A 114,693-nucleotide genomic window follows, 5' to 3' on the forward strand; every position below is an offset into this window, starting at 1 on the left:
GGCTCGGCGTGGGTCACGCCGTCGAGCACCTGGTCGGCACCGGATCCCTCGGAGTCGCCGTCGTCCCCGCCAGCACCGCTCCCGTCGTCGGCCAGGTCGACGACTCCCGTTGCGGCGGCGGTCACGCGTGCGGCCGCATCCGTCACCTCGTCGCTCTCCTCGGGCTCGACGTACAGCGGCTTCGCCCGCTGCATCGCGGCGACCGGCACCTTCGGTGCCGCGACCGTCACGTCGCGCTGCACCGCGATCTCCTCCCGGGCCTCGTCGTGCCCGTACCCGCCCTGGCGGTCGTCGCGCACGACGGTGCCGGCCGAGAGTTCGATGACGCGCCGCTGCATCTGGTCGACGATGCCAGCCTCGTGGGTGGCCATCACGATCGTGGTGCCGCCCATCGAGATGCGCTCGAGCAGCGTCATGATGCCGGCGCTGGTGACGGGGTCGAGGTTGCCGGTCGGCTCGTCGGCGAGCAGGATCTGCGGCTTGTTCACGATGGCGCGTGCGATCGCGACACGCTGCTGTTCGCCGCCCGACAGCTCATGGGGCATCCGCTTCGCCTTCTCGTCGAGGCCGACCAGCTTGAGCGTCTCGGGCACGGCCGACTGGACGTAGCCGCGCGACTTGCCGATGACCCGCAGCGAGAACGCCACGTTGTCGTAGACGTTCTTGTTCGGCAGCAGCCGGAAGTCCTGGAACACGACGCCGAGGCTGCGCCGGAAGTACGGCACCTTGCGGCTCGAGATCTGCCCGAGGTTCTGCCCGAGCACGTGGATGCGGCCCGCCGACGGCTTCTCCTCCTTGAGGATCAGCCGCAGGAAGCTCGACTTGCCCGACCCGGACGCGCCGACGAGGAAGACGAACTCTCCCTTCAGGATCTCGACGTCGACGCCGTCGAGCGCCGGCCTCGGGTTGCCGGGGTACTTCTTGGTGACGGAATCGAAGCGGATCATCGGGAACGAGCCTAGGCAGCGGCCCGCCGTGTGTCAGCAGCGACGCGCGTGTCGTGCGCGAGCCTGTGCGGTTCATGCGAAGTTCATGTGCGGCCGCTACGGTCGGCGCATGAGCTCGCGCGACGCGGTGGTCGTCTCCCTCGGTTCGGTGCTGGTCGGTCTCGGCAGCGCCGCGCTGGTGTTCGTGGTCGACGTCTGGTCGGCCTACGAGCGAGCGGATGCCGCGATGCGGCCGTACATCGTCAGCGGGCCGAACGCCGCCGGGGTGCAGTGGGTGTGGCTCGTGGCGCTCGCCGTCGTGGTCGCCGCGCTCGTCGTCGGCCGGGGTCGCCGGATGCGACTAGTGGCGCCGCTGGTCGTCGTGCTCGCCGTGAACCCGCTGACCGAGTTCTTCGTACTCACGCCGCTCACCGGCACGTGGGACGAGCCGATCTGGTACGGCACCCTGCAGGCCGCGGCGATGGTCGCGGCGGGCGCACTGGTGGTCGCCGCGGCGTGGCGTCGGGGGCGAGCGGATGCCTCCGGTGCGGGCGCGCGCTCAGGGGCATCCGCCCCCGCTGCCGTCGCCGAGGACGCCTAGGCCGGCTGCGCCTGCTGCTGCTTGCGCCAGCGGATGCCCGCGGCGATGAACCCGTCGAGGTCGCCGTCGAACACGTTCGTGGGGTTGTTGACCTCGAACTCGGTGCGGAGGTCCTTCACCATCTGGTACGGGGCGAGCACATACGAGCGCATCTGGTCGCCCCAGCTCGCGGTGATGGTGCCGGCGAGCTCCTTCTTCTTCGCGGCCTCCTCCTCGCGCTGCTGCAGCAGCAGGCGCGACTGGAGCACGCGCATCGCGGCGGCGCGGTTCTGGATCTGCGACTTCTCGTTCTGCATCGAGACGACGATGCCGGTCGGGAGGTGCGTGATGCGCACGGCGGAGTCGGTCGTGTTGACCGACTGGCCGCCGGGGCCCGACGAGCGGAACACGTCGACGCGGATGTCGTTCTCGGGGATGTCGACCTCGACGGCCTCCTCCATGAGCGGGATGACCTCGACGGCCGCGAAGCTCGTCTGCCGCTTGCCCGCGGAGTTGAAGGGGCTCATGCGCACCAGGCGGTGCGTGCCCGCCTCGACCGAGAGCGTGCCGAACGCGTAGGGCGCGTCGACCTCGATGGTCGCCGACTTGATGCCGGCCTCCTCGGCGTAGCTCGTGTCGAGCACCTTCGCCGGGTACTTGTGCTGCTCGGCCCAGCGCAGGTACATGCGCAGCAGCATCTCGGCGAAGTCGCTCGCGTCGACGCCGCCGGCGCCCGCGCGGATCGTGATGACCGCGGGCTTCGGGTCCCACTCGCCGTCGAGCAGGGTCTGCACCTCGAGGTCGCCGATGGTCTTCGTGAGCGCTGCGAGCTCGTCGCGCGCCTCGGCGGCGCTGTCCTCGTCGCCCATCTCGTTGGCGAGCTCGACGAGCACCTCGAGGTCGTCGAGCCGCTGGTCGACCTTCTTCACGCGGGCGAGGTCGGCCTGCTTGTGGCTCAGGGCGCTGGTGACCTTCTGGGCGTGGTCGACGTCGTCCCACAGGTCGGGAGCGCCGGCCTGCTCGCTGAGGTCGGCGATCTCCGACTCGAGCCGGTCGACGTCGACGACGGCGCGGATGTCACGGAAGGTGGTGCGCAGGGCGGTGATCTCCTGCGAGAGGTCAAGTTCCAACATGTCGCCCCCAGCCTACCGGCGCGGGCAGCGAGCGGATGCCCCGGGCGCGGGCCGACGGTCGACGCAGTCCCGAGGCATCCGATCGTCATCTCGTCAATCGCCGCCGTCGTCGCGCTTCGCGCGCCGCGCGGCGCGCTCGGCGGCGCGATCCTCGCCGACGGTGAGCGACGCGTCGCCCGAGGCGGTGTGGTGGGGATTGGGCGGCCCGGGCTTCTCGATGTGACCGGGCTGGAGCGTGCGGGTGACGTCCTCGGCGGTCACGACCTTGACGGAACCTGTCGCGGTCTCGTACCACTCGACCAGCTCGGGGTCGGTGCTGTCGAAGCCCGCGCCGGCGCCCTCGTCCTCGGCGACCTCGGTCGAACCGAACACGAAGTCGTCGCCGTGCTTGGCGATGCCGAGTCGTACGCCCTGTGCGATGGCGGCCTTCGCGTATCGGCGCCGCAGCATGTACGGATCGGTCCGCAGGTCCTTCGCCCACGCGATCATGATGCCGATCAGCACCACCGCGAACGGCAACGCCGTCACCACCATGATCGACTGCAGGCCGGACAGCGCCGTGTCGCCGCCCACGAGCAGCAGCGCGAGCGCGGCTGCACCGAGCAGCACGCCCCAGGTCACCGTGACCCAGGTGGACGGTTCGGGCTTGCCGCGCTGGCTCATCGACCCCATCACGATCGCGGCCGAGTCGGCGGACGTCACGAAGAACAGCACGATCGAGATCATCGCGAGCACCGACACGATCGCCCCGAACGGCAGGTTCGAGAGCACCGCGAACAGCGCTCCGTCAGACCCCGCCTCGCTGATGCCGAGGCCCTGCTCCTCGAAGAGCATCGCCGTGCCGCCGAGGATGGCGAACCACACGATGCAGACCGCCGACGGCACGAGGATCACGACGGTCGCGAACTGGCGCAGCGTTCGCCCGCGCGAGATCTTCGCGATGAACATGCCCACGAACGGCGACCACGAGATCCACCACGCCCAGTAGTAGTTCTGCCACGCGGCCATGAACGACGCCGCGTCCTCGCCCTGCGCCGGGTTGCGCGTGAGCATGATCCAGAGGTCGCCGAAGAACGCCGACATGCTCGCCGGAATGAGGTTGAGCAGGAACAGGGTCGGCCCCGCGATGAAGACGAAGACACCGATGACGCCGGCGACCACCATGTTGACGTTCGACAGCGCGCGGATGCCCCGCTTGATGCCCGACACCGCCGAGACCACGAACGCCGCCGTGAGCAGCGTGATGATCACGATGATCGCCCCGTTGCCGAACGGCCCCGCACCCGTGACGACCTCGAGACCGCTGGCGATCTGCAGGGTGCCCATGCCGAGCGTGACGCCCGTGCCGAAGAGCGTCACGATGATCGCGAAGATGTCGATGACGCTGCCGAGCGGCCCGTCGGTCTTCTCACCGAAGATCGGGTGGAAGATCGCCGAGATGAGCGGCGCGCGCCCGCGACGATACGCCGCATAGGCGATCGCCCCGCCCACGACGGCGTAGAACGCCCACGCGAGCGGACCCCAGTGCAGGTTCGCCTGGGCGAGTGCATCGAACATCGCCTCCCGGCTGCCCGCCTCCGAGTCGAACCCGGGCGGCACCGTGTTGAAGAACGCCAGCGGCTCGGCCGGACCCCAGAAGAGCAGCCCGATGCCCATGCCTGCGGCGAACAGCATCGCGATCCACGACACCGTGGAGAACTCCGGCGCCTCATCGTCGGCGCCGAGTCGGATGCCGCCGGTGCGCCCGTAGCCCACCGCCATCATGAAGCCGAAGCAGATGATCGCGAGCGCCGAGAACAGCCAACCGAAGTTGGTCGTGACCCAGCCCAGCGAGGCGGAGCCGGCCGCCCCCATGCCCTCGGGGTCGGCGAATCCCCAGATCACGACGGCCAGCACGAGGGCACCGGCGATGCCGAAGACGAGCCAGTTCGTACTGAACCTGCGTGGTGTGTCCTCCACGCCGATTCCGGGGATCAGTGCCGGATGCAGGAACTCCCGAAGGATCTTCTTCGGCTTCTTCTCCGGCGGCTGGCTTCCCGGAGGGGCGGGTCGATCGGTTGTGGTCATCGGGAAACTCCCTGCGGCCGACTTCGCTGTCGACGGCCGACTTCCTCTTCGACGATGGATGATCCCGACCCACCCTAGCGAGGTGCGTTTCGGCGGTCGCCGTCAGCCTGCGCTGAACCGCACCGGCGATTGGGGCGTCGTGTCCACCTGGAGCTGGAAGAGGTCGGGCCGGGCGTAGTGGCCCGTCACGTCGAACCACGAACGCGGCAGGCGGCACTTCTCGAGGTCGAAGTCGGCGACGAGCAGCCCCCTCCCACGATGCATGGGCCCAGCGACCGCGGGCCCGAAGGGCTCGTACACGACCGCGTCGCCGGGGCTGATCCACGCCTCCTCGTCGTCGACGAGCCGGTCGCGGAACGGCAGGTCGTCGGGTAGGTCCGACATCAGCCAGCTCGTCGACCCGGCGAGCACGTACGCGCAGCTCTCGCGAGCGATGTGCTGCATGCTCGCCTGCCAGCCGTCCCCCACATCGGCCGTGGGCGCGACGTAGATCTCCGGCATCTGCGCGTAGAGCGCGTACCGTGCGAGCGGCATCAGGTTCTCCCAGCACAGCAGCGCGCCCACGCGACCCACCGCGGTCTCGACGACGCGGATCGTCGAGGCATCCCCGAACCCCCACACCATGCGCTCGCCGAGCGTCGGCATGACCTTCCGGTGGTTGTTCAGGATCGTGCCGTCGGCGTCGATGATCGCGACGCTGTTGAAGATCGTGCCGCTGTGCGCGCGGTCGACCTCCTGGTGGGCCGCGACCACGACGACGCCGTGCTCGCGCGCCGCGGCCCGTACCGGTGCGAGGTCATCGGATGCAAGGTCGACGGCGTTGTCCTGCAGGCGCCTGACGAGCGCGACGACCATGTCCAGGTCGCCCTCCGGGCGGGCGCGCTGGATCCAGATCGGGTAGCCGGGGAACCACGCCTCGGGGAAGACGACCAGCTCGGCGCCGAGCCCGGCGGCCTCCGCGATGTGCCGCACCGCGTGTTCGAGGGTGCGTTCGAGGTCGAGGAACACGGGCGGGTACTGCACGATCGCGGCTTTCATGCGCGATCACCTCCGCGGCGTAGGGTCGGGCAGTCGGTTCGGACGTTACTCCTCGTTCACCTCGCCCGCCGCCCCACTTCGGGGGCCTCCGGGGCCGTTCAGGGCTCGCACGCGTGCGTCGCGCGCGACGGCTCGGTACCGTCGCACCCGGCACCGTTGCCACAACGAGCAACCCCGACCGGGAGGTCGACATGAGTCAGCTCACCGACACCACGCAGTTCTTCGCCGTCTTCCGGTTCCCGCGCGAACGCGAGGCCGAGGTCGACGACTTCTTCGCCCGCCACGCCGCTTGGATGGAACGGGTCCACCCGCGCGAGGGCGCCGAGGCGCTCGTGCAGTACTCGGTCGCGAAGGGCGAGGACGACGGCAACATCGTCGTCCTCGTGACGGAGGTCTTCGCGTCGCAGGCCGGCTGGGAGAACCACCTCCGCATCGCCGGCTCGGACCCCGACACGGTCGACCTCGGCACCCTGACGGAGATCGGCGAGCATGTCATCTGGAACCCCGCGCAGGTCGTGCACACGCTCTGGTGATCTGAACGTCAGCCGGTGAACACCGATCGGGCGACGCTCGTCACCTCGATCGGCACCTCGGCGGGCAGGAACTCCCCCACGATCGGCGGCCGCCAGACCGCGCCGAGCGTGACCGTCGCGCTGCGCCCGTCGAGGCTCGTCGCGTGCACGATCCGCACGTCGACGTCGAGCCCGGCAGTCGCAGCGAGGTGCGCCGAGACGGCGGCGGCGACCTCCGCCGGCTCGAGGTCGACGACCAGCCGGTCACCCTCGCGCCGCACGTCGGCGAGCGCGAACGCCTCCGCCCCGGCGAGCGCGGCGCCATCGGCGATCGTGAAGAGGCGCTTGCGCTCGAGGTACAGCGACGTCGCCCCGATCGTGACGATGATCACCGCGAGTCCGAGCACGCAGCATCCGATCGTCAGCAACAGCGTCGACCCCGACTCGTCGGCGGCGAGCCGCGCCCGAAGCCGGCGCATCAGCCGGCCCCCGCGAATCGCGACACGGGCACGGTGGCGGATGCCTCGACGGGCACGCTCGCTCGCTCGCGCATCGTGAGCACGGGCGGCACGAGCGGCAACGTCACCGACGCGCGCACGATCACGGTCACGCGCGAGCCCGGCTCGAGGCATCCGCCGTCGCAGTGCAGTGAGACGGATGCCGCGGAGCGGTCGATGCCATAGTCGGCCAGCGCGACCGCGACGGCGCGTTCGACCGCCTTGCGCCCCGACGCATCGTCGGGCGCGAGCGAGTACACGCGAGCCGCGTGCCGGGCCGCGCCCTCGGTGGCGAGCACGCCCGCCTGGATCGCGCCGACCGCGAGCACCAGGTACACGAGCGGCACGAGCAGGATCACGCCGACGGTGACGAACTCCAGCGACGCGGAACCGCCCTCGTCACGCAGCACGTCGCGAGCGCGGAGCCGGCGGCGGGTCATCCGTAGGTCTCCACCACCGCGTGCCCGCGCACGTCGAGCGCGGCCTCGAGCCCGATTAGCCCCACGAGCGGCAGCGTCGCGCGCACCCGCACCTCGATCACGTCGGCGCCGGCGCCAGTGCTGCCGACGGACGCCGTGACGTTGCGTGTGTACGACTCCGAGACGGCCGCGTCGATGAGGGCACGTGTGCGCGCCACACCATCGGCCGCGCCGTTGCCCGCGAGCGCGGCGTACCGCGCACCCTCGGCCGCCGCATCGAGCACGGTGTTGCGCACGTGCAGCGCGAGCGCGAGCTGCACCACGGCGAGCGCGAGCGCGACGAGCAGAACGGTGACGAGCATCGTCTCGACGAGTGCCGAGCCCCGCTCATCCTCGAGCCGCCGACCGAGCCGGTTCAGAACCCCATCACGCGGTCGATGGCGGCGTCGAACACCCCGCCGAGCGCGGGACCCGCGAGGCCCCACAGCACGATCACCAGGCCAGCGGTCATGAGCGTGATCAGCACCCACCCCGGCACGTCGCCGCGCTCCTCGTGCCGTACCCGCGCCAGCGCTCGTCGCATCCGTTCCGTCCTCTCCCGCCGGCACCGCCGGCATCTCCGTCGTTCGCGTCACGTGCTCGTCCGCCCGGCCGCCACTCAGAACCCCGCCTGCAGCACGAGCAGACCCGGGTACACCGCGAACGCCACCGTGACCGGCAGGATCATGAACACCAGCGGTACGAGCATGGCGATCTCCTTGCGCCCGGCCAGCTCGATGAGGGCGCGGGATGCCTCGCCGCGGACATCTCCGGCAAGCGCTCGGAGCACCTCTGCGGTCGGCACGCCGCGTTCCATCGCGGCGACGACCTGCGAGATGCACCGGTCGAGCGCCGGGTCGTCGAGCGCTGCGGAGAGGTCGCGCAGAGCGCGTGCGAGCGGCACGCCGGCGTACACCGACGTCACGACCCCCGCGAACTCCCCGGGCAGCACGCCCGTGCCCACCCGCGAGACCCGCGTGATCGCGTCGAGCATCGACTCGCCCGCGGTGATGCTGAGGGTCAGGAACTCGAGCACGGTGGGCAGCTCGCTCGCGAGGCGGCGCATGCGGCGCTTCGCGCGCCACTCGAGCAGTTGCTGCGGTGCGAGCGCACCGGCTGCGGCGGCGATGATCGGCAGCACGATCCGCGCCACGGGCGGCAGGCCCGACAGGCCCGGGAGCAGCACCACCGCTGCGACGGCCACGACACCCGCGCCGACGGCGGCGACCAGCTGCTGGAGCCGGAACTGCTCGCGCGTCGTGGCGAGGCCGGCCTGGCGGGCGCGTCGCGTGATCTGGGCGTCGTCGCCGAACACGAGCGCCGTCGCCCGCAGTGCCGACGCCACCGCCGGGCCGAACAGGCCCGCGAGCACCGCGGTCGGGTCGCCGCGGTCGCGGTGCACGACCGCGTGGGCCTCGGGCGAGACGTCGAGCACGTAGGGTGCCACGCGATCGATCGCGCGTGGCCGGCTCCAGCTCGGCAGCGCCGCGAGCAGGCACCACAGCCCGATGCCGAGGCAGGCGCCGAGGGCGACGGATGCCGCGCTCACGCGAACCACCGCCCCTCTTCCGGCAGCCGCCCGAGGCCGAGCATCAACCGGTAGGCGACCACGCTCACGCCCAGCCCGATCGCGATCAGCGCGAATCCGGCAGGGGTGTTGTATGCCGCGATCGCCTCGGGCCGCGTCGACAGGATGAGCAGGAGCAGCCACGGCGCGCAGACCCCGAGGCGGGCGGCGTTGCGCACCCACCCCTGCCGGGCGGAGACCTCGGCGCGCAGCGCGGCATCCGACCGCAGGTAGGCGGACAGTGCGCGCAACGTGGGAGTCAGTTCGGTGCCGCCCACCTCGCGCGCCATGCGCAGCGTCTCGATGATGCGGTCGGCGACGGGGTCGGCGAGCGTCGCCTTCAACCGGTCGAGCGAGCCTGCGAAGTTCGCGGTCTCCCGCCAGTCTCGGCGGAACTCGGCGAACGCGGTGCGCATCGGGGCCGGGCCGACGTCCGCGAGCGCCGACACCGCGTCGGGCAGCGACATGCCGGCGCGCACGGCCGAGACGAGGTGATCGACGAGGTCGGGCCATGCCGACCGGTGGGCGGCGCGACGCGCGACCAGTCGCTGGCGCACGAGCACCCACGGGAGGGTCAGCGCGGCGACCGCGACTGCTGCCGCGAGTGCGACCACCCCCGAGATCGCGAGCACCACGGCTCCGCCGACGACGGCGAACACGAGCGACATGACCACGAGCAGGGTCGGCGACACGCCCGGGAGTCCCGCGGCGGCGAGCGTGCCGCGCAGGCGTGACGTCCGGCCGGCTCCGGGCGACGGCGTGACGTCAGCGCGGCGCGGCCACAGCCAGGGCGACGCGCAGAGCAGGAGGCCCACGCCGAGCACGCCGCCGAGGGCGCCCGCGGCCGCGGTCACGCCACGTCTCGCAGCGTCGCCGCGAGATCGATGCCGACCGCGTCGAACTTGCGCCGGCTCGGGGTGGCGCCCGGCACGACGTCGAGCCGCCCGTCGGCGCGGGCGAACACCGACCGGACCTCGATCCGGCCGTCGGCGCCGATGCCGTCCGGCGCCGCGATCTCGGCGACGTGCCGCGACCCGTCGGCGCCGAGGCTCGTGTGCACGACCAGGTCGATGCTCGAGGCGACGGTCGGCACGACGAAGGCTGCGTCGATGTTGCGGCCGGCGAGCAGGGGCAGCGTACACAGCTTGAGCAGCGCGTCGGCGGCGCTGTTGGCATGGATCGTGCACATTCCCGGCACGCCGGAGTTGAGCGCGATGAGCAGGTCGAGGCTCTCCGCCTCGCGCACCTCGCCGACCACGAGCCGGTCCGGGCGCATCCGCAGCGACTCCTTCACGAGGCGGCGCAAAGAGATCTCGCCGCCGCCCTCGAGGTTCGCCTGGCGGCACTGCAACGACACGACATCACGCGCGTCGAGGTCGAGCTCGAAGGTCTCCTCGACGGTGACGATGCGCTCAGCGGGGCGCACCCGGCCGAGCAGCGCGCCGAGCATCGTCGTCTTGCCGCTGTGCGTCGGACCGGAGACGAGGATGTTGAGGCCCGCGCGCACGCTCGCATCGAGGAAGTCCGCCGCATGCCGAGTGAGGCTGCCCGACTCGACGAGGTCGTGCAGGTCGCGGATGCGACGGTGGAACTTTCGGATGTTCACGGCCCAGTGCCGACGGGTCACGTCCGGGATCGCGACGTGCAGGCGCGAGCCATCGGGCAGGGAAGCGTCGACGAACGGCGAGCTCAGGTCGACTCGGCGGCCGGATGCCCGGAGCATCCGCTCGACCAGTTCGCGCACGTCCTGCTCGGAGAGCACCAACGAGGTGAGCTCGCTGACGCCGTTCCGGGCGACGAAGACGCGGGTCGGCCCGTTGATCCAGATCTCCTCGACCGTGTCGTCGTCGAGCAGCGGCTGGATCGCGCCGAGACCGGTGAGTGCCGCGACGACCTCGCGCGTGGCCTCGCGCTCGTCGACATCGACCAGACGACCGCGCGCGAGCAGGTCCTCGCTGCGGCGCCGGATCTCGTCGCGCGCATACCGCTCCGCGACCGCCGCGTCCTGCGAGAGATCGACGCCGTCGCGCAGCACGCGGGCCCGCACCTGCTCGGTGATCGTGCGGACGGCATCGGACATGCGCAACAGTGTGGACGAGACGGTCCGCGCGCGTCGGCGTTGTCCACATGGGCGGCGCACGCCCGCCGGCGCTACAGCCTGCCGAGGATCTCGGCCTTCTTCGCCTCGAACTCCTCGGGCGTGATGATGCCCTGGTCGCGGAGGTCGGCGAGTTCGCGGAGCAGCGTCGTCGAGGCGGCGGGCTTCGGGGCATCGGCGCCGTGGAAGGCGGGGCCGGGCACAGGCCGGCTCGACGACCGCACGGCCCAGAGCACGAGCGCGACGAGCCCGCCGATCACCAACAGGATCACGACGACGATCACGATGAATGCGAGGACGTTCCATCCCATCAGGCTGTTGCCGTACATACGCTCAGGCTACGCCGCACGCGCATGAGGTCGAGGTTGATCGTGCCGCCCCGCCTAGACTGTCCACGCACTCGCGGGAGTGGTGAAACCGGTAGACACGCAGGATTTAGGTTCCTGTGCCTTCGGGCGTGTGGGTTCGAGTCCCACCTTCCGCACGAAAGTGCGGCGCTATCGTCGCCGGGCAGGGTCGAGCTTCGGCGACATCGACGCGTCGCCCGAGCGCAGCATCGCGGCGACCGGGCGCGACGACAGCGCGAGCATGCGGGCGAGTCCGCGCCGGCCCGAGCGGCGGGCGATCGATGGAGCGACCTGCGCGGGAATCTGCGCGAGCGCCGGCAGCGGGCGCACGAACGCGGTCACCTCGCTGATGCGACCGTCGGGCGCGAACCTCAGCAGCTGGGCGTCCTGCCCCTCGACGCCCGCGATCGTGAAGTCGAAGACGACGAGACGCGTGTCTCCCGAGCCTGTTCGTGTGCTGCAACGCACGTGGTCGAACTGCGCGAACGTCGCGGTCGCCATCTCCTCGACGTCGGCGCGGGTGCGGTACTCGAAGGCGGCGGTCGACGCCGACCGGAACACGACGTCGTCGACGAGGCACTGCGCATAGGACGCCGAGTCGCCGGCCTCGACGGCCGCGACGAATCGGTCGAGCGTCGGCTCGATCACGCCCGGGTCGATGGTGCTCGACTCATCGGTCATGTGCGCTCCTACGAGCTGGGGTCGACGCGTTCGCTCGCGAACGCGCGCAGTGCCGGCACGCGGGGCGCGTGCACCCAGAGGCGGCCGCCCGCGTCGGGCGTCTCGGTGCCCGAGACGAGGTACGCGTCGGCCCCGAGCTCCTCGAGCAGCGGCAGCAGGCCGCGCGACTTCGACTCGGTGAGGTGGCCGATGCGGCGACGGCGGCCGTAGACCGCGACGAGGTGCGGGTGGTGCAGCGGGTCGCGCTCGCGCACCAGCAGGTACGAGTCGGCGGTGTGCGCGTCGACCTCGTCGTGCGGCACATGGCGCTCGACGGAGGAGATGCGCAGGCGCGCCGCGGGCAGGTCGCGCAGGTCGACGACGTGCTCGGGCTCGGGCAGCAGCCGCACCGTCAGGGGCGGCAGGCCGTGCTCGGCCGCGTACTCACGCGCCCGTTCGCGGGCCGCCCGCTCGGCGTCGAGGTCGGCCACCCAGGTGAGGAAGATCTCCGACGTGGTCGGCACCTCGTGAGCGGGCGCCTCCACGGGTTCGGGCGGCACCACCGCCTCGGGGCTCGCACTCGGCTCGGTCTGCTGCGGGGTCGGCTTCGACCGCCCGAAGAGTCGCTCCACGAGGCTCATGCCCAGAACCTAGCGGGCCGACGGGTCCGGCGGGGCCGACCACGCCGACATGTGAGTCATCCTCGGGGCGGACCTACCGCGATGCGCGCCCGCGCGGCATCTGCCACCCGCTCCTCGGGCACCGACCAGTCGGCTTCGAGCCACCACGTCGCACCGGCCTCGGCCCACGGGCGCACGATCGCGGCGTCCGCCGCCGCATCCGTGCCGGAGGTGCGGCCCTCCTGCACCACGTCGAACGGCCGCTCGGCGAGGCCGAGCCGCTCGCGTTCCGCGCGCAGCCACGCGATCGCCTCCGCCGCGACCTCGGGCGTGTAGGCGGCCGCCTGCTGCTCGGCATCGACGACGGATGCCCCGGGCGGCGCGTAGTTCGGAATCCAGCCGTCGTACTTCGCGACCCGTCGCATCGACTTCATGCGCGGCCACACGCCCACGACCCAGGTGGGGATGCGAGGCCGCTGCACGGTCGGCGCGGGCAGCATCGTCTCGGTGCGCGCCGCACGGTAGTGCCGCCCGTCGTAGTCGAACGGCTCGCCCCGCCACAGGTGGTCGAGCATGTCGAGGCCCTCGTCGAGCAGCTCGGCGCGGGTGTGCCGACCCGGGTCGTCCTCGAAGATCCAGAACCGTTGCTCCACTTCCTGCGGCACGCCGAGGCCGACCGACAGCACCGTGCGCCCGCCCGAGAGCGCGTCGACCGTCGCGGTCTGGCTCGCGAGCTCCCACGGCCGCCGACGCGGCAACGGCGTCAGCATCGTGCCGAGACGGATGCGCTCGGTGCGCATCGCGGCCGCGGCGAGCACCGACCACGGGTCGGTCGCCCAGATGCCCTCCCAGACGAACATGGCGTCCCACCCGTGCTGCTCGATGAGCGGCGCGAGCTCGACGGCGAGGTTCGGGTCCGACCCGGTGACGACGAATCCGTAGCGCATGCGCCGAAGGTACCGCGAGCCTCCCACAGGCATCCGACCCGAACCCTTGCGGGCGCCGGGCCCGCGCCGTACGTTGGTTAGGCAACCCTTACCCCCACGCGATCGGCCTCCCCCATGACGAGCGACACCCTCACCGAAACGGCGCCGCTCGACGTTGCCGCCCTCATCCGCACCGCCTCGGCCGACGACCACAAGGCCGCCGAATCGCGCGGGTTCGTGACTCGGCTCATGGCGGGCGAACTCGACCTCGACGCCTACGCGCGCTACCTCGCGCAGCTCGCGTGGGTCTACGAGGCGCTCGAGGCCTGGGAGCCGCGCGCCGGTGACCCCGAGATCTTCGAGCCCGGACTCGCGCGCATGGCCGCCATCGAGTCCGACCTGGTCGCCCTCGGCGTCGCCGACCGCCGCACCACCCACCCGGCGCTGCCCGCGACCGCCGCATACGCCGCGCACCTGCGCGACATCGTCGGCCGCCACGACGTGGTCGAGTACCTCGCGCACCACTACACGCGCTACCTCGGCGACCTCTCGGGCGGGCAGGCCATCGCCGCACTCATCGCCCGTCACTACGGCGCGACCCCCGACCAGCTCGCGTTCTCCCGATTCGACGCGCTCGAGGCCCCGGTGCCGTTCAAGCGCCGCTACCGCGAGGGCATCAACGAACTGCGCCTGCCCGCGGCATCCGTCGACCGGCTCATCGCCGAGGTGCGCCGCTCGTTCGCGCTGAACAGCGCGGTGTTCGACGCGCTCGACGCCTGACCTGCACGCCGGCACTCCACCGCCGCGCACTGCCCCCTCTTCGGGGTTCTCCCCCGGCCCCGCACGCACTGGCCGCGGATAGACTTGACCCCACGCTTTTCCCGCCGCCGCAGCCGCCGCGCGAGGCCTGCCGACTGGAGTCCACCCCGATGAGCCCGACCGCGCTCCTCCCGTTCCTCGACCCGGAGACGATCATCGCCGCCGCCGGGCCCTGGGCACTGCTGGTCGTGTGCTTCATCGTGTTCGCCGAGACCGGCCTGCTCGTCGGCTTCCTACTGCCGGGCGACACGCTGCTCATCATCGCCGGGCTGCTCACGCACACGTCGATGGTGTTCGGCCTCGACATCTGGTGGGTGTGCCTCGCGATCGGGTTCGCCGCGTTCATCGGCGGCGAGGTGGGCTACCTCATCGGGCACAAGTTCGGCCCGAGCGTGTTCGAACGCAAGGAATCGGGCGTGTTCAGCGTGAAGAACGTCGAACGCACGAACGCGTTCTTCGAGCGCTTCGGCGCGATGGCCGTGATCCTCGCCCGGTTCGTGCCGGTCGTGCGCACGTTCACGCCCGTCGCCGCGGGCGTCGGCCACATGAACTACCGCAAGTACACGCTCTACAACTTCATCGGCGCCGTGATCTGGGGCGTCGGGCTCACCTACTTCGGGTACGCGATCGCGTACATCCCGTGGGTGGCTGACTTCGTGCGCGAGTACATCGACCTGATCCTGCTGGTCGCGATCGGACTCACCGCCATCGTCACGGGGTTCCACTACTGGCAGTCGTCGCGCATGGCGAAGCGCGCCGCCGCCGCGGGCGAGGACGTCGTCACCGACGAGTTCGAGGCGCGCGAGCTCGTGCTCGACCAGGAGACGCTCGAGCACGGCGGCCACCACGAGCACCCGCACCGCGACGACGACCGCCGCGACTGACACTGCGCCGAGCGGTGGCGTTCGGCACGTCGAAGTCGGTACGGCACGTCGAGTTCGGCGTGCCGAACCGACCGGCACGTGACGCTGCGATTGGAGGCGGGCGAACGGATGCCCCGGAGCATCCGCTCAGGGGTGCTGCGCGCGCTCCTGGTGCCCGGCGGGTTCGAGCTGGAACGTCGAGTGGTCGACGTCGAAGTGCTCCGCGAGGCATCCGCCGAGCTCCTCGAGCAGGGCGGATGCCCGGCCTTCGGCGAGCAGCTCGGGCTCGACGACGACGTGCGCCGTGAACACGTGCGACCCCGACGTGATGGCCCAGACGTGCACGTCGTGCACGTCGACGACGCCGGCCGTGCGCTGGATGTGGTCGCGGATCTCGGCGACCGACGTCTCCGCCGGCGCCGACTCGCTGAGCACCCGCATCACGTCGCGCAGCAGCAGGAGCGCGCGCGGCACGATGAGCGCGGCGATCACGAGCGACGCGATCGCATCGGCCGCGCCGAACCCGGTCAGCAGGATCACCCCCGCCGCGACGATCACGGCGATCGAGCCGAGCGTGTCGCCCAGCACCTCGAGGTACGCGCCGCGCATGTTGATCGACGACTTCGCGCCGGCGCGCAGCACGAGCAGCGCCGCGATGTTCGCGACGAGGCCGACGGTGGCGACGATCAGCATCGGCAGGCCGGCCGGCTCCGCGGCATCCGCTCGCAGCAGTCGCCCGACGGCCTCGACCGTGACCGACGCGGCGATCACGAGCAGGATCACCGAGTTCAGCAGCGCCGCGAACACCTCGACCCGCTGGTACCCGTAGGTCTGGCGGTCGGTCGCCGGGCGCCCGGCGACCACGACCGCGACGAGCGCGATGATCAGCCCGATGAGGTCGGAGAGCATGTGGCCCGCGTCGGCGAGCAGGGCGAGCGAGCCGCTGATCCAGGCGCCGACCACCTCGAGCACGAGCACGGACGCGACGATCGCGATCGCGATGCCCAGTCGGGTGCGATTCGCGTGGCGCGCGTGGTCGTGATCGTGTCCCATCACCCTCAGCGTAGGTGGGCGACGGATGCCTCGGAGACCGTGCGCGCAATCAGGAACGATTCGCGTTCTCAGCAATGCCTGCAGGTCGTGCAGGCGAGCGGCGGCGGGCGGCTAGCCTGCCGAAGCCACGCGCTCCAGCTCGGGCAGCAGCGCCGCGAAGGCGCGCGCCCGGTGGCTCTCGGCGTTCTTCTGCGCCGGCGTCAGCTCGGCGGCGGTCACGTCGTGGCCGTCGGGCACGAAGATGGGGTCGTAGCCGAAGCCGTGGGCACCGGATGCCTCGGTCGCGAGCCGCCCCGGCCAGATGCCGACCGCGGCGAACTCCTCGGCCTCCCCGCCGACGCCGGCACGACCAGCGCGATCGTGCAGTGGAACGACGCTCGCCGCTTCGCCGGGTCCGTCAGGTCGGCCAACTGCGCGAGCAGCAGGTCGAGGTTCGCGAGCGCGCCCGCGTCGGGCCCCGCCCAGCGCGCCGAGAAGATGCCGGGCGACCCGCCCATCACGTCGACCGCGATGCCCGAGTCGTCGGCGAGCGCGATGCGCCCGGTGTGCGCGGCGGCCGTGCGCGCCTTGATGAACGCGTTCTCGGCGAAGCTGGTGCCGTCCTCCACGGGCTCCGGTCCGTCGTACGGCAGCACGGTGACCCCGGGCATCCGCTCGCCGATGATGCGCTGGAACTCCTCGACCTTGTGCGCGTTGTGGGTCGCGAGCACGATCTCCATCGGGCGCCCCCGGGTCAGGCCTGCGCCGCGGCCAGCACCGCGCGCTGGATCTCGGTGAGCTCGCGCGTGCCGGCGAGCGCCAGGTCGAGCAGCTCGTCGAGCTCGGCGCGGTCGAACGGCGCGCCCTCGGCGGTGCCCTGCACCTCGACGAACTTCCCGGCGCCCGTGGCGACCACGTTCATGTCGGTCTCGGCGCGCACGTCCTCGACGTAGGCGAGGTCGAGCATGGGCGTGCCGTCGATGATGCCGACCGAGATCGCGGAGACCGAGTCGGTGAGCGGCACGGCCTTCTTGCCGATGAACTGGTGCTCGCGGCCCCACTCGAGCGCGTCGGCGAGGGCCACGTAGGCGCCTGTGATGGCCGCGGTGCGGGTGCCGCCGTCGGCCTGCAGCACGTCGCAGTCGAGCACGACCGTGTTCTCGCCGAGCGCCTTCATGTCGACGACCGAGCGCAGGCTCCGGCCGATCAGGCGCGAGATCTCGTGCGTGCGCCCGCCGATCTTGCCCTTGACGGCCTCGCGGTCATTGCGCGAGTTCGTCGAGCGCGGCAGCATCGCGTACTCGGCGGTCACCCACCCCTTGCCCTTCCCGGTGAGCCAGCGCGGCACGCCGTTGGTGAACGAGGCGGTGCAGAGCACCTTGGTGCGGCCGAACGAGATGAGCGCCGAGCCCTCGGCGTGCTCGCTCCAGCCGCGCTCGATGGTCACGTCGCGGAGGTCTCCGGGCGTGCGGCCGTCGGCCCTCAGCAGGTCGGGCTGGTCGGTCATGGTGTTCCCTTCGATGGAGCGGATGCGCGGGGTCAGCGCTGGATCGGGATGGTGCCGGTGTGCACCAGGTCGACGTGCTGGATCTCGGGGCCCATGAGCCGGTGCGCGAGCCCGAGGAACTCCTCCTCGCTGCGGCCCGTGGCCTCGTAGCGGTAGCTGGGCGACGCGCTCGCGGTGCGCTCGAGCCCGGTCGACACGAGCACGCGGTACACGTCGTTCGCCGTCTCGACGTCGCTCGAGACGAGGGTGACCTGGTCGCCCATGACGTACTGGATCGCGCCCTTGAGGAACGGGTAGTGCGTGCAGCCCAGCACGAGGGTGTCGACGGATGCCTCGCGCAGCGGCGCCAGGTACTCCTCGGCGACCGCGAGCAGCTCGGGCCCGGTCGTCACGCCCGCCTCGACGAACTCGACGAACCGGGGGCAGGCGCGCGTCTGCAGCTGGAGGTGCGGCGCGGCGGCGAACGCGTCCTCGTACGCGCGCGAGTTGACGGTGCCCGCGGTGCCGATGACGCCGACGCGACCCGAGCGGGTGGCGGCGACGGCACGCCGCACGGCGGGCTGGATCACCTCGACGACGGGCACCTCGTAGCGCTCGCGCGCGTCGCGCAGCATGGCGGCGGAGGCGGTGTTGCACGCGATGACGAGCATCTTGACGCCCTGCGCGACGAGGTCGTCGAGCACGGCGAGCGCGTACTCGCGCACGTCGGCGATGCGCTTCGGCCCGTAGGGCGAGTGCTCGAGGTCGCCGATGTAGAGGATCGACTCGTTCGGGAGCTGGTCCTTGACCGCGCGGGCCACGGTGAGCCCGCCGACCCCTGAGTCGAAGATCCCGATCGGCGCGTCCGTCACGGTCTCCAAGCCTAGAACAGCCCGAGCGGATGCCTCGCAGCCGGCCTCCGCACGAAACCGACGGAGCGCGGTCAGGCGTCGCCGTCGTAGGCGGCGCGCACGGCGCGCGCGAGCCGCCCGGCGGCGTCATGCGGATGCGCGCGCAGCCACGCGAGCCGCACGTCGACGCGCGGCGCGTCGGCGATCGGCACGAACGCGACGCCGGGGCGCGGGTAGTGCGCGGCGGTCGCCTCCGCGGTCACGCCGATCACCTCGGCGGCGGCGATGAGGTCGAGCCACGACTCGACGTCGTCGGTCTCGACGGTGGCGGGCGCCGGCAGGCCGGCGTCGGTCCACAGCGAGGGGCGGGTGGTGCCGTTGTGCGGGTCGATGCCGAGCGTCTCGCTCGTGAGGTCGGCGAGGCGAACGGATGGCCGGAACGCGAGCGCGTGGTCGACCGGCAGCGCGACGACCCGCCGTTCGGTGCCCACGACCTCGGAGCGCAGGTCGCTGCGCTCGAGCGGTCCGCGCACGACCGCGAGGTCGATGCGCCCCTCCGCGAGCGCGAGGTCGGCGCGGTGCACGCGCACGAGGCGCAGCCGCGCGTCGGCGTGGGCGCGGTTCCACGAGCGCAGCACGCCCGTGGTGTGCGCCCCGAGCGCGGCCCACGCGTAGCCGACGCGGATCGTCGCGGCCTCGCCGCGGAGCCCTGCGACGGCGCGGTCGAGCTCGCCGACCACTCGGCGCGCCACTACGAGGAACGCCTCGCCCGCGACCGTGGGCTCGACGCGCCGGGTGGTGCGGTGCAGCAGCGGCACGCCGAGCTCGTGCTCGAGCGCCGCGACCTGGCGCGAGACCGCCGCCTGCGAGACGCCGAGCTCGCCCGCGGCATCCGTGAACGACCGCTCCTCGTCGACTGCGATGAGCGCGCGCAGGTGCCGCAGTTCCACGTCCATGCGATCAGCGTATCAATGAGCGCTGATTGCATTTCCACATCGAGATAATGCGACCTAGCGTGAGCGGCATGAAGCAGGAACGTGTCGCGGCCGCCGCATCCGTCGGCGGAGCGTGCTCGGTGCAGGTGGGCGCCGCCCTCGGGGCGACCGTCTTCCCGCTGGTCGGGCCGGCCGGCGTGGTCGCGCTGCGGCAGGCCGTCGCCGCCACCGCGCTGCTCGCGATCGCCCGGCCGAACCCGCGCGCACTCTCGCTGCGCGCCATCCGGCCCGCCGTGCTGCTCGGCCTCGCACTCGTGGTCATGAACTGGGCCCTCTACGGCGCGGTCGAGCGCCTCGGGCTCGGCCTCGCGGTCACGCTCGAGTTCCTCGGCCCGCTCACGCTCGCGCTCATCGGCTCGCGCCGCCGCATCGACCTCGGCGCGGCGCTCCTCGCCGGTGTCGGCGTCGTGCTGCTCACCGGCACCGTGCCGGGCATCGACCTCGCCGGCGTGGCGCTCGGGCTCCTCGCGGCGGGCGCCTGGGCGGCCTACATCGTGCTCAACCAGCGCGTGGGCGCACGCCTCCCGGGCGTACAGGGCACCGCCATCGCGAGCCTCGTCGCGGCCGTGCTCACCGCTCCCCTGCTCGTGTTCTCGCTCGTCGGCCTCGACCCGCGCGAGCTCGGCCACGTGCTGCTGATCGGGCTGGCCGCGGGCATCCTCTCATCGGCACTGCCCTACTCGATCGACCTCAACGTGCTGCGCGTGCTGCCGCGCCAGGTGTTCGGCGTGCTGCAGAGCGTGCAGCCCGCCGCTGCGGCGCTCGCGGGTTTCGTCGTGCTCGGGCAGGCGCTGAGCCCCTGGCAGCTCGGCGGGCTCGCGCTCATCACCGTCGGCAACGTGGTCGCGGTCGGCCGCCCGGCCCGCGGCGCGGGCCCCGCCGAGGCACCCGCGAGCGCGTAGGCCGCGGCCGCGCGCGACGCTAGGCTCGCACTCGTGACCGGATCCGCCGCGCTCCTCACCGACCGCTACGAGCTCACGATGGTCGACGCCGCCCTGCAGTCGGGCACGGCCGAACGCGAGAGCGTCTTCGAGGCGTTCGCCCGCCGGCTGCCCGACGGCCGCCGCTACGGCGTGCTCGCCGGCACCGGGCGCATGCTCGAGCTCATCACCGAGTTCCGCTTCGACGACCCCGAACTCGAGTGGCTGCGCGCCAACGAGGTCGTGCGACCCGCCACCCTCGACTGGCTCGCCGACTACCGCTTCTCGGGTGACATCTGGGGCTACCGCGAGGGCGAGGCCTACTTCCCCGGCTCGCCGCTCGTGACCGTGCAGGGCTCGTTCGCCGAGGCGGTCGTGCTCGAGACGCTCATCCTCAGCGTGCTGAACTACGACTCGGCCGTCGCGAGCGCGGCGGCACGCATGTCGTCGGTCGCGATCGGCCGACCGCTCGCCGAGATGGGCTCGCGCCGCACCAACGAGCGCTCGGCCGTCGCCGCGGCGCGTGCCGCGTACATCGCCGGCTTCGACGCCACGAGCAACCTCGAGGCGGGCCGCACGTGGCAGGTGCCGACGATGGGCACCGCCGCGCACTCGTTCACGCTGCTGCACGACAGCGAGGCCGACGCGTTCCGCGCGCAGGTCGAGGCGATGGGCCCCGACACCACGCTGCTCATCGACACGTACGACATCGAGCGCGGCGTCGCGACGGCCATCGAGGTCGCGGGCACCGAGCTCGGCGCGGTACGCATCGACTCGGGCGACCTGCCCACCGTGGTCGCCGACGTGCGCCGCCAGCTCGACGAGCTCGGCGCCGTGCGCACGAAGATCACCGTGACGAGCGACCTCGACGAATACCTCATCGCCGCGCTCTCGGGGTCGCCGGTCGACGCGTTCGGCGTCGGCACCCGGGTGGCGACCGGCTCGGGGCATCCGGCCGCCGGCATGGTCTACAAGCTCGTCGCCCGCCGCGGCGACGACGGCACGTGGGTCGACGTGGCGAAGTCGAGCGCGCACAAGGCCAGCGTGGGCGGGCGCAAGCACGCGGTGCGCCGACTCGACGGGGCGCGCACGGCGCGCGAGGAGATCGTGGTCGTCGACGCGGCGGTCGGCACGGATGCCCCCGGCGACACGAGCGCTGCAGGCGGAACCGCCTCCGAGCGCGACCTGGTCGTGCCGCTCATGCGGGCCGGCGTGCCCGACGGGCGCTGGCTCGGCCCCGCGGGCACGCGGCTCGCGCGCGAGCACCGGGCGGCGGCGATGCAGGAACTGCCGATCGAGGCGTTCCGGCTGGGCGCGGGCGATCCCGCGATCCCCACGACCTACCGCTGACGCGGCGGCCCTCGAGGAGAAGTCCCTACTCGGACTTCATCTTCTCGTAGATCTCCTTGCAGGTCGGGCACACCGGGAACTTCTCCGGGTCGCGTCCGGGCGTCCACTTCTTGCCGCAGAGCGCCTTGACCGGCTTGCCGGTGATGGCCGACTCGAGGATCTTGTCCTTCTTGACGTAGTGCGAGAAGCGCTCGTGGTCGCCCGGCTCGATCGCCTCCTCCTCGAGGAGCTTCTCGAGCTCGCGGTCGAGCACGGACGTGCTGCCGCCGGAGCTGTCGGGATCGGCGATGCTGGCGCGGACGTCGGGGACCATGCCCGAGATTCTACGCCCGCTGCGCCGCCGCGAGGATCTCCGGACCACGACGCGTGAACACCGCACCGCCGATCAGCACGCCCCCGACGAGCACGGCGATGCCGATGCCGAGACCCGACCAGAGCGCCGAGTCGTACCAGCGGTCGATGCCCGACATGCCGCGCCAGGTGAACCACACGGCCGGCAGCGCGAACACGATCGACACGACCATCGTGATCGACTGCACGAACGCCGCGATGCTCGACGACGACTGCGGCGCCTGGAACGGGCTGTCGCCCGGCTTCACGGCAGGGTACGGGAAGCGCGCCGAGACGATACTGCCGATGCCGAGGGCGCTGCCGAGGAGGCATCCGCTCACCCCCACGATCGCGGGGAGCACCGCCATGTCGCCGAAGAACATGGCGCTGATCGGCGAGCCCACGGCGATGACCACCACCCCGACGATGAACACCGGTAGGAGCCGGCCGACCCGGTCGGCGGTGCCGCGGATGCCGGAGACGACGTGCATCCACACCGCCGTCGAGTCCATGGCGACGTCGTTGTGCACCGTCCAGGCGAGGAACAGCGCGACCATCGGCACCGGGATGAGCGCGAGCAGGCTCGGGTCGACGCCCGCGATGCCGAGCGGCACGACCACCAGCACGGGCGCGATCGGCAGGATCAGGTACGACGCCCAGTAGCGCGCGTCGCGGAAGATGTACGTCAGCGTGCGGGCCGTGACGGCGGACGTCGGGGTGCCGAGCAGCACGTCGAACCAGCCGAGTCCACGGTACGAGCGGGCGGATGCCTCGCGGCCCGGCGTCACGAGCATGCGGGCGACGATCCACTGCCAGGCGAACCACAGCGCCACGACCGTCGCGGCCGCGAGCAGCAGCTTCAGCAGCGCCGTCCAGACCTGTCCGGAGGCGGCGTCGCCGGGGATCGCCCAGACGGCGCCGAGCGGCGTCCAGGCGAGCACCGCGGCGAGCTGCTCGAGCACCCGCAGGCCCGAGCGCGCCCAGTCGACCGTGAGCAGCGAGAGCAGCGCGGGGGCAGACAGCACGGCGAGGACGATGCCGATCACGCCGAGCGCCTCGCGCGATCGACGCGTCGACAGCGCGAACGCGCCGATGGAGGTCGACACGCGGGCGAGGAGGACGCAGGTGCCGAACGCGATCGCGGCGGCGAGCAGTGCGAGCAGGGTGACCCAGAATCCGCGGCTCCAGGTGATGACGGTGCCGACCAGCCCGATGCCGAGCACGACCGTGGGAATGCCGACCATCGCGGCGACTGCGAGACCGGTGGCCAGGGTGCGGTCGGGCATGCCGAGCAGCGCGAAGCGGCGCGGGTCCATGCTGTCGTCGACGCCCAGGATGAGCGGGACGACGATGAAGCCCGCGACCACGACCGAGCCGGCGACGACGAGCACGTCGCGGATGAGCCCGGTGTCGGGCGCGAACCGCAGCCCGGCGAGGATCACGGTGATGAGCAGCGAGACGCCGACCCCGTAGACGATGCCCAGCGTGATGCCGACGACCTGCCAGGCCGAGCGGCGGAACATGTTCGCCAGCAGCTGCAGCTTCAGTAGGACGAGCTGTGCAACCACTCGAGCCCCTCCGCGGCCTTGCGCCCACCCGCGAGGTCGACGAACCGGTCCTCCAGCGTACGACCGTCGCGCACCTCGTCCATCGTGCCCTCGGCGAGCACCTTGCCGCCGACGATCACGGCGACGCTGTCGCACGCGCGCTCGATGAGGTCCATGCCGTGGCTCGAGATGATCACCGTGCCGCCGCGGTCGGCGAACCGCTGCAGGATGTCGCTGATGTTCGCGGTCGACACCGGGTCGACCGACTCGAACGGCTCGTCGAGCACGAGCACGCGCGGCGAGTGGATCATGGATGCCGCGAGGGCGATCTTCTTCGTCATGCCGGCGCTGTAGTCGGCGACGAGCCGGTCGAGCGCCTCCTCGATGCCGAACGCCGCAGCCAGGTCGGCCGAACGCGAGCGCACGGTCTTCGCGTTCATGCCGCGCAGGATGCCCGCGTAGTAGAGCAGCTGGCTGCCGGTGAGGCGGTCGAACACGCGCAGCCGGTCGGGCAGCACGCCGAGCGCCTGCTTGGCTCGACGCGGGTCCTTCCAGACGTCGATGCCGTGCACGGTCACCGCGCCGGAGTCGGGCCGGAGCAGCCCCGAGATCATCGAGAGCGTCGTGGTCTTGCCGGCGCCGTTCGGGCCGACGATGCCGTAGAACGAACCGGCGCGCACCTCGAGGCTCACGTCCGCCACGGCGACCGTCGAGCCGTAGCGCTTGCCGAGGCCGGCCAGGGAGAGCACGACGGGTGCGTCCTCGCCCGGCGCGGGACGCGCGGGGCGGATGCTGGTGCGGCGCGCGAACCGGCGCGGCGGGCGCTGGCCCTTGGGCCGGCGCACGGGCACGGGCTCCGGCTCCGGCTCCGGCTCGATCGCGAAGTCCGCGGCGAACTCCGACTCGAGCTCGTCCGCGGCGGGGGCGACGACACCCGTCTCGCCGGTGTCGATCGACGCCTCGGGGTCGTCGTCGACCTCCGTGTCGTCGTCGGTCTCGACGTCGTCTTCGATGTCAGCGGCGTCCGCCACGTCGGTGTCGTCCTCCGCGTCGGCGTCGACGTCCGAGTCGAGCTCGTCGGACGCGGACTCGGCCTCGAGGTCGACCTCTTCCTCCTCCTCGCCGACCAGCAGGATGGCCTCGTCGGGGGAAGCGTGCCCCGGGCGGCATCCGTCACCGGAGCCTCCTCGATCGGGTCCTCCTCGACCGCTGCCGCTCCGCCCATGGGGTCGGGCTCGGTGCGCGACCCGCCCACGACGGTGGACGCGGCGACCTTGGCCTGGCGCCGCCGTTCGACGACCGCGGTCGTCGTTCCGGTGCGCGACGACTTCGCGTCGGCGACGGCCTGCGACTTCGCGCGGGACTGGTCGGCGGCGGTCCGGCGCGCCGCGGCGCCGCGTGCACTCGCGGCACGACCCGAGGCCGAGCGCGACGAGGACGTGCGCTTGGAGCCGTTTCGGCCCGCGCCGGTGCCCGATGCGCCCTCGTCGGGCCCATCGGTTCGTTCTCCGTCATCCCGGAACGGCGGCACGGGTGTCACCGTCCCAACCTAGCAAGCCACCCCGGCTCGCGCGCGTCTTCCATGCGTTCCCCCGAATGCTCGATCGCGGCGCTTCCGGGCCACGGTACACGAGACGTGTCACAATCTGACTACGGTGCGTCGGACGATGGCGGCCGCTCAGGCGGTTCCGGTAGTCTGACCCCCGGCATAACGGTGTGTCCAGATGTGAACTTCCGGATGAACGGCAGGGAAACGACTCGACACGAGGCTGAGCAGGATCGTCGATCGTCTCCCCCGCTGCATCCGCCACCACAGCAAGGAGATGCAGTGAGCACCCAGATCGTGATCCTCGCGGCGGGCATGGGCAGTCGACTCGGTCGGAGCCTTCCCAAGCCGCTGACCCCGTTGAGCGACGGCCGCACCATCATGCAGCAGCAGTTCGACAACATCCACCACGCGTTCGGCAACGCCGCGGGCGTGACCATCGTCGTCGGCTACAAGCTCGAGCACATCATCGAGTCGTTCCCCGAGGCCTCGTTCGTCTACAACGAGGAGTACGACCAGACCAACACGTCGAAGAGCCTGCTCCGGGCGCTCCGCGCCTCGCAGTCGGGCGGCGTGCTCTGGATGAACGGCGACGTCGTCTACGACCCGCGCGTGCTCGACCGCGCCGTCGCGCTCATCGCCCGCGAGCAGTCGTTCGTGACCGTCAACACCTCGAAGGTCTCCGACGAGGAGGTCAAGTACACGACCGGCGCCGAGGGCTACATCGAGCAGCTCTCGAAGCAGGTCGTCGGCGGCCTCGGCGAGGCGGTCGGCATCAACTACGTCGCCGCGCACGACAAGGCCGCGCTGGTGCGCCGCCTGCAGCAGGTCGACGACCAGGACTACTTCGAGCGCGGCCTCGAGCTCGCGATCGCGCAGGACGGCATGCTCGTCGAGCCGCTCGACATCTCCGACCTGTACGCGGTCGAGATCGACTTCGCGGAAGACCTGGAGCGCGCGAACCACTTCGTGTGATCGCCGCTCCCGGAGCGCCGGCGCCCCTCTGGTCGCCGGCGCTTCGTCGTTCCGCAGGGCTCAGACGGTGCGGGGCTCAGCCGGTGCGCTGGCGCGACGACCGCGCGACGCCCGCGCGTTCGAGCGCGGCGGCGATGACCCGCCCGAGCCAGGTGAAGACGATGGGGCTCAGTACGTACAGCGGCAGCGCGATCGCCCAGACGGCGGGCGCGTAGTACTCGGCGCCCAGCGCGACGAACACGGCCACGCCCAGCACGACGCCCGACGCGCCCGCGGCGAGGTAGTACAGCCACGCCGACCACTTCCGGTAGCGCGTGACGAGGAACGGCAGTTCGAGCAGCACGCCCACGAGCAGCCCGGTGCCGAGGTAGCGCAGCAGCCACTGCGGGGCGAAGGCGGATGCCACGAGGCCGGCGATCAACCCGGTGAGCACGGCCGTGCCGGGGCGGCGCAGCAGCGCGAGCCCGACCGCGCTCGGCAGGAAGTGCGTGCCGATCGTGACGCCGTAGAGCACGGGTGCGATGACCGCGATGAGGCCGGCGAGGTAGCCGGCGCCCGCGGCGAACAGGCCGCCGCCCACGCCGATCGCCGCACAGCTCAGGATGACGCGCGTACTGACCCGATCCACCGGTTGGCCTCCACCGTTCTCGATGCTCCCAACCTATCGCCGCCTCGCCGCGATCGGCGCATCGCCGGGGATCGCGCCTGCGCGGTGCGGGCCCCGGCGGCCTCTACGATGAGAGCGTGACCAGCTACGCCGACGCGCACCCGTATGCGCGGAGCCCCTGGTCGCGGTACCGGCACGCGCTGTGGCTGCTGACGACGCGCGACCTCAAGGTGCGCTACTCCACGTCGGCGCTCGGCTACCTGTGGTCGATCCTCGATCCGCTCGTGATGGCGGCGATCTACTGGTTCGTCTTCACGGTGGTGTTCCAGCGCCTGGTCGGCACGGAGCCGTACATCGTGTTCCTGCTCGCGGCGCTGCTGCCGTGGATGTGGTTCACGGGGTCGGTGTCCGACTCGACGCGGGCGTTCCTGAAGGACGCGAAGCTCGTGCGCTCAACGAAGCTGCCGCGCACGGTCTGGGTGACCCGCATCGCGCTGTCGAAGGGCATCGAGTTCCTGCTCGCGATCCCGGTGCTCGCGGCGTTCGCGATCGTGTTCCGCGCCGAGGTGCACTGGGAGCTGCTCCTGTTCCCGCTCGCGATCGCGATCCAGGCGGTGCTCGTGGTCGGCCTCGGCCTCATCGTGGCGCCCCTCGTGGTGTTCTTCCGCGACTTCGAGCGTGCGGTGAAGCTCGTGCTGCGCTTCCTCTTCTACGCATCGCCCATCGTGTACGGCACGTCCAACCTGCCGGAGTCGCTGCAGCCGTGGGCGGCGTTCAATCCGCTCACCGGCATCTTCGGCCTCTACCGCGCCGGGTTCTTCCCCGGCGAGCTCGACTGGTTCGCGGTGGGCGTCTCGGCGGCCATGTCGCTCGGGTTCCTCGCCATCGGCGTCTGGATGTTCCGCCGCACCGAGCGCGCCGTGCTGAAGGAGATCTGATGACGGATGCCACGCTCCGCGCACCCGCCGGCCACGGCGGCGCCATCCGCGTCGACGATGTCGGCATCCGCTTCCGTCGCAATCGCCGCGGTCGCCGCTCGTTCAAGGACCTGCTGGCCGGCCGCTCCCGCCGCTCGCGCCCCGACGAGTTCTGGGCGCTGCGCAACGTCACGGTCGACGTGCGGCCGGGCGAGGCGATCGGCGTGGTCGGCCGCAACGGCCAGGGCAAGTCGACGCTGCTGAAGCTCGTCGCGGGCGTCATGCTGCCCGACGAGGGCTCCGTGACCGTGGAGGGCGGCGTCGCGCCGCTCATCGAGATCACGGGCGGGTTCGTCGACGACCTCACGGTGCGCGACAACATCATGCTCACGGCCGGCCTGCACGGCATGCGGCGCGACCAGATCGACGCGCGGTTCGACGGCATCGTCGACTTCGCCGAGATCGGCGACTTCCTCGACACCCCGTACAAGCACCTGTCGAGCGGCATGAAGGTGCGCGTCGCGTTCGCGGTCATCTCGCAGCTCGAGGAGCCGGTGATCCTCGTCGACGAGGTGCTCGCGGTCGGCGACAAGGCGTTCCGCGAGAAGTGCTACCGACGCATCGAGGAGTTGCTCGCGGGCGGCCGCACCCTCTTCTTCGTCTCGCACAACGAGCGCGACCTGCGCCGCTTCTGCGCACGCGGCCTCTACCTCGACAAGGGCGCGCTGGTCGTGGACGGGCCGATCGACGAGGTGCTCGAGCGCTACAACGCCGACTCGGCGAAGCGGTAGCGACGACACGACCCGCCCGGCGCAACCCCCTCGGCCCCACCATGGGGCCGACGTAGGATGGCGCCGATGGCCGAGCCCGTGTACAGGATCACCACGATGGGGTCGGATGCGCCGCACCTGCCGCATCCGCAGCCCCACGAGCCCACCCACCAGGCCGAGTTCCGCCCGGCCGACTCGGGTGCGCCGCACGACGAGACGCCGCCGCGCGACCCCGCCGACGAGCCGTCGCCCATGCTGCTGCGCACCATCGACCGCGTGCTGGCGGTGCAGCGCCCGGTCGTGCTCGCGCACCTGCGGGGCATCCGACGCCGTTCGCCGCACGCGACCAGCGAGCAGCTCGTGCGCATCCTCGAGCGTCGCTACCTCGCCGCGATCACCACGGGCGGCGCGGCCGTCGGCGCGACCGCGGTCATCCCCGCGATCTCCACGCCCGTCACGCTCGCGCTGTCGGGCGTCGAGACGGCCGGGTTCCTCGAGGCGACCGCACTGTTCGCGCAGTCGGTCGCCGAGGTGCACGGCATCGCGGTCGACAACCCCGACCGGGCGCGTGCGCTCGTGATGACGCTCATGCTCGGCCGCGAGGGCAGCGACCTGATCCGCCAGTTCGCCGGGCAGGCGACCGGCACCGGGGTCGACCGCAACGCCTACTGGGGCGAGCTCATCACGAACAACCTGCCGAAGGCCGTCATGTCGACCGTGGTCGACCGCCTGCGCCACACGTTCATCAAGCAGTTCGCCGCGCGCGGCGGTGCGAGCTTCATCGGCAAGGCGATTCCGTTCGGCATCGGCGCGGTGATCGGCGGCGCCGGCAACCACGTGCTCGGCCGCCGGGTGCTGCAGCAGTCGCGGCTGGCGTTCGGCCCGCCGCCGATGCAGGTGCCGTCGGTCATCGAGCCGACGGTGCGCGAGGCGCAGGTGACGGATGCCTCGGGCGGGCGCCTGCGCCGCATCGGAACCGCCGCGGGAGACGGCGTCCTGCGCGCGGCGCGCTCCGCGGGGCGCATCGTGCCGGGCCGGCGCCGCCGTGCGACCGTCGGCGAGGAGGCATCCGCCCCCGCAGCATCCGACGAGGAACCCTAGAGCTCGGTGCCGAGTTCCGCGGCCTCGGAGTCGTGCTCGTCGATCTCGGGATCGGCGGCGTGGATCTTCGCGAACCGCTCCCACTCGTCCATGAGATGCTGCACCGCTGCGTGGAAGCGCGCGGTCGTCGCCCCGGGGGTGGTGTCGCCGAAGTAGCGCTCGACCCAGTACGCGAGCCGCGCGAGCGAGTCGTCGTCGTGCTCCACCTGGTCGATGCGCTCCACCACGTTCGGGGCGTCCGCCACCGTGAGCCACTCGCACGCGGCCAGGTAGCCGCCCGTGTCGACCTCGGCGTCGGGGTTCGCCGGGCGGGTCACCATGAGCGGCTTGCCCGCGGCGAGCCGGTCGTAGACCATCGCCGAGATGTCGACGATCGCCATGTCGGCGGCGGAGAGCTGCCAGCCGAGCTCGGCGCCCGTGTCGTGCACGTGCTGCGCCGAGGCATCCGCCTGGTTCGCCTCCGCGAGCATGCGCACGATCTCGGTATTCGCGGCGCCGTAGGCGTGGTCGACCACGCCCGAGCGCGGGTGCGGGCGGTAGATCACGCGGTGGCGGCCCGTCGCGAGCAGGGCGCGCACGAGCTCCACGCCGTGCGACGCGATCGACCCGTACGCCGCGGCGGCCCGGTCGCCCTCCCAGGTCGGGGCGTACAGCACGACCTCGCGGTCGTCGGGCGTGTACGGCAGCTCGCCCGAGTAGTGGTCGGCCTGCGGCCGGCCGATCGGGATCGCGCGCCGGTCGAAGTCGTAGTCCCAGAGCACCTTGTCGAGGCGGGCACGTGCCGCGTCGCCCGCGATGAGCGCGTAGTCGTACGCCTTGAACTGGTTCGTGGTCATGTACATCTTGTCGGACTCGCCGTGGTTGATGAACACGTGCCAGCGGCGCCCGTAGCGCATCATCTGGAAGTTGCGCGTGTTCTGGTTCACGTAGAACACGACGCGCATCGGCTGGTCGTGGATGAGCTTCTCGAGGTCGACGACCGTGCGCACGTACGCGACCGGCACGGGCGACTCCTCGAGCAGGCGGGTCGCGGCCGTGGCGTTGCGGCTCAGGATCACGACCGGCCAGGTCTTCGCGAGCTCGGCGAGCGGCTTGTACCACTGGCGCAGCTGGTAGAGGTTGACCTCGCCGTCGGCGAAGTAGACGCCGATCACGTACTTCTGCGATTCGAGCGGCGGGGTCTCGACGAGCTTCTTGCGCACCGCCGTCTGCCCGCGGCGAGCGGTCCACAGCTCGCGCGCCACCTTCGCGGCGAGCCGCACGTCACGTCCGATCCTCACCGGGCAAGGGTATCCGGCGGCAGGTCACGGCCAGCCGAGAGCGGGCCCCGCGCCCGACGTCGGTAGCGGATCGTTAGACGACGGGCGGGCGCCCGGCCAGCGTCATCCGCCACACCGTCGACCAGCGCATCGGGCGCCGCTCGCCGGGGTCGGCGCGCCACCCCTCGCGCCAGCCGCCGAACCACGCGCGCAGCGCCGTCGGGTTGCGCGCCCAGCGCAGCACCTGGATCGCCGTCCACGACCCCACGTAGACGGGCACGAGCACCGCGGGCAGGTTGCGGCGCGCAAGCCAGACGCGGTTGCGGGCGTTGAGGCGGTAGTAGTAGCTGTGCCGGGTGGGTTCGATGACCGGATGCCCCGCCGCGAGGTCGCCCGCGTACCAGGCGCGGTGCCCGGTGTCCCACACCCGCCACGCGAGTTCGATGCCCTCGTGCGCGTAGAAGAACGGGTCGGCCCAGCCGCCGGTGGCGTCGTAGACGTCGCGCGGCAGCAGCACCGCACCCTCCCAGCACGAGAACACGTTGCTCGGGCGGGCGGGGTCGCCCTTGCGGATGCGCGGGGTCCAGCGCCTCGGCGAGGCGACGCCCGCCGGGTCGACCACGCGCGGCTGCACGAGCCCGATGCCCGGGTCGCGTCGCACGAGCGCGATCGCGTCGGCGAGGAACGTCGGGCTCGGCAGGAACGCGTCGTCGTCGAGGAAGAAGACGTACTCCCCCGCGACCTCGGGCACGCCGCGGTTGCGGCCGGCCGGGATGCCGAGGTTCTCCGGCAGGTGCAGCGTGCGCACGCCCGCGGGCAGCGCGGGCTCGGCCGTGGCCGGGTCCCACCCGTTGCCCACGCAGACGACGTCGACCTCGACGCCCTGCTGGTCGAGCAGGCTCCGGATGCCTCGGGCCAGGTCGTCCGGCCGGGTGCCCATCGTGAGCACCACGGCCCCGACGCGCGGGGCGTCGGTCACGCGCGCACCCGGCGCGACGCGAGGATCGCGACGAAGTGGCCCACGAGCGCGAGCAGCGACAGCGGCACGAGCGCGATCAGCACGACGCGATCGACGAGCGGCTCCCCTACGAAGAGGCCCACGACGGCCGCGGCGAAGATGATGAGGGTCAGCTCGACCGAGTGGTACAGCCGGTGGAACGGCACGAACCGGGCCGCGCGTCGCAGCGTGCGGAGCAGCCCGCCGCGCGGGGCGGACTCCCCCTCGGCATCGGCGAGCTTCGGGAGGCCCGCGTTGGCGCGGGCCACATGCACCATGTCGTTCAGCGCCTTGTTCAGCACGATGACGAGCGCGAGCAGCGCGGCGAGCGTGGTCCAGAGGAAGTCGGCCGGGAACTCGAGCGGGTACGCGGCCGCGCGGATGCCGAGCGCGAGCGGGATGAGCGCCTCGGTCGAGTAGTGCCCGACCTTGTCGAGGAACACGCCCGCGGGGCTCGACGTGCCGCGCCAGCGCGCCACCTCTCCGTCGCAGCAGTCGACGAGCATCTGCAGCTGGCCGAGCACGACCGCGAGCAGCGGCCCCCAGATGCCGGGGATGAGCAGCGCCGCCGCGGTCGACCAGCCGATGAGGATCATGAGGCCGGTCACGCCGTTCGCCGAGATCGACGTGCGCAGCAGCACCCACGTCACGTACGGCGAGAGGTCGCGCAGGTACAGCGACGCCGTCCAGTGCTCGGCGTTGCGGCGGCTGCGCACCTCGGGCGGCTGCGTCACCGCGCGGAGCTCGGCGATGCTCGACGGTCGCCCGCGGTCGTGGATGGCGTCAGGCATCCGTCACCTTCCCGTGTGTGCGGAGATGTTGCGCGTGAGTGCGCCGAAGCCGAGCACGAACCCGATGCCCCAGCTCACGTGGATGACCGGCAGCACGACGAGGAACCGCATCGCGGTCGCCGGACCGTCGCCGCGCCCGTAGGCCAGCGTCGCGACCACGACGAGCAACGCGTACGCCGCGGGCGCGAGGAAGCCGACCAGCAGCCACGGCGTCGCCCCGAGGGCGGCCTGCACGAGCCCCGCGATGCCGAGGATCGTGCCCAGCACGAGGCCCAGCACCAGCACGGGCGGTGCGAAGTAGCGGATGCCGTTGGCCGACGGGAACCGGCGCGCGAGCTCCCCGCGCCAGAGGCCCGTCGAGAGCATCTGCCGGGCGAGCCGTCCGACCGACCCGCGCGGGCGGTAGGTGACCTTCAGCTCGGGGGTGAACCAGACGGTGCCGCCGGCCTCGCGGAGTCGCTTGTTGAGCTCCCAGTCCTGGCCGCGCTTGATGTCCTCGTCGAACAGGCCGACCGCCTCGATCGCCTCGCGGCGGAACACGCCGAGGTAGACCGTGTCGGCCGCGCCCTCGGGCCCGCCGACATGGTGCGGGGTGCCGCCCAGGCCGACCTTCGTGCCGTACGCGAGCGCGACGGCGCGCTCGAACGGGGTCTCCCCCTGCGCGTCCATGATGCCGCCGACGTTGTCGGCGCCCGTCCGCGCCAGCGTGTCGACCGCGACGCGCGCGTAGTCGGCCGGGAGCGCGGAGTGCGCGTCGACGCGCACCACCACGGGGAACTCGGATGCCTCGATGGCGAGGTTCAGGCCCGCGGGCGTCGAGCCCACCTCGTTGTCGATGACCCGCACGCGTGCGTCGCGCCGGGCGAGGTCGGCGACGAGCTCGTTCGTGCCGTCGATCGACGGGCCGACCGCGATGGTCACGTCGAACGGGCCGTCGTAGTCCTGCGCGAGGATCGACTCCACGGCGGCGCGCACGTGCGCCACGTCGTTGAGGACCGGCATGACGTAGGAGACGCCGGAGAGCGACGACACCGTCGCGTCGGGGTGGTCGTCGGCCATCGTCCTCACTCGTGCTCGGGTCGATCGATGCTACCAGCAGGCACCCGGGGAACCGGTGCGCCGGCGGGCCCGCGCGGCGGGCGTCTCCGGGCACGGCGAAGGGCCGCCGGATGCGCCTGCCCGCGGCATCCGACGGCCCTTGCTGGAAGGAGTGCGCGCTACTCGGTCGGCAGCTCGCTGAGGGTGACCGTGACCGTCGTGGCCTGCCCGTCGCGCACGTAGGTCAGGTCGGCCTGGGCGCCGCCCGGGAGGGCGCGCACCTGCGCGGTGAGGTCGGTCTGGTCGGTGATCGGCACCCCGTTGAAGTTGGTGACGATGTCGCCCGACTGCAGGCCCGCCTGGTCGGCACCGCCGCCCGGCGTCACCTCCTGGATCAGCGCGCCGACCGTCTCGGCGCCGTCGGCGGCGGATGCCGCGCTGACCGTCGCGCCGAGCAGGCCGTGGCTCGCCGAGCCGTCCTCGATGATCTCGTTCGCGATGCGCTGCGCGAGGTTCGACGGCACCGCGAAGCCGACGCCGATGTTGCCCGCCTCCGACGAGCTCGAGCCCGTGCTCAGGATCGCCACGTTGATGCCGATGAGCTCGCCGTCGCTGTTCAGCAGCGCGCCGCCCGAGTTGCCCGGGTTGATCGCGGCATCCGTCTGGATGACCGGCAGCGAGATGGTCGCCGACGACGACGCCTGGCCCTGGCCCGGCTCCTGGTCCTCGAAGTTCCAGAAGTCGAACGGGCTGTCGGTGCTGCCGCTGTCGCCCTCGTCGGACTCGGTGCCGTCGTCGGGCGTCTCGGGGGCGGCCGACGAGGCCACGTCGATGCTGCGGTTCAGCGCCGAGACGATGCCGTTGGTGACCGTGCCCGACAGGCCGAGCGGCGCGCCGATGGCGATCGCCACGTCGCCGACGTTCAGCTGGTCGGAGTCGGCGAACTCGATCGGGGTGAGGTCGCTCGCGTCGTCGAGCTTGATGACCGCGAGGTCGGAGAGCGGGTCGGTGCCGATGAGCGTCGCCGTGGAGAGGCGGCCGTCGTCGGTCTTCACCTCGATCGTCGGGTCGCCGATGGCGCCGTCGAGCGTGACCACGTGGGTATTGGTGAGGATGTAGCCGTCCTCGCTCAGGATCACGCCCGAGCCCGTGCCGGCCGACGAGCCGCCGCTCACCGAGATGGTGACGACGCTCGGCGACGCGGTCGCCGCGACGGCAGTGATCTGGTTCACATCGGACGCGTCGTTCACGACGATGCTCTGCGCACCCTCGGCATCGGCGGCCGGGATGCTCGTGGTCTGGTTCGCCGACACCAGCGCGGCGATGCCGGCACCGGATGCCCCGCCGATCAGCGCGCCGACGACGAGCGCCGCTGCGGCGATGCCGAGCGTGCCCCGGCCCGAGCGCTCCTTCGGCTGCTGGGTGGCCGGGGCGTCGGTGAGCACCGCGGTCGGGTTGGTGGTCGTGTCGCCGGGGCCGGCGCCGTGGGTGCCGTTCGCGGCGTTCGGGGCGCTCGTGCCGCCGAAGGCCGGCGGGACCGCGCCGGGCGCGGGCTGGGAGGCGCCGGTCGCGGGCTGCTCCCCGTACGGGCGGGGCGCCTGGCCGGGCGAGTAGACGGTCGCGTTCGGCGTGGCCGGCTGCGGGGTCGTGGGCTGGGCGGGCGCCGCGTCGGCGGCGGGGGCGGCGGGCTGCGCGGGCTGCTCTGCGGCGGCGGGCGCTGCCGGGGTGGCGGGCTGCTCCGGCGCGGCGGGCTCGGACTCGGCGGCGGGCTCGGACTCGGCGGCGGGCGCGGCGGGCGCGGCGGGCGCTGCCGGGGCGGGCGGTGCGGTCTCGCGGGGCGTGTCGCCCGCGGCATCCGTCACCGGGGTGTTCTCGGAGGTCTGGTCCTCGGCCCGCGGATCCTCGGGGGCCGTGCCGTTCGTGTCGGTCATGTCTGCTCCTTCCAAGCGAGACCAGACTGAACGCGCAAGCTGTGCGTTCCGTCGGCGGAGTCTGTGAACCGTCTATCCCTCAGCGGAGACTGCGCTCAGGTTCGGCTCGGGAACGGCTCAGCAGCCCGGACCGCGCGGATCGGCGACGCAGTCGGCCCCCACCAGCACCGTGTCGGCGGCGCCGACCAGCACGTCGAGCGGTGCCGATCCGATGTCGAGCGTACCGGCGATCGGCACCCACCCGGTGCCCGCGAACCGGTATTCGGCGGTGTACGTCGTGACCAGCACGACCGTGTGCGTGCCGCGCGTCGCGTAGACGTGCGAGGTGGGCGTGGCGCTGAACTCGGGCTGGCCGAGCGTCGCCCAGGTTGCCCCGCCGTTGGCGTCGGTGATGCTGGCGCCGTCGCTGTGCTGCCAGCGGTAGCCGACCGGGGTGAAGCGCACGTCCGCGGGCAGGCCGAGCAGCGTGCCCGCGACCGGGTGAGCGGATGCCCCCGCCACGAAGTTCGCCGGCAACCCGACGATGGCCCAGCCATCGGGCTCCATGCCGTTCGTCGGCTCGTCGGGCCGGAACGACGCGATGTCCGCGAGCGTGACGACGTAGCCCGGGGTCTCGACGCCCGGCGGGCATTCCGGCTCCGGCCAGCACGGCGGCGGCACGACGTTCAGGCCCTGCGTGATGATCCCCACGGCCGCCCCGGCTCGGGGTCGTAGTCGGGGTCGGTGGGCGCGCCGAGACCGCCCTCGTAGGAGGCTTCAGCGTCGTCATCCTGACCAATGGCTAGCTGAGCCCAAACGTTCACTGCATCGCCAGACACCGCACCACCGGAGGTGACACCGCACAGTCCGGCAACACTGGCGGTGACGGAGCAGCCTTCGCCTTCGTGCCCGCCACCAGCGGCCGCGAGCACGAGGGCGGCCGCTAACAGGTACTCGGACCAGACCATAGGTCGCTCGACTCGACAATCAGTTGACGTTCGTCGTCTGTGCCGGTGAAATCAACCACCAACGTCAAGTGGTCAGCGCGGTCTGACGGAGTTACGTCGACCTCAGACTCGTTGACCACGCGCGTCGCGCTCACGTCGGTGCAAAGGTATGCCGTGACGAACACGTCCTTCGCCTGACCCCACTCGGCGAGAGTCCCGCCCTCCACCTGCACCGCGCCCACGAGCCGAAGTGAGTTTGCCTGGAGCTGCTCAAACTCTTCGATCGCGATCTCCGCGAGTGCCGCCCCAACGAACGGCCGGATCCGCTCCGGGTCATCGCCACCGTCCTCGCCAATGATCTGCGACATCTCCGCGTACGCCTCGTAGGCGGCGATGGCTGCGGCGAGGGCTTCCTCGTCGGACGCGAAGACCGGCTCAACGGTGGGGGTCGGCGTCGGAGGGGTCGCGTCGGCGGGGGCGCAGCCCGCGAGGGCGGTCGCGGCGGCGACGGCGAGCACCGCGAGGAGGCGGGTGCGCGGCGCGGGCATGCAGCACACCGTAGGACATCCGGAGCGCGACGAATCGGCGTTTCCACAGCCCCACGCCCGACCGGTCCGGTCACGCGCGCCCACGGGCATCCGCGCCCCTGCTGGTGCGCAAGCGGTGGTGGAGCGCGCGATGCGCCACAATGTGCGCACCTGCGGCGGCCCGGGCGCGGACGGAGTACGCAGAACGCGGAAACCACGGCGGGTTTTCCGCAGTTCGCGTACACGGTGGGAGCGGGCGCGACGACGGAGTACGCAGAATGCTGAAATGGGCGCGGGGTTTCCGCGTTCTGCGTTCTCGGTCGGGCGGGCGAGTGGCAAGCAGCGCGGGGCGGGTGTGTAGCGTGAAGGCGTGAGCGATTTCACGGCGGCGGGGCGGCTGGAGCCGTGGCAGCGCACCGCGGCGGGCGCGGGGCTGCTGGCAGACGACGGCTCGGTCGCGGCCACGATCTTCGCCGAGATGAGCGCGCTCGCGGCGCGCACCGGGGCGATCAACCTGGGGCAGGGGTTCCCCGACGAGGACGGCCCGGCCGAGGTGCTCGAGGCCGCGCGCCAGGCGATCGCCGACGGCGTGAACCAGTACCCGCCGGGCATCGGCATGCCGGTGCTGCGCGAGGCGATCGCCGCGCACCAGCGGCATTGGTACGGCATCGACCTCGACGCCGATCGCGAGGTGCTCGTGACCGCCGGCGCGACGGAGGCGCTCGCCGCGACGCTGCTCGCGCTCGTCGACACGGGCGACGAGGTGGTCACGTTCGAGCCCTTCTACGACGCGTACGGTGCGCTCGTCGCGCGCGCGGGCGGCATTCATCGCACGGTCCCGCTGCGCTTCCCCGACTTCCGGCCCGACCCCGACGAGCTGCGCGCCGCCGTGACCGACCGCACGCGCGTGATCATCGTCAACTCGCCGCACAATCCCACGGGCGCGGTGTTCGACCGCACGACCCTCGAGCTCGTCGTCGAGCTCGCCGCCCGCCACGACGCGATCATCGTGACCGACGAGGTGTACGAGCACCTCACCTTCGACACCGGGCACGTGCCCGTCGCATCCCTCGCCGGCGCGTTCGACCGGACCGTGTCGATCTCCTCGGGCGGCAAGACGTTCAGCACGACCGGCTGGAAGATCGGCTGGGCGACCGGGCCGGCGCGCCTCATCGAGCGAGTGCTCGCGGTCAAGCAGTTCCTCACCTACGTCAACGGCGCGCCGTTCCAGCCCGCGATCGCCGCCGGGCTCGGCTTGCCCGACGACCGGTTCGCGCTGCTCGCCGACACGCTGCAGTCCAAGCGCGACCTGCTCGTCACCGGGCTGCGCCACGCGGGATTCGAGCTGTCGGTGCCCGCCGCGGGCTACTTCGTCGTCGCCGACGCCGCCACAGTCGGCCACCCCGACGGCGAATCGCTCTGCCGGCGTCTGCCCGAGCTCGCAGGCGTCGTCGCCGTGCCGCTCACGGCCTTCGTGCACCCGGATCGCCGCGAGTCGACTCGCAGCCTGGTGCGGTTCGCGTTCTGCAAGCGGGTGGACGTGCTGGAGGAGGCATCCGCTCGCCTCGCCCGACTCGGCGCCTACTGAACCCGCAGGCTCAGCGCGGCACGACCGAGAACCGCCGCAGCTCCAGCGCCGGGTTCAGGCGTCGCACCGCCGCGATGCGCTCGGCCGAGATCCATGCGACGGCCACGTCGGTCGCCTCGCCGATCGTCGCGATCTCGACGCCCATCGGGTCGACGACCATGCTGTTGCCGGCCCCGATCGGCGGCGCGTGGTCGGCCGCGAGCACGTACGCGGTGTTCTCGAGCGCCCGCGCGGTCGTGAGCGTGCGCCAGTGGTGCTCCTTGAGCGGCCCGCGCACCCACTCGGCGGGCATGCACACGACGTCGGCGCCGGCGTCGATGATGCGGCGGGTCACCTCGGGGAAGCGCGCGTCGTAGCAGGTCTGCAGGCCGAAGCGGATGCCCCCGAGCTCGAACACCTCCGGATCGCCGACCTCGCCCGGGGCGATCCAGTCCGACTCCCGCTGGCCGAACGCGTCGTACAGGTGCAGCTTGCGGTACGCGGCGACGACGCCCGTGCCGGGCGCCACGGCGACCACGGTGTTGTGCGCGTGCGCCGCGTCGGCCCGCTCGAGGAACCCGGCGACCAGGTGCACGTCGAGTTCGTCGGCGAGGGCCGCGAGGGCGGTGACGAACGGGCCGTCCGGCGGCTCGGCCGCATCCACCCAGTCCTGCCCCTGCTGCGGCGTGAAGTAGCTCGAGTACTCGGGGAAGACGACGAGCTTCGCCCCGCGGCCGGCCGCGAGCGACGCCAGGCGCACGATCTCGGCGAGATTCGCCTCACGGTCGTCGCCGGGCGCGAACTGCGCGACCGCGACTCCGAGGTGGTCGGCGTCGGCTGCGGCATCCGTCATTCGCCCAGACTATCGAGGGCGAGCGGATGCGGCCGGGCCGCGCATGGGCGAAGCTGGAAGCACCCCTGAGCGAGAGGCACCCGATGGCGTACACCCGCGAGTCGATCCCCGACCTGACCGGCCTCACCACCGTGATCACCGGCGCGAACGGCGGGCTCGGCCTCGAGACGGCGAAGGCGTTCGCGGCGAAGGGCGCGCACCTCGTCATGGCGGTGCGCGATCTCGAGAAGGCGGATGCGGCGGTCGCCGAGATCCTCGACGATGCGCCGGATGCCTCGGTGGAGCGCGTCGCGCTCGACCTCGCGTCGCAGGCATCCGTGCGGGCCGCGGCCGAGCAGATCCTCGCCGCGCACGACCGCATCGACGTGCTCGTGAACAATGCGGGCCTCATGGCGATGCCCGAGCGCGAGACGGAGGACGGATTCGAGATGCAGGTGGGCGTCGACCACCTCGGGCACTGGACACTCACGGCGCTGCTGCTGCCGGCGCTGCTCGCCGCGCCCGCGGCCCGCGTGGTGACGGTGACGTCGACCGCGCACCACGTCGGCAAGCCGCTCGACCCCGACGAGCCGTTCCGCCGCGGCGACCGCTACGACGCCTGGCGCGTCTACGGCGACGCGAAGCTCGCGAACTACCACTTCGGCCTCGGCCTGCAGGAGCGCTTCGCGGCCGCCGGCGTGCCCGCGCAGAGCTTCATCGCACACCCGGGCCTCTCGCACAGCGACCTGCAGACCCGTACGGTGCGCGAGGGCGGCGCCGGCAGCGCCGGCCCGTTCTTCGCCTGGGCGGCGGCGAACACGGGCATGGAACCGGCGCGCGGGGCACTCCCCCAGATCCGCGCGGCGACCGACCCCGACGCCCGCGGCGGCGAGTTCTACGGGCCGCGTTGGGTGAACGTCGGCAAGGCGGTGCGATTGCCCGTCATCCGGCCCGGGCGGGCCGCGGCGATCCGCGCCCTCTGGGACGTGTCGGAACGCCTCACCGGCGTGCCGCTCGCGGTGCCTCCGCCGACCGCCTCCGCGGACTGAGCGGGCCCGCGGATCATCCCGACACGAGGTGCTCGAGCAGCGGCAGCAGTTCCGACGGCAGCAGCCCGACATCCGCGTCGTCCCCGGCATCGATCTCGGTCGCGGCGACCGCCACCAGACCGCGTGCCGGGACCACCTCGACCACCTGCCCGCCGAAGCCCCAGGCCAGGTACGCGGGGTCGTCGAGGAACGTGGTGCGCCACCACAGGTACCCGTAGCCGCCGGTCACGCCGGCACGCACCGGAATGCCACCGAGCTGGTCGGCGGTCGCGTCGCGCACCCACGAGGCCGGCACGACCTGCTCGTCGTTCCAGCGCCCCTCCTGCAGGTACAGGTTGCCGATCGCCGCGAGGTCGGTCGGCCGGAGCCGGAGATGGCTCCATCCCGTGTTGAGACCCTGCGGGTCGACCGGCCAGGCGACCGCTGCGGAGTCGTCCTCGGCATCGGCGAGCGGCCCCTCGAACGCGGCGAGCGTCTCGATGCCGAGCGGAGCGAACAGGCGTTCGCGGGCGTAGTCGAACGCGCTCGCGCCGGTCGCCTGCTCGATGATCGCCGACAAGAGGTGCGCGCCGCCGTCGGAGTAGTCGAAGGTGCGGCCGGGCGCCCGCACCGCATCTTCGAGGATGGTCGCGATCCAGTCGTCCGAGCGCTGGAACGTGTAGGAGGGGCCCTCGTGCGTTCCCGCGAAGCCGGCGGTGTGCGTGAGCACCTGGTCGAGCGTCGCATCGGCGGTCGCCGCCGACATGCGATCGACGTCGTCGGGCAGCAGCTCCGCCAGCGTCGCGTCGACGCCGGAGACGCTACCGTCGGCGATCGCGATGCCGATCAGTGTCGAGATGACGCTCATGGTCACCTCCTCGGTGTCCCACCCGTCGTCCGCCGCGGCGCCGAACGTCTCGTCCAGGATCGGCTCGCCGTCAAGGGTCACCACGAGGGCGCGGAGCTGCCCCGCCCGACGAGTCTGCGCGGCGAGGTCGACGAGGCCCTGCGAGGCACGACCGCGGATCTCCGCAGCGAGCACCTCCTGCTCGTTCGGGGCGATCGCGTCGATAATGCCCGTGCATCCGGCGAGGGCCGTCGTCACCAGGACGGCGAGGGCCGCAGCGCCCGCATGCGACCGGACACGACGTCCTGCGCGCATGGGTCGATTCTCCCACCGATCGCGGCGGACGAGCCGGCGGAACGTCTCCCGGCATCCGGGTCCGCAGACAGAGAAGAGGCCCGGAATCACGCATGATTCCGGGCCTCACTTGGTTGCGGGGGCAGGATTTGAACCTACGACCTCTGGGTTATGAGCCCAGCGAGCTACCGAACTGCTCCACCCCGCGGCACAAGAGATAACTCTAGCATCGGTTCGCGCACTCCTCAAATCGAGGCCGGAAACGACCGGTTCAGGATGCCCCGGGGCCGGCCTGCACGGCCTCGATCGAGTACGACAGCGGCAGCCACGGCCGGTCATGCCAGCCGTACATGCCGTCGCCGGCATCGACCGTGCGCGGGAAGATCTGCCACGGCACCCGGTAGTGCTCGCGGAAGTCCTCGATCGCCAGGCCCGCGCCGCGGAGCGCGCCGTGGATCTCGTCCATCGGGTGCATCCACTCCCACGTGCGCTGGTTGACGAGCTCGGCGTCGGGGTCGGCGTAGTCGGAGCCGTCCACCACGATGTCGGGCTCGGGGTTGCCGTACGGGTACGTGAACGCGGGCATCCCGTCGGCAGCGCCGTCGCCGTCGAACACGAACGCGGTCGGGTGCCCGTCGGCGAACACGAGCGACCCGCCCGGCTTCAGGAACCACGCGATGATGCGCGCCCACTCCGCCACGTCGGGCAGCCAGCCGATCGTGCCCCACGTGGTGAACACGGCGTCGAACGCGCCAGGCTCGGGCAGCGCCTCGCGCGCCTCGTAGACGTTCGCCTCGACGAACCGCGCTCGCTCCTCCCCCAAACCGAGCTCGGCCGCCATGCGGCGCGCCTCGTCGACCGCGGGCCGCGAGAAGTCGAGGCCGACGACGTTCGCGCCGAGGTTCACGAGCGACAGCGTGTCCGATCCGAAGTGGCACTGCAGGTGCAGCATCCGCAGCCCCTCGACCCCGTCGGGGAACCGGCGCGCCAGCATGGCCGACGCGATCGGGTCGAGCACGCTGCGCCCCTCGCGGAGCGGCTGCTGGTCGTACATCGACCCGGCGCCGAGGTGCACCGGAACGCGTTCGTCCCAGTTGGCCCGATTGTCGTCGAGCCACTCCCCGACCGCAGGTCGACGGACATCACTCGTTCAGCAGCGCGAGCATGCTGGCGATCGTCGAGGCGAGCTCCGCATCGGCCACGCCGTACGCCGCCCAGTCGCCCTCGGTGAGCGCCTGCTGCTTGTTCTGCAGGGCCTGCTGGGCCTGCCGGAGCAGCGCCTGCAGTTCGGCGTCGGTCTGCGGGTCGCCGGTCGACGTGCCGGGATCGGTCGTGTCGCCCGTGTCACCGGTGTCCCCGGTGTCTCCCGTATCACCGGTGTCTCCGGTGTCTCCGGTGTCTCCGGTGTCACCGGAACCACCGTCGACGTCGCTGTCACCCGCGGATGCACCGGACTCGCCGCCGAACAGCACGTCGAGCGCCTCGTCGAGCGTGTCCTGGAACGCGATCTGGTCGCCGAAGGCGACGAGCACCTTCTGCAGCAGCGGGTAGCTGGTCTCACCGGTCGACCGCACGTAGACGGGCTGCACGTAGAGCAGGCCGCCGCCGACGGGCACCGTGAGCAGGTTGCCGTTGATGACGTCGGACGAGCCCTGGCGGAGGATGTTCAGCTGCGCCGAGATGCTCGGGTCACCGTTGAACTGGTTCTGCACCTGGCCGGGGCCCGGCACGAGGTCGCCGGACGGCAGCGTGAGCAGCCGCAGGGTGCCGTACCCGTCCGAACGCTCGCCGTCGGAGCTGCCCGCGTCGGCGTCCACAGCGAGGTAGCCCTTCAGCACGTTGCGGCTGTCCTGGTCGCCCGACTCGGGGATGAACGTCGAGTACAGCGAGTACGTCGGGTCGTCCTGCCCGGGCATCTGCATGGTCAGGTAGTACGGCGGCTGGAGCAGGTCGCTGCCGGTCGGAGCGGTCGGCTCGTCCGGGGTGGTCCAGGCGTCGTCGCGCGAGAAGAACGAGCCGGGGTCGGTCACGTGGTACCGGCCGAGGATCGACCGCTGCAGCTTGAACAGGTCGCTCGGATAGCGCACGTGGCTCATCAGGTCGCCCGACATCTCGTCCATCGGCACGACGGTCGACGGGAAGATGTTCTGCCAGGCCTGGAGGATCGGCTCCTCCGCGTCCCACGCGTACAGCGTCACGGTGCCGTCGTACGCGTCGACCGTGGCCTTCACCGAGTTGCGGATGTAGTTCACGTCGTCGATCGCGAACGTCGCCGCCTGCTGCTGCGAGTCGGAGATCGCCTGGCTCATCGAGAGCTTCGTCGAGTACGGGTACGCGTCGGTCTTGGTGTAGCCGTCGATGATCCAGACGATGCGCCCGTCGACGACCGACGGGTACGGGTCGGAGTCGAGCTCGAGGTACGGCGCGACCTTGCTGACGCGCGTCAGCGGGTCGCGGTCGTACAGGATCTGCGACTCGTCGTTGACGTTGTCGGAGAGGAAGATCTGCTCGCTCTGGAACTTCAGTGCGTAGATCAGCTTGTTGAAGATGCCGTTCAGCGACGGGCCGCCGTCGCCCTCGAACGTGGTCTGGGTCTGGTTGCCGTTGTCACCGCCCGCCGGGTAGTCGAGCTCGACCGGGTTCGCTCCCTCCGGCGCGCCCACGATCGAGTACTCGGGCGAGTTCTCGCCGAAGTACACGCGGGGCTCCTCGACGTCGAGGTCGCCGATGGTCGGGATGCCCGACTGGATGAAGACCGGCTGGCCGTCGACCGAACGCTGGTTGCCGGCCGCCGCCACCACGCCGTAGCCGTGCGTGTAGACGATGTGCGAGTTCACCCAGTTCTGGGCGTCGCCGAGGCCCGCCAGGCGCAGGTCGCGCACCGCGACCACCGCATCCTGCGTCGTGCCGTCGATCTGGTAGCGGTCGACGTCGAGCACCTCGGGGAACTGATAGTACTGGCGGAACTGCTCGAGCTGCGCGAATGCGTCGCTGATCAGCGCCGGGTCCATCAGGCGGATGTTCGCGGTCGTCTCGGCGTCCTCGCGCAGCGCGCCGCGCTCGGCGTCGGTCTGCGCCTCGTACGGGATCTCCTCCACCTCGGCGACGCCGTAGGCCTCGCGGGTCATGTCGATGTTGCGCTCGATGAACGGCGCCTCGAGCGACTTGGCGCTCGGGTCGACCTGGAAGCGCTGGATGACCCACGGGTAGAGCGAGCCGATGATGAGGCTCGAGATGATGAGCAGCGCGGTGCCGACGAGGGGCAGGCGCCAGCGCCCGATGATCGCGGTGATGAAGAAGAGCACGGCGACGACGAGCGCGATGCCCGCCAGGATGCCGCGACCGGGGATGGTCGCGTACACGTCGGCGTACGACGCGCCGGTCATCAGGTCGTTGGATTCGGTGAGCGTGGCGTACTGGTCGAACCAGATGCTCACGGCCTGCAGCAGCAGGTAGATGCCCACGGTCACCGCGATCTGGATGCGCGCCGCCTTCGAGATGACGACCTCGCGACCCGAGATGCGGATGGCGCCGTAGAGGTAGTTGGTCGCGACGACCAGCAGCGTGGAGAGCAGCACGACCGCGGATGCGAAGCCGACCAGGCCGCGGTAGAACGGCAGGTCGAAGACGTAGAAGCCCACGTCGAAGCCGAACTGCGGGTCGATGGTGCCGAACGAGGTGCCGTTCAGCCAGAGCAACGTGGTCTGCCAGCGCGACGCGGCCGAGACGCCGCCGAAGATGCCGAGCACGGCGGGGATGCCGTACATGGCCAGCCGTCGGAGCGGCTCGAATACCTCCTGGTAGCGGTCGAGCTGGGAGTTGAGCTTCGCGTAGACGGGCCGCGTGCGGTACGCGATCTGGATGCTGACCCACACCGGGACCGCCATGCCGACGAAGCCGATGAGGAAGAGCAGCGCGCGAGCGATCCACTCGGTCGTCAGCACGTTGAGGAAGCCGAGCTGCTCGTACCAGAGGATGTCGGCGTACAGCCCCGCGAAGATGAAGAAGCCGATCACCAGGGCGGCCACGATTCCGATCGTGATCGCGATCGGCGCGCGACGGCGCCCCTGTGCCTGCTCGGGCTGTGTTGACGTCACTCTCGGCCTCTACTTCGATGGGGGTCGGGGTCGATCCTCCATCCTATGCGGACGAGGTGAGCCGGGGCCCCCGACCCAGCGAACGCTGAGCGGGCCGTGACCCTGCCGTGACCGAAGCGGTGGCCGGTCAGCCCGCAGGGCAGCGCGGAAGCGTGTCCAGGTCGCCCTCGGCCGCGATCACGTCGATGACGACCATGGCCTCGTCGAGCGTGGTGACGGCGAACACCTCCAGGTCGCCGGGCACGTTGCCGGTGACCTCGTCGCAGTTGCCGATCGGCGCGAGCATCCAGTCGGCGCCGGCGCCGAGCGCGCCGTGCATCTTCTGCACGATGCCGCCGATCGCGCCGACGTTGCCCGCCGAGTCGATGGTGCCGGTGCCGGCGATGCGCTCGCCGCCGGTCATCGCGTCGGGGGTGAGCTTGTCGATGATGCCGAGCGCGAACATGAGGCCGGCGCTCGGGCCGCCCACGTCGTCGAGCTGGATCTGCACGTCGATGGGGAACTCGTACGCCATGGTGACGCCCACGCCGATGAGCAGCGTGCCGTCGACGTCCGTCGGCGTGACCTCGGCGTCGACCTCCTCGCCGTCGCGCTCGACCTCGATGGCAGCCGGCTCGGTGCCGTTCTCCTGGATCACCGCGCGCAGCGTCGCGATGTCGTGCACCGGTTCGCCGTTCACCGACGTGATGACGTCGCCCTCCTCGAGCTCGCCCTCCGCGGCCGAGTCCTCGAGCAGCGCGATGACGGTGACGTCGCGCGGGAAGTCGTAGCCGAGCGCCACGAGGGCCGCGGCGATCGCATCCTGCTGCGAGTCGACCATGAGCGTCTGGTTCTGCTCGTCGCGCTCCTCCTGCGTGAGGTCGGCGGGGAACACGGCCTCGATCGGCACGACCGCACGGCTGTCGTCGAGCACCGCGCCGCCGATCTCGATCCAGGTCGGCTGCTGACGAGGGTTGCCGACGATCGAGACCGTCAGCAGGTCGAGATTTCCTCGGTGGGGTACGTGGTCTCGTCGGGGATCGAGATGAGCGGCACCTCGCCGCCGTCGCTGGTCTGCGCCGTGCCGAGGGTGTCGTAGACGGGGCCGGGCTGCTCGATGACATAGGGCGCCGGGGATGCCGCGAAGACACCAGCCACCACGGCCGCGATGCCGAGCAGCCACCAGCCGGCCTGCCGCGCACGCGACTGCCGGCGACGGGGTTCCGGGCGCAGCCGATCCTCGTCGAACAGGGCCATCGGGTTCCTCTCTGGGTCGGCACGCGGGGGCGCGCCGACGAACACTTGCGAGGTGCCGGTGGCGCTGTTCGCGACGGGCGGACAGCCGGAGCGACCAGCCTAGGCCATTTCCCAGTCATCCCGTCGGGTGCGCGGATAGCGTAGGAACATCCGACTGGGAGGTGGCTGAAGTGGCCGATGCAGATGGCCCCGGCGACGACCGGAGTCCCGAGGACGAATTCCGCGACATGCTGCGCGAGATCCTGTCCGGCGGCGCGGGCGTCGACCCCGCCCAGCTCGCCGGTGCGGCCGGGCTCCCGAACGATCCGGCGAGCGTCGCCGCGCTGTTCAGCCAGCTCCAGCAGGCGATGACCTCGGGCGGCGACGGCATCAACCGCGACCTCGCCCTCCAGCAGGGCGTCGCCCGCGCGAACGACGGCCAGCAGGACACGGATGCGGCGAGCCGCGCCGCCTGGGAGCAGGCGTACCACGTGGCCGCGCTCTGGCTCGACGAGGCCGTCGCGGTCTCGAGCCTGACCGACGCCCCGGTGCTGCTGAGCCGGCGACGCTGGGTCGAGCAGACCATGCCCGTCTGGACCCAGCTCGCGGAGCCGGTCGCGTCGAGCATCGCGGACTCGCTCACGAAGGTCATGTCGGAGCAGGCGCCCGAGGAGCTGCGCGGCATGATGGCCGGCGCCAGCCAGATGATGCGCTCGATCGGCGGCACGCTCTTCGCCATGCAGCTCGGCCAGGTCGTCGGGCAGCTCTCGGCCGAGGTGGTGTCGGGCGGCGACGTCGGCATCCCGCTGCTCGAGGACGGCACCGCGGCCGTGCTGCCGCAGAACGCCGCCGAGTTCGGCGAGGGCCTCGACATCCCCGACGACCAGATCCAGCTCTACCTCGCGGTGCGCGAACTCGCGCACGCGCGCCTCTTCCGGCACGCGAGGTGGCTGCGGCTGAAGCTCATCTCGTCGATCACGGACTTCGCCCGGGGCATCCGCATCGACACCGACCGCATCGAGGAGCTCGCGAGCGACTTCGACCCGTCGAACCCCGAGGCGCTGCGCGATGCGCTCGTCAACGGCTCGCTCATCCCGCCGAAGACGGAGGAGCAGCAGGTCGCGCTCGCACGTCTCGAGACCATGCTCGCGCTCATCGAGGGCTGGGTCGACGTCGTGACCGCGCGAGCGACCGAGCGCCTGCCGTCGAGCGGCGCGATCGCCGAGACCATCCGCCGCCGCCGCGCGACCGGCGGGCCGGCCGAGTCGGCCTTCGGCACGCTCGTCGGCCTCGAGCTGCGCCCGCGCCGCCTGCGCGAGGCCGCCGCGATGTGGACCGCCGTCACCGACGCGGTGGGCGTCGCCGGGCGCGACGACCTGTGGTCGCACCCCGACCTGCTGCCGAGCTCGGCCGACGTCGACGACCCGGCGCGCATCGTCGCGCGGCTCACCGGCGAGCGCACCGAGGAGGAGGCGAGCGAGGCCGACGCGTTCGACCAGGCGCTCGAGGCGCTGCTGCGCGGCGAGACGCCCGGTGCGAGCGAGGACGCCGATTCGCCCGACACGGGCGCGCCCGACGACGAGGGCTCGCCCGACGCCGATCGCGGCTGACTCCGCTTCCGTTCCGGCCTGATCGGGCCTGTGGAGAGCGCCTCGCCTCCACAGATCCGCCGCCGGGCTCCCGAGCGGATGCCCCGTGCGGCAGTCTCTCTCGCATGCCCGCACGCATCGACCCGCGCGTCCCCCTCGTCTGGCGCACGCCCGCCGACCTCCAGCTCGGCGCCGCCCGGCCGCTCGCGGTGCTGCGCGACGCCGACCACGTCGACCTCGCGCTCGTGGAGGCGCTGCGCGCCGGCGCCGGCCGCGCGAGCCTCGAGCGGCTCGCGCAGCGCCTCGGCGCGGAGGACGGCGACGTCGACGTGTTCCTCGCCACCGTCGAGACGGCCCTCGACGCCCCCGACCCGGAGGTCGACGCCCGCTTGGCCGTCGACGGCGATCGCGCCCGGTGCGAGCGCCTCGCCGCCGACCTCGCGGCGGTCGGCTACGAGGTCGTGGGGCCCGAGCACGACGCCGACGACATCGACCTCGCGATCGTGGTCGCCGACCACGTGGTCGACCCGCGCCGGGTGGCGGGGTGGATGGCGCGGGACGTGCCGCACCTGCGCGTGCTGTTCGACGACGCCGGCGCGGTCGTCGGCCCGCTCGTCGAGCCGGGCGAGGGGCCGTGCCTGCACTGCATCGAGCTCGCGCGCGTCGACGCCGACCCCGCCTGGCCCGCGATCGCGTCGCAGCTGCTCGGGCGGCCGGCCCGGGGCATCCGTCGCCTCACGCTCCTGCACGCGATGACCGCCGCGACGCTCGCGGTCGATGCCCGGCTGCGCCGCCAGGACACGGGGCTCGCCGCCCGCGCCCTGCGGTTCGACCCGGTCAGCGCCGAATCGCGCCCCGAGCCGGTGCCGTCGCATCCGGGCTGCGGGTGCCGATCTCTCGGAGGAACCGTGACGGCGCTCGCACCGATCGCGACTGACCGCCCCGTTCCGACCAGCTCACCTCGAGTCGGCGTCGTGCCCGCGTGATGCCCACGTAGAGGAGGCGCCGCTCCTCGTCGACCTGCTCGAGGCCCGACGCGTACGAGATGGGCAGCAGTCCCTCCGACAGGCCGACGAGGAAGACCGTGTCCCACTCGAGGCCCTTCGCCGAGTGCAGCGTCGCGAGCGTGACCGCGGAGACCGTCGGCTCGTGCTGCGCGGCGGCGCGTTCGAGCAGGTCGTCGGTGAACCGGCGGAATGTCGTGCCGTCGGGCACGTCGTCGACGAGCCGCACGAGCGCGTTGTACGCCTCCCAGCGATCGCGCACCGCACCGGGCCCCTCGGGCGGCGACTGGCTCCACCCGAGCGAGCGCATCACGTCGCTGACCGACTTGAACAGCGGCTCGTCGGCGATCGTGAGCGACGCCGCGCGCAGCGCCTGCACGGCCTGCTTCACCTCGGGCTGGTCGAAGAATCGCCGCGCACCGCGCAGCCGGGAGCTCACGCCCACCTCGTCGAGTGCGCGCTCCAGCACCGCCGACTGGGCGTTCACGCGGTACAGCACCGCGATCGACTCCGGCTGCTCCCCTCCTCGATCAGCTCGAGCACGCGCTGGGCGACCTGCCGCGCCTCGGCGATGTCGGTGGGGTGCTCGCGCACGACCGGCTGCGGCGCGGCGGCGTCGGTGCGCTCGCTCGTGAGCGCCAGCGCGCCGGGGCGACCGCGCATGAGCCGGTTCGCGACGTCGACGATCGGCGGGAGCGATCGGTAGTTGTGCTCGAGACGCAGCACCGTGGCATCCGGATACCGCGACTCGAAGCCGAGCAGGTAGTCGGGCCGCGCCCCGGCGAACGAGTAGATGGTCTGGCTCGCGTCGCCGACGACGCAGACCTCGCTGCGGTCGCCGAGCCACAGGTCGAGCAGCCGCTGCTGGGCGGGCGAGACGTCCTGGTACTCGTCGACCACGAAGAAGCGGTATTGCTCGCGCACATGCAGGGCGACGGATGCCTCGTGCTCGATCATGCCCGCGGTCGCGAGCAGCACGTCCTCGAAGTCGATGCGCCGCGCCTCGTCCTTCATGCGCTCGTAGCCCGCGTGCAGGTCGAGCGCCTGCTCGACGGTGAGCGCGCCGGGGGCCCCGCGCGACGTGAGCCGCGCGGCGTGCTGGTCGATCGACTGCCCCGACACCTTGCGCAGCTCGATGTCGGCCGCGAGGTCGCGCAGGGTGGCGGTGTCGACGCGGATGCGCAGGCGTTCGGCGGCCTGGCCGAGCACGCGCGCCTTGCCGTCGAGCACCTGCGGCGCGCTGCCTCCGACCACGAGCGGCCAGAAGTAGTTGAGCTGCGCGAGGGCGGCGGCGTGGAAGGTGCGGGTCGCCACGCCCGCGGCGCCGAGCGTGCGCAGCCGGCCGCGCAGCTCGGCCGCGGCGCGCGTGGTGAAGGTGAGCGCCATGACGCGCTCGGGCGTGTAGGCCCCGGTGCGCACGCCGTAGGCGATGCGGTGCGTGATGGCGCGGGTCTTGCCGGTGCCGGCGCCGGCGAGCACGCAGACCGGGCCGAGCAGCGACTCGGCCGCCAGTCGCTGCTGGTCGTCGAGCGCGTCGAGGAGCGAGTCGGGGTCGTCGCTCATGCGTGCCCGTCGATGTCGCCGCCGTACCACTCCTCGAGCATCCAGCGGGCGATCGACGACGAGCCGGGCAGGGCGATCTCCCCGCGGCGGCGGCCAGCGCCTCCCGCGTGTACCAGCGCAGCTCGACGATCTCCTCGCCGTCGGGGCGCACTGCGTCGGCGTCGTCGACCGATGCGGCGAACGCGACCATGAGCGAGGCCGGGAACGGCCACGGCTGCGAGCCCAGGTAGCGCACGTCGGTCACCTCGAGGCCCGCCTCCTCCTCGATCTCGCGCACGACGGCGGCCTCGAGCGACTCCCCCGGCTCGACGAACCCGGCGAGCACCGAGAACCGGTGCTGCTCCCACATGGCGTTCGACCCGAGCAGCACGCGGCCGTCGCCGTCGGTGACGAGCACGATCACGGCGGGGTCGGTGCGCGGGAAGATCTGGCGGTCCTCCGCCGTGCAGCGGCGCACCCAGCCGCCCTGCTCGGGCTCGGACGGCGCACCGCAGACCGGGCAGAACCGGTGCGAGTCGTGCCAGTTCGCGAGCGCGACGGCCTCGGTGAACAGCCCGGCATCGCGGTCGGCGAGCCCGGTCACGACGGCGCGCAGGCCGGCCCAGCGCGCCTCCTCGGGCTCGAGGGCGTGTGCGGCGTCGTCATCGAGCAGGTGCGCCACGACGCGCAGCGACGAGCCGTCGTCGCCGGCGATGGTGCGACCCAGGTAGATGCGGATCTCGGACGCCGGCACGTCGGCGCGCGGCAGCAGCGCGAGCTCGAGCGGGGAGCCGTCGACGCGTTGCGCCATGAGCGCCCGGCCGCGCCAGACGGGCAGTACGCGCACGTCGTCGGCCGCGTCGAGCGTGTCGAACAGTCCGGGATCGACGCGTGCATCGGCGTCGCGATCGAGCGCCGATCGGGCGAGCGGCGGCACGGGAACCGGCATCGGCGACCTCTCTGCTTGCGGCGGCGGAGATACCGCGAGGGTGTGGCGCTCGACCACGGGGAAGCCCGGCGAGCCTAGGCTGAGACCCATGGCCAGACCACCTCTCACTCTAGCCGCGTTGGCCACGGCGGCTGTTCCGGGGCTCGAGGTGTCGGGGGCGCGACCGCACTCGCGCGGGTCGTACGGGCAGTTCGACTCCGCGCTGCTGCGCAGCACCGACGGTCGCACGCTCCTCATCCGCGTGCCGACGTCGTCGGGCGCCGAGCTCGAGCAGTCGGCCGACCTCGTCGCCCTGCGCGCCCTCTCGGCGGGCATCCGCGCCCGGCTCCCGTTCGCCGTGCCCACGTTCGTCGGGCAGGCGCCCGTGTCGGGCACGCGTGCGGTCGTGTACGACTACGTGCCGGGCGCGGTGCGCGACGCCGACGAACTCACGGCCGAGCCGGTGCTCGCCGCGGAGGTCGGCGCGTCGATCGCCGCGATCCACGGCCTGCCGTCGGCGTTCCTCGCCGAGTCCGGGCTCCCCGGCACACCGCGGCCGAGAGCCGGTCGGCGGTCATCGAGCTCATCGGCCGGGCCGCCGACACCGGCCGCGTGCCGGCCGCGCTGCTGCGCCGGTGGGAGTCGGCCGCGGACGACGCCGAGCTCTGGCAGTTCGCGCCGACCGTGATCAACGGCGGGCTGGCGGCCGACTCGATCCTCGTCGAGGGCACGCACGTGTCGGGCGTCATCGGCTGGTCGGGCCTGCAGGCCGGCGACCCGGCCCGCGACCTGCACTGGCTGATGACCGCGCGCGGCGAGGCGGCGGAGCACGCGCTGTCGGCGTACCTGCGTGCGCGCGGCGGCCCGCAGGACGGCGGGATCGCGCAGCGCGCGCTGCTGCACGGCGAACTGGAGCTCGCGCGCTGGCTGCTGCACGGCGTCGAGACGCGCGACCCCGAGATCGTCGACGACGCGGTCGGGCTGCTCGACGGCCTCGTCGACACCGTGCACGCCGACGAGTCGCCCGCCCTCTCGACCGACACGGGGCCGGTCATGGCGGTCGCCGACGTCGAGGAACTGCTCGACCGCACCCCGCGGACGGGCGGCGGCAGCGAGGCGTCCAGCATGCTCACCGACAGCTACGACCGTTCCGACCTCGAGCGCATGGCCGCCGGCGAGCGCGACGACGACGAGGCGGATGCCACGGGGGCCCTGCCGCTCGACCTGACCGGGTGGGGCGACGACGCGGATCAGGACGCGGACGACGACGACCAGGACGCGAGCAGCTCCGCCTCGTCGTAGAGGCGCTCCGGTCGCACGACGGCGTCGTCCTCCACGAAGTAGAAGAGCGCGTCGACCTCCTCGGGCGGCACTTCGCGCCAGGTCGCGAACGCCAGCCGGTAGAGCGCGAGCTGGGTCTGCTTGAGCTCGAGGTCGCGCGCGTCGCGAGGTGCGGCGCCGGTCTTCCAGTCGACGACCTCGTAGCGGATGCCCCTGCGGCCGGCGTCGCTGTCGGGGTCGACCTGGTACACCGCGTCGAGCTTGCAGACGAACACGGTGCCGCCGAGCGGCAGGTGGATCTCGACCTCGACCTCGTCGGGCCTGCGGGTGCCCCACGGCGACGCGGCGAACGTCTCCTGCAGGCGGGCGAGCCGTTCGTGCTCGACGGGCACGGCGTCGTCGGCGTCGAGCTCGAACGCCTCAGCGTCGACCGCGTCGCCGGCGCCGGTCGACCGCGCCTCGACCCACGAGTGGAAGAGCGTGCCGATGCGCGTGGCCCGGTACGGTCGCTGCGGGAGCGGACGGCGCAGTTCGGCCACGACGCCCGCGGGGTCGTCGACCCAGTCCTTGAACCGCGACGCGGGCACGCGGGTGGGTCGCTGCGCACCCTGCTCGTCGGGCGAACGCCGGGCGTCGCGCTCCGCGAGCAGCAGGTCGAGGTCGCGGTCGAGCTCGTCGCAGATCGCCGACGCCGCACCCGACTCGCGAGCGGCGCGCACCGCCGCGGCCGCCGCGGTCACCCGGGCCCGGCGCGCGCCCAGCGGGTCGAGCGGCCACGTCGCGCGCTGCCCGCCGCCCGCGCGCGGGTTCGTCTCGTGCACGCTCGGGCCGGGCAGCGCCTCCTCGGCGAGCACGCCGGCCGCCACCAGCTCGTGCAGGTACGGGCTCGGCCCCCGCGCGCCCTTCTGCACCGACCACCACGACCCGCTGAACAGCAGCTCGCGCCGGGCGCGCGTGACGGCCACGTAGGCGAGCCGCCGCTGCTCCTCCTCGTGCAGGCGACGGATCTCGGCCTGGTACTCCTTCGTCGCCTCCTCGAACTGCTTCTGGTCGTGCACGCCGCGCCAGGCGAGGTCGGGCAGCTCGTCGCGATCGCCCTTGAACTCGTACGGCAGCTCGCCGAAGGCGAGCCAGCCCTTGGTCGACAGCGGCGCCGACGGCAGCTCGTCCTCGACGGCGCGTGGCAGGGCGACGAGGTCCCACTCGAGCCCCTTGGAGCCGTGCACCGTGAGCACCTGCACGGTGCCCGGTTCGGGCTCGTCCTGCCGGGGGCGAGCCGGTCGCGCTGCTCGGCCTCGGCGAGCCAGCCGAGGAACGCGCCGAGCGTGGGCTGTTCGCTCACGTCGAGGAACCCGGCGAGCAGCTCGTCGAACGCCTCCAGGCTCGGCGCGCCGAGCGGCTGCGCGGCGTTCGCGCCCACCTCGATGTCGAGCAGCAGCTCGTGCTGCACGAGCGTGACCAGGTCGGCGAGCTCGAGGCCGGCGCGCCGCCGGAGCGACATGAGCTGGGCCCCCGCGGCGCGCATGCGGGCGAGCCCCTCCTCGCCGATGCGCGCCGTGGCGGCGTGCCCGGCGGGCGCCTCGACCACGAAGTCGAGCGCGTCGACGAGCGACGCGTGCTCCTCGGCGACGACGCTCGCGCGCATGCGCGCCCGCACGTCGTCGTCGAGCGGCTGCAGGGCGTGGTCGCGTGCGGCGAGCCAGCGCGCGGTCTCGGCGAGCCCGGCGAGGTCGGCCGCGCCGACCTGCCAGCGCGCGCCCCCGAGCAGGCGGAGCAGCTCGGCGCCGGCGCTCGGGTCGTGCAGCACGCGCAGGGCGCTGACCAGGTCGGCGATGACGGGCTGGTCGAGCAGTCCCGCGAGCCCGAGCACGTGGAAGGGAACGCCCCGCGCCTCGAACGCCTCGGCGAACACGTCGACCTGCTTGAGCGTGCGGCAGAGCATCGCGGCCGACGGCGGTCGTCCCCCGCCCCGCAGCCGGACTGCGAACCAGTCGGCGACCGCGGCCGCCTCGTCTTCGACGGTCTCGCCCCAGCGCAGCTCGACCGCACCCTCACCGGCGCCCGGCGCCGCGCCGAGCGCGCGCTTCGGCACCACCGGATCGTCGAGGAACGGGCGCAGCAGCGCGTTGGCGGCGTCGAGCACCCGCCGCGGGTTGCGCCAGCTCGTCGAGAGGTCGTAGACCGGGGCATCCGCGTCGCCGAAGTCGCCGCCGAAGCGCGCCAGGTTCGTGGCGCTCGCCCCGCGCCAGCCGTAGATCGACTGGTCGGGGTCGCCGACGGCCATGACCGATCGCCCGCCGAACAGGGTCGAGAGCAGGCGGGTCTGCACGACGCTCGTGTCCTGGTACTCGTCGAGCAGCACCGCGCCGTAGCGGTCGCGGTACGCGTCGACGACCTCCGGGTGGCGTGTGCAGATCTCGAGCGCGAACGCCACCTGGTCGGAGAACTCGAGCAGCCCGCGGCGGCGCTTCTCGAGCGCGAACCGCTCGGCGAGGTCGACCAGCACGGGCAGGCCGCCGACCTGCTGCATCGCCGACGCGAACGTCGCGTACGGCGTCTTCTTGCGCGCCGAACCGGTGGGCAGGTCGGCCATGGCCAGGAACTGCCGCGCCATGACCCGCACGTCGCGCGGGTCGGCCACGTTCTCGGCGATGCCGCGGCTGAGCTCCAGCACCGCGCCGGTGATGCGGTCGGCCGACTGGTCGAGCTCGACGAGGCGCTCGTCGTCGCTGTCGAGCACGACGCTGCGGGCGAGCTGCCAGGCGGATGCCTCGCCGAGCAGCGCCGCGTCGGGCTCGCGCCCGATGCGCATGGCGTGCTCGCGGTAGATGGCGCTCGCGAAGGCGTTGTAGGTCGAGACCTCGGCGGCGTCGAGCAGGTCGAGCTCGACGCGGGCGATGCCCTCGTGCACCAGTTGGCCGACGCGGCGCGAGATGCGCTCGGCGAGCTCGCCGGCGGCCTTGCGCGTGAACGTGAGGCCGAGCACCTCGGGCACGGCGACGTGCCCGTTCGCGAGCAGCCAGACGACGCGGTTCGCCATGGTCTCGGTCTTGCCGCTGCCGGCGCCCGCCACGACGAGGCTCTGCGCGCGGTGCGGCGCCTCGATCACGGCGCACTGCTCGTCGGTCGGTGCGGGCAGGCCCAGGCGCGCGGCGATCTCGCGGGCGCCGATCATGCGCCGCCCTCCGCGTGCGCCCGGGTCATGCGCTGACCGCCTTCACGAGCTGCACGCGATACTCCCACCGGCCGAGGGGCGACTTGTACCCCAGCTCGAGCGGGCCGTCGAAGGTCGAACCCGCCATGATGCGTCCCACGGCCCCGACGCGCGCGGCGAACGCGGCCGAGGCCTCGTCGTCGAACGGCTGCTGCACGCGCTCGGTGTACGCGCGGCCCGATGCGGGCTTCGCCACGAACACGAGCTTCGCGCCGCCCGGCTCGCCGTCGCCGACGGGCACGGCCCCGTCGCGCGCGGCGGCCTGGTAGGCGCCGAGCTGCGGATGCCCCGGCATGCCGGCCACCGACGGCAGCGTGCGACCGGTCTTGAGGTCGACGATCACGACCGTGCCGTCGGCCGAGCGCTCGACGCGGTCGACCGTGCCGCGCACGAGCGTGCGGCCGAGCTCGAGCGTGAAGCGCCCCTCCGCCTGGAGCAGCACCTTGCCGTCGTCGGCGAACCCGGCGAGGTACTCGGCGGCGCCCTCGGCCATGACCCGTGCCGAACGCCGCTCGCGCGCATCGAGCCAGGGCGCATCGAACCGCAGCTCGCCCCAGCGCGCCTCGATCGCCGACCACACGGCCTCGACGTCGAGCTGCTCCGGGGGCAGGGCGGATGCCTCCTCCACGACCGCGTGCACGATGGTGCCGATCGACGCGGCGAGCCCGCTCGGCGTCTGCGCGACGGTGTCGACGAACCACGCTATAGGCGACTCCTCGGCGCGCTCGATCTGCGAGGGCGAGACGTGCACGCGCGCCTCGGGGTCGCCGTCGAGATCGACCAGGGGCGCATCGGTGCTGGGGTCTCCGAGGCCGTACCACTCGGACGGGTCGGCGCCGGGCACGCCCGCGTCGGCGAGGCGGGCGAGCGCCTGGGCGGCCTCGGCCGAGCCGGTCGCGGCGAGCTCGCGCCGCAGCGAGGCGACGAGGCGGCGCAGGTGCAGCGGGCGGCGGCGGCGCGGGGCGGCCGGCACGTCGGCGAACGCCATGAGCACCGACGGCTGCTCGTCGTCGTTGCTCGTGCACGCGAGCACGAGCTGCCGGTCGGCCCGCGACGCGGCGAGCGCGAACAGCCGGAGCTCGTCGCCGCGCACCTCGGCGCGCTCGTCGGCGACCGTGCGATCGACGACGTGCCGGACCGGCTCCCCCGCGCGGTCGGCGGCGGCGACGGCGGCGAGCCGGTCGGCGCGCAGCAGCGAGCCGCGGGGCTTGAGGTTCGGCCACACGCCGTCCTGCAGGCCGGCGACGACCACCACGTCGTACTCCTGGCCGACCACGGCCTGCGGGGTGCACACGAGTACGGTCTCCTCGGCGCGGCGCGGGGCGAGCGAGTCCTCGGGCACGTCGCTGCCGAGCACGTCGTCGAGGAAGCGCCGTGCGGGCGCGCCGGGCAGTCGCTCGACGAACCGCTCGGCCGACGCGAACAGCGCGACGGCGGCGTCGAGTGCGCGGTTGGCCTCCTCGGCGAGGAGGCCGTGCCCGTTCGCCTGCGCCGCCCATTCGGCGGCGAGCCCGCTGCCGTCCCAGACGGCCCAGAGCACCTCCTCGATGGTGCCGCCCGCGTCGGCGACGCGACGCCCCTCGGCGAGCACGCGTCCGAGCCGGCCGGCGCGGCGCGCGACGCGGTCGTCGATCGACTCGAAGCCGCCGACGACGCCGAGCGCCTCGACGAGCAGTTCGTCGCCGGTGCGGTCGCCGCCCGCGGCGAGTTCATCCCGGCGCAACGCGAGCCGCAGCCGGCGCAGGCCCACCCCGTCGAGCCGCCCGAGCGGGCCGGCGAGCAGGTCGCCCGCGAGCTCGGCCGTGAGCGGCTCGCGCCCCACCACGTACGACGCCGCGCGCAGCAGCAGTGCAGCCGCGGCCTCGTCGCGCAGGGCCGAGCGGGCCGCCGAGGTGCGGGTCGGCACGTCGGCGACCGAGAGTGCCCGCTCGACCGCGGCGATCTCGCCGCCCGAGCGCAACACCACGACCATGCGCGACCAGGGCACGCCGTCGAGCAGGTGCCGCTCGCGCAGCAGCGCGGCGATGTCGGCGCACTCGGCTGCGTGCGACGGCGCGTCGATGCGCACGATCGGCGCGATGCCGTCGGCCCCGGCGGCCCCGTCGGGCTCGGCGACCAGGCGCGCGGCGCGCTGCGGCCCGCCGAGCGCGGTGCCGATGCGGCTCGTCGCGGCGCGCACGACCTCGTGGATCTCCGGCCGGCCGCGCCGCGCGTGCTCGAGCACGACCTGCTCGACGTCGGCCACGCCGAGCGCCGGACCGAGCCCGCCGAGCAGGTCGGCGCGCCCGCCGCGGAACGCGTTCGCGGCCACGTCGGGGTCGCCGAGGGCGACGACGGATGCGCCGCGACGCACGAACGCGCGCAGCAGCGCGATCGTGCCCTCCGTGGCATCCTGCGCGTCGTCGACGACGATGCAGCGTGCCTCGGCCAGCGATCCGAGTGCCGCGAGCGCCTCGGGCTCGCGCACGCTCTCGCCCACGACCGCGGCGCCGAACGCGAGCAGCTCGGCCGCGTCGAAGCGCGCGTCGCGGAACTGGTCCTTCACCTCGGCGTACTCCTCGGCGAAGTCGGCCGCCGCCTCCCACGCGGGCACGCCGGCGCTCTGGCCGAGCCGCCGCAGGTCGCCCGGGCCGATGCCGTGCTCGGTGGCGCGCATCAGCAGGTCGCGCAGCTCGGTGCGGAATCCGCGCAGGCGCCGCACCTCGGGGCCGAGCGATTCGGGCCACGTCGGGCCGGTGCCGTCGTCGATCGAGCCGTCGATGAGCTCGGCGATGATGCGGTCGTGCTCGCCGCCGGTCAGCAGCGTCGGGTCGGCGTCGGCGAGCGCGCCGCGCACGACCTGGAACGCGACCGAGTTGGCCGTGCGCGCGAGCGGCCCGTTCGTCGGCACGCCGAGGCGCAGGGCGATGCGGTCGCGCAGCGCGGTCGCCGCGCGACGGCTCGACGCGAGCACCAGCACGTGCTCGGGCGCGTACGCCCGGCCGAGCACGCGGTCGGCGACCACCTCGACGGCGAGCGTGGTCTTGCCCGTGCCGGGCGCGCCGAGCACGGCTGCCGAGCGCCCCTCCGCCAGGTCGACGACGCGTCGCTGCGCGGGGTCGAGGAGGAGCCCGTCGACGTCGGCCGCGGCGTCGCCCGTGCGCGACGGCGACCCCGGTGCGGTCGGGGTGCGGGTGAGGTCTGCGTGCTCCACGCGCCTCACGGTAACCCGTTGCGCCGACAGTGAACGCGAGCCCGGGGGCGGGTCGCCGGTGTCGTAGTCTGAGCGGGTCACGTCGCACACTCGGAAGGGCCCACAGTGGACATTCGCATCGGCATCCAGAACTCCCCGCGCGAGATCGGGTTCGAGTCCGACCAGTCGGCGAAGGACGTCGAGAAGGCCGTCGCCGATGCCCTCGCGAACGCCGCGGGCCACCTCCGCCTCGTCGACGCGAAGGGCTCGGTCTACCTCGTGCCGACCGCGTCGCTCGCGTACGTCGAGATCGGCTCCGACCAGTCGCGCCGCGTCGGCTTCGTCGCCTGATGGAGCTCCTCTTCATCTCGCTCGGTGGCGCCATCCTCGGCCTCGCCGCGCGCTATGCGCTCCCCCGCCGCCACTTGCACGGCTCGGTGCTGATCCCCGCGATCGGCACCGCCGCCGCGGCGGTGACGTGGGTCGCGCTCACCTGGCTCGGCATGCCGTGGGACGGCGGCTGGATCTGGCTGATCGCGCTCGTCTGCTCCGGCCTGGCCGCGGCCGGCGCCGACGTGCTGATCGGCCGTCGCCGCGAGGCCGCCGACGCCGAGCTGGCCGAGCGCCTGCAGCGCCCCGGGGCGCAGGTCGCCTGAGGCGGCATCCGCAGCCCTGAATCTCAGGGGCGGGCGGATGCCCCCGAGCCGGCGAACCACACGATCGGCACCGTTCAGGCGGTGAGGCCCAGGCCGTCCATGCGGCGGGTGTGCGCCGCGATCAGCTCGGTGAACATGGGCTCGACCTCCGGGCCCGAGCCCGTGCCCTCGCGGATCGCCGATCGCGCGACGAGCAGCGTGTCGCCCACGATGCGGCGGCCCCACAGGGCGAGCCGGTCGGCGAGGCCCGGCACGGTCGCGATGCCCTCGCTCAGCTCGCGCACGAGCACGGGCGAGGCGCCGACCTCGCCGAGCAGGCGCACGACGCGCCCGCGCACGGGCGACGGCAGGCCGTCGGCGAGCCGGATGAAGTAGTCGTCGAGCATTCCCGCGCTGACATACGTGCCGAGCAGCAACTCCCACCAGTCGGCGCCGGCGATCGCCGTGCGGTAGACGTCGAGTGCGGGGGCGAACGGCGCCATGACGTCCTCGGGCTCGGCGTCGTGCTCGCGGATCTCCTCGATGAGGCCGTGGTGCTTGCGCAGCGCCACGCCGGCGGAGGCGCTGAGGCCCTCCTTCGCGGCGAGGTTCGGCGAGGTCGAGACGGCGCGCGAGAGGTTCTCGAAGAACTCGAGCTGGATGTACGCGGCCTGCCCCAGGAACGGCAGCACGTCGGGCGTCAGCTCGGTGAAGTCGACCCTCGTGAGGTTCGTCGGCTCGACCCGGGGACGCTGCCCGGGCACCTCACCGCGTGCGCCTCGACGGGCCGACCAGGAAACCACCCGACCAGCCTAGTGCCGCCCGATCAGGGGTTGCGACGGCCCGGACGGTACACTCGTCTGCGGAGCCGTCGGCAACGGATCGACGGCCAGTGCGCCTGCCGACGAACAGGGCGCACCTTCTTCATTCGACGACAGGCATTCTCCCTTGACGACATTCTCCGATCTCGGCATCGCCCAGGACATGGTCGACGCCCTCTCGGCGAAGGGCATCACCGAGCCCTTCCCCATCCAGGAACAGACCATCCCGCTCGCACTCTCCGGCCAGGACATCATCGGCCAGGCGAAGACCGGCACGGGCAAGACCTTCGGCTTCGGCCTCCCCCTCATCCAGCGCCTGGGCGACGCGCCCGAACCGGGCGTGCAGGCCCTCGTGGTCGTGCCGACCCGCGAGCTGTGCGTGCAGGTGACGGAAGACCTCGAGCTCGCGACCGCGAACCGCCCGACGAACATCGTCTCGATCTACGGCGGCAAGGCGTACGAGGGCCAGATCGACCAGCTGAAGGCCGGCGGCCAGATCGTGGTCGGCACGCCCGGTCGCCTCCTCGACCTCGCGTCGCAGCGCATCCTCTCCCTGAAGAACGTGCGCGAGATGGTGCTCGACGAGGCCGACAAGATGCTCGACCTCGGCTTCCTCGCCGACATCGAGAAGCTGTTCGCGCAGACCCCGCCGACGCGCCACACCATGCTCTTCTCGGCGACCATGCCGGGCCCGATCGTGGCCCTGGCCCGTCGCTTCATGACGCGCCCGATCCACATCCGCGCGACCGACCCCGACGAGGGCCTCACGCAGGCGAACATCAAGCACCTCGTCTACCGGGCGCACTCGCTCGACAAGGACGAGGTGATCGCCCGCATCCTGCAGGCCGAGGGCCGCGGCAAGACCGTCATCTTCACGCGCACCAAGCGTGCTGCGGCGAAGCTGGTCGAGGAGCTCAACGACCGCGGCTTCAACGCGGCGGCCGTGCACGGCGACCTCAACCAGGACCAGCGCGAGCGCGCCATGGCCGCGTTCAAGGCCGGCAAGAAGGACGTGCTGATCGCGACCGACGTGGCCGCGCGCGGCATCGACGTGCTCGACGTCACGCACGTGATCAACCACACCATCCCCGACGACGAGAAGACCTACCTGCACCGCGCCGGCCGCACCGGCCGCGCGGGCAAGACGGGCATCGCGGTCACGTTCGTCGACTGGGACGACCTGCACAAGTGGGCGCTGATCAACCGCGCGCTCGAGTTCGGCCAGCCCGAGCCGACCGAGACGTACTCGTCGAGCCCGCACCTCTACACCGACCTCGACATCCCCGAGGGCACGAAGGGCCGCATCCGTGCGGCGTCCGCTCCGCCGTCGCGTTCGAGCACGGCCGGTCGGGCCGAGGGGGCGGATGCCGCGGGCGGCGGCTCGGGCTCCCGCAACCGCTCGCGCAACCGCCGTCGCACGCGCAACGGGCAGTCGTCGGGCGGCCAGGGCGGCGGCTCCTCGGAGGCGCAGCAGGCCGACGGCCAGGCGCCCGCCGAGCGCGCCGAGCCGGGCACCGGCACCCACGACGGCAAGGGCCACGAGCACCACGACGGCAAGGCGGCCCCGCGCCGACGCCGTCGCCGTCGCGGGCCGCGCCAGGGCGCGAACCAGGGCGGCGGCCAGGCGCCCCAGCAGTAGGCCCACCGCCGATCACGACTCGGATGCCCGGCTGACGCGAACGCTCAGCCGGGCAGCTCCGGCTCGGTGCCCGTCGCCTCCGCGAGGATGCGCTCGACCACCTCGGGCGAGGTGAGGTGCTCGCCGAGCCGGTTGGCCTTGCCCGTGCCGTGGTAGTCGCTCGACCCGGTGACGGCGAGGCCGAACCGGTCGGCGAGCTCGCGCAGCGCGCGCTTGTTGCGCTCGTGGTTCTCGGGGTGGTCGATCTCGAGGCCGAAGAGCCCCGCTTCGACGAGCTGCCGCAGGCGCTTCGGCGCGATCACGTCGCCGTCGCCGCGCGTGCCCGGGTGCGCGAGCACGGGCACGCCGCCCGCGGCGCGGATGAGGCGCACCCCCGTGAGCGGGTCGGGCGCGTAGTGCGGCCGGGCGTAGCCCGAGCGCCAGTGCAGGATGCCCGCGAAGGCGTCGGAACGGGTCGGCACGTGGCCGCGCGCCACGAGCGCGTCGGCGATGTGCGGCCGGCCGATCGTGGCCCCCTCGGTCGCCTGCTCGAGCACGTCGTCCCAGGTGAGCGCGTAGTCGTGCGCGATCGCGTCGACGATCGCCTCGGCGCGCGTGCGCCGCCCCTCGCGGATGCGCGCGGTCTCGGCGACGAGCGCCTCGTTCGCGGGGTCGACGAGGTAGCCGAGCACGTGCACGCTGGCGAACTGCTCGCGCGTCGACAGCTCCATGCCGGGCAGCAGCACGATGCCGTGCGCGCGCGCCGCGTCACGCGCGGCATCCCACCCCGCCGTCGAGTCGTGGTCGGTGAGCGCGATGCCGGCCAGCCCCGAGAGCGCCGCCTCGGCGACGAGCTCCGCGGGCTCCTGGGTGCCGTCGGAGACGCTCGAGTGCGTGTGCAGGTCGATGCCGCCGGCTGGGCGATCGCGTCGGGGCATCCCCCATCGTATCGACGCGACCGCGCCGCGGTCGTGCACGACCGGCGCTCTCGGCGCACTCACGGCACACGTGCACGGCACGCCCCAGCCGAGCCCCTACGCTGTATCGGGTGTCCCGGGTGCTCGCAGTCCTCGCGGTGCTCGGCTGCGCCGCCGTCGCCGCGGTCTTCACCTGGCCCCAGGCGGTCGGCCTCCAGCAGGAGTGGATCGTCTCGCACGTCGTCGCGCTGCGCGGCCTCGCCGTGGTCGCCGCGCTCGCGTGCTGCCTGCTGCTCGCGCTCGTCATCGCGACCCACCAGCTGCGCCGGTTCAGCCTCGCGCTGATCCTCGTGCTCGTCGCGTACGCGGTGGCGAACTCCGCGGTGATCGCGGCCCGCGGCGTCACCGGCACGACCGCCTCGTCGGGGCCCGAGACCATCACCGTGCTCTCCTGGAACACCCTCGGCGAGGTGCCCGACGCGGCGACGATCGCGCAACTCGCGCTCGACACGGGCGCCGACATCGTCTCGCTTCCCGAGACGACCGAGCCGCTCGGCGAGGAGATCGCGATCGCCATGCGCGAGGGCGGGAACCCGATGTGGGTGAACACCATCGCGTTCGACGTGATCGCGAAGGCGCGCTCGACGACGCTGCTGATCAGTCCCGACCTCGGCGACTACGAGGTCGTCTCGGCGTCGGGCACGGGCCCGCCCGGCAACACGAACACGCTGCCCACCGTCGTGGCGCAGCCGATCGACGGCTCGGGGCCCACGATCGTCGCGGCGCACGCGGTCGCGCCCATCCGCTGGGAGATGCGCAACTGGCGCAGCGACCTCGAGTGGCTGGCGACCCAGTGCGCGGCCGACAGCGTCATCATGGCGGGCGACTTCAACGCGACCGTCGACCACTTCGCCGGGCTCGGCACCGACGGCGGCGACCTCGGACGGTGCCACGATGCGGCGGATGCCGCCGACGCGGCCGGTCTCGGCACCTGGCCCACCGACCTGCCCGAACTGCTCGGCAGCCCGATCGACCACGTGCTCGCCACGCCCGACTGGGAGGTCGTCGGATTCGAGGTGCTCGGCGCCTACGACGGCTCGGGCAGCGACCACCGGCCGATCGTGGCGGAGCTCGCCCAGCGCTGAGAGAATGGACGACATGTCCACGAACTCCACCGACACCAGCACCACCGCGCCCGCCGACGAGGCGCACGACGACCGCAACGCGAACCGGTCCACCACGCCCGGCTCGGAGGGGTTCAAGGAGTACATCGGCTCGGGGTGGGCCGACCGTGCGGAGGTCGCGCCGCCGCAGCGCGAGCAGGCCGCGTACGCCGCCGCGCGACGCGCGCGCGTGTCCGCCGCGCACCGCGGCCAGCGCCTCGTCATCCCGGCCGGCGACATGAAGCAGCGCTCCAACGACACCGACTACCCGTTCCGCGCGCACTCGGCGTTCGCGCACCTCACCGGCTGGGGCTCCGACTCGGAGCCGGGTGCCGTGCTCGTGCTCGAGCCGACCGCCGACGGCCACGACGCGACCGTCTACTTCCGCGAGCGCGCCGGGCGCGACTCGAGCGAGTTCTACGACAACCCGGCGATCGGCGAGTTCTGGATCGGCCCGCGTCCCTCGCTCGCGCACGTCGCCGCCGACCTGGGCGTGGCCACGCGCGGCCTGGGCGAGTTCGACGCCGTGGTCGCTGCGGTCGACACCGACACCGTCGTCATCCGCGAGGCCGACGCCGCCGTCACCGAGCGCATCGACCACGCCCGCATCCGCTACGCCGCCGAGCGCGCCGTCAGCCACAACGCGCAGGACGCGCCGTTCAGCATCGAGGTGGGCGACGAGCACGAGCCGGATGCCGCGCTGGCGCGCACCTGCTCCGAGCTGCGCCTCGTGAAGGACGAGTACGAGATCGAGCAGATGCGCCTCGCGGTCGCCGCGACCCGCGAGGGCTTCGACGACGTGCTCGCCGCCCTCCCCCGCGCCTCGGCCGTGCAGCGCGGCGAGCGCGTGATCGAGGGCGCGTTCCAGGCCCGCGCGCGGCTCGAGGGCAACGACGTCGGGTACGGCTCGATCGCGGCGGCCGGGCCGCACGCGACCGTGCTGCACTGGACCCGCAACGACGGCCCCGTCGCGCCCGGCGACCTGGTGCTGCTCGACGCGGGCGTCGAGCTCGACAGCTACTACACGGCCGACATCACGCGCACGTTCCCGGTGAACGGCACCTTCTCCGAGGTGCAGCGCCGGGTCTACGAGGCGGTGCGCGAGGCCGCCGACGCGGCGTTCGCGGTCGCGAGGCCCGGGGCGATCTTCCGCGAGGTGCACGAGGCCGCCATGGAGGTCATCGCCCGCCGCACGGCGGAGTGGGGCCTGCTGCCGGTCTCGGCCGAGGAGTCGCTGCTCCCCGAGAACCAGTTCCACCGCCGCTACATGGTGCACGGCACGAGCCACCACCTCGGCATCGACGTGCACGACTGCGCGCAGGCCCGGCGCGAGCTGTACAAGGACGGCGTGCTCGAGGAGGGCATGGTCTTCACGATCGAGCCCGGCCTGTACTTCCAGCCCGACGACCTGACGGTGCCCGAGGAGTACCGCGGCATCGGCGTGCGCATCGAGGACGACGTGCTGGTCACGGCCGACGGCGTCGAGAACCTGTCGGCGGCGTTCCCGCGCACGGCCGACGAGGTCGAGGACTGGGTGCGCCGGGTCGGCGCGCGCGACTAGCCCTCGGCGGGGCGACCGGCCGACCGCGCGGCACGGCGCTCGCGCCACCACGCGAGCACCCGGTCGATGATGCGCTTGACCCACACGGCGATGCGCTTCGCCCATGCGAACTCGGTGCCGAGGATGGCGAAGCCGAGGAAGAACACGAGCGTGCCCGGCCCGGGCAGCGGCATGAGGACGAGCCCGGCGACGATCACGAGCGAGCCGAACACGGCGACCGCGAACCGGTAGGCGAAGCGCAGGCGCGGGTGCCGCTCGATGAAGGCGCGTGCCCGGCGGAGCATCCGTCGGATCGGCCGGTCGGGATCCTCCCCGGCCGCGATCTCGCGTCGCAGCTCGAGCTCGGTGACCATGTGCGCGATGCTACGGATCGGTGCTGGGAACGGGCTGCGTACCCGTCAGCCGCGCCCGTCGCGGGTCGCGGGCTCGTCCGCGCGGCTCGGCGACTCGCCGCGCTCAGCGTCGGCGACGTCGGGCTCGGCGGCGTCCTCCGACTCGGCCAGCTCGCCGTAGCGCGGGCGCTCGCGGGTCGGGGGCGGCACGGGAGCGGACGACGCGTCCCGCTCGGCCGTCGCCTGCTCGTAGGTGCGCCCGGTGGCGGCCGTCGGGGCGGGCGCGGGCGCCGTCGAGGCATCCGGCCCCAGGATCTCGCGGGCGCGGGCGCCGAGCCCGGGCTCGACGATGAGCGCGTAGCGGCCCGCCGCCACCTGCATGACCGACGTGAAGTCGCGCCGCCGGCGGTTGATCGTGTACGTCACGAGGCCGAACAGCATGCCGAAGCCGGCGCCCAGCAGGAGCGCGGCGAACAGCACGCCGAACGACTGGTCGGTCGGGGTGACGATGAAGAAGAGCAGCCCGAGGAACATGCCGAACCAGAGGCCCGAGAGCGCGCCCGCGCCGGCCGCGCGGCCCCAGCTCATGCGGCCCGTGACGCGCTCGATGCTCGTGAGGTCGGTGCCGACGATCGAGAGCTGCTTGACCGGGAAGTCGGCGCGCGCGAGCCGGTCGACCGCCGCCTGCGCCTCCGCATATGTCTCGAAGCTCGCCGCCTCGTCGCCCTTCGGCACCGTCGGGAACTTCGTGCCGCGGCCGCCCAGCATCCTCGGATTCGTCACGCGCCCATTGTCCCATGCACGCCTCGGGCCGGGCCCCGGGGGTAGATTCGAGGGGTGAGCGCCTCGAGAGTCTTCGTCGCCCGCCTGGCCGGCTGCGCCGTGTTCGATCCCGTCGGCGACCGCGTGGGCAAGGTGCGCGACGTGCTCGTCGTGTACCGCAAGGACGACCCTCCGCGCGTGGTGGGGCTGATCGTCGAGATCCCCGGCAAGCGCCGCGTGTTCGTCTCGATCGGACGCGTCACGAGCATCTCGAGCAGCCAGATCATCACGACCGGCATCATCAACATGCGCCGGTTCGAGCAGCGCGGCGGCGAGGTGCGCCTCATCGCCGAGATGTTCGGGCGCCACGTCGACTTCGACGACGGGTCGGGCGAGGCGACGATCGAGGACGTCGCGATCGAGGAGCACGCGCAGGGCGAGTGGGACGTCTCGCAGCTGCTCGTGCGCCGCCGCAAGACGAGTGCGTCGCCGTTCGCGCGCGGTGCGACCGCGTTCGTCGGCTGGGGCGAGGTGACCGAGCGCTCGGGCGCCGGCCAGCAGCAGTCTGCCGAGCACCTCATCGCCGCGTACTCCGAGCTGAAGCCGGCCGACCTGGCGAACACCATGCTCGAGCTGCCGGCCGACCGCCGCCGCGAGGTGGCCGCCGAGCTGCCCGACGGCCGGCTCGCCGACGCGCTCGAGGAGATGCCCGAGGCCGACCAGGTCGAGCTGCTCGCGACGCTCGGCGACGAGCGCGCGGCCGACGTGCTCGACCACATGCAGCCCGACGATGCGGCCGACCTCATCGCCCAGCTCCCGCTCGAGCGCGGCGAGCAGCTCCTCGACCTGATGGAGCCCGAGGAGGCAGACGACGTGCGGTTCCTCCTCACCTACGAGGCCGACACGGCCGGCGGCCTCATGACCACCGAGCCGATCATCGTGTCGGCCGACGCGACGGTCGCCGAGGGCCTCGCCCTCATCCGTCGGCACGAGCTGCCGCCCGCGCTCGGCGCGGCGGTGTGCGTCACGATGCCGCCGCACGAGCCGCCCACGGGGCGCTTCCTCGGAATGGTGCACTTCCAGCGCATGCTGCGGTACCCGCCGAACGAACGCCTCGGCACCCTCATCGACCAGGGACTCGAGCCGGTCTCGGGCGACACCTCTGCCGCCGAGGTCAGCCGCATCCTCGCCAGCTACGACCTCGTGTCGGTGCCCGTCGTCGACGAGCGCAACCGGCTGCTCGGCGTGGTCACGATCGACGACGTGCTCGACTACCTGCTGCCCGACGACTGGCGCTCGCAACCCGACGAGGACGACGAGGTGCGCCGGCGCGCCGCGGCGCGCGAGCAGCTGCTGACGGGCAGCATCCCGATCCAGACCGGACGACGCACGCGGAGGAGGGACGCGAATGGCACGCGCTGACCGCCAGGGCTCGCGCTCCGACGCCTCGCGCGGCGGTGCCTCGCGCAACACCGCGTCGCCGACCCGCGACCGCGACCGGTTCGGCCGCTTCACCGAGGTCGTGGCGCGCGGCATGGGCACGCCGTGGTTCCTGCTCGGCCTCACCATGTTCGTGCTGCTGTGGATGGGCTGGAACACGTTCGCACCCGCCAACCTGCAGTTCGACCGGGCCGACTACGGCTTCATCGCGCTGACCCTCGTGCTCTCGCTGCAGGCCTCGTACGCGGCACCGCTCATCCTGCTCGCGCAGAACCGCCAGGACGACCGCGACCGGGTGCAGATCGAGCAGGACCGGCAGCGGGCCGAGCGCAACCTCGCCGACACCGAGTACCTCGCCCGCGAGGTGGTCGCGCTGCGACTGGCGATGAGCGACATGGCGTCGAAGGAGTTCATCCGCTCCGAGCTGCGCGCGCTGGTCGAGGAGCTCGACGCGCGCGACGCCGACGAGGACGAGGGTGCGAATGCCGCAGGCTGACGCAGCCGACTCGGTCACCGTGCGGGTGCTGCGGGCGCTCGACGGCGTGCTCGACCCCGAGATCCGCCGCCCCGTCACCGAGCTCGACATGATCGGCGACGTCACCGAGACCGGCGACGGCGTGCACGTCGCCGTGAAGCTCACGATCGTCGGATGCCCCGCCGCCGACCGCATCGAGCGCGACGTGCGCACGGCCGCCGAGTCGGTCGTGGGCGACGGCAACGCGGGCGTGACGCTGTCGGTCATGACGCCGGACGAGCGGCGCGCGCTCACCGAGAAGCTGCAGGCCGGGCGCCCGAAGCGGGGCATCCCGTTCGACGCCGACTCGCTCACCCGCGTCTACGCCGTGACGAGCGGCAAGGGCGGCGTCGGCAAGTCGACCGTCACCGCGAACCTCGCCGTCGCGCTCGCACGGCGCGGCCTCGCCGTCGGCGTGCTCGACGCCGACGTGCACGGCTTCTCCATTCCGGGGGTGCTCGGCATGGTCGACGAGTCCGGGCGCGCACCGCGACCGACCCGGGTCGACGAGATGATCCTGCCGCCCGTCGCCCACGACGTGAAGGTCGTCTCGATCGGCATGTTCGTCGACGACCCGCAGGCCGCCGTCGCGTGGCGCGGGCCGATGCTGCACCGCACGATCCAGCAGTTCCTCACCGACGTCTACTGGGGCGACCTCGACGTGCTGCTGCTCGACCTGCCGCCCGGCACGGGCGACGTCGCCATCTCGGTCGGCCAGCTGCTCCCCCACGCCGACGTGCTCGTGGTCACCACCCCGCAGCCCGCGGCCGCCGACGTCGCCGAGCGCAGCGGCACCGTCGCACGCCAGACCGGGCAGCACGTCTTCGGCGTGATCGAGAACATGGCAGGCCTCCCCCAGCCCGACGGGTCGGTGCTGCGGCTGTTCGGCGAGGGCGGCGGCGAGGAGGTCGCCGCCCGGCTGTCGCGGGGTCGGGACGAGCCCGTGCCGCTGCTCGCGTCGGTGCCGCTGTCGATCGCGCTCCGCGAGGGCGGCGACGCCGGGCTCCCCGTCGTGGTGGCCGACCCCGACGACGCGGCCGCGCGGGCGATCGACGACGTCGCGGCCGCGCTCGCGTCGCGCCCCCGTTCGCTCCAGGGGCGACCGCTCGGGGTACGGGTGCGCTGATGCGCGCGGGCGCCGCGCTCGGGGCATCCGCCCTGCTGATCGCGTGCGCCGGCTGCGCCGCGGGCGACGGCCTCTCCGACCCGCCCGATGGCCTCGACGTCGTCGTGTTCCAGCACCGGCTCGACTACGTGCCGCGCGTGCTCGAGGTGCGGCTCGAGAACGGCGGGGCCTCGACCCTCGAGGTCACGGAGGTCGCGTTCGTCTCCGACCGGTTCGTCGATGCGGCGGTCGACCCCGACGGGGTGACGCTGACGCCCGGCCGCGCGGTGGCGCTGCGCATCCCGCTGCCCGCGTCGGTGTGCGACGAGCCCGAGACCGCGCCGCCCGTCGTCGAGGTGACGTGGGCGGCCGACGACGGCAGCCGCACCGCGCGGCTGCCCGCGGTCGACGAGCAGGGCGTGCTCGACCGCATCAACGACGAGGACTGCCTGGCCGCCGCGGTGGAGTCCGTCGCGCGCCTCTCGATGCCCGAGCGGCTGCGGGTCGAGGGCTCGGGGCCGACGCAGCGCGCGTGGATCGACGTCTCGGTCGAGCCGGCCGGGGGCGAGCGGATACTGCGCCTCGACGCGGTGCGCACCACGACCCTGCTCAACGGACCGGGCGGCACCGGCTGGCCGCTCGACCTCGAGGTGCGCGGCGACGACGCGCCGTCGACGATCCCGCTCGAGATCGCGCCCGCGCGGTGCGACCCGCACGCGATCGCCGAGGACAAGCGCGGCACCATCCTGCCGTTCGAGGTCGCCGTGGGCGGCCGCACGGGCGACCTCGACCTGGTGTCGAGCGACGACCTGCGCCGCGAGATCTACGCGTTCGTCGGCGAGCGCTGCGAGCTGCCCGGCTGAACCACCGGGCCTCCGCGATCGAAGCCGGTCAGGCGGGCTCGACCAGGCGACCGAGCAGTTCGACCAGCAACCGCTCCGCGAGCGGTGCGGGCAGCACCTCGACCAACGCGAGCACGGGCGCGAGCGACTCGGGCACCGCCGGGCCGTCGGCCGCGAGCAGGCCCAGCCCGCCGAGCAGGCCGGCCGCCGTGTCGGAGTCGACGCCGCCGGCGAGCGCGCCGAGCGCCGCGGCGCCGCCGAGCCCGTCGAGCAGCGCGGTGCCGTCGAGCCCGGGCTCGCCGCGCACGTCGTCCGCTGCAGCGGCCAGGTCGGGCAGCAGTCCGTCCAGGATCGACTCGGTGACGGGCGTGACCGTGAGGTGGGTGGTGCGCGGCAGCACCGTGCCGTCGGCCTGGCGATGCGCCGGCTGCAGCTGGAGCTGCCAGCCGCGGGCGCGCACGGCGTCGGCCCAGCGGTGCGGGTCGACGCGGCGCTCGGCGGGCACGGCGTCGTCGGCCGCGACCGCCAGCAGCGGACCGGTCGGCTCACCGACCACGCGCAGGCCCTCGATCGCGGTGACCGCCTCGACGAGCGCGGCGGTGGCGCGCGCGGTCTGCCCGACGAGCTCGGTGAAGCCGTCGGTGCCGAGCACCTGCACGATCGCCCACGCCCCCGCGAGGGGGCCCGCGGGCTTCGAGCCGAGCAGCGTCGGGTTCACCACCGGGTAGCCCGACCACTCGGTCGTGGCGAAGTACTGGTGGCGCTGCCGGTCGCGCCCGCGCTGCAGCAGCACGCTCGCTCCCTTCGGCGAGTAGCCGTACTTGTGCAGGTCGGCCGACAGGCTCGTCACGCCGGGCACGCGGAAGTCCCACGGGGCGACCTCGGTCGGCCAGAACGCGAGGGCGAACCCGCCGATGCACGCGTCGACGTGCAGGTCGACGCCCTGCGCCAGCGCGGCATCCGCCACCTCGGCCACCGGGTCGAGCGTCGCGAACGGGTACGACGGCGCGCTCACCACGACGAGGGCGACGGCGGGCCCGAGCCGGTCGATCATGGCGGATGCCTCGGGCGCACCCGTCGCGGGGTCGACCGGCACGATGTCGAGCTCGAGCCCGAGCAGGTGCGCGCCCTTGCGGAACGCGGCGTGCACCGTGCTCGGCGCGACCAGGCGCGGCGTGCCCTCGCCGCCGCGCGCACGCCACGCGTCGCGCGCGGTCTTCACCGCGAGGATGCAGCTCTCGGTGCCGCCCGAGGTGAACGAGCCGACCACGTCGTCGTCGCCGTGGAACGCCTCGCGCGCGAAGCCGACGAGCTCGCGTTCCATCACCGCGACCGAGCCGAACGTGGTCGGGTCGAGCCCGTTCACGGGCTGCACGGCACGTGCGGCGCGCGCGGCGAGCTCGTCGAGGTCGGGGCGGCCCGAGTCGTACACGTACGAGAGGACGCGCCCGCCGTGGGTCGGCGCGTCGGCCGCGCGCAGCGCGTCGAGCCGGTCGAGCACCGCGAGTGCGTCGGGGGCGGGTTCGGTCACGATCGGGTCTCCTCCTGCGCCTCGGCGGCGCGTTCGATGTCGGTGCGACGCAGCCGGTACCGGGCGAGCGTCGCGAGGCTGGTGAGCGCGAGCGCGGCGGGCACGACGCTGAACGCGATCGCGATGCCCGAGACCGCGGCCGGCGACTGGGTGACGACCTCGGCGCCCACCGACTCGGCGTATCCGGTGATCGCGAGCACGACCGTGAGCACGCTCGCGCCGAGCGCCATGCCGGCGGTCTCGCCCGCGGTCCACACGCCGCCGAAGCTGCCGGCGCTGCCCTCGCCGTGGGTCGCGGCGTCGACCGAGACCACGTCGGGCAGCATCGCCATGGGCAGTGACTGCATGCCCGCGTAGGCGGCGCCCGCCAACGCGACGGGCACGTACACCCACGCGCCGGGGGCGAACAGCAGTGGGGTGAGCCCGAGCGTCGCCACCGCGAAGAGCAGGCTCGCCCAGGCGAACGCACGCTCCTTGCCGACGCGACGCGCGACCGCGCCCCACGCCGGAGCCATCAGGATCGCCGGGCCGATCAGCGCGAGGAAGAGGAAGGTGAGGGCGTCCTCGGAGCGCAGCACCCAGACGGCGACGTAGTTGGCGGCCGCGAGCATGAGGCCCGTCGCGAGCGCCTGCAGCACGAACGTCGACAGCAGCGCGCGGAACGGGGCGCTCCGTCGCAGCACGCGCACGCCCGCCGCGTACTGCTCCCGGATGCCCCGCCAAGCCGACGCGCGCGGCGTCGCCGGGGAGGCATCCGTCGTGGGCTGCCCCTTCGGCGCCGTGAAGCTCGCGATGAACAGGCCCGCGCCGATCACGAGGCCCGCGACGAGCGCCATCACGAGGTAGCCCGTGTACTCGTCGGGGCCGGCGCGGCGCAGCGCTGGTGCGCCCGCGCCGAACAGCAGGATGGCCGCGCTCAGCACCACCACCCGCCAGGTGAGGAGGCGCGTGCGGTTGTCGTAGCCCGACGTGATCTCGGCGGGCAGCGCGATGTACGGCACCTGGAAGAGCGAGAAGGCCGTCGCGCACAGCACGAACGCGACCAGCACCCACAGGGCCGCCCAGCCCGGTGCGAGTCCCTCGGGCACGGCGAACGTGAGCAGGAAGCAGACGGGCAGGGCGATCGCGCCGAGCAGCATGGGTCCGCGCCGGCTGCCGGTGCGCGCGAGGGCGCGGTCGCTGCGGTACCCGATCACCGGGTCGATGATGACGTCCCACACCTTCGCGACGGTCACGATCGCGCCGGCGAGCAGCGCGGTCACGCCGAGGGTGTCGGTCAGGTAGAAGACGAGCACCAGGCCGGGCAGCGTGCCGAAGCCGCCGGTGCCGATGGATCCGACCGCGTAGCGGGCGATCGTCGACCGGCCCAGCGGGCGTTCCGTCGCAGTCATGACGGGCAGCATAACCGCTCGGAAGCGAAGTGGGTCATCTGACCTAGACTGTCCACATGTCAGCCCCGGTCGACCTCGCCCACGCCCCCGCCGCGCCGACCCGGAGCACCGGAGCACCCGACCCGCAGTGGCTGGCCGAGCTGCACGACGACGTCGTCGCCACGAGCGGCGAGACCCGCACCGTGCTCGCCCCGGCGACCGGCGAGCCGCTGCACGAGCTGCCGCTCAGCACCCCCGACGACGTGGCCGACGCCTTCGCCCGCACCCGCCTCGCCCACCTCGCCTGGGCCCGCGCGGGCTTCGCGCACCGGCGGAAGGTGCTGCTGCGCGCGCACGACCTCATCGTCGCGCGTCGCGAGCAGTTCATCGACCTCGTGCGGATCGAGACCGGCAAGAGCCGCGGCCAGGCGTTCGAGGAGGTCTACCAGGCGGCCGCCGCCGCACGCTACAACGCCCTCGCCGCCCGGAGCGTGCTGCGCAGCCGGCGCGTGCACAGCGGCGCGCCCACGGTCATCGACGCGCGCGTGCGGTACCGGCCCCGCGGCGTCGCCGGCGTCATCACCCCGTGGAACTTCCCGCTCTCGCTGGCGGCGATGGACGTCATGCCGGCCCTCGCCGCCGGCTGCGGCGTCGTGCAGAAGGCCGACGAGCAGGCCGCGCTGAACATCCTCGAGCTGCGCCGCGCGCTCGTCGACGCGGGGCTCCCGGGCGACCTCTGGGCCGTCGTGACCGGCGACGGCGCGACCATCGGCGAGGCCGTCACCGACCGGGCCGACGTGATCGCCTTCACCGGCTCGACCGCCACCGGCCGACGCATCGCCGCGAAGGCCGCCGAGCGGCTGGTGCCGGCATCGCTCGAGCTCGGCGGCAAGAACCCCCTGATCGTGCTCGACGACGTCGACCCCGAACGCGCGGCGCGCCAGGCCGCCTACGCCTGCTACTCCTCGATGGGGCAGCTCTGCGTGTCGCCCGAGCGCATCTACGTGCAGCGCGGCGTGGCCGACGCGTTCACGGAGGCGCTCGTGCGAACCATCGAGGGCCTCGTCATCGATCCGTCCCCGCGGTCGACCGGCGACGTGGGCACGCTCACGAGCCACGCGCAGCTCGATCGCGTGCGCGGGCACCTCGACGACGCCCTCGCGAAGGGCGCGACGGTGCTCGCCGGCGGCGTGCACCGCCCCGACCTCGGGCCGTACGCGTTCGAGCCGACGCTGCTCGCCGACGTCTCGCCCGACATGGCGTGCTTCGCCGAGGAGACCTTCGGCGCGATCGTCGCGATCTCGGTGGTCGACGACGACGACGAGGCGGTGCTCGCCGCCAACGCCGGCGACTACGGCCTCAACGCCGTCGTGCTGAGCGGCTCGGTGCCGCGCGCCCGTCGCGTCGCCGCGGCGCTCGAGACCGGGTCGGTGAACATCAACGAGGGGTATCGCGGCAGCTTCAGCTCGATCGCTGCGCCCATGGGCGGCTCGAAGCAGTCGGGCCTCGGCCGGCGCAACGGCCCCGACGGCCTGAAGCGCTACGTCGAATCGGTCACGATCGCCGCGGCGAACGGCCCCATCGCCCCGCCGAACTCGGCGCGCGAGTGGCGCCGGCTGGAGCAGCCGATGCTGCTGCTGCTGCGCGCGCAGCGCGCGCTCCGGAGGCGCTGACCCGACGGGTCCGGTCGGCTCGGAGGCATCCGCTCGCCCCCGCGGTCGCGACCGGTCAGGTGGCCTCGGCGTCGAACGGGGCGGCCTCGCCGACGGCGACCGACTGCGGCGCGCGCTTGAACGGCGACGACGCGGCTCCCACCGGTGCCCCGTCACCGTTCTTCGCGGCCGCCGCGGCGGTCGCGGCCGCCGCAGCCGTCACGGCCTGGGACTTCGGCTTCGGCTCGGCGAACGGGTCGACGTCGCTCAGCGCATCGCGCACGATGCGGCGCGGGTCGTACTGTCGCGGGTCGAGCTTGCGCCAGTCGACCTCGTCGAACTCGTCGCCCATCTCCTCCTTCATGCGCGACTTCGCGCCGTTCGCCATGTCGCGCAGCGAACGCACGAACTGCCCCAGCTTCTGCGTGTAGATCGGCAGCTTGTCGGGCCCGAGCAGGAACACGGCGATGACCCCGATGATGAGGAGTTTCTCGAAGGTCAGGCCGAGCATGCGACCAGCCTACTGCGCGGCGAGGCGACCGCAGAACGGGTCGGGAGAGTCGTACGCTGGACGCCGACGAGTACCGGGAGCCGCGCACGTGTCCGACCATGACCTGAACTGGAAGTTCGCCGACGAGACCGTCGTCGAACCCGAGGCGATCGCCCGGGTGCGACAGCAGTCGCTCGAGCTGGGCATCGAGCCCGTCTCCCCCGCGGTCGGCGCGCAACTGTCGGTGCTCACGGGCGTCGGGCGCGCCACCTCGATCATCGAGATCGGCACGGGCGTCGGCGTCTCCGGCCTCTGGCTGCTCGCCGGCAGCCGCAACGCGCACCTCACCTCGATCGACAGCGAGGCCGAGTACCACCAGCACGCGCGCGAGAACTTCGCCGACGCGGGCGTCGCCCCGACGCGCACGCGCTTCATCGCGGGCCGTGCGGGCGAGGTGCTGCCGCGCATGAACGAGAACTCCTACGACGTGGTGCTCGTCGACGCCGACCCCGAGTCGGCGATCGAGTACGTCGAGCACGCGTTGCGTCTCGCGATGCCGGGCGGCGCCGTGCTCGTGGCCCGGGCGCTCTGGAAGGGCCGCGTCGCCGACCCCGCCCGGCGCGACCCCGTGGCATCCGGCTTCCGCACGCTCATCTCCGAGCTCGCGGGCTCGAACGCCGTCGCGACCAGCCTCTCCCCCGCCGGCGAGGGCCTGCTGCAGATCGTCAAGCTCGGAAGCTGACGGGCCCGCCCGCGCCATCCGGCCGGCCGGCCGCGGACATGCGAAGGGCCCGCGCACCCGGCGCGGGCCCTGCAGAACGATGCTCTAGCCGGCGTCGACCACGCCGCCGAGCACGTCGTGCAGCTCCTTGGCTTCCGCATCGTTGACCGAGACGACGAGACGACCGCCACCCTCGAGCGGAACCCGCACGATGATGAGGCGACCCTCCTTCACAGCCTCCATAGGCCCGTCACCGGTCCGTGGCTTCATGGCCGCCATTGAGCTCCCCTTTCGTGGCCTGACGACTCCATTATCCGGCATCCGCGCGAGGTGTGGAAATCGGTTGGGGATCATCCGAGCCGCGCGGCACCCGCCTCGACGCGCCCACGACGCCGATCACGGCGGCGTCCAGTCGGCCCCGTCGATGCCCCAGCAGATGAGCAGCCAGCCCCACTGCAGCGCGAGGAACCCGACGACCATCGACGCACGGTAGATCGCCGACCGCGGCAGCGCCGCAGCGCCGAGCAGCGGGAACATCGGCGCGAGCAACCGGAACACGCTCGACTGGGGGAAGAACACCGCGAGCAGGTACAGCGCGTAGCTCAGCAGCCACAGCCGCAGGTCGACCCCGAGCCGCCGCACGGCCGGGGAGAACAGCACGAGGCCGAACGCGGCGATCAGCCCGACCACGACGATCGTGCCGAGCGGCTGGCCCAGCCACCAGTCGCCCGACTGGAACCACGCGGTGAAGGGCACGAGCTCGACCCGCCCGATGTACGGCGCCCGCCACGCGAGCTCGGTGTCGAAGTACGCCCCGGGCAGGCCCGTCGCGACCCACGCGACCACGGGCCAGGCCAGGCCGACCAGCCCGGTGTACACGGCGGCGGATGCGGCGATCACGCGCTCGGCCATCGGGAACGCCTCGGTGCGCCGGGCGCGGAACCGCAGCAGCCAGTGCAGCGCGAGGGCCAGCGAGAGCGCGAGCGCACCGGGCCGCGTGAACGCCATCGCGGTCACGACCGGGAACAGCCACGCGTACCTCCGGTCGACGAGGAGCAGCAGCGCGGTATTCAGCAGCAGCAGGAACAGCGCCTCCGCGTAGCCGAACCCGAACACGACCGACACCGGCGCCACGCAGTACAGCACGACCGCGAACAGCGCCCGGTCCGGCTCGAGGAACCGGCTCATCAGGCGGTGGAACACGAGTGCCGAGCCGAGGCCCGCGGCGAGCGAGACGAGCACCGCGGCGACATCCCAGCCCAGGGTCGTCACGGTCATGACGAGGCGCACGACCACCGGGTACACGGGCATGAACGCCCACGCGTTCTCGGTCACGTGCCCGGAGTCGTCGAGCGGCAGCTCGGACGGGTACCCGGCGAAGGCGACGTAGCCGAACCAGCGCGCGTCCCAGATGTTCGCGAACTCCCAGTAGCTCGGCGACGCGCGCGTCCACGGGTTCGCCTGCTGCACGCTCGCCAGCACGAGCACCATCGCAGTGCTCACCGCGCGCGCGAGGCCGTAGACGACGATGACCTGCAGCCACCAGGGGGCGGATGCCACGAGCCGGCGCGCGCGCGCGGGCGCGCCCTGCGCGGTGCGGGCGTCGACGACGCTGCCGGTGTCGGCGCCCGGCTCAGTCACCGCTCAGCCATGCCCGGAGGGCCGCGTCGCAGTCCCGGATCTGGTGCAGCGGCACGCGCTCGTCGTCGGCGTGCGCCTTGAGCGGGTCGCCGGGGCCGAAGTTCACGGCCGGCACGCCCATCGCGCTGAAGCGGGCGACATCGGTCCAGCCGTACTTCGGCTTCGCCTCGGCGCCGACCGCGGCGACGAACTCCTGCGCGAGCGCGGCATCGAGGCCCGGCCGTGCGCCGTCGGCGCTGTCGACCACGGTCAGCTCGTACTCGGGGAACAGCTCGCGCACGTGCGCGACCGCCTCGTCGATCGAGCGGCTGGGCGCGAACCGGTAGTTCACGTGCAGGGTCGCGTCGTCGGGGATCACGTTGCCCGCGACCCCGCCGCCGACGCCGACCGCGTTGAGGCCCTCGCGGTAGGCGAGACCGTCGACCTCGACGGTCTGCGCCTCGTACGCGGCGAGCCGCTCGAGCGCGGGGGCGAGCTTGTGGATCGCGTTCTCCCCAACCCAGCTGCGCGCGGAGTGGGCCCGCACGCCGCGCGCGCGGAGCTCGACGCGCAGGTTGCCGTTGCATCCGCCCTCGACGGCGCCGTTGCTCGGCTCGCCGAGGATCGCGAAGTCGCCCGCGAACAAGTCGGGACGGTGCGCGGCCAGCCGGCCGAGGCCGTTCAGGTCGGCCGCGACCTCCTCGTGGTCGTACCACATCCAGGTCACGTCGACCGCCGGGGCCGCCAGCTCGAGCGCGAGCTTCAGCTGCACGGCGACGCCCGCCTTCATGTCGACCGTGCCGCGACCCCACAGGTACTCGACGCCGTCGATCGTCTCGAAGCGGGTCGGGAGGTTGTCGTTGATCGGCACCGTGTCGATGTGCCCGGCGATGACGACCCGGCGGTCGCGGCCGAGGTCCGTGCGCGCGACGACCGCGTCGCCGTCGCGCAGCACCTCGAGGTGGGCGGCGGGCGCGAGCGCCCGTTCGATCAGGTCGGCGAGCGTCGCCTCGTCACCGGAGACCGACGGCACGTCGCAGATCGCGCGCGTGATCTCGACGGCGTCCGCCGTCAGGTCGAGGGCCGGTGCGGGGGCGTCCGAGGCGGTCATCGGGCCAGTCTACGAAACCGGGCCGACCGGTCCCGGCCGCTACGCTGGACGCATGCCCGCCACCGCATCAGACCAGTCGTCCGACCGCTCCGCCTGGGGCCACGGCATCGCCTCGATCGCGACCGACGGCACCGTGCTCGACACCTGGTTCCCGTCGCCCGCGCTGGGCGCGCCGCCGGCCGACCACCACGTCGTGCCGAGCTCCTCGAGGCCGCCGCGCACGACGACGAGCGACGCGGCGTCACGCAGCGCGTGGTCACCGAGCACATCGACCTCGACGCGCCGCCCGCCTCGACGAGCGACGCGTACCTGCGCCTGCAGCTGCTCTCGCACCTCGTGGTCGCGCCGAACACGCTGAACCTCGACGGCGTCTTCGGGTTCCTGCCCAACGTCGTCTGGACCAACGCCGGCCCGGTGCATCCGGCCGACTTCGACCGCCTCCGACCGGTGCTGCGGCGCCACGGCATCCAGGCGACCGGGCTCGACAAGTTCCCCCGCCTGCTCGACTACGTGACGCCCGAGCGCGTGCGCATCGCCGACGCGGGTCGCGTGCGGCTCGGCGCGCACCTCGCGCCGGGCACGACCGTCATGCACGAGGGCTTCGTGAACTTCAACGCCGGCACGCTCGGCACCTCGATGGTCGAGGGGCGCATCTCGCAGGGCGTCGTGGTCGGCGACGGCTCCGACATCGGCGGCGGCGCATCGATCATGGGCACGCTCTCGGGCGGCGGCACGCAGCGCGTCGCCATCGGCGAGCGGGCGCTGCTCGGCGCGAACTCGGGCATCGGCATCTCGATCGGCGACGACACGGTCGTGGAGGCCGGGCTCTACGTCACCGCGGGCACCAAGGTCGTCGTGGTCGACGGGCCGCGCCGCTCCGACGGCGGGCTCACAACGGTCAAGGCGGTCGAGCTCTCCGGCACGCCCAACCTGCTGTTCCGGCGCAACTCGCTCACCGGCGCCGTCGAGGTGCTCTCGCGCAGCGGGGAGGGCGTCGCGCTCAACGCGCAGCTGCACGCCTGACCGATCCGACCAGACCCCTCGGGTACAGTGGCCCCACCCGGCGCGACCGCCGGCGGAGCCGTTCGATCGACACGAAGGAGTGATGCGTGGGATCCGACCGGCCTCGCACCCACCGACACCGCATCACCGCGTTCTTCGTGAGCCTGCTCGTGCTCGTGCTCGTGGCCGCAGTCGTCGCCGCGGGCCTCGTCTGGTGGACCGTGCAGCGGTCGTTCCCCGAGACGTCCGGCCGCATCGAGGTCGCCGGCCTCGACCAGCCCGCGGTCGTCTACCGCGACGACGCGGGCGTGCCGCAGGTGGTCGCCGAGACCACGGCCGACCTCTTCTTCACGCAGGGGTACGTGCACGCGCAGGACCGCTTCTGGGAGATGGACTACCGCCGGCACGCCGCATCGGGGCGACTCGCCGAGCTGCTCGGCGAGCAGTACGTGTCCTCAGACGCCCTCGCCCGCACGCTCGGCTGGCGGCAGGTCGCCGAGCGCGAGGTGGAGGAGTTCGACGACACCACCCGAGCGGTGTACGAGGCGTACGCGGCGGGCGTCAACGCCTACCTCGACGAGCGGAGCGGGGCCGACCTGTCGCTCGAGTACGCGCTGCTCGGCCTGCAGTTCCCGGGCTACGAGCCCGAGCCGTGGACCCCGGTCGACTCGGCGGTCTGGCTGAAGGCCGCGGCGTGGGACCTGCGCGCGAACCTCGACGACGAGCTCGACCGGGCGCTGCTTGCGACCGCGCTGCCGCCCGAGGAGGTCGAGCGCCTGCACCCGGGCTTCGACTACGACACGGCGCCGACGATCCTCGGCGACCCGCCGCCGCTGCCCGAGGAGGGCGACGAGGCCGAGGGCGAGGCCGACGGGGCGTCGACGGATGCCGCCGAGACCGACCAGGAACTCCTGGCCGCACCGCTCGCCGAGCTGCGTGCACGGCTCGACGCCCTCCCGGCTGTGCTGACCACGCCCGGCTCCGACATCGGGTCGAACTCGTGGGTCGTCGCCGGTGCGCACACCGCGACGGAGCTGCCCCTGCTGGCCGGCGACCCGCACCTGGAGGCCTCCCTGCCGTCGGCCTGGACCCAGTCGAGCCTGCGCTGCGCGCCCGTCTCCGAGGAGTGCCGCTACGAGGTGTCCGGGTTCGGCTTCGCGGGCGTGCCCGGCATCATCGCCGGGCACAACGCCGACATCGCGTGGACGCCGACGAACCTGCTCGCGGACACGACCGACCTGTACGTCGAGCGGGTCGACGGCGGCGAGTACCTGCAGGGCGACACGATGGTCTCGTTCGACGAGCGCCGCGAGGTCATCGAGGTCGCGGGCGGGGCGCCGGTGACGATCACGGTGCGCTCGACCGGCCACGGGCCGCTCGTGACCGGGCTCGACGACGGCTTCGACGCCGTGGCCGAGCAGTACCCGGAGGCGGCGGAGTTCGAGGACGCATCCTACGAGCTCGCGCTGCAGTGGACCGGGTTCGCGCCGTCGCGCACCGCGAGCGCGATCCTGGCGATGAACCGCGCGAGCGACTGGAGCGGCTTCCGGGCCGCGGCCGAGCGCTGGGACCTGCCCGCGCAGAACCTGCTCTACGCCGACGTCGCGGGCGGCATCGGCTCGCAGGCGGTCGGCCGGGTGCCGGTGCGCGAGACCGGCGACGGCACGTTCCCCGTGCCCGGCTGGTCGGGCGAGTACCGCTGGAGCGACATCGTGCCGTTCGACGACATGCCGTCGGAGTCGAACCCCGATCGCGGCTACCTCGTCGCCGCCAACACGCCCCCGCTCGAGTCAGGCGACGGCCCGATGCTCACGCAGGACTGGGCGCAGGGCTACCGCGCGTCGCGCATCGACCGCGTGCTGCGCGAGGCGATCGCCGCCGAGCAGCCGGTGAGCCTCGCCACCATGGCGAACCTGCAGGTCGACCAGGTCGACCCCGCCGCGGCGATGCTGCTGCCGGCGCTCGCGGAGCTGGCGCTCGACGGCGATGCCGCGCTCGGGCAGGACCTGCTCGCCGACTGGGACGGCGTCAGCGACGTCGACGGAGCGGGCGCAGCGTACTTCCAGGTCGTCTGGAGCACGCTGCTCGGCGACCTGTTCGGCGACCTCCCGGAGGGCACCCGCCCCGCCGGCGGCGACCGCTGGATCCGCGTCGTGGACGACCTCCTCGACGAGCCGGACTCCGAGTGGTGGTCCGGCGGACGCGACGACGCGCTCGCCGGCGCGATGGCCTCGGCCTGGCAGGAGTCGGCCGATCGCATGGGCTCCGACCCCGCCCAGTGGCGGTGGGGCCGGCTGCACCAGCTCCACCTGCGCAGCCAGGCCTTCGGCGAGACCGGACTGCTGCCCGCGCGCCTGCTGCTCGACCGCGGGCCCTGGCAGCTCGGCGGCTCGTCGGCGGTCGTGGACGCGACCGCGTGGGACGCGCGCGAGGGCTTCGACGCGAGCTCGGTGCCGTCGATGCGCATGCTCGTCGACCTGTCGGACTTCGACGCGTCGCGGTGGGTGAACGTGTCGGGCGCTTCAGGTCACGCGTTCGACCGGAACTACGTCGACCAGACCGACGTCTGGGCGCGCGGCGGCACGCTGCCGTGGCCGTTCACGCTCGAGCGCACGCAGGAGCTCGCCGAGCAGACGCTGCTCATGCGGCCCGCGGGCGGCTGAGCCGGCTCGCGCCGGGTGCTGCCGCACGCTCCGCGCGCGCAGCTGCCGCGCAGGCTCAGCGCGCGGGGAACTGCCGGTCGGACTCGCCCACGTAGAGCTGCTGCGGGCGGCCGATCTTGGTCGAGCCGTCGAGCTGCATCTCCCGCCAGTGCGCGATCCAGCCGGGGAGGCGGCCGATCGCGAACAGCACGGTGAACATGCGCGTCGGGAAGCCCATGGCCTTGTAGATGACGCCGGTGTAGAAGTCGACGTTCGGGTAGAGCTTGCGCTGGCGGAAGTAGTCGTCCTCGAGCGCGATCTGCTCGAGCTCCTTGGCGATGTCGAGCAGCGGGTCGTTCACCCCGAGGCCGGCGAGCACGGCGTCGGCGCTCTCCTTGACGAGCTTCGCGCGCGGGTCGTAGTTCTTGTACACCCGGTGGCCGAAGCCCATCAGGCGCACGCCCTCCTCCTTGCGCTTGACGCGCTCGACGAAGCCGCGCACGCCCTCGCCCGAGGCCTTGATGCCCGCGAGCATCTCGAGCACGGCCTCGTTGGCGCCGCCGTGCAGCGGGCCGTAGAGCGCGTTGATGCCGGCCGAGACCGATGCGTACAGGTTCGCGCCGGTCGAGCCGACGAGGCGCACGGTCGAGGTCGACGCGTTCTGCTCGTGGTCCTCGTGCAGGATGAGCAGCCGGTCGAGCGCGGCCGACACGGTCGGGTCGATCTCGTACGGCTCGGCGAGGATGCCGAAGTTCATCTTGAGGAAGTTGTCGATGTACGACAGCGAGTTGTCCGGGTACAGGAACGCCTGGCCGAGCGACTTCTTGTGCGCGTAGGCGGCGATGACCGGGAGCTTCGCGAGCAGGCGGATCGTGGTGAGCTCGACCTGCTCGGGGTCGTTCGGGTCGGAGGAGTCCTCGTAGTACGTGGAGAGCGCCGACACCGCGCTCGAGAGCACCGACATGGGGTGCGCCGTATGCGGCAGGGCCGAGAAGAAGCGCTTGAGGTCCTCGTGCAGGAGCGTGTGGCGACGGATGCGCTCGTCGAATGCGGCGAGCTCGTCGGCCGTCGGCAGGTTGCCGTAGATGAGCAGCCACGCGACCTCGAGGAACGTGGAGCCCTGTGCGAGCTGCTCGATCGGGTAGCCGCGGTAGCGCAGGATGCCCTGGTTGCCGTCGATGTAGGTGACCGACGAGCGGGTCGCGGCGGTGTTCGCGAAGCCGTAGTCGAGCGTGGTCATGCCCGTCTGCTTCATGAACGTCGAGATGTCGATGCTCGACGCCCCCTCGACCGACGGAACGACCGGGAAGCTCGCAGTCCCTCCCGGGTAGGTCAGCGTCGCCTGCTCCGGCTCGCCACTCGTTCGCGTCTCGACGTCGCCCACGGCGCCTCCTGTGATCCGGGTGTGTCTCGGGGGATGGGCGCCCGCCGGTTCACGGCCGGGGCGCCCGCATACAGCCTAGACGGCGCGGCGACCTACTGTCGCATCCGCCAACGATCCCCGTGGACGCCTGCACGATTCAGCCAATGGCGAGCGGGTGCTCCTGGGCCGCCGCGACTCAGGACGCGGCCGACAACCGTGCCGCCGCCTCGGCGACGCGCTCGTCGCTGGCCGTCAGCGACAGGCGCACGTGCTCCGGGAAGTGGGGGCCGTAGAAGTGGCCGGGGCCCGCGACGATGCCGAGCCCGGCGAGCCGGTCGATGCTCTCCCACGCGTCGCGCCCCTCGGTGGCCCAGAGGTAGAGCCCCGCCTCGGAGTGGTCGATACGGAACCCGGCCGCGACGAGCGCGGGCACCAGCGCGTCGCGGCGGGCGCGGTAGCGCGCCTTCTGCTCCGCCACGTGCGCGTCGTCGCCGAGGGCGGCCACCATCGCCGCCTGCAACGGCGCGGGCGGCATGAGCCCGCCGTGCTTGCGCACGTTGAGCAGTCGCGCGATGCGGGTGCGGCAGCCGGCGACGAATGCACCGCGGTACCCGGCCATGTTCGACTGCTTGCTGAGCGAGTACACGGCGAGCGTGTCGGTGCGGTCGTCGCCGACGACGCGTGGGTCGAGGATGCTCGGCACGCGCTGCGCGTCCCACGGGGCATCCCACCCCAATTCGGCGTAGCACTCGTCGTTCACGACCACGGCGCCCAGCTCGCGCGCCCGTGCGTGCGCGGCGCGCAGCGCCTCGACGTCGAGCACGCGGCCGTCGGGGTTGCCCGGGCTGTTCAGCCAGACCAGCGCGGTCTCCTCGGGCCACTCGGCGGGGTCGTCGGATGCCACGGCGTCGGCGCCCGCGAAGGTGGCGCCCACCGCGTAGGTGGGGTACGCGGCGCGCGGGTGCACGACCACGTCGCCCTCGCCCACGCCGAGCATGAACGGCAGCATCGCGACCAGCTCCTTCGAGCCGATCGTGGGCAGCACGTGGTCGCCCGAGAGTCCGGTGACGCCGCGGCGTCGCGCGAACCACTCGACGATCGCCGCGCGAAGCTCGGGGGTGCCGGTCGTGGTGGGGTACGCGTGCGCGTCGGTCGCGTCGCGGAGGGCGTCGCGCACGACGTCGGGCGTGGCGTCGACGGGCGAGCCGATCGAGAGGTCGACCGTTCCGCCCGGGTGCCGTGCCGCGCGCTCGCGGTACGGCGTCATGAGGTCCCAGGGGTAGTCCGGGAGCTCGCCGAGCGCCACGGTCAGTGGGCCTGCGGCGGCAGCGCGGCGACGACCGGGTGGTCCTTGGCGATCACGCCGACCTTGGCCGCCCCGCCGGGCGAGCCGATGTCGTCGAAGAACTCGACGTTGGCCTTGTAGTAGTCGGCCCACTGGTCGGGCAGGTCGTCCTCGTAGTAGATCGCCTCGACCGGGCAGACCGGCTCGCATGCGCCGCAGTCGACGCATTCGTCCGGGTGGATGTAGAGCGAACGCTCCCCCTCGTAGATGCAGTCGACGGGGCATTCGTCGATGCAGGCGCGGTCTTTGACGTCGACGCACGGGAGGGCGATGACATAGGTCACGGTGTTCGCGTTCCCTTCGGTAGGCGGGCCCAGCCAGTCTACGCGTCGGTGCGGCGCGGCTGCGGCAGCGTCGGCCACGCCACGACGAGCACGGCGACGAGCGTCGGGCCGACCGCCCACGCGAGGCCCGCGATGCCCTCCGAGACCAGCACGGTTCCGCCCGCCTGCGGCAGCGAGAGCAGCGAGACGACGCCCACGAGGCCGAACGCGCCCGCGAACGCGACCCAGCGGTCGTGCGTCACGAGGCGTAATCCGGCGAGCAGCGCGGCCGCCCCCGCGAGCGCGAGGACGATGCCCCACGGGATCGTGACCGTGCCGACGGTCCACGCCAGCCGGTGCCCGAGCGTGCCGAGCAGGCCGTACGCGGCGCCCGCGAGCACGGCGCCGGCCATGATGCCGACGCGGGCGAGCCCCCGGTCACTGACCTGCGGGGACGACGACGTAGACGATGCCGTCGTTGCCCGCCGTGACCACCACGTCGTAGCGCGGGTTGCTGAACGCGGCGACGCCGGCGGTGCCCGCCTCGGCGAACGTGTCGTCCTCGGTGAAGCCCGCTGCGAGCAGCTGCTGCCGGGCCTGCTCGAGCGCGTCGGAGGACTCGGCCTGGATGGTCACCGCCCAGCCGGTCTCGTTGTTGGCGGTGCCGGATGCGCCGAAGAGGACCTCGCCGTCGACGACCGGCACCTCGTTCGGCCAGCCCTCGGGCATCTCGCCGACGCCGACCGCACCGCCGGTCGCGCCCTCGATGGCCTCCTCGACGCCCTGGTTCACGATCTGCTCGAGCGGGTTGCCGAAGCACCCGCTGAGGCTCACGGCGAGGGCGGCGGACACGGCGACGGCGGAGGCGGCACGGAGTGCGGTGGAGGGCATGCTGGCAGTGTATTGCCCGGGTCGGGCGCCTGCATCGGGGTCACCCACGAGCCGCTTCCCGGGTGGTGGCCGGGTCGCGTACCGTTGGTCACCGACCTGCCGATGACGCGAGGAGCCCCATGGACGACCAGCCCGTGATCACGACGACCTGGGACGGCGCGGTCGCGACCGTGACGATCGACCGGCCCGCGGCGCTCAACGCGCTCTCGCGGCGCGTGCTCGAGGAGCTCGCCGCGGCGTTCGACGCCCTCGCCGGGGCCGGCACCGCGCTGCGGGGCGTCGTGCTGGTCGGCGCGGGCGGTCGCGCGTTCGTCGCCGGCGCCGACATCCGCGAGCTCTCCGACCTCGACGCGGAGGGCGCCGCCGCGATGGGCCGGCTCGGGCACGACGCGGTCGCGCGCATCGAGTCGCTCGGCGCACCCGTGATCGCCTGCGTCGACGGCTACGCGCTCGGCGGGGGCCTCGAGCTCGCGCTCGCCTGCGACTTCGTCTACGCGTCGGCGCAGTCGCGGTTCGGACTGCCCGAGGTGTCGCTCGGCGTGATCCCCGGGTTCGGCGGCACCGTGCGGCTGCCGCGCGCGGTCGGACTGGCCCGGGCGAAGGAGCTCATCTACTCGGGCCGCATGGTCGACGCCGCCGAGGCCGAGCGCATCGGGCTGGTCTCGCGGGTCGAGTCCGATCGCGACGCGCTGCTCGCCGCCGCCCGTGCGACGCTCGACGAGATCGGCACGCGGTCGCCGAGCGCGGTCGCGCTCGCGAAGCGGGTGCTGGTCGACGCGTCGGGCACGCCGACCGAGCGTGCGACCGAACTCGAGATCGGTGGGTTCTCACGCGCGTTCGGCACCGAGGACATGCGCGAGGGCACGAGCGCGTTCCTCGACAAGCGCACGCCGGAGTTCACCGGTCGCTGACGCGGTCGCCCCGCGCCGCACCGAGTACGCGAAACGCGGGTACTCGCGCCGCGTTTCCGCGATCTGCGTACGCGGTCGCGTCAGTTGACGTGGCTGAGCAGCCAGGCGTAGCCGTCGAAGCGCACGCCGTCGGTGTAGTACATCTCGAGGTGCAGGTGGGGGCCTGTGGACTGCCCGGTCGAGCCGACCCGGCCGAGCGTCTGGCCCGCGGTGACCTGCTGGCCGACAGAGACCGAGATCGAGCCGGCCTGCATGTGCGCGTAGAGGCTCGTGACGAGGCGACCGCCGATGTTGTGCTGCACCTCGACGTAGTTGCCGAGACCGCCGCCGCCCGCGGTCGCCGTGACGACCACGCCGTCGGAGATCGAGCCGATCGCTGTGCCCGCGCCGGGGTTGAAGTCGACGCCGTCGTGGTTGGTCGAGCAGCCGTAGCAGGGCGCGACACGGTAGCCGAAGCCGTCGCTGATCTTCGAGTGGTTCGGGAACGGCCAGACGACCTTCTCCACGTCGGCGAGGGCCGTGACGCCGACGCCGGCGACCGACGTGTACAGGGGCGGCGGTGCCTTCTCGACGTCGTAGGAACCCGTCTGCACGGGCTCGAGCTCCGCGGCGCCCACGACGATCGTCTGCGGGTCCTCGGCCGGCGCCTGGTCGTACACCGAGGCCTGCACCTCGCCGTCGCGCGACGTGAGCGCGGCGGCGGGCAGGGTCGTCGACACCGCGAGGGCGCCGACGAACAGGAACCCGAGGCCGCTCGTCGCGGTGCGCAGGCGCGCCTTGCGGGCGCGGTAGGCCTCGGCGCTCAGCGGCCGCTCGGGGCCCTCGAACCAGCGCGAGGTCGCGACGGACGCGTCCCGGAGCATGCGCTGCACGCCGCGGAGGACGCGGGGAGTCGTGCGCTCGGTCGTGCGCCGCGCGGTGCGCGACGTCGAGCGCAGGGCGCGGCGGCGTCGGGGGCGAACACGCTGCGGCGCGGGGCGGCACGGCGGCCGGTGGAACGACGGGGCATAGCTGGGGGAACCTAGAGCAAAAGTAACATTCGGGTAACGGTCGTCAAGCGACCCGACGTACGCTACGCGACCCAACCTGAAAGAACGCTCGGTATTGAGCCCTGCGCCGAGCTGCGCGCGGGCGCTCGCTCCCCCGGCGGGCCTCGCCCACCGGCATCCGGAACCTGCGGCTACGCCTGCTTCTTGAGGCGCGATGCGGCCCGCGCACGGGCCGTGGCGTCGAGCTCGACCTTGCGGATGCGCACCTTCTCGGGCGTGACCTCGACGCACTCGTCCTCGCGGGCGAACTCCAGGCACTCCTCGAGCGAGAGCTGGCGCGACGGCGTCATCGACTCGAACGTGTCGGCGGTCGAGGAGCGCATGTTCGTGAGCTTCTTCTCCTTGGTGATGTTCACGTCCATGTCGTCGTTGCGCGAGTTCTCGCCGATGACCATGCCCTCGTACACCTCCTCCGTGGGGTTCACGAAGAACGTCATGCGCTCCTGCAGGGCGATGATGGCGAACGGCGTCACGACGCCCGAGCGGTCGGCGACGATCGAGCCGTTGTTGCGGGTCGTGATGACGCCCGCCCACTCGTCGTAGCCGTGCGAGATCGCGTTCGCGATGCCCGTGCCGCGGGTGATGGTGAGGAACTCGGTGCGGAAGCCGATGAGGCCGCGGCTCGGCACGACGAACTCCATGCGCACCCAGCCGGTGCCGTGGTTCGTCATGTTCTCCATGCGGCCCTTGCGGGCGGCGAGCAGCTGCGTGATCGCGCCGAGGTACTCCTCGGGGGCGTCGATCGTCAGGTGCTCGTAGGGCTCGTGCACCTTGCCGTCGACGGTGCGGGTGACCACCTGCGGCTTGCCGACGGTGAGCTCGAAGCCCTCGCGGCGCATCTGCTCGACGAGGATGGCCAGGGCGAGCTCGCCGCGGCCCTGCACCTCCCACGCGTCGGGCTTGCCGATGTCGAGCACCTTGAGCGAGACGTTGCCGATGAGCTCGCGGTCGAGGCGGTCCTTGACCATGCGCGCGGTGAGCTTGTGGCCCTTGACCTTGCCGACCAGCGGCGACGTGTTCGTGCCGATCGTCATCGAGATCGCGGGGTCGTCGACGTGGATCGCCTCGAGCGGACGCACGTCCTCCGGGTCGGCGAGGGTCTCGCCGATGGTGATCTCCTCGATGCCCGCGACGGCGATGATGTCGCCGGGGCCGGCCTCCTCGGCCGGGTGGCGCTCGAGCGCCTTGGTCTTCAGCAGCTCGGTGATGCGCACGTTCGAGTGCGTGCCGTCGTGGCGCACCCACGCGACCGTCTGGCCCTTGCGGATGGTGCCGTTGAACACGCGCAGCAGCGCGAGGCGGCCGAGGAACGGCGACGCGTCGAGGTTCGTGACCCACGCCTGCAGCGGGGCCTCGTCGTCGTAGGTCGGCGCGGGGATGTGCGTGAGGATCGCCTCGAACAGCGGCTCGAGGTCCTCGGAGTCGGGCAGCGAGCCGTCGACCGGCTTCGTGGTCGACGCGCGGCCGGCCTTGCCGGAGGCGTACACGACCGGCACGTCGAGGATCGCGTCGAGGTCGAGGTCGGGCACGTCGTCCGACAGGTCGGACGCGAGGCCGAGCAGCAGGTCCTGGCTCTCGGCGACGACCTCGTCGATGCGGGCATCCGGCCGGTCGGTCTTGTTCACCAGCAGGATGACCGGCAGGCGCGCCTCCAGCGCCTTGCGCAGCACGAAGCGGGTCTGCGGCAGCGGGCCCTCGCTCGCGTCGACGAGCAGCACGACGCCGTCGACCATGGACAGGCCGCGCTCGACCTCGCCGCCGAAGTCGGCGTGGCCGGGGGTGTCGATCACGTTGATGGTGACCGGGCCGCCCGTCGCGTGCTCCCCCGCGTATTCCACCGCCGTGTTCTTGGCGAGGATCGTGATGCCCTTCTCGCGCTCGAGCTCGTTCGAGTCCATCGCGCGATCGTCCACGTGCGCGTGCTCGGCGAACGAGTGCGTCTGCTTGAGCATGGCGTCGACGAGCGTGGTCTTGCCGTGGTCGACGTGGGCGACGATCGCGACGTTGCGCACGTCGGAGCGAGTGGCGGAGGCCATGGAGAAGTCCTTGAAAGTGAGGGAGAACGCCGGGAAGCCGACAGGACAGCCTATCGCAGCACGCCGTCGTGCAATTCGAGCACCCGGTCGGCCCGCTCCACGATCGACGGGTCGTGGGTCGACAGCAGCACCGCGAGCCCATCGTCGTGCGCGATCGACGCGATCAGCTCGACCATGGCGGCGGCCGTCGTCGAGTCGAGCTGGCCGGTGGGCTCGTCGGCGAGCAGGATGCGGGGGCGACCCGCGAGCGAACGAGCGATGCCGACGCGCTGCTGCTGTCCGCCCGAGAGCTCCGCGGGGCGCTGCGACGCGTGGCCGGCGAGGCCGACCCGGTCGAGCAGCATGCCGACTCGCTCGGCGCGCTCGGAGGCATCCGCCCCTTGGATGCGCAGCGGCAACTCGACGTTCTCCTGCGCCGACAGCGCGCCGATCAGGCCGAACGACTGGAACACGAACCCGACCTCGTCGCGGCGGATGCGATCGACCTCGGACTCGGCCGCGGTCGTCAGGTCGACGCCTCCCACCTGAACGGTGCCGGTCGTGGGCGGCTGGATGCCGCCGAGCACGTGCAGCAGCGTCGTCTTGCCGGCACCCGACGGCCCGATGAGCACGACGAACTCGCCGGGCGAGAGGGTGAGGGATGCGTCGGCCAGCGCTGTCACGTCACCGGCCGGCGTGCGGTGGACGACGGAGAGGCCCTCCGCCTCGAGCACGTGCTCAGCCACGGTCGCCTCCCTGCGGGTCATCGCCCTCGGGCGAATCGGATGCCTCGTGCTGGTCGACCGGCGCAGCATCGGCGCTCCCCGGCTCGGGGGCGCCCCGATGGCCCGGCCACACCCCCACGTGGTCGGCCTCGAGCCGCAGCCGCACGCGCTCGCGCAGCGACAGGCGCGCCATGTAGTCGTCGGGCAGCTGGAGCCGGCCGACCCTGTCGAGCACCGCGAACTCCTCGGCCATGGCGTGCTCGCGCCCTCGTCGTCGGTGTGGGTCCAGCGCAGCACCTCGGTCGAGGTGCGGCCGTCGCGGATCTGCACGGTGCGCTGCACGTGCTCCGACACGGTCGGGTCGTGCGTCACGAGCAGCGCCGTGGTGCCGAGCTCGCGGTTCACGGTCTCGAATGTCTCGAGCACCTCGACCGAGGCGTGCTCGTCGAGGTCGCCGGTCGGCTCGTCGGCGAGCAGCACCCGCGGGTCGTTCGCGAGGGCGACCGCGATCGCGACGCGCTGCTGCTGGCCTCCCGACAGCTCGGCGGGCCGGCGGTCGGCGAGGTCGGCGACGCCCGCGAGGTCGAGCAGCTCGTGCGCCCGCTCGGGGTGCTTGCGGTCGCCGCCGATGGCGCGGGCGAGCTGCACGTTCTCGAGCGCCGAGAGGTATGGCAGGAGGTTGCGCGCGGTCTGCTGCCAGACGAAGCCGACGACCTCGCGGCGATAGCGCACGCGCTCGCGGTTCAACAGCGACGGCAGGTCGCGGCCCGCCACGGTCGCCTTGCCCGCGGTGGGCGCGTCGAGCGCCGACAGGATGGAGAGCAGCGTCGACTTGCCCGAGCCCGACGCGCCGACGAGCGCGACGAGCTCGCCGCGGTCGACGAGCAGGTCGAGGCCCTGGAGCGCCTGCACCTCGATGTCGGCGACCGTGAAGATGCGCACGAGCCCGTGGCACTCGATGTCGGGGCCGGTGTCGGCGATGGACGTGGTGGTCATCGGTCCTCCTCGGTTCGGAGCACGGTGGCGATGGAGGTCGTGCGGGCGGTCACGACGCCGACGACGACCGCGAGGGCGAGCGCGACGGCGACGGCCGCGACGAGCGCGCCGGTCAGCACGGGGTCGACGGCGATGCCGGGTTGCACGGCACCGCCGGTGAACGGTCTGAGGTCGACCGCGGCGACGACGAGCAGCGGCAGCACGGCGCCGAGCAGGGTGCCGCCCACGAGCGCGGTCGCACCGAGCGGGGCGAACTCCCACGCGACGATGCCGCGCGACTGGCGTCGGTCGAGCCCCATCGTGCGCAGCAGCGCGATGGTGCGCGAGCGGGCGTCGCGCGAGACGCCCGCGACGAGCAGCACGGCGATCATCGAGAGCACGACGGCAAGGCCGAGGGCGAGCAGCAGCGCGACGCGCAGCGCGGTCACGGCGGGCGAGCCCTGGATGCGCGTCGTGCGCTCGTCGAGCCGCTCGATCGCGTGCGGGCCCGCGATCGTCTCGGAGACCGCCGCCGCGACGGCCGCAGCGTCCGCTCCGTCCGCCACGTCGACGAGCAGCACCTGGGGGAAGTAGCCGAGCGCGGTGACCGCGCGGTAGTCCTCCGCATCGACGAGCAGCCAGTCCGCGGGCGTGTTCTCCCCCGCGATGCGCGCGATCTCGCCGACGACCTCGACATCGGTGTACGCGACGGTGATGGTGCCGTCGCCGACCGCCTCGACCAGGGACGGCGAGGCGAGCGCCTGCACGGTGTCGTCCCCGGGTGCGAGGTCGACGAAGCGGAAGCCCTCGTCGAGGTCGGCCTGCACCGCGGCGAGGCGCTCGGTCTCGGTCGCGAGCACGATCGCGGGCGCACCGCCGTCGGGCCCGTCGACCGGGGCGCGGTCGCCCACGAGCAGGCCGACCGCGTCCTCCACGCCGTCGATCCCGCGGATCGCGTCGGTGCGCTCGGGGTCGAAGAACGGGCCCGAAACACGGATGTCGGCGCCGACCTGCCGTTCGGCCGCCTGCTGCGCGCCGCCATCGACGGTCGCGAGCACGAGCGACGAGAACACCGCGACCGCCACCGCGACGAGCATCGCGAGGACCGCCGTGGTGCCGGCGGCCGGGTCGCGCAGCGTGCGGGCGGCGCCGACGAGCGCGACGACGCCCCGGCCGCGGGTGGCGCGCCGCAGCACGGCAGCGATGGGCAGCGGATGCAGCCGCACGACGATGAGCGCGAGCGCGACGGTCGCGAGCAGCGGCGCCGCCACGACCAGCGGATCGACGCCGCCCGTCGACGGACCGATGCCGCGCACGACGAGCAGCGTCACCGCGATCGCCGCGACGAGCAGCACGGCGCCCTCGATGATGCGGCGGGCGCGACCGCGCACCGGGGCGTCGAGGTCGGCGCGGCCGGGCGCGAGCGATACGGGGCGCAGCGCACCCGCGAGCGCGACGGCGGGTACGAGGCCGACGAGCGCCGCGATCGCGGTGCCGAGCCAGCCGGCGTCGGTCGGCACCACGGCGACCGCGACCGCGGCGGCGACGACGGCGACCGGCACGCCGAGGATGAGCCCCTCGAGCGCGAGCAGCCGGCGCAGCAGCCCGATCGGCGCGCCGCGGGCGGCGAGCAGCGCGAGGTCACCGCGACGCCGGCGCACCACCAGCGATGCGGCGAGCACGACGAGCGCGACGCTCACCGCGATCGGGCCGACCGCGGCGACCGTGAGGATCGCGCTGGCCGCGTGCGAGCGGGCGACCGCGGTGGCGAGCACGTCGACCACGGTGCTGTCGAAGCGGATGCGCGCGTCGCCGCTGGAGTCCATGCGCTCGGACTGCGCCGTCGCGCCGCGCATCGCGGCGAGCAGCTCCGCCGGGTCCTGCTCGGCGGCGGCATCGGCGTCGAGCGGGATCCAGACGGTGGTCTGCGGCTGGTAGTGCAGGCGGTCTGGCAGGTCGTGCCAGCCGGCGGCGTCGACGTAGGCGGCCGCGGTGGCGGTGGGGCGGCGGTTGCCGTCGTCGAAGATGGCCGCGCTCAGCGGGTTGGGCAGGTGCTGCCAGCGGTCCGCGTCGGGGTCGACCGCCTCGACCACGCCGACCAGGCGCACCGGCTCGCCGGGCGGGTCGTTCGGGCCCAGGTTCCCGGGCATGGTGCGCAGTTCGCCGACCGGCCACGCCATCGTGTCCGCGGCGTCGCGGGCGAGCACGATCTCGAGCTCACCGTTGCCGTCGTACGTCGCCGGCCACTCCCCCTCGACGACCTCGAGCTCGCTGCGCATGCGCACGTCGGCGAGCAATTGCACGACGCCCGTCGGGGCGGTGGCGGGCAGCTCCTCGGGCTCGGCGACGATCGGCACCTCGTAGACGGCGAACCCGGGCTCGCCGAGCAGCGGCGCGAGCGCCGGGTCGACACCTCCCACGACCTCGGCGAGCCGTTCGCCGAACGCGCCGAACGCCGCATCCGCCCCCTCGTCCCAGCCCTCGACGGCGGCGGGGTCGGTTGCGGCGCCGGGCAGCGGCGCGACGAGCATGCGTCCGGTGAGGTCGCGACCGGTCGGCGCGACCTGGTCGACCTGGTAGGCGACCTCGTCGCGGATCACGCCGGCCAGCGCGCGCGGAGCCGCAGCGACCACGAACGCGACGAGCGCCGTGAGCGCCACGATCACGAGCGCGGCGCTGCGGGGCGTGGCGAAGCGGCGGCGGGTCAGCCGCGCGATGCCCGGGGACGTCGTCATTCGTCCTCCCGGAGCACGGGGGCGAGCGCGGCGGGGGCGCGCACGGTCGCGGCGATCAGGATGCTCGCGGCCAGCAGTGCGCCGACCGCGGCGCCGAGCGCCAGCGGGTCGACGTCGAGCACGACCGGGAACGTCTCCGGCAGGTCGACGTATGCGCCGCGCACGAGCGCGGGCACGACGACCCACGCGGTCGCGAGGCCCGCGGCCACGCCGCCGAGGGCGCCCAGCACGAGCGTGGAGACCTCCTCGAGCGTGCGCACGCGCGCCGCGCCGCGACGGCCGAGGCCGAGCACCGCGAGCACGGCGAGCTCGCGGGTGTCCTGCCTCGTGCGGGTGCGCCGCAGCACGAGCACGACGAGGGCGAGCACGATCGCCGCGGCGGCCGCGAGCACGAACGCGATGGCGGTGCGCTCGGCGTCTGCGGCCGCGAGGGGGTCGGCGACCCCGACGGATGCCGCGGGGAACGCCTCCTCGACCGCGAGCGCGACCTCCGCCGCATCCGTCGTGCCGAACCAGACCTCGGTCGGCTCGAGCGGCACGGCGGCAGACAGCGACGCGGTGACCAGGTCGGTCAGGATGCCCTGCCCGTCGGGAGCACCGGGCAGCAGCGGGATGACGTCGGCGACCGCGAAGTCGATGGTGGCGTTCATGGTCGGGATGCGCAGCGAGAGCTCGTCGCCGACCTCGGCGCCCAGCTCTGCGGCGACCTGCTCGGTGACCACCGCGGGCACCCGCGTCGGCGCGCCCGCGGGCACCGCGCGCACCGCCTCGGCCGACGGGCCGGAGGGCGATGGCACGACCACCCGGATGCCGTCGCCGAGCTCCTGGATCGACCCGTCGCCGCCCGGTGCCAGCTCGAGCGGGCTCAGGTCGACCGGCCGCCCGTCCGCTCGCACCACGAGGTCGACGGGTGCACCGGCAGGCGCCCCGATCCCCCACTCCTCCGCGTGCCCGACGCGCAGCTCCACGATCGTCCAGGGACCGCCGGCAGGCAGTTCGAGCTCGGTCGTCGAATCCATGAGGTTCTCGAACTCGACCACTTGGCCGGCCTCGGATTCCTCGAGCTCGGTGATCTCCACGTTCGTCGCGGCGAGCCGGGCGAACCGCCCCTCGGCATCGGCCAGCACGAAGCCCGCCGTCATGCCCGGCGGCGGGCCGGTGAAGGTCGACCCGTCCGACTGCTGGTACTCCCCTCGGGCACGTGCAGCTCGACGGTGAACGACCGGGTGCGCGCTGGGAGCGCGACGCCCGCAGGGCCGTCGCCGCCCTGGCCGAGCGCCTCTGCGAGCGCGGGCGGGTCGACCGTGCCGTCGGCGTCGGCGAGCACGTCGCCCAGCTGTGCCGCCTGCACGGGGAGCACGGGGATGGTGCCGTCGCTGCCGCGCACCTCGAGCGGGCGCACCGCCATGGCCGCGTCGGCGCCGGCGACCGCGGCGACCTCCGCTGCGGACACCCCGTCGGGCAGCTCGACGCGCACGTCGGCGCCGACCCGCACGTCCTCGGGGGCGGCGCCGAGCGCCTCGATGCTGCCCCGGTAGGCGACCGCGAGCGTCACCGCGCCGGCGGCGAGCACGACCACGGCGATGGTGACCGCATGCCGGGCGGGCCGGCGCGAGGCGAGACGCAGCGGCGTCACCGGGCTCGCGCCGCGGCTCGCACGGAACGTGGCCGCGATCGCGCGGGCGATCGGCGCGGCGACCGCGACGGCGACGAGTCCCGCGAGGGCGAGCACCAGCGCGGGAGCCATCGCGACGATGGGGTCGATGCCGCGGGAGCCGTCGCCGCGGACGACCACCGCGCTGCCCGCCTGCGCGAACTGCCAGACGGCGACGCCCGTGACGATCGCCACGAGCACGGCCGTGCCGATCAGCGCCGTGCCGTCGGCCCGCGCCGAGGTGCGGTCGGCGCCGCGGAACGTGCCGATCACCACCGCGGCCACGGCGACCAGCACGACGGCGGCGCCCACGGCGACCGCGGGCCGGACGCCGACCGCGACACCGCCCACGAGCGCCGCGACGAGCGTGCCGGCCACGGCGCCCGCGATCGCGCCGATCGCCGCGATCACGACGGCCTCGGATGCGGCGATGCCGACGAGTCGCCGGCGCGAGGCGCCGCGGGCGCGCTGCAGGCGCGTCTCCGTGGTGCGCACGCGCACGACCTCGAGTGCGACCGCCGCCACCGCGACCGCGGCCACGAGCCCGGTGATGCCGACGGCGACCGCGGTCGGGCCGCGCCGCGACTCGAGCCCCGGGAGCACGTCGACCAACGTGCGGCGCAGCCCGCCCGAGACCTGCACCTCGGGGCCGCCGGCATCGGCCACGGCGTCGTCGAGATCGCCGAGCCCGCGGGCGAGGGCCGCCGCAGCGTCGGCCGTGAAGCGCGCGGGGTCGGGCGTCAGCACCAGGGTGCGGCCGTCGACGGCGACGGCGAGGGCGCCCGGTGCGCCGAGCGCCCCGAGCGCGTCGCGAACCGACGGCTCCGCGTCGACGGGGTCGCCCGACTCCGGGCGCACGAGCACGCGGTCGCCGTCGCCCGGCGCGGCCGCGACGGCCGCCAGCGCGGCGCGCGACTCGACGACGGCGATCGCGCCGACGAGCCCCGCGAGGGTCGCCGCGGCGACGGCGGTCGTGACCGCGAGCGCGACGAGCACCGGCAGGGCGGCGCGGGCGCGCGCCAGGAGGAACCGCGCGTTCCCGCGCCGCCGGTCTCGGGGCCTCGTCACCGCTGGCTGGTCGGTGCGATCAGCCGAGCGTCGTGCGACGCCGCTCGCGGCGCTCGCGCTGCTCCATCGGATCCGGCACCGGCACCGCCGCGATCAGGCGCTGCGTGTACGGGTCCTTCGGGTTGCGGAGGATCTGGTCGCGCGTGCCCTGCTCGACGAGCTTGCCGTTGTGCATCACGGCGATGCGGTCGGCCAGCTGGTCGACGACGCCGAGGTCGTGCGTCACGAAGAGGCATCCGAACCCGAGGTCCTGCTGCAGCGACGTGAACAGCTCGAGCACGCGCGCCTGCACCGACACGTCGAGGGCACTCGTCGGCTCGTCGGCGACGAGCAGCTTCGGCTTCAGCGCGAGCGCGCGGGCGATGCCGATGCGCTGGCGCTGACCGCCCGAGAGCTCGTGCGGGTAGCGGTTGCGCATCGAGCGCGGCAGCTCGACCGCGTCGAGCAGCTCCTCGACCCGGGCATTGACGACCTTCTTGTCCTTCTCACCGGCGAGGATGAGCGGCTCGGCGATCGACTCGCCCACCGGGATGCGCGGGTTCAGCGACGAACCCGGGTCCTGGAAGACGATGCCGATGTCCTTGCGGATGTCGCGCAGTTCCTTGGGGCTGACGCCGACCATGCTGCGGCCCGCGACCGTCATCTCGCCCGAGTGCACGGGGAGCAGGCCGATCGCCGCACGACCGATCGTGGTCTTGCCCGAGCCCGACTCGCCCACGAGGCCGACGACCTCGCCACGACGGATCTCGAGGTCGACGCCGTCGACCGCCCTGAACGCCGGCACGCGCCCGCGCTTCGGGTACTCGAGCACGACGTCGCTCATGTGCAGCACCGACTCCGACTCGACGCGCTGTGCGACCTCGGCCTCGTCGGTCGAGACCGTGCCGAGGTGCGGCACGGCCGCGAGGAGGGCCTGCGTGTACGGGTGCTTCGGCGCGTTGAACACGTCGACCACGCTGCCGTTCTCGACGACCGCGCCGTCCTTCATGACGATGACCTGGTCGGCGAGATCGGCCACGACGCCCATGTCGTGGGTGATCAGCACGATCGCCGAGCCGAGCTCGGTGTGCAGGCGTCGCATGAGGTCGAGGATCTCGGCCTGCACGGTGACGTCGAGCGCGGTGGTCGGCTCGTCGGCGATGAGCAGCTTCGGGTCGTTCGCCATCGACTGCGCGATCATCGCGCGCTGGCGCTGGCCGCCCGAGAGCTGGTGCGGGAAGGAGTCGAACGCCTTCTGCGGGTCGGGCATCTCGACCTGGGTGAGCAGCTCGATGGCCCGATCGGTCGCCTGCTTGCGCCGCATGTTCGGGTGGTGGATCTGGAGCGCCTCGACGATCTGGTACCCGACCGTGTAGACCGGGTTCAGCGCCGTCATCGGCTCCTGGAAGATGACGGCGATGCCCTGGCCGCGCACCTTGCGCAGCTTCGACACCGGCGCGCCGATGAGTTCCTCGCCCGACAGCTTCGCGCTGCCGGTCGCGCGGCCGTTGCCGGGCAGGAGCCCGAGCACGCCCATCGAGCTCGTGGACTTGCCCGAGCCGGACTCGCCCACGATGGCGAGCACGTCACCCGGGTTCAGGGTGTAGTTGATGCCACGTGCCGCCGACACCCACTCGCCCTCGACCCAGAAGTCGATGCCGAGGTCGCGCACTTCGAGGACCGGTTCGGTCCGGCTCTGCGTCTCGTTCACTGGAGGTGGCCTTTCGGGATGGTTCGCATCGCGTCTGCGACGATGGTGTGGTGTCCGAGGTACATGTCTTCCGCCCCCGTTTCGGTCGATGGCTCGCGGGAGCCGTGTTCGTCGCCTGCGGCATCGGCTTCGTCGCGGCCCTCATGGGCGCGCCCGGCGACCTGCTCGCCTTCACGCCGATGCTCGCCCTGCTCGCCTTCGGCGCCTGGGCGGCCTACTGGCGCCCGTCGGTGCGCATCGACGACGAGGGCGTCGTGGTCGCGAACGTGTTCCGCACGATCCGCGTGCCGTGGGGCCAGATCCGCCGCATCGACACGCGCTACTCGCTCATGCTCGACACGACGCACGGGCGCGTGAGCGCCTGGGCGGCACCCGCACCCGGTCGCTACTCGCTGCTGTTCGCGCAGCGGGAGCACGGCACCCACCTGCCCGAGTCGAGCTACGTGGCCGGCACGGTGCGACCCGGCGACCTCGTCTCGAGCGACTCGGGCGCGGCCGCGTACCTGGTGCGCCGGCGCTGGGAGGCGCTGCGCGACAGCGACCGGCTGGTCGACGACGGCAGTCCGCGCGACGTGACGCTGCACATCGCCACGATCGCGGGATTCGCGGTGCTCGTCCTCGCGGTCGTGCTGGGCGTCGTGGTCTAGGCGCATCGCCATCACCGGTCTTCGGTCGACCCGCCGCGCGCCGATCCGCCGGGAGCCGACGCATCGATCGCCGACCCGCCGGGAGCGACCGCGCCCGCGCGGTCCGCGCCGCGCTGCGCCCACCAGCGGCGCATCTCCGACATCGGGCCGTTGAAGTTCGGCACGCGCTTCTGGCGCGGGTCGAACGCATCGCGGAGGCCGTCGCCGACGAAGTTGATGCAGAGGGCGATGATGATGATGAAGATGCCCGGCCACCAGAACAGCCACGGCCGCGTGCTGAACGCGCCCTGGTACTGGTTGATGAGCTGACCCAGCGAGATGTCGGGCGTGGTGATGCCGAAGCCGAGGAAGCTGAGCGACACCTCGATGAGGATCGCGGCGCTCATGAGCAGCGTCGAGTTCACCACGACCACGCCGACGGTGTTCGGCAGGATGTGCTTGAAGATGATGCGGCCGTCGCTGGCACCGGCGACTCGGGCCGCGTCGACGAACTCCCGCTCGCGCAGGGCGAGGAACTCGGCGCGCACGAGACGCGCGAGGCCCGTCCAGGCGATCGCGCCGAGCAGCACGCCGATCGTGATCGCGTTGCCGCCGAAGGTACGGGCGAGCACGGCACCGAGCACGAGGATCGGGATGATGATGATCACGTCGGTGAAGCGCATGAGCAGCGAGTCGATGCGGCCGCGGTAGAAGCCGGAGACCGCGCCGATCACGACGCCGATGACGGTGGCGATGATGCCCGCGAGGAACACCACGACGAGCGACTGCTGGGTGCCGCGCATGACGCGGGCGAACATGTCCTTGCCCAGGTCGTCCTGGCCGAAGGGGTGCTCGCCGAGCGAGAACGGCCAGAGCGTGATCGTCGGCTGCCCGCCGTTCACGATCGCGTAGCGGCTCCACCAGTCCTTGTCCCACCAACCCGGGATGCGGAACCCGTCGATGCCGAGCGTGGAGTTCACGGTGTCGACCGCGTAGCGGCCGGAGCCGCCGATGACGGTGCCCACCGACGAGAACGCGAGCACGAGCACGAGCCCGAACACGATGAGCGAGATGATCGCGCCGCGGTGCTGGAAGAACCGGCGGCGCACGATCGCGCCCTGGCTGAGCCCGGCGACCTGCCGCTGCTCGATGCTGATCTCGCTGCCGCGCGACTCGTCGGGAGCCTCGGTGATGTTCTTGGGTTCGGTCATGTCAGCTCACCCGGATTCGCGGATCGAGTGCCGAGTACAAGAGGTCGGCGATGATGTTGAAGATGACGGCGAGCACGCCCGTGACGAGGAAGAAGCCCATCATCAGGTTCACGTCTGTTCGTGCCAGGGCATCGGAGAACACGGCTCCCATGCCCTTCCACGCGAACACCGTCTCGGTGATGACCGCGCCGCCGATCAGGCCGCCGAAGTCGAAGGCGATGATCGTGGCGATCGGGATCATCGCGTTGCGGAACGCGTGGCGCATGACGACGACGCGCTCCGAGAGGCCCTTGGCACGCGCGGTGCGCACGTAGTCCTGGTTCATGACCTCGAGCAGGCTCGCCCGCGAGTACCGCGTGTAGGCGGCGAGCGAGATGAGCATGAGGGTCAGCGTCGGCAGGATCATGTGCGTCAGCGAGTCGAGCATCTGCAGCCAGTAGTCGTCGCGACGGTCGATCGCCGGGGTCGACGAGCCGATGGTCGAGATGACGCCGCTCGAGAGCGGGATAATCGCCTCGTAGGTCGCCCACCGCTGGAACATCTGGTCGAACACCAGCGGGATCGTGCCGAGTCCGGCCGCGAGGCCGACGACGCGGGCGAGGTTCGCCCGGCGGTCGCCGCCGAACAGCCAGCCGACGACCGCGCCGATCACGACCAGGATGATCGCGACGAGCGCGATGGTCCACCACGCGTTCCCGAAGAAGAACAGGAACTGGAAGGGGAACCAGAGCGCGACCGGAGCGCCGACGGCGGCGATGCCGAAGGCGATCAGTGCGGGCTTGTCCCGGAGTCCGGTGGTGAGGCTCGCGACGATGAGGGCGTTGGCCACCGAGAACAGGATGATGCCGATGATGCCGATCGAGGGCTCCTCGAACCAGCCCGTCAGGTCCAGCGCGAGGAGCAGCACTGCTCCCGCGAGGCCCGTGAACAGGAAGGTCTTGATGCGGGTGGCGAGCCCGCCGCCGACGACGGCCATCAATATGAAGCCCGTCGCCAACCCGAATATGGGGATGAACCACCACGGGATCACCGGATCGCCGAGGAACTGGTTGAAGGCGATGCCGCCGTACTGCTTGAGGAGCACCGCGACCCAGAAGACGGGCAGCGAGTAGAAGACGAAGGTCGCGAACGTGACGGTGTAGTCGTATCCGCTGTACTGGCGCAGGGCGGTCGTCATGCCGATCGCGACGCCGAAGAGGATGGCGAGGATCGTGGCAGCAGTGACCAGCTGGAGGGTCGAGCCCATCGCGGTGGCGATGACCTCGGTGACGGGCAGCTCGCCGCGAGCGACGGAGATGCCGAGGTCGCAGTTGCCGACGAGGCATCCTGCGGCGCCGCCGAGCCACGTGAAGTAGCGGAGCACGGGCGGCGTGTCGAGATCGAGCTTGTTCGCGAGGTCCGCGATCTTGGCCTGCGCGTCTGGGTCGCGGCTGCCGCGCAGCTCGGCGAGCGGGTCGCCCGAGACGGCGGTGAGCACGTACACGACGTATGACGCGACGAGCAGGACGAGGAGTGTGGCGACGAGTCGCCTGGCGACGAAGGAGAACACCGGGGGTCCTTACGGGTGGTTCGGCACGAGACCCGGCGACGACCCGTCGAGGGCGGCGGCACGAGGCCGCGGCCGGTTCGAAGAGGTCAGTATAGGCGGCGTGAGCTGGGATACAACTTCGCTCGCCCCACCGGGATCAGGCCGGTGGGCCGGATGCGGATCGCGCATCCGGCCCACCGGGTGAGGCGATAGCCGATTACTCGGCGGTCGCGCCGTCAGTCGGCGCCCACTCCCAGAAGTTCCAGAAGTAGTACGGCGCGAGCGGAGCCGGGGCGATGCCCTCGACGCCCTTGTCCCATGCCGTCAGACCCGGGAACTGGAAGATGGTGATGCCGTAGCCGTCGTTCCAGAGCTCGGTCTCGACGTCGATCTGGATCTGGATCTGCTCGTCCTCGTCCAGCTCGGTCTCGAGGTCGCTCAGACGCGTGTCCACGACCTCGTTCGAGTAGCCACCGAAGTTCGAGGGCTGCCCGGTACCGAGGTACTGGTCGGTGCCGGTGAGCGCGAGGCTCGTCGACGCCCAGGCGAAGATCACCGCGTCGTGCGGGTTCGTCGGGTTCGCGGCGGTGTCGGTGAACTCCCAGTTGGGCTCGGAGTCGTCGGTCACGTCGAAGCCGGCGAGGGCAGCCGACGTGGCGATGAGCTCGTACTCCTGGGCGCGACGCTCGTTGCCCTCGGGGTACCAGAACTTGACCTCGACCGGGGTCTCGACACCGGCCTCCTCGAGCAGCGCCGCGGCGCCCTCGATGTCGACCTCGGCGTACTCGGCCGAGCCGTTCGCCTCGACGATCGGGTCGTACATGGGCGAGCCGGGGATCTGGAGGATCGAGTCGCGGACGACCGCGTTCGGGTTGAGCGGCTGGATGAGCTTCTCGAGGATCTCGTTGCGCGGGATGGTCTTGAGGAACGCGACACGCACCATGCGCGCGGTCTCCTCGTCGCCACCGTAGGTCGCCGGGTCGAACGGACCACCGTTGTTGAAGGTCAGGTCGACGTGCTCGTAGGTGGCCTCGTCGCTGGTGTGGTAGTCAGCGGTCTCGGTCTCCTGGACGAGCTGCAGCACGTCCGGCGTGGGCTGGCCCGAAGCGACCTGGACGTCACCGTTCTGGAGCGACTGCACCTGAGCGGTCGGGTCCGCGATCTGGCGGATGGTGATCCGCTCGTACTTGGGCGAGGGGCCCCAGGCGAACTCCTCGTTCGCGACGAGGGTGACGTAGTCCTCCTCGACGAGGTCCTCGACGATGTAGGGACCGTACGAGAGCTTCACCAGGTCGGACTCGGGGGTGTTGGCCGACTGGAAGTCCGCCTCCCACGCCTCGGCGACCGGCGCGAGCCACTCGGTGTCCTTGTTCTGGATGGCCTCGACCAGCTGGTCCTTGGCCTCCTGCGCGTCCTCGATCTCCGGGTACGCGAGCTGGACGGCGGCGTGCGCGGCGACCGAACCGATGCCGAACTGCACCTCCCAGTCGACGTAGGGCTTGTCGTAGACGAGCACGAGCTTGTTGTCGTCGATCTCGGGCGTCGCGCTCGCGAGGTCGGCACGCGGGTTCGCGTAGTTGAAGAGCGGCGTGCCCTCCTCGTCGGTGACGCCGGCGAAGATGTAGGCCCACGACAGCAGCATGTCGGCCTCGTCGAGCGGCGTGCCGTCGGACCACACGACGTCGTCGTTGATGGTGTACTCGACGGTCAGCGGGTCGTCGCTGGTCTTCTCGTACGAGCCGAACTCCGTGTTCTGGACCAGCTCGGGCGAGTTGTCGTAGTAGTTGAAGCTCGACGTCGTCAGGTAGGTCACATTGCTGTTCGCGATGTTGTTACCCGAGGTGCTGCTGCTGTTGAAGTTGTCGATGATGTCGTTCCAGGAAACCGTGATCTCGGTTCCCTCGATGACCTCTGACTCATACGGCAGCGAGCAGCCCGAGAGCACGAGTGCTCCCGCGGCGATGACGGCTGCGCCAGCCGCCCCACGCTTGATGTTCACATTTCCTCCTGTGCAGGGGTGCAAGGTGTAGTTGTTTCCACAAGATCGACCGGCGCCCGAGAGCGCCGGCCGACACCAATGACAGAGACTCTAAATCGGCGCGGGGGTGGTTCCAACTTGAAGCGGAATTCGTTACCGAGTAGTAACGAGCGGAGCGTTTCTTTGCGAACCGCGCACGATTCGAGCGTCATCAGCGCCTCTGGTGCAACGAATAGTCGAAGAATGCTCATTTGAGCGCGATGCGCAGGATGTGAGAATCGAAGCCATGTGGACGAATGGATCGACTGGATCGACCCCAGTGGGACGCGCGTCCCACTCCCGCACGATCTGGGAGCTCGTCATCGTGCTCGGGCTCTCGCTCGGGGCATCCGCCGTCTACTCCATCGTCTCGATCACGGCCCGCCTCACCGCGGACACCCCGCTCGGCGACCAGACGGCCTCGATCAACACCTCGCGCTCGGAACGCGAGTGGCTCGACTTCACCTACCAGTTCCTCGACGTCTTCTTCGACCTGTTCGTCGTCGCGCTCGTGCTGTACCTGCTCTGGCGGCCCGGCCGCAGCGCCTTCCGCCGCATCGGGTTCGACCTGACCCGCCCGTGGCGCGACCTCGGCACCGGCGTCGCCCTGGTGCTCGTCATCGGCATCCCGGGGCTCGCGCTCTACGCGGCCGGCCGCGCGCTCGGCATCACGGTCACGGTCGTGCCCTCGCCGCTCGACACGTTCTGGTGGACCGTGCCGATCCTCGTGCTCTCGGCGCTCCGCGCCGCGCTGGTCGAGGAGGTGATCGTCGTCGGGTACCTCTTCACGCGGCTGCGCGAGCTCGGCTGGGGCACATGGGGCATCATCGGCGCGAGCGCGCTGCTGCGCGGCACGTACCACCTGTACCAGGGCATCGGCCCGTTCATCGGCAACGTCGCCATGGGCGTCGTGTTCGGCTGGTGCTACGCCCGCTGGGGACGCACCATGCCGCTCGTGATCGCGCACTGGATCATCGACATGGCCTCCTTCATCGGCTACCCACTGGCCGTCGCCTGGTGGCCGACGCTGTTCGGCGTGCCGTCGTCCTGACGCGCGTGCGCCGGTGTCGCGCGACGCAGTCTGAGGGATACGCGGGCCGGTTCTGAGGCGGAGCCGGTCGAATCTGAGGCCCCATCTAGGGCACCTGCCCGATCCGCGTGAGGCACCTCAGGGAGGAATCTCGGATGCATCGACCGACGCAGCACCGCACCCGAGGAGCAGATCATGGACTTCGCCACCACTCACGTCGCCGCCCAGCTCGACCGACACCGCGCCGCCGACCTCCGGTCCGAGGTCGAGCGCCGTCGCCGCATCGCCGAGCGCACGGCCGCCTCGGGCGACGCCGCGGAGCACACGGGCCTGATCGCCCGCATCCGGGCTCGCATCGCCGCGCCGCACGGCACCGTCCCCGTCGCCCGACGCGGCCACCGTCACGCGTGACATCCACCTCCCCCACCCGGGTACGCGGCCGCATGCGCCCCGGACGGGGTCGTGTGCCGCGCGGCCGGCTGTGGGACGATGGCGCCGGCAGCGCCCTCCCCGGTGCGGCGCCGCCGGATGGCGCCATGGGAGGCGAGCGGACATGACCCACGTCCCGACGCGGAACACGATGGTCGGCCGCGACGCCGAGCTCACCGTGCTGCTCGACGCCGCGCACGCCGCTGCCGACGGGGACACCAGGTGCGTCGTCATCGGAGGCGAGCCCGGCATCGGCAAGAGCCGGCTCGTCGAGGAGTTCCTCGCGCGCGTCGGCGATCACCCGCTCGTGCTGATCGGCCGATGCGTCGGACTCGGCGACGACGGGCTCCCGTTCCAGCCGCTGCGCCCCATCGTGCGCCGTCTCGCCGACGAGCTCGGCGAGACGGGCCTCCGCGACGCCGCCGGCGGCACCGACGCACTCGACGCGCTCCGCCCCGGCCGGTCCGCGCCCGGCGGCGGATCGGGGATGCTCTACGAGGCGCTCGCCTCCGCACTCGCGGCCGCGGGTGACGAGCGGCCCGTCGTGGTCGTGGTCGAAGACCTGCACTGGGCCGACACCCCGTCCATACACGCGCTCGCCTACCTGGCCCGCGCAGCGGCGGACGCGCGCCTACTGCTGCTGCTCACCGTGCGGACGCCAGACGTCCCGCGAGGTCATGCACTGCACGGCGTGCTCGCCGAGCTCGAGCGCCTCCCCCGGGCCGTCCGCATCGAGCTCGCGCCGCTCGACCGAGACGACGTGGCACGGCTCTGCAGCGACCCCGCGCGTGCCGACGAGCTGCACCGGCGCAGCGGAGGCATCCCCTTCCTGGTCGAGGAGATGGATGCGGCGGACGGGGGTGTTCCGCGTTCGTTGGACGACCTCCTGACCGCACGCTACGAATCGGTGCCGCCCGAGGTGCGCCGGGTGCTGCGGATCATGTCCGTGGGAGGCGTCAGAGTCGACCACGCCGACCTCGCGGCCGCAGCGGGGCTCGACGACGACGGGCTCGAGGACGCGATGCGGCAGGCGATCGACCGCGGGCTCGTGGTCGCCGACGCGACGGCGTACGCGTTCCGTCACGCACTGCTGCGCGACGTGATCGAGGGCCACCTGCTCCCCGGTGAGCGCGCGCGCCACCATCGTCAGTTCGCGGAGCTGCTCGACGATCGTCGCGACGAACGCGGTGCCGCTGTCGAGGCATCCGCCCACTGGCTGGAGGCGCGAGACTTCGGCCGTTCGTTCGACGCCGCGCTGCGTGGCCTGCGGGATGCGGAATCGAGCTTCGCGCTGACCACGGCCGCAGCCATGGGCGACCGGGTGCTCGAGCTGTGGGACGTGGTCGACGACCCCGACGGTCGAGCGGGAAGCGACCGGATCGGGGTCGCACGGAGGGTCACCGACCTCCACTCCGACGTCGGCGACGACGCGCGGGCCCTCGAACTGGTGGAGCAGTGCCTCGAGATCGTGGATCCGGGCGACCTCACCACCCGATCCGCCCTGATCCGGACCCAGGGAGCGCTGTGGTCGCTGCTCGGGCGCCCGGGCGAGGAGCGGCTGCTCGGACAGGCGCTCGCTCTGGTCGACGCCGACGACACGCCGGCGGCGCCGCTGGAGCGCGTGCGGGTGCTCACGGCGCAGGCGGGCGCGTACCTGCTGCTCGGCGACCTCGAGCGCACGCTCGCCGCCGCCGACGCGGCGGTTGCGGAAGGCCCCGCCATCGGCACGGACGGTACGGACGAGGCCGCACGAGCCGACAACCTCGCAGCGTCGGTGCTGCTTGCATCGGGCCGGGTGGAGGAATCGCTGGACCGCTTCGAGCGCTCGCTCGCGATGGACCCGGTGGCCTGGCGGAATCGGGTTCGGTACGCGGTGAACGTCTCCGACGCCATGATCCTGCTCGGGCGCCACGCACGGGCCCGGGATCTCGCCCTCGGCGCCATCGGCGAGGCACGTCGGCGCGGAGTGCTCGGAGCCGCCGCCGGGACCGCCCTCTCGGCCAACGCCGCCGAGGCGCTCGTCGCCCTCGGCGACTGGGAGACGGCGGACGGGGTGATCGCGACGGCCGACGTCCGGGACGAGTGGCGCGACGGTCAGCGGTACTTCGAGCGCATGCGCTGGCGCATGCTGCACTGGCGGGGCGAGCTCGCCGACGCCCGCGTCCTGCGGGAGCGACTCGGGCGACGGCTCGCGGAGGTCGCCCGGTTCGAACGGCAGCTGCAGTTCGGCCTCGCCATCGACGAGGCCGAGGAGCTCCTTGCCGACGGTCACGCGGACCGCGCCCTCGCGGTGGTCGGTCCGCTCGCCCACGACGGCATGACGGACCGCGCGGCGGACCGACTGCACCTGCTCGCCTGCGGCGCACGAGCCGTCGCCGCCCTGCGTTCCTCGGGCGCGGATGTCGGTCCCGTCGCCCGCCGCCTCTCCGCGGCGCTGTCCCCGTTGCACGACTGGGAGTCGGCACCCGCGTGGGAGCCCCTCATCCGCGCGGAGCTCGAGCCCGACCCCGAACACGCGGCCGAGCGCTTCGCCGACGCCGCGTCCGCCATGCTCGACGACCACGGCCACCGGCACCTGCATGCCTATGCGCTGGTGCGCCGAGCCGAGAACCTGCTGGCGAGCGGCGACAGGTCCGCTGCCGCCGCCTCGCTGCGAGACGGCGACCACGCGGCGCGCGCGCTGGGGGCCGGCCTCGTCGTGCGACTCGCCGATGACGTCGCACGACGGGGCGCGCTCACGCGCGACGAGCCGGTCCCCGACGACGAGCTCACCGCACGCGAGCGCCAGGTCCTCGACCTCGTCGCCGAGGGCCTGTCGAACCGGCAGATCGGCGAACGCCTCTTCATCAGCGGCAAGACCGTCAGCGTCCACGTCTCCGCGGTGCTGCGCAAGCTCGACGTGTCCAGCCGCACGGAGGCCGCGGTGCTCGCGCGCGCAGCCACGGGAACCCGCGCGTCCTGAGGCGAACCCGGCTCGATCCGGACCCGGGCGACCTCGGTGCACGCACCAGCGCGGACGACGGCTGGCACGGACACGTCCCCCGGCACGCACCGAGCCGGCGTGCGCGCGGACCGCAGGACGGACCGGTGCACCCGCCGATGCGGACGTCGGCGGGTCGCGGCAACCTGAAGTGGTGGCGGCACGATCCCGACGAGCCGCACACAGGGGGAATCGGATCATGTACTACGCGAACACCGTCGTCGCCGAGGCGCTCTACGCCCACGAGGCCAAGCGCCAGGCCACCGACCTCGAGCACCGGCGCGTCGCCGCCGAGCGCGGCCAGCTGCCGGAGCATGCGTGGCACCGCATCGACCGGGCACTCGTGCGCGGGTACCAACGGGCCCGCCGTCGCCTCCGCATCCGTCACCTCGCACGCGTGCACCACCACGCCGTGGTCATGCGCACCAAGCACCTCTGAGCAGGTCGTCGGCACGCGGCCCGTGGTCACGACCGCGGGCCGCACCGCTGTGGGAGGATGACGCCGTGGGCGCCGCACCGACTCGCAGCATGGCGGGTCGGCGCGCCGAGATGCAGGCGCTGCGCGACGCGCTCGTGGCGGCGATGCACGGCGACCCGCAGGTCGTGCTCGTCGGCGGCGAGGCGGGCATCGGCAAGAGCCGGCTCGTCGAGGAGTTCACCGCGGGCGTCGACGAGGCATTCGTCGCCCGCGGGCAGTGCATCGAACTCGCGGACGCGGGGGCGCCACTCATCCCGATCCGCTCGATCGTGCGAGCGCTGGTGCGGGAGTTCGGCGAACCGGCTGCGCGCGACGCCGCCGGACCCTCGGCCGACGCACTCCGCACCCTGTTCCCGGGGGCGGCGACGGTCCGCCGACCGGTGGCGCGGGCCTGCTCGAGGAGGGCTTCCTGCGCCTGGTCGAGACGCTCTCGCAGCGGCGGCCGCTCGTGCTCGTCATCGAGGACGTGCACTGGGCGGATGCCTCCACGATGGCCGTCGTCCAGTACGCCATCCGCCTCGTGCGCGACGCCCGCGCCATGCTGGTACTCACCGCCCGCACCGCCGAACTGCCGCGCGGGCACCGACTGCGCACCGACCTCGCGGAACTCGACCGCCTGCGCGCCGTCTCGCGCATCGAACTGCCCCGGCTGACCCGGGAGGGCGTCGAGCAGATGGCGGGCGTCGCGCACGCCGACCGGGTCGACGAGCTCTACGCGCGCAGCGGAGGCATCCCCTTCTTCGTCGAGGAACTGCTCGGAGCGAGCGCACACGACCTGCCGCACTCGCTCACCGACCTGCTCGCGGCACGGTACGAGCGCCTCTCGAGCGACACGCGGGCCGCGCTCCGGCTCATGGCGGTGGGCGGCGTGCGGGTCGAGCACGAACTGCTCGAGTCCGTGCACGGCGGCGAAACCGAGTCGCTCGAGCGCGCGATCCGCGAGGCGGTCGACGGCGGGCTGCTCGTCACCGACCGATCGGGCTACGCGTTCCGGCACGCGCTCGTGCGCGAGGTCGTCGACGGCGAGCTGATGCCCGGCGAGCGCTCGCGGTACCACGCGCGGTACGCCGAGGCGCTGCAGTCGCGGCCCGGACCCGGCATCGACGTCGAGATCTCGACGCACTTCCTGGCCGCACGACGATACGACGAGGCGTTCGCGGCGGCCCGACGCGCGATCGAGGAATCCGAGCGCTCGTACGCGATGTCGACGGTCGCGGCGATGGCCGAACGCATGATCGACATCTGGGACCAGGTGGCCGACGCCGAGGCCGTCGCCGGCATGTCGCGCGTCGACCTGCTCCAGGCCGCGGCGCACGCGCACCGCGCCGCGGGCAACGCCGTTCGCGCGATTCCGCTCACGGAGCTCGCGATGGAATCCGCGGGCGACGACCCGCTGCTCATGGCAGGCCTGCTCGGAGACAACGGTCGCGACCTGTACCGCATCGGCGAGCCCGGTGCGCTGGCGCTCATGGAGCGCGGGCTCGCGCTCATCGCCGACGATCCGTCGCACGAGGCACTCGTCCTGCGCGCCGAGATCCTCGCGGACCTGAGCGCCGCGCACATGATGCAGGGCAGCGACGACACGCTCGACATCGCCGAGCGCGCACTCGAGGTGGGAGCGTCGGCCGGCGAGGACGGGCACCGCGCGGCATCCATCGGTGCCAACATCGCCGGAGTCGCACTCGTCGACTGGGGTCGCGTCGAGCAGGGCATGGAGCGATTCGCCCAAGCACGTGAGTTCGCCGGCGACGACTGGGCACCGCGCGTGCGCCTCGCGATCAACCTGTCGGATTCGCTCCTCCAGCTCGGCCGATACCGGGAGGCCGTCGAAGTGGCGGAGTCCGCGCTCGAGGAGGCCCGGGAGCGGGGCGAGGAGCGCGGCACCGGCGTGATGCTCTCCTCGAACGCGGCCGAACCGCTCTTCGCACTCGGCGAGTGGGACCGCGCCCGACGCATCCTGGACCGCACGCTGCGCTCCGACGCGCCGATGGCGTTCCGCAGGTTCCTGGAGCACATGCAGCTCTGGATGCTCGTGTGGTCGGGCGACCTCGACGCTGCGAACGAGTGGAACCGGATGATCCGCGCCCGTCGCGACGAGGTCGGGCGCATCGAACGCCAGGTGGAGACCGGCGCCGCGTACGACGAGGCGGAGCTGCTGCTCGCGAACGGCGACCCCGCGGCCGCGTTCGCCCGGCTCGAGCCGATCATCTTCGACGGACGCGACGACCGGCCCGCCGATCGACTGCTGCACCTCGCCACCGCCGCACGCGCCGTGGGCGCGATGCGCGATCTCGGCGTGGCTCCCCTGCGACCGCCCGATGACCTGCGCGCAGCCCTCGACGCCCTGCAGCACTGGGAGTCGGCCCCGGTGTGGACCGCGATCGCGAACGCCGAGCTGACCGACGACCCGGCGGAGCGCGCGCACGCGTGGCAGCCCGCGCTCGACCTGCTCGCCGCGGGCAACGGCCACCGGCACCTGTTCGGCTACGGGCTGGTGCGCCAGGGCACGGCGCTGCTCGACGCCGGCGACCGCGAGGCCGCAGCCGAGCGCCTCGCCCGGGGTCGCGCCGAGGCCGAGACGCTCGGGAGCGGCCTGGTCGTGCGGATGGCGGACGACGTCACCGGGCGTGCGGGGCTGCGGCTCGGGGCATCCGCCGACCGCACCGGGCGCGGCGACGCCGAGCTCACCGCGCGCGAGCAGCAGGTGCTCGACCTCGTCGCCGAGGGGCTGTCGAACCGCGAGATCGGCGAGCGGCTCTTCATCAGCGGCAAGACCGTGAGCGTGCACGTCTCCGCCGTGCTGCGCAAGCTCGGAGTGGGGTCTCGCACGGAGGCGGCGGCGGTCGCCTCCGCCGCTCGGGCGAGCCGGGACTGAGCCGGCCCGCCCCGCGGCATCCGCTCGGCCCCTACGCGAACGCCTCCACGGGCGGGCACGCGCAGACGAGGTTGCGGTCGCCGTAGGCCTGGTCGACGCGGCGCACCGGCGGCCAGTACTTCGTGCGCACGAGCGAGTGCACCGGGAAGACGGCCTGCTCGCGCGTGTACGGGTGGGTCCACTCGCCGACCGCGATCGACTCGGCCGTGTGCGGGGCGTTGCGCAGCGGGTTGTCGTCGGCGGGGAACTCGCCGCGGCCCACCGCGTCGGCCTCGGCCTTGATCGCGATCATCGCCTCGACGAAGCGCTCGAGCTCCGCGAGGTCCTCCGACTCGGTCGGCTCGACCATGAGCGTGCCCGCGACCGGGAACGACATGGTCGGCGCGTGGAAGCCGTAGTCGATGAGGCGCTTCGCCACGTCGTCGACCGTGACGCCGGTCGCCTGGGTGAGCGGGCGCACGTCGATGATGCACTCGTGCGCGACCAGCCCGTTGTTGCCCGTGTAGAGCACCGGGTAGTGGTCGCGCAGGCGCTCGGCGACGTAGTTCGCGGCGAGCACCGCGGCGGCCGTCGCCTCGCGCAGCCCCTCGGAGCCCATCATGCGGATGTAGGCCCACGAGATCGGCAGGATCGATGGGCTGCCGTACGGCGCCGCCGACACCGGGCCGCCGCCGTGCACGAGCTCGCGGTGGTCGGCGCGCTGCGCCATCGGGTGGCCGGGCAGGTACGGCGCGAGGTGCGCCTTCGCCGCGACCGGGCCGACGCCGGGGCCGCCGCCGCCGTGCGGGATGCAGAACGTCTTGTGCAGGTTGAGGTGCGACACGTCGCCGCCGAAGTCGCCGAACCGTGCCGTGCCGAGCAGCGCGTTGAGGTTCGCGCCGTCGACGTAGACCTGGCCGCCTGCGTCGTGCACAGCCTGCGTGATGTCCATCACGTCGTGCTCGTAGACGCCGTGCGTCGACGGGTAGGTGATCATGAGCGCGGCGATCTCGGCCGCGTTGGCGTCGATCTTCTGGCGCAGGTCGTCGAGGTCGACGTTGCCGCGGTCGTCGCAGGCCACGACCACCACGCGCATGCCGGCGAGCACGGCGGATGCCGCGTTGGTGCCGTGCGCGCTCTGCGGGATGAGGCACACCGTGCGCTCCGCCTCGCCGTTCGCACGGTGGTAGCCGCGGATCGCGAGCAGGCCCGCGAGCTCGCCCTGGCTGCCCGCGTTCGGCTGCAGCGACACGGTGTCGTACCCGGTCACCTCGGCGAGCCACGACTCGAGCTGCTCGATCAGCGCGAGCGAGCCGACCACGTCGGCCTCGGGGGCGAACGGATGCAGGTTCGCGAACTCCGGCCAGGTGACGGCCTGCATCTCGGTGGC

General features: G+C 72.7%; 98 protein-coding genes, 2 tRNA genes and 7 pseudogenes (2 of these 107 cut by a window edge). 37 read left to right on the top strand and 70 right to left on the bottom strand.

The annotated features are described in order from the left end of the window. Nucleotides 1-947, bottom strand: partial view of a cell division ATP-binding protein FtsE gene (ftsE, locus tag QUE38_RS01360; RefSeq protein ID WP_286309781.1) — the 5' portion only. 106 nt of this gene lie to the left of the window's left edge; 947 of the gene's 1,053 nt are visible here — the first part of the coding sequence; its start codon is at nt 945-947; its stop codon lies off the left edge, out of view. Nucleotides 948-1,056: 109 nt separating this feature from the next. Between ftsE and QUE38_RS01365 the strand changes: the two genes are divergently transcribed. After that, nucleotides 1,057-1,527 carry a hypothetical protein gene (locus tag QUE38_RS01365; RefSeq protein WP_286309782.1) on the top strand — a complete coding sequence of 157 codons (471 nt, stop codon included), beginning with the start codon at nt 1,057-1,059 and terminating at the stop codon, nt 1,525-1,527. Here the strand turns inward: QUE38_RS01365 and prfB are convergent. From prfB to QUE38_RS01380, 3 genes are all read right to left on the bottom strand, one after another. After that, nucleotides 1,524-2,639, bottom strand: coding sequence for a peptide chain release factor 2 (gene prfB / locus QUE38_RS01370; RefSeq protein WP_286309783.1), 1,116 nt, complete (start codon nt 2,637-2,639; stop codon nt 1,524-1,526). The two genes, QUE38_RS01365 and prfB, sit on opposite strands and share 4 nt — an antisense overlap. 93 nt (nt 2,640-2,732) lie before the next feature. Next, nucleotides 2,733-4,706: a BCCT family transporter gene (locus QUE38_RS01375; RefSeq protein WP_286309784.1), complete on the bottom strand. Its 1,974-nt coding sequence runs from the start codon at nt 4,704-4,706 to the stop codon at nt 2,733-2,735. A 102-nt stretch (nt 4,707-4,808) separates the two neighbouring features. Further along, complete coding sequence (locus QUE38_RS01380; protein ID WP_286309785.1) at nt 4,809-5,744, bottom strand: carbon-nitrogen hydrolase family protein; 936 nt, start codon at nt 5,742-5,744, stop codon at nt 4,809-4,811. A 191-nt stretch (nt 5,745-5,935) separates the two neighbouring features. Between QUE38_RS01380 and QUE38_RS01385 the strand changes: the two genes are divergently transcribed. Beyond that, nucleotides 5,936-6,277, top strand: coding sequence for a hypothetical protein (locus tag QUE38_RS01385; RefSeq protein WP_286309787.1), 342 nt, complete (start codon nt 5,936-5,938; stop codon nt 6,275-6,277). 8 nt (nt 6,278-6,285) lie between these two features. On the opposite strand, the gene QUE38_RS01390 is transcribed toward QUE38_RS01385, so the two are convergent. From QUE38_RS01390 to QUE38_RS01425, 8 genes are all read right to left on the bottom strand, one after another. Further along, nucleotides 6,286-6,735 carry a pilus assembly protein TadG-related protein gene (locus QUE38_RS01390; protein ID WP_286309788.1) on the bottom strand — a complete coding sequence of 150 codons (450 nt, stop codon included), beginning with the start codon at nt 6,733-6,735 and terminating at the stop codon, nt 6,286-6,288. Beyond that, on the bottom strand, nt 6,735-7,193 hold the full coding sequence (locus QUE38_RS01395) for a hypothetical protein (RefSeq protein WP_286309789.1): 459 nt from the start codon (nt 7,191-7,193) through the stop codon (nt 6,735-6,737). The genes QUE38_RS01390 and QUE38_RS01395 overlap by 1 nt, the downstream gene beginning before the upstream one ends. Beyond that, complete coding sequence (locus QUE38_RS01400; protein WP_286309790.1) at nt 7,190-7,534, bottom strand: TadE/TadG family type IV pilus assembly protein; 345 nt, start codon at nt 7,532-7,534, stop codon at nt 7,190-7,192. Before QUE38_RS01400 ends, QUE38_RS01395 begins: the two co-directional genes overlap by 4 nt. Before the next feature lie 53 nt (nt 7,535-7,587). Next, nucleotides 7,588-7,755, bottom strand: coding sequence for a hypothetical protein (locus tag QUE38_RS01405; protein WP_286309791.1), 168 nt, complete (start codon nt 7,753-7,755; stop codon nt 7,588-7,590). 75 nt (nt 7,756-7,830) lie between these two features. Further along, nucleotides 7,831-8,760, bottom strand: a complete 930-nt coding sequence (locus QUE38_RS01410; protein WP_286309793.1) for a type II secretion system F family protein — start codon at nt 8,758-8,760, stop codon at nt 7,831-7,833. After that, a complete protein-coding gene (locus QUE38_RS01415) occupies nt 8,757-9,632 on the bottom strand; it encodes a type II secretion system F family protein (RefSeq protein ID WP_286309794.1) in 876 nt (291 codons plus the stop codon). Before QUE38_RS01415 ends, QUE38_RS01410 begins: the two co-directional genes overlap by 4 nt. Further along, entirely contained in the window at nt 9,629-10,858 is a 1,230-nt protein-coding gene (locus QUE38_RS01420; protein WP_286309795.1) for a CpaF family protein, read from the bottom strand. Before QUE38_RS01420 ends, QUE38_RS01415 begins: the two co-directional genes overlap by 4 nt. Nucleotides 10,859-10,929: 71 nt before the next feature. Next, nucleotides 10,930-11,205, bottom strand: coding sequence for an SHOCT domain-containing protein (locus tag QUE38_RS01425; RefSeq protein ID WP_286309796.1), 276 nt, complete (start codon nt 11,203-11,205; stop codon nt 10,930-10,932). A gap of 73 nt (nt 11,206-11,278) precedes the next feature. Here QUE38_RS01425 and QUE38_RS01430 point away from each other — a divergent pair. Then, a tRNA-Leu gene (locus tag QUE38_RS01430) sits at nt 11,279-11,360 on the top strand. Nucleotides 11,361-11,373: 13 nt separating this feature from the next. Here the strand turns inward: QUE38_RS01430 and QUE38_RS01435 are convergent. From QUE38_RS01435 to QUE38_RS01445, 3 genes are read right to left on the bottom strand one after another with little or no spacing between them, the layout of a single operon-like run. Next, on the bottom strand, nt 11,374-11,904 hold the full coding sequence (locus QUE38_RS01435; protein ID WP_286309797.1) for a nuclear transport factor 2 family protein: 531 nt from the start codon (nt 11,902-11,904) through the stop codon (nt 11,374-11,376). A gap of 8 nt (nt 11,905-11,912) precedes the next feature. Beyond that, entirely contained in the window at nt 11,913-12,524 is a 612-nt protein-coding gene (locus tag QUE38_RS01440) for a hypothetical protein (RefSeq protein WP_286309798.1), read from the bottom strand. A 56-nt stretch (nt 12,525-12,580) separates the two neighbouring features. Further along, complete coding sequence (locus QUE38_RS01445; RefSeq protein ID WP_286309799.1) at nt 12,581-13,450, bottom strand: LLM class flavin-dependent oxidoreductase; 870 nt, start codon at nt 13,448-13,450, stop codon at nt 12,581-12,583. Nucleotides 13,451-13,564: 114 nt separating this feature from the next. On the opposite strand from QUE38_RS01445, the gene QUE38_RS01450 reads away from it, so the two are divergent. Together QUE38_RS01450 and QUE38_RS01455 are read left to right on the top strand one after the other, a co-directional pair. Continuing rightward, the gene (locus tag QUE38_RS01450; protein WP_286309800.1) at nt 13,565-14,209 is read left to right on the top strand and encodes a biliverdin-producing heme oxygenase; all 645 of its coding nucleotides are present in this window, start codon (nt 13,565-13,567) and stop codon (nt 14,207-14,209) included. A gap of 149 nt (nt 14,210-14,358) precedes the next feature. Further along, nucleotides 14,359-15,132 (top strand): DedA family protein, encoded by a 774-nt coding sequence (locus QUE38_RS01455; RefSeq protein WP_286309801.1) that lies wholly within the window; start codon nt 14,359-14,361, stop codon nt 15,130-15,132. 126 nt (nt 15,133-15,258) lie between these two features. On the opposite strand, the gene QUE38_RS01460 is transcribed toward QUE38_RS01455, so the two are convergent. From QUE38_RS01460 to QUE38_RS01480, 5 genes and pseudogenes are all read right to left on the bottom strand, one after another. Next, nucleotides 15,259-16,164, bottom strand: coding sequence for a cation diffusion facilitator family transporter (locus tag QUE38_RS01460; protein WP_286309803.1), 906 nt, complete (start codon nt 16,162-16,164; stop codon nt 15,259-15,261). 111 nt (nt 16,165-16,275) lie between these two features. Then, a pseudogene (gene rdgB / locus QUE38_RS01465) lies at nt 16,276-16,883 on the bottom strand (RdgB/HAM1 family non-canonical purine NTP pyrophosphatase). A 14-nt stretch (nt 16,884-16,897) separates the two neighbouring features. Further along, on the bottom strand, nt 16,898-17,650 hold the full coding sequence (gene rph, locus QUE38_RS01470) for a ribonuclease PH (protein WP_286309804.1): 753 nt from the start codon (nt 17,648-17,650) through the stop codon (nt 16,898-16,900). Between the two features lie 32 nt (nt 17,651-17,682). Next, the gene (gene murI / locus QUE38_RS01475) at nt 17,683-18,501 is read right to left on the bottom strand and encodes a glutamate racemase (RefSeq protein WP_286309806.1); all 819 of its coding nucleotides are present in this window, start codon (nt 18,499-18,501) and stop codon (nt 17,683-17,685) included. A 71-nt stretch (nt 18,502-18,572) separates the two neighbouring features. Then, the gene (locus tag QUE38_RS01480) at nt 18,573-19,436 is read right to left on the bottom strand and encodes a LysR family transcriptional regulator (RefSeq protein ID WP_286309807.1); all 864 of its coding nucleotides are present in this window, start codon (nt 19,434-19,436) and stop codon (nt 18,573-18,575) included. A 68-nt stretch (nt 19,437-19,504) separates the two neighbouring features. Here QUE38_RS01480 and QUE38_RS01485 point away from each other — a divergent pair, with 68 nt between their 5' ends. Continuing rightward, nucleotides 19,505-20,377, top strand: coding sequence for an EamA family transporter (locus tag QUE38_RS01485; protein WP_286309808.1), 873 nt, complete (start codon nt 19,505-19,507; stop codon nt 20,375-20,377). Nucleotides 20,378-20,410: 33 nt separating this feature from the next. Continuing rightward, nucleotides 20,411-21,745, top strand: a complete 1,335-nt coding sequence (locus tag QUE38_RS01490) for a nicotinate phosphoribosyltransferase (RefSeq protein WP_286309809.1) — start codon at nt 20,411-20,413, stop codon at nt 21,743-21,745. A gap of 25 nt (nt 21,746-21,770) precedes the next feature. Here the strand turns inward: QUE38_RS01490 and QUE38_RS01495 are convergent, their stop codons facing one another. The 3 genes from QUE38_RS01495 to QUE38_RS01505 are packed head-to-tail and all read right to left on the bottom strand — an operon-like array spanning nt 21,771 to nt 24,653. Beyond that, a complete protein-coding gene (locus tag QUE38_RS01495) occupies nt 21,771-22,058 on the bottom strand; it encodes a DUF3039 domain-containing protein (RefSeq protein ID WP_286309810.1) in 288 nt (95 codons plus the stop codon). A 10-nt stretch (nt 22,059-22,068) separates the two neighbouring features. Then, a complete protein-coding gene (locus QUE38_RS01500) occupies nt 22,069-23,643 on the bottom strand; it encodes a hypothetical protein (RefSeq protein WP_286309811.1) in 1,575 nt (524 codons plus the stop codon). Next, a complete protein-coding gene (locus tag QUE38_RS01505; protein ID WP_433996930.1) occupies nt 23,619-24,653 on the bottom strand; it encodes an ABC transporter ATP-binding protein in 1,035 nt (344 codons plus the stop codon). The genes QUE38_RS01500 and QUE38_RS01505 overlap by 25 nt, the downstream gene beginning before the upstream one ends. 797 nt (nt 24,654-25,450) lie before the next feature. On the opposite strand from QUE38_RS01505, the gene QUE38_RS01510 reads away from it, so the two are divergent. After that, a complete protein-coding gene (locus QUE38_RS01510; protein ID WP_286309812.1) occupies nt 25,451-26,143 on the top strand; it encodes a phosphocholine cytidylyltransferase family protein in 693 nt (230 codons plus the stop codon). 76 nt (nt 26,144-26,219) lie between these two features. Here QUE38_RS01510 and QUE38_RS01515 read toward each other — a convergent pair whose 3' ends face one another. After that, entirely contained in the window at nt 26,220-26,771 is a 552-nt protein-coding gene (locus tag QUE38_RS01515) for an ECF transporter S component (RefSeq protein WP_286309813.1), read from the bottom strand. Between the two features lie 116 nt (nt 26,772-26,887). On the opposite strand from QUE38_RS01515, the gene QUE38_RS01520 reads away from it, so the two are divergent. From QUE38_RS01520 to QUE38_RS01530, 3 genes are all read left to right on the top strand, one after another. Then, nucleotides 26,888-27,688 (top strand): ABC transporter permease, encoded by an 801-nt coding sequence (locus QUE38_RS01520; RefSeq protein ID WP_286309814.1) that lies wholly within the window; start codon nt 26,888-26,890, stop codon nt 27,686-27,688. Next, complete coding sequence (locus tag QUE38_RS01525; RefSeq protein ID WP_286309815.1) at nt 27,688-28,458, top strand: ABC transporter ATP-binding protein; 771 nt, start codon at nt 27,688-27,690, stop codon at nt 28,456-28,458. The genes QUE38_RS01520 and QUE38_RS01525 overlap by 1 nt, the downstream gene beginning before the upstream one ends. Nucleotides 28,459-28,524: 66 nt before the next feature. After that, nucleotides 28,525-29,538 carry a hypothetical protein gene (locus QUE38_RS01530; RefSeq protein WP_286309817.1) on the top strand — a complete coding sequence of 338 codons (1,014 nt, stop codon included), beginning with the start codon at nt 28,525-28,527 and terminating at the stop codon, nt 29,536-29,538. On the opposite strand, the gene QUE38_RS01535 is transcribed toward QUE38_RS01530, so the two are convergent. The 7 genes from QUE38_RS01535 to QUE38_RS01565 form a co-directional block, all read right to left on the bottom strand. Further along, nucleotides 29,535-30,818, bottom strand: coding sequence for a CDP-glycerol glycerophosphotransferase family protein (locus QUE38_RS01535; RefSeq protein WP_286309818.1), 1,284 nt, complete (start codon nt 30,816-30,818; stop codon nt 29,535-29,537). The genes QUE38_RS01530 and QUE38_RS01535 overlap by 4 nt on opposite strands. Nucleotides 30,819-30,891: 73 nt before the next feature. Then, complete coding sequence (locus QUE38_RS01540) at nt 30,892-31,737, bottom strand: glycosyltransferase family 2 protein (protein ID WP_433996963.1); 846 nt, start codon at nt 31,735-31,737, stop codon at nt 30,892-30,894. A gap of 35 nt (nt 31,738-31,772) precedes the next feature. After that, complete coding sequence (locus QUE38_RS01545; RefSeq protein ID WP_286309820.1) at nt 31,773-32,585, bottom strand: CDP-alcohol phosphatidyltransferase family protein; 813 nt, start codon at nt 32,583-32,585, stop codon at nt 31,773-31,775. Between the two features lie 3 nt (nt 32,586-32,588). Continuing rightward, nucleotides 32,589-33,644 carry a glycosyltransferase family 2 protein gene (locus tag QUE38_RS01550; protein WP_286309822.1) on the bottom strand — a complete coding sequence of 352 codons (1,056 nt, stop codon included), beginning with the start codon at nt 33,642-33,644 and terminating at the stop codon, nt 32,589-32,591. A gap of 158 nt (nt 33,645-33,802) precedes the next feature. Then, entirely contained in the window at nt 33,803-35,554 is a 1,752-nt protein-coding gene (locus QUE38_RS01555; RefSeq protein ID WP_286309823.1) for a S1C family serine protease, read from the bottom strand. A gap of 117 nt (nt 35,555-35,671) precedes the next feature. After that, the gene (locus tag QUE38_RS01560; RefSeq protein WP_286309825.1) at nt 35,672-36,244 is read right to left on the bottom strand and encodes a hypothetical protein; all 573 of its coding nucleotides are present in this window, start codon (nt 36,242-36,244) and stop codon (nt 35,672-35,674) included. 232 nt (nt 36,245-36,476) lie between these two features. Further along, complete coding sequence (locus QUE38_RS01565) at nt 36,477-37,028, bottom strand: hypothetical protein (protein ID WP_286309826.1); 552 nt, start codon at nt 37,026-37,028, stop codon at nt 36,477-36,479. 349 nt (nt 37,029-37,377) lie between these two features. On the opposite strand from QUE38_RS01565, the gene QUE38_RS01570 reads away from it, so the two are divergent. Beyond that, the gene (locus tag QUE38_RS01570; protein WP_286309827.1) at nt 37,378-38,595 is read left to right on the top strand and encodes an aminotransferase class I/II-fold pyridoxal phosphate-dependent enzyme; all 1,218 of its coding nucleotides are present in this window, start codon (nt 37,378-37,380) and stop codon (nt 38,593-38,595) included. Between the two features lie 10 nt (nt 38,596-38,605). Here the strand turns inward: QUE38_RS01570 and QUE38_RS01575 are convergent, their stop codons facing one another. Further along, on the bottom strand, nt 38,606-39,427 hold the full coding sequence (locus QUE38_RS01575; protein WP_286309828.1) for a carbon-nitrogen hydrolase family protein: 822 nt from the start codon (nt 39,425-39,427) through the stop codon (nt 38,606-38,608). Between the two features lie 83 nt (nt 39,428-39,510). On the opposite strand from QUE38_RS01575, the gene QUE38_RS01580 reads away from it, so the two are divergent. Next, nucleotides 39,511-40,455 (top strand): oxidoreductase, encoded by a 945-nt coding sequence (locus QUE38_RS01580; protein ID WP_286309829.1) that lies wholly within the window; start codon nt 39,511-39,513, stop codon nt 40,453-40,455. 13 nt (nt 40,456-40,468) lie between these two features. On the opposite strand, the gene QUE38_RS01585 is transcribed toward QUE38_RS01580, so the two are convergent. From QUE38_RS01585 to QUE38_RS17325, 6 genes are all read right to left on the bottom strand, one after another. Beyond that, nucleotides 40,469-41,596 (bottom strand): serine hydrolase domain-containing protein, encoded by a 1,128-nt coding sequence (locus QUE38_RS01585; RefSeq protein WP_286309832.1) that lies wholly within the window; start codon nt 41,594-41,596, stop codon nt 40,469-40,471. A 110-nt stretch (nt 41,597-41,706) separates the two neighbouring features. Beyond that, a tRNA-Met gene (locus tag QUE38_RS01590) sits at nt 41,707-41,783 on the bottom strand. A gap of 63 nt (nt 41,784-41,846) precedes the next feature. Then, entirely contained in the window at nt 41,847-42,629 is a 783-nt protein-coding gene (locus QUE38_RS01595) for a class I SAM-dependent methyltransferase (RefSeq protein ID WP_286309833.1), read from the bottom strand. Between the two features lie 88 nt (nt 42,630-42,717). Further along, the gene (locus tag QUE38_RS01600) at nt 42,718-45,672 is read right to left on the bottom strand and encodes a UPF0182 family membrane protein (protein WP_433996931.1); all 2,955 of its coding nucleotides are present in this window, start codon (nt 45,670-45,672) and stop codon (nt 42,718-42,720) included. Nucleotides 45,673-45,799: 127 nt separating this feature from the next. Next, nucleotides 45,800-46,585, bottom strand: a complete 786-nt coding sequence (locus tag QUE38_RS01605) for a YlbL family protein (RefSeq protein ID WP_350227503.1) — start codon at nt 46,583-46,585, stop codon at nt 45,800-45,802. A 59-nt stretch (nt 46,586-46,644) separates the two neighbouring features. Further along, nucleotides 46,645-46,908 (bottom strand): hypothetical protein, encoded by a 264-nt coding sequence (locus QUE38_RS17325; protein ID WP_350227504.1) that lies wholly within the window; start codon nt 46,906-46,908, stop codon nt 46,645-46,647. Nucleotides 46,909-47,135: 227 nt separating this feature from the next. Between QUE38_RS17325 and QUE38_RS01610 the strand changes: the two genes are divergently transcribed. Next, nucleotides 47,136-48,497, top strand: a complete 1,362-nt coding sequence (locus tag QUE38_RS01610) for a zinc-dependent metalloprotease (protein ID WP_286311605.1) — start codon at nt 47,136-47,138, stop codon at nt 48,495-48,497. Nucleotides 48,498-49,313: 816 nt separating this feature from the next. Here the strand turns inward: QUE38_RS01610 and QUE38_RS01615 are convergent. Beyond that, nucleotides 49,314-51,043: pseudogene (locus tag QUE38_RS01615) on the bottom strand (ATP-dependent helicase). Between the two features lie 142 nt (nt 51,044-51,185). Then, nucleotides 51,186-52,208: pseudogene (gene nudC, locus QUE38_RS17330) on the bottom strand (NAD(+) diphosphatase); the annotation flags it as partial. On the opposite strand from nudC, the gene QUE38_RS01625 reads away from it, so the two are divergent. Together QUE38_RS01625 and QUE38_RS01630 are read left to right on the top strand one after the other, a co-directional pair. Continuing rightward, entirely contained in the window at nt 52,090-52,638 is a 549-nt protein-coding gene (locus QUE38_RS01625) for a protein kinase family protein (RefSeq protein WP_286309834.1), read from the top strand. The pseudogene nudC and the gene QUE38_RS01625 overlap by 119 nt on opposite strands. Beyond that, entirely contained in the window at nt 52,563-53,252 is a 690-nt protein-coding gene (locus tag QUE38_RS01630) for a phosphotransferase (protein WP_286309835.1), read from the top strand. Before QUE38_RS01625 ends, QUE38_RS01630 begins: the two co-directional genes overlap by 76 nt. Here QUE38_RS01630 and QUE38_RS17335 read toward each other — a convergent pair. From QUE38_RS17335 to QUE38_RS01640, 4 genes and pseudogenes are all read right to left on the bottom strand, one after another. Then, a complete protein-coding gene (locus tag QUE38_RS17335) occupies nt 53,201-54,085 on the bottom strand; it encodes a PD-(D/E)XK nuclease family protein (protein ID WP_350227619.1) in 885 nt (294 codons plus the stop codon). The two genes, QUE38_RS01630 and QUE38_RS17335, sit on opposite strands and share 52 nt — an antisense overlap. 132 nt (nt 54,086-54,217) lie before the next feature. Continuing rightward, nucleotides 54,218-54,472: pseudogene (locus QUE38_RS17340) on the bottom strand (3'-5' exonuclease); the annotation flags it as partial. A 536-nt stretch (nt 54,473-55,008) separates the two neighbouring features. Then, nucleotides 55,009-56,406 (bottom strand): annotated as a pseudogene (locus QUE38_RS17345) (ATP-dependent helicase); the annotation flags it as partial. A 25-nt stretch (nt 56,407-56,431) separates the two neighbouring features. Next, a complete protein-coding gene (locus QUE38_RS01640; protein WP_286309838.1) occupies nt 56,432-59,638 on the bottom strand; it encodes a UrvD/REP family ATP-dependent DNA helicase in 3,207 nt (1,068 codons plus the stop codon). Between the two features lie 105 nt (nt 59,639-59,743). Here QUE38_RS01640 and QUE38_RS01645 point away from each other — a divergent pair, with 105 nt between their 5' ends. Together QUE38_RS01645 and QUE38_RS01650 are read left to right on the top strand one after the other, a co-directional pair. Continuing rightward, nucleotides 59,744-59,968, top strand: a complete 225-nt coding sequence (locus QUE38_RS01645) for a DUF3107 domain-containing protein (protein ID WP_286309839.1) — start codon at nt 59,744-59,746, stop codon at nt 59,966-59,968. Then, nucleotides 59,968-60,273, top strand: a complete 306-nt coding sequence (locus QUE38_RS01650; protein ID WP_286309840.1) for a hypothetical protein — start codon at nt 59,968-59,970, stop codon at nt 60,271-60,273. The genes QUE38_RS01645 and QUE38_RS01650 overlap by 1 nt, the downstream gene beginning before the upstream one ends. A gap of 74 nt (nt 60,274-60,347) precedes the next feature. Here QUE38_RS01650 and QUE38_RS01655 read toward each other — a convergent pair whose 3' ends face one another. Continuing rightward, on the bottom strand, nt 60,348-61,055 hold the full coding sequence (locus QUE38_RS01655; protein ID WP_286309841.1) for a ferritin-like fold-containing protein: 708 nt from the start codon (nt 61,053-61,055) through the stop codon (nt 60,348-60,350). Between the two features lie 145 nt (nt 61,056-61,200). On the opposite strand from QUE38_RS01655, the gene QUE38_RS01660 reads away from it, so the two are divergent. Continuing rightward, the gene (locus QUE38_RS01660; RefSeq protein ID WP_286309842.1) at nt 61,201-62,712 is read left to right on the top strand and encodes a DEAD/DEAH box helicase; all 1,512 of its coding nucleotides are present in this window, start codon (nt 61,201-61,203) and stop codon (nt 62,710-62,712) included. 44 nt (nt 62,713-62,756) lie between these two features. Here the strand turns inward: QUE38_RS01660 and QUE38_RS01665 are convergent, their stop codons facing one another. Continuing rightward, nucleotides 62,757-63,629, bottom strand: a complete 873-nt coding sequence (locus tag QUE38_RS01665) for a PHP domain-containing protein (protein ID WP_286309844.1) — start codon at nt 63,627-63,629, stop codon at nt 62,757-62,759. A gap of 110 nt (nt 63,630-63,739) precedes the next feature. On the opposite strand from QUE38_RS01665, the gene QUE38_RS01670 reads away from it, so the two are divergent. Together QUE38_RS01670 and QUE38_RS01675 are read left to right on the top strand one after the other, a co-directional pair. Continuing rightward, nucleotides 63,740-64,753: an endonuclease/exonuclease/phosphatase family protein gene (locus QUE38_RS01670; protein ID WP_286309846.1), complete on the top strand. Its 1,014-nt coding sequence runs from the start codon at nt 63,740-63,742 to the stop codon at nt 64,751-64,753. Between the two features lie 13 nt (nt 64,754-64,766). Further along, nucleotides 64,767-66,332: an aminopeptidase P family protein gene (locus QUE38_RS01675; RefSeq protein WP_286309848.1), complete on the top strand. Its 1,566-nt coding sequence runs from the start codon at nt 64,767-64,769 to the stop codon at nt 66,330-66,332. Here the strand turns inward: QUE38_RS01675 and QUE38_RS01680 are convergent. Both QUE38_RS01680 and QUE38_RS01685 read right to left on the bottom strand, forming a co-directional pair. Then, nucleotides 66,329-66,685, bottom strand: coding sequence for a TIGR02611 family protein (locus QUE38_RS01680; RefSeq protein WP_286309849.1), 357 nt, complete (start codon nt 66,683-66,685; stop codon nt 66,329-66,331). The genes QUE38_RS01675 and QUE38_RS01680 overlap by 4 nt on opposite strands. Before the next feature lie 45 nt (nt 66,686-66,730). Then, nucleotides 66,731-67,447, bottom strand: coding sequence for a YflT domain-containing protein (locus QUE38_RS01685; protein WP_286309850.1), 717 nt, complete (start codon nt 67,445-67,447; stop codon nt 66,731-66,733). Between the two features lie 54 nt (nt 67,448-67,501). Between QUE38_RS01685 and QUE38_RS01690 the strand changes: the two genes are divergently transcribed. Genes QUE38_RS01690 through QUE38_RS01705 form a run of 4 tightly spaced genes read left to right on the top strand, consistent with a single transcriptional unit; the run spans nt 67,502 to nt 71,348 of the window. Next, on the top strand, nt 67,502-68,848 hold the full coding sequence (locus QUE38_RS01690; protein WP_286309851.1) for a magnesium transporter MgtE N-terminal domain-containing protein: 1,347 nt from the start codon (nt 67,502-67,504) through the stop codon (nt 68,846-68,848). Further along, the gene (locus QUE38_RS01695; protein WP_286309852.1) at nt 68,835-69,362 is read left to right on the top strand and encodes a DUF1003 domain-containing protein; all 528 of its coding nucleotides are present in this window, start codon (nt 68,835-68,837) and stop codon (nt 69,360-69,362) included. The genes QUE38_RS01690 and QUE38_RS01695 overlap by 14 nt, the downstream gene beginning before the upstream one ends. After that, nucleotides 69,349-70,506 (top strand): Mrp/NBP35 family ATP-binding protein, encoded by a 1,158-nt coding sequence (locus tag QUE38_RS01700; RefSeq protein ID WP_286309853.1) that lies wholly within the window; start codon nt 69,349-69,351, stop codon nt 70,504-70,506. Before QUE38_RS01695 ends, QUE38_RS01700 begins: the two co-directional genes overlap by 14 nt. Then, entirely contained in the window at nt 70,506-71,348 is an 843-nt protein-coding gene (locus QUE38_RS01705; RefSeq protein ID WP_286309854.1) for a hypothetical protein, read from the top strand. Before QUE38_RS01700 ends, QUE38_RS01705 begins: the two co-directional genes overlap by 1 nt. Nucleotides 71,349-71,376: 28 nt before the next feature. Here QUE38_RS01705 and QUE38_RS01710 read toward each other — a convergent pair whose 3' ends face one another. After that, nucleotides 71,377-72,858 (bottom strand): pyridoxal phosphate-dependent decarboxylase family protein, encoded by a 1,482-nt coding sequence (locus QUE38_RS01710; protein WP_286309855.1) that lies wholly within the window; start codon nt 72,856-72,858, stop codon nt 71,377-71,379. After that, nucleotides 72,855-74,249 (bottom strand): MFS transporter, encoded by a 1,395-nt coding sequence (locus QUE38_RS01715; protein WP_286309856.1) that lies wholly within the window; start codon nt 74,247-74,249, stop codon nt 72,855-72,857. The genes QUE38_RS01710 and QUE38_RS01715 overlap by 4 nt, the downstream gene beginning before the upstream one ends. A gap of 56 nt (nt 74,250-74,305) precedes the next feature. Between QUE38_RS01715 and QUE38_RS01720 the strand changes: the two genes are divergently transcribed. Beyond that, nucleotides 74,306-75,901: a succinic semialdehyde dehydrogenase gene (locus tag QUE38_RS01720; protein ID WP_286309857.1), complete on the top strand. Its 1,596-nt coding sequence runs from the start codon at nt 74,306-74,308 to the stop codon at nt 75,899-75,901. Nucleotides 75,902-75,956: 55 nt separating this feature from the next. Here the strand turns inward: QUE38_RS01720 and QUE38_RS01725 are convergent, their stop codons facing one another. Next, nucleotides 75,957-76,391, bottom strand: coding sequence for a twin-arginine translocase TatA/TatE family subunit (locus QUE38_RS01725; RefSeq protein ID WP_286309858.1), 435 nt, complete (start codon nt 76,389-76,391; stop codon nt 75,957-75,959). A gap of 88 nt (nt 76,392-76,479) precedes the next feature. On the opposite strand from QUE38_RS01725, the gene QUE38_RS01730 reads away from it, so the two are divergent. After that, entirely contained in the window at nt 76,480-77,112 is a 633-nt protein-coding gene (locus QUE38_RS01730; protein ID WP_286309859.1) for an O-methyltransferase, read from the top strand. An 84-nt stretch (nt 77,113-77,196) separates the two neighbouring features. Here the strand turns inward: QUE38_RS01730 and QUE38_RS01735 are convergent, their stop codons facing one another. From QUE38_RS01735 to dapE, 3 genes are all read right to left on the bottom strand, one after another. Then, a complete protein-coding gene (locus QUE38_RS01735) occupies nt 77,197-77,370 on the bottom strand; it encodes a DUF3117 domain-containing protein (RefSeq protein ID WP_281885782.1) in 174 nt (57 codons plus the stop codon). A 117-nt stretch (nt 77,371-77,487) separates the two neighbouring features. Next, nucleotides 77,488-78,732 (bottom strand): hypothetical protein, encoded by a 1,245-nt coding sequence (locus QUE38_RS01740; protein WP_286309860.1) that lies wholly within the window; start codon nt 78,730-78,732, stop codon nt 77,488-77,490. Next, nucleotides 78,725-79,822: a succinyl-diaminopimelate desuccinylase gene (gene dapE, locus QUE38_RS01745; RefSeq protein WP_286309861.1), complete on the bottom strand. Its 1,098-nt coding sequence runs from the start codon at nt 79,820-79,822 to the stop codon at nt 78,725-78,727. Before dapE ends, QUE38_RS01740 begins: the two co-directional genes overlap by 8 nt. Nucleotides 79,823-79,874: 52 nt before the next feature. On the opposite strand from dapE, the pseudogene dapD reads away from it, so the two are divergent. Continuing rightward, nucleotides 79,875-80,845: pseudogene (dapD, locus tag QUE38_RS01750) on the top strand (2,3,4,5-tetrahydropyridine-2,6-dicarboxylate N-succinyltransferase). Nucleotides 80,846-80,931: 86 nt separating this feature from the next. Then, nucleotides 80,932-83,487: a penicillin acylase family protein gene (locus tag QUE38_RS01755; protein WP_286309862.1), complete on the top strand. Its 2,556-nt coding sequence runs from the start codon at nt 80,932-80,934 to the stop codon at nt 83,485-83,487. A 55-nt stretch (nt 83,488-83,542) separates the two neighbouring features. Here QUE38_RS01755 and QUE38_RS01760 read toward each other — a convergent pair whose 3' ends face one another. The 5 genes from QUE38_RS01760 to QUE38_RS01780 all read right to left on the bottom strand — a co-directional run bounded on the left by QUE38_RS01760 (nt 83,543) and on the right by QUE38_RS01780 (nt 87,328). After that, entirely contained in the window at nt 83,543-84,850 is a 1,308-nt protein-coding gene (locus QUE38_RS01760; RefSeq protein WP_286309863.1) for a citrate synthase, read from the bottom strand. Between the two features lie 175 nt (nt 84,851-85,025). Continuing rightward, complete coding sequence (gene dapC / locus QUE38_RS01765; protein ID WP_286309864.1) at nt 85,026-86,135, bottom strand: succinyldiaminopimelate transaminase; 1,110 nt, start codon at nt 86,133-86,135, stop codon at nt 85,026-85,028. A gap of 2 nt (nt 86,136-86,137) precedes the next feature. After that, complete coding sequence (gene fdxA, locus QUE38_RS01770) at nt 86,138-86,458, bottom strand: ferredoxin (RefSeq protein WP_281885769.1); 321 nt, start codon at nt 86,456-86,458, stop codon at nt 86,138-86,140. 38 nt (nt 86,459-86,496) lie between these two features. After that, entirely contained in the window at nt 86,497-86,850 is a 354-nt protein-coding gene (locus QUE38_RS01775) for a DUF6113 family protein (RefSeq protein ID WP_286309865.1), read from the bottom strand. Nucleotides 86,851-86,875: 25 nt separating this feature from the next. After that, nucleotides 86,876-87,328, bottom strand: coding sequence for a hypothetical protein (locus QUE38_RS01780; RefSeq protein WP_286309866.1), 453 nt, complete (start codon nt 87,326-87,328; stop codon nt 86,876-86,878). A gap of 119 nt (nt 87,329-87,447) precedes the next feature. Here QUE38_RS01780 and QUE38_RS01785 point away from each other — a divergent pair, with 119 nt between their 5' ends. After that, a complete protein-coding gene (locus QUE38_RS01785; RefSeq protein WP_286309867.1) occupies nt 87,448-88,239 on the top strand; it encodes an enoyl-CoA hydratase/isomerase family protein in 792 nt (263 codons plus the stop codon). An 80-nt stretch (nt 88,240-88,319) separates the two neighbouring features. Here the strand turns inward: QUE38_RS01785 and QUE38_RS01790 are convergent, their stop codons facing one another. From QUE38_RS01790 to QUE38_RS01825, 7 genes are all read right to left on the bottom strand, one after another. Next, a complete protein-coding gene (locus QUE38_RS01790; protein ID WP_286309868.1) occupies nt 88,320-89,102 on the bottom strand; it encodes a M23 family metallopeptidase in 783 nt (260 codons plus the stop codon). A 317-nt stretch (nt 89,103-89,419) separates the two neighbouring features. Further along, complete coding sequence (gene typA / locus QUE38_RS01795; protein ID WP_286309869.1) at nt 89,420-91,324, bottom strand: translational GTPase TypA; 1,905 nt, start codon at nt 91,322-91,324, stop codon at nt 89,420-89,422. Nucleotides 91,325-91,374: 50 nt separating this feature from the next. Next, complete coding sequence (locus tag QUE38_RS17795) at nt 91,375-93,024, bottom strand: ABC transporter ATP-binding protein (RefSeq protein ID WP_433996932.1); 1,650 nt, start codon at nt 93,022-93,024, stop codon at nt 91,375-91,377. Beyond that, complete coding sequence (locus QUE38_RS01810) at nt 93,021-95,738, bottom strand: FtsX-like permease family protein (RefSeq protein ID WP_286309871.1); 2,718 nt, start codon at nt 95,736-95,738, stop codon at nt 93,021-93,023. Before QUE38_RS01810 ends, QUE38_RS17795 begins: the two co-directional genes overlap by 4 nt. Beyond that, entirely contained in the window at nt 95,735-96,880 is a 1,146-nt protein-coding gene (locus QUE38_RS01815) for an FtsX-like permease family protein (RefSeq protein WP_286309872.1), read from the bottom strand. The genes QUE38_RS01810 and QUE38_RS01815 overlap by 4 nt, the downstream gene beginning before the upstream one ends. Further along, nucleotides 96,877-98,460, bottom strand: a complete 1,584-nt coding sequence (locus tag QUE38_RS01820) for an FtsX-like permease family protein (protein WP_286309873.1) — start codon at nt 98,458-98,460, stop codon at nt 96,877-96,879. The genes QUE38_RS01815 and QUE38_RS01820 overlap by 4 nt, the downstream gene beginning before the upstream one ends. 19 nt (nt 98,461-98,479) lie before the next feature. After that, the gene (locus tag QUE38_RS01825; RefSeq protein ID WP_286309874.1) at nt 98,480-100,150 is read right to left on the bottom strand and encodes an ABC transporter ATP-binding protein; all 1,671 of its coding nucleotides are present in this window, start codon (nt 100,148-100,150) and stop codon (nt 98,480-98,482) included. Between the two features lie 50 nt (nt 100,151-100,200). On the opposite strand from QUE38_RS01825, the gene QUE38_RS01830 reads away from it, so the two are divergent. Further along, nucleotides 100,201-100,797 (top strand): PH domain-containing protein, encoded by a 597-nt coding sequence (locus QUE38_RS01830; RefSeq protein WP_286309875.1) that lies wholly within the window; start codon nt 100,201-100,203, stop codon nt 100,795-100,797. 11 nt (nt 100,798-100,808) lie between these two features. Here the strand turns inward: QUE38_RS01830 and QUE38_RS01835 are convergent, their stop codons facing one another. From QUE38_RS01835 to QUE38_RS01845, 3 genes are all read right to left on the bottom strand, one after another. Beyond that, complete coding sequence (locus QUE38_RS01835; RefSeq protein WP_286309876.1) at nt 100,809-101,987, bottom strand: ABC transporter permease; 1,179 nt, start codon at nt 101,985-101,987, stop codon at nt 100,809-100,811. Between the two features lies 1 nt (nt 101,988). Next, complete coding sequence (locus QUE38_RS01840) at nt 101,989-103,536, bottom strand: ABC transporter permease subunit (protein ID WP_286309877.1); 1,548 nt, start codon at nt 103,534-103,536, stop codon at nt 101,989-101,991. Nucleotides 103,537-103,732: 196 nt separating this feature from the next. Further along, complete coding sequence (locus tag QUE38_RS01845; RefSeq protein WP_286309878.1) at nt 103,733-105,514, bottom strand: ABC transporter family substrate-binding protein; 1,782 nt, start codon at nt 105,512-105,514, stop codon at nt 103,733-103,735. Nucleotides 105,515-105,779: 265 nt separating this feature from the next. On the opposite strand from QUE38_RS01845, the gene QUE38_RS01850 reads away from it, so the two are divergent. The 6 genes and pseudogenes from QUE38_RS01850 (at nt 105,780) to QUE38_RS01870 (ending at nt 113,324) form a co-directional block, all read left to right on the top strand. Continuing rightward, complete coding sequence (locus tag QUE38_RS01850) at nt 105,780-106,583, top strand: CPBP family intramembrane glutamic endopeptidase (protein WP_286309879.1); 804 nt, start codon at nt 105,780-105,782, stop codon at nt 106,581-106,583. Between the two features lie 174 nt (nt 106,584-106,757). Further along, entirely contained in the window at nt 106,758-106,973 is a 216-nt protein-coding gene (locus QUE38_RS01855; RefSeq protein ID WP_286309880.1) for a hypothetical protein, read from the top strand. 142 nt (nt 106,974-107,115) lie between these two features. Beyond that, nucleotides 107,116-109,953 carry a helix-turn-helix transcriptional regulator gene (locus QUE38_RS01860; RefSeq protein ID WP_286309881.1) on the top strand — a complete coding sequence of 946 codons (2,838 nt, stop codon included), beginning with the start codon at nt 107,116-107,118 and terminating at the stop codon, nt 109,951-109,953. A gap of 217 nt (nt 109,954-110,170) precedes the next feature. Then, nucleotides 110,171-110,410, top strand: coding sequence for a hypothetical protein (locus QUE38_RS01865; RefSeq protein ID WP_286309882.1), 240 nt, complete (start codon nt 110,171-110,173; stop codon nt 110,408-110,410). A gap of 143 nt (nt 110,411-110,553) precedes the next feature. Further along, nucleotides 110,554-110,745, top strand: a pseudogene (locus QUE38_RS17350) (AAA family ATPase); the annotation flags it as partial. Nucleotides 110,746-110,897: 152 nt separating this feature from the next. Then, nucleotides 110,898-113,324, top strand: a complete 2,427-nt coding sequence (locus QUE38_RS01870; protein WP_286309883.1) for a helix-turn-helix transcriptional regulator — start codon at nt 110,898-110,900, stop codon at nt 113,322-113,324. Between the two features lie 31 nt (nt 113,325-113,355). Here QUE38_RS01870 and gcvP read toward each other — a convergent pair whose 3' ends face one another. Then, nucleotides 113,356-114,693, bottom strand: partial view of an aminomethyl-transferring glycine dehydrogenase gene (gcvP, locus tag QUE38_RS01875; RefSeq protein ID WP_433996964.1) — the 3' end only. Its footprint extends 1,461 nt past the window's final position; only the last 1,338 of its 2,799 coding nucleotides appear in the window; its start codon lies beyond the right edge, outside the window — the gene reads right to left on this strand; it ends in the stop codon at nt 113,356-113,358.

The organism is Agromyces mangrovi, from assembly GCF_030296695.1.
In the GTDB taxonomy this organism is placed as follows: Bacteria; Actinomycetota; Actinomycetes; order Actinomycetales; family Microbacteriaceae; genus Agromyces; species Agromyces mangrovi.

Excerpts from the sequence above, each read along its gene's own strand:
- QUE38_RS01850 (WP_286309879.1), top strand. The coding sequence starts at position 105,780 with ATGTGGACGAATGGATCGACTGGATCGACCCCAGTGGGACGCGCGTCC.
- QUE38_RS01440 (WP_286309798.1), bottom strand. The coding sequence starts at position 12,524 with ATGAGCCTCGTGGAGCGACTCTTCGGGCGGTCGAAGCCGACCCCGCAG.
- QUE38_RS01610 (WP_286311605.1), top strand. The coding sequence starts at position 47,136 with ATGCTGCGCGAGATCCTGTCCGGCGGCGCGGGCGTCGACCCCGCCCAG.
- QUE38_RS01855 (WP_286309880.1), top strand. The coding sequence starts at position 106,758 with ATGGACTTCGCCACCACTCACGTCGCCGCCCAGCTCGACCGACACCGC.
- QUE38_RS01815 (WP_286309872.1), bottom strand. The coding sequence starts at position 96,880 with ATGACGGCGGGCTTCGTGCTGGCCGATGCCGAGGGGCGGTTCGCCCGG.
- QUE38_RS17795 (WP_433996932.1), bottom strand. The coding sequence starts at position 93,024 with ATGACCACCACGTCCATCGCCGACACCGGCCCCGACATCGAGTGCCAC.
- QUE38_RS01565 (WP_286309826.1), bottom strand. The coding sequence starts at position 37,028 with ATGCCCGCGCCGCGCACCCGCCTCCTCGCGGTGCTCGCCGTCGCCGCC.
- QUE38_RS01735 (WP_281885782.1), bottom strand. The coding sequence starts at position 77,370 with ATGGCGGCCATGAAGCCACGGACCGGTGACGGGCCTATGGAGGCTGTG.
- QUE38_RS01585 (WP_286309832.1), bottom strand. The coding sequence starts at position 41,596 with ATGCGCGCAGGACGTCGTGTCCGGTCGCATGCGGGCGCTGCGGCCCTC.
- QUE38_RS01575 (WP_286309828.1), bottom strand. The coding sequence starts at position 39,427 with ATGACGGATGCCGCAGCCGACGCCGACCACCTCGGAGTCGCGGTCGCG.
- QUE38_RS01405 (WP_286309791.1), bottom strand. The coding sequence starts at position 7,755 with ATGCGACGAGCGCTGGCGCGGGTACGGCACGAGGAGCGCGGCGACGTG.
- QUE38_RS01780 (WP_286309866.1), bottom strand. The coding sequence starts at position 87,328 with ATGCCCTCCACCGCACTCCGTGCCGCCTCCGCCGTCGCCGTGTCCGCC.
- QUE38_RS01435 (WP_286309797.1), bottom strand. The coding sequence starts at position 11,904 with ATGACCGATGAGTCGAGCACCATCGACCCGGGCGTGATCGAGCCGACG.
- QUE38_RS01530 (WP_286309817.1), top strand. The coding sequence starts at position 28,525 with ATGGCCGAGCCCGTGTACAGGATCACCACGATGGGGTCGGATGCGCCG.
- QUE38_RS17325 (WP_350227504.1), bottom strand. The coding sequence starts at position 46,908 with ATGGCCCTGTTCGACGAGGATCGGCTGCGCCCGGAACCCCGTCGCCGG.
- QUE38_RS01390 (WP_286309788.1), bottom strand. The coding sequence starts at position 6,735 with ATGCGCCGGCTTCGGGCGCGGCTCGCCGCCGACGAGTCGGGGTCGACG.
- QUE38_RS01790 (WP_286309868.1), bottom strand. The coding sequence starts at position 89,102 with ATGCTCCGGGACGCGTCCGTCGCGACCTCGCGCTGGTTCGAGGGCCCC.
- QUE38_RS01650 (WP_286309840.1), top strand. The coding sequence starts at position 59,968 with ATGGAGCTCCTCTTCATCTCGCTCGGTGGCGCCATCCTCGGCCTCGCC.
- QUE38_RS01775 (WP_286309865.1), bottom strand. The coding sequence starts at position 86,850 with ATGGCCGGCGCCGTGCTCGCGGGCGCCGCGTACGGCCTGCTCGGCACG.
- QUE38_RS01385 (WP_286309787.1), top strand. The coding sequence starts at position 5,936 with ATGAGTCAGCTCACCGACACCACGCAGTTCTTCGCCGTCTTCCGGTTC.
- QUE38_RS01550 (WP_286309822.1), bottom strand. The coding sequence starts at position 33,644 with ATGGCCGACGACCACCCCGACGCGACGGTGTCGTCGCTCTCCGGCGTC.
- QUE38_RS01700 (WP_286309853.1), top strand. The coding sequence starts at position 69,349 with ATGCCGCAGGCTGACGCAGCCGACTCGGTCACCGTGCGGGTGCTGCGG.
- QUE38_RS01495 (WP_286309810.1), bottom strand. The coding sequence starts at position 22,058 with ATGGTCCCCGACGTCCGCGCCAGCATCGCCGATCCCGACAGCTCCGGC.
- QUE38_RS01545 (WP_286309820.1), bottom strand. The coding sequence starts at position 32,585 with ATGCCTGACGCCATCCACGACCGCGGGCGACCGTCGAGCATCGCCGAG.
- QUE38_RS01785 (WP_286309867.1), top strand. The coding sequence starts at position 87,448 with ATGGACGACCAGCCCGTGATCACGACGACCTGGGACGGCGCGGTCGCG.
- QUE38_RS01380 (WP_286309785.1), bottom strand. The coding sequence starts at position 5,744 with ATGAAAGCCGCGATCGTGCAGTACCCGCCCGTGTTCCTCGACCTCGAA.
- QUE38_RS01720 (WP_286309857.1), top strand. The coding sequence starts at position 74,306 with ATGTCAGCCCCGGTCGACCTCGCCCACGCCCCCGCCGCGCCGACCCGG.
- dapE (WP_286309861.1), bottom strand. The coding sequence starts at position 79,822 with ATGACCGCCTCGGACGCCCCCGCACCGGCCCTCGACCTGACGGCGGAC.
- QUE38_RS01540 (WP_433996963.1), bottom strand. The coding sequence starts at position 31,737 with ATGGGCACCCGGCCGGACGACCTGGCCCGAGGCATCCGGAGCCTGCTC.
- QUE38_RS01450 (WP_286309800.1), top strand. The coding sequence starts at position 13,565 with ATGACGAGCGACACCCTCACCGAAACGGCGCCGCTCGACGTTGCCGCC.
- typA (WP_286309869.1), bottom strand. The coding sequence starts at position 91,324 with ATGGCCTCCGCCACTCGCTCCGACGTGCGCAACGTCGCGATCGTCGCC.
- QUE38_RS01425 (WP_286309796.1), bottom strand. The coding sequence starts at position 11,205 with ATGTACGGCAACAGCCTGATGGGATGGAACGTCCTCGCATTCATCGTG.
- prfB (WP_286309783.1), bottom strand. The coding sequence starts at position 2,639 with ATGTTGGAACTTGACCTCTCGCAGGAGATCACCGCCCTGCGCACCACC.
- QUE38_RS01595 (WP_286309833.1), bottom strand. The coding sequence starts at position 42,629 with ATGTACGACCAGCAGCCGCTCCGCGAGGGGCGCAGCGTGCTCGACCCG.
- QUE38_RS01400 (WP_286309790.1), bottom strand. The coding sequence starts at position 7,534 with ATGCTCGTCACCGTTCTGCTCGTCGCGCTCGCGCTCGCCGTGGTGCAG.
- QUE38_RS01835 (WP_286309876.1), bottom strand. The coding sequence starts at position 101,987 with ATGACCGAACCCAAGAACATCACCGAGGCTCCCGACGAGTCGCGCGGC.
- QUE38_RS01580 (WP_286309829.1), top strand. The coding sequence starts at position 39,511 with ATGGCGTACACCCGCGAGTCGATCCCCGACCTGACCGGCCTCACCACC.
- QUE38_RS01395 (WP_286309789.1), bottom strand. The coding sequence starts at position 7,193 with ATGACCCGCCGCCGGCTCCGCGCTCGCGACGTGCTGCGTGACGAGGGC.
- QUE38_RS01555 (WP_286309823.1), bottom strand. The coding sequence starts at position 35,554 with ATGACCGACACGAACGGCACGGCCCCCGAGGATCCGCGGGCCGAGGAC.
- QUE38_RS01485 (WP_286309808.1), top strand. The coding sequence starts at position 19,505 with ATGAAGCAGGAACGTGTCGCGGCCGCCGCATCCGTCGGCGGAGCGTGC.
- QUE38_RS01680 (WP_286309849.1), bottom strand. The coding sequence starts at position 66,685 with ATGGTCACCGAGCTCGAGCTGCGACGCGAGATCGCGGCCGGGGAGGAT.
- QUE38_RS01860 (WP_286309881.1), top strand. The coding sequence starts at position 107,116 with ATGACCCACGTCCCGACGCGGAACACGATGGTCGGCCGCGACGCCGAG.
- QUE38_RS01460 (WP_286309803.1), bottom strand. The coding sequence starts at position 16,164 with ATGGGACACGATCACGACCACGCGCGCCACGCGAATCGCACCCGACTG.
- QUE38_RS01365 (WP_286309782.1), top strand. The coding sequence starts at position 1,057 with ATGAGCTCGCGCGACGCGGTGGTCGTCTCCCTCGGTTCGGTGCTGGTC.
- QUE38_RS01455 (WP_286309801.1), top strand. The coding sequence starts at position 14,359 with ATGAGCCCGACCGCGCTCCTCCCGTTCCTCGACCCGGAGACGATCATC.
- QUE38_RS01725 (WP_286309858.1), bottom strand. The coding sequence starts at position 76,391 with ATGCTCGGCCTGACCTTCGAGAAACTCCTCATCATCGGGGTCATCGCC.
- QUE38_RS01480 (WP_286309807.1), bottom strand. The coding sequence starts at position 19,436 with ATGGACGTGGAACTGCGGCACCTGCGCGCGCTCATCGCAGTCGACGAG.
- QUE38_RS01705 (WP_286309854.1), top strand. The coding sequence starts at position 70,506 with ATGCGCGCGGGCGCCGCGCTCGGGGCATCCGCCCTGCTGATCGCGTGC.
- rph (WP_286309804.1), bottom strand. The coding sequence starts at position 17,650 with ATGACCGACCAGCCCGACCTGCTGAGGGCCGACGGCCGCACGCCCGGA.
- QUE38_RS01865 (WP_286309882.1), top strand. The coding sequence starts at position 110,171 with ATGTACTACGCGAACACCGTCGTCGCCGAGGCGCTCTACGCCCACGAG.
- QUE38_RS01715 (WP_286309856.1), bottom strand. The coding sequence starts at position 74,249 with ATGACTGCGACGGAACGCCCGCTGGGCCGGTCGACGATCGCCCGCTAC.
- QUE38_RS01445 (WP_286309799.1), bottom strand. The coding sequence starts at position 13,450 with ATGCGCTACGGATTCGTCGTCACCGGGTCGGACCCGAACCTCGCCGTC.
- QUE38_RS01375 (WP_286309784.1), bottom strand. The coding sequence starts at position 4,706 with ATGACCACAACCGATCGACCCGCCCCTCCGGGAAGCCAGCCGCCGGAG.
- QUE38_RS01675 (WP_286309848.1), top strand. The coding sequence starts at position 64,767 with ATGTCCACGAACTCCACCGACACCAGCACCACCGCGCCCGCCGACGAG.
- QUE38_RS01525 (WP_286309815.1), top strand. The coding sequence starts at position 27,688 with ATGACGGATGCCACGCTCCGCGCACCCGCCGGCCACGGCGGCGCCATC.
- QUE38_RS01810 (WP_286309871.1), bottom strand. The coding sequence starts at position 95,738 with ATGACGACGTCCCCGGGCATCGCGCGGCTGACCCGCCGCCGCTTCGCC.
- QUE38_RS01420 (WP_286309795.1), bottom strand. The coding sequence starts at position 10,858 with ATGTCCGATGCCGTCCGCACGATCACCGAGCAGGTGCGGGCCCGCGTG.
- QUE38_RS01695 (WP_286309852.1), top strand. The coding sequence starts at position 68,835 with ATGGCACGCGCTGACCGCCAGGGCTCGCGCTCCGACGCCTCGCGCGGC.
- QUE38_RS01665 (WP_286309844.1), bottom strand. The coding sequence starts at position 63,629 with ATGCCCCGACGCGATCGCCCAGCCGGCGGCATCGACCTGCACACGCAC.